We start from the raw sequence: 112,195 nt of genomic DNA, 5'->3' as shown, positions 1-112,195 counted from the left end.
AGAGGATGTCCACCACGAAGTTGACCAGGATCACCAGGCAGGCGATCAGCAAAATGCCGTTCTGCACCACCGGGTAGTCACGCGCGCCGATCGACTCGATCAGCCATTTGCCGATGCCCGGCCAGGAGAAGATGGTTTCGGTCAGTACCGCGCCCGCCAGCAGCGCGCCGACCTGCAGGCCGAATACCGTGAGCACCGGAATCAGTGCATTGCGCAGGCCATGCACAAACACCACGCGGGCCGGCGACAGGCCCTTGGCGCGGGCGGTGCGTACATAGTCCTCGCGCAGCACTTCGAGCATTGCCGAGCGAGTCATGCGGGCTATCACCGCGAGTGGAATGGTGCCCAGCACGATGGCCGGCAGGATCAGATGGCGCAGGGCATCGACAAAGGCGCCCTCTTCGCTGCTGAGCAAGGTGTCGATCAGCATAAAACCGGTGACCGGCGGGATGTCGTAGAGCAGGTCGATGCGCCCGGACACTGGCGTCCAGCCCAGCCATACCGAGAAGAACATGATCAGCAGCAGGCCCCACCAGAAAATCGGCATCGAGTAGCCGGCCAGCGAGATGCCCATTACCCCATGGTCGAACAGCGAGCCGCGCTTGAGGGCGGCAATCACACCTGCGATCAGCCCAAGGGCGCCGGCGAACAGCAGGGCGGCCAGCGCCAGTTCGACGGTGGCGGGAAACAAGGTGAGAAATTCGCTCCACACGCTTTCCCGGGTACGCAGCGATTGCCCCAGGTCGCCTTGGGCCAGCTGGCCGATATAGTCGAAATACTGGGCATAGAGCGGCTTGTTCAGGCCCAGGCGCTCCATGGCCTCGGCATGCATCACCGGGTCGACGCGGCGTTCGCCCATCATCACTTCCACCGGGTCGCCGGGGATCATACGGATCAGCGCGAAGGTCAACAGGGTGACGCCGAAAAAAGTGGGGATCAGCAATAGCAGGCGTCGGGCAATAAAGGACAGCATGCGGGTCAGTGCTCCAAAAAAGGTGAGCGTGCATCGGGCTGCATGGCCAGACGCTGTTGTAGTGCGGCGAGTGGCTCGGCAGCCAGGTGCCGGTCGAGCGCGCATGTGGCAGGCGGGGTGCAGCAGGCAGCAGAGTGCCTGGTAGTTAGGTCGGGCCAGCTCGGTCCAGTCATCAGCGTAATCCTCGGGTTATACGGAACCAGCAAACGGCAGCCGGGTAGGCCGCCGTTGTCCGGCTGGCGAATGGCGGGGTAAGCCGCTCGCCAGCTTGGTCGAGAACCGCTGTTACTTGACGCCGACGCCGTAGAACGAGTTCAGCGCGAACGGGCTGATCTTGAAGTCCACGACCTTCTTGCTCATCGGCTGGTAGACCGTGGAGTGGGCGATCGGGGTGATCGGCACTTCACGCTTGAGAATCACCTGAGCCTGCTTGTACAGCTCGGTGCGTTCTGCAGTATCGGTCACGCGCTTGGCCGCTTTCACCAGCTTGTCGTAGTCGGCATGGCACCACTTGGAGAAGTTGTTGCCGTCCACTGCGTCGCAGCCGTACAGGGTGCCCAGCCAGTTGTCCGGGTCACCGTTGTCGCCGCTCCAGCCGATCAGCATGGCGTCGTGTTCGCCGGCCTTGGCACGCTTGAGGTATTCACCCCATTCGTAGCTGACGATCTTGGCCTTGATGCCCACCTTGGCCCAGTCGCTTTGCAGCATTTCAGCCATCAGTTTGGCGTTGGGGTTGTAAGGGCGCTGCACGGGCATTGCCCACAGGGTGATCTCGGTGCCTTCCTTGACGCCGGCGGCCTTGAGCAGCTCCTTGGCTTTTTCCGGGTCGTAGGCGGGGTCCTTGATGCTGTCGTCATACGACCATTGGGTTGGCGGCATGCCGTTGACCGCCAGCTGGCCGGCGCTTTGGTACACCGCGTCGATGATGCCCTGCTTGTTCACCGCCATGTCCAGCGCCTGGCGCACTTCGAGTTTGTCGAACGGCGGGTGGGTCACGTTGTAGGCGATATAGCCGACGTTGAAGCCGGCCTGCTCGGGCATGTCCAGGTTCGGGTCTTTTTTCAGCGCGTCCAGATCCGCCGGGCGCGGGAACAGGGTGACCTGGCATTCGCCGGCCTTGAGCTTCTGCATACGCACCGAAGCGTCGGTGTTGATGGCGAAAATCAGGTTGTCGATCTTCACCTCATCCGGCTGCCAGTATTCCTTGTTGCCCTTGAAGCGGATCACCGCATCCTTCTGGTAGCGGCTGAACACGAATGGGCCAGTGCCAATGGGCTTCTGATTGATGTCGGCAGCCTTGCCGGCCTTGAGCAGGCTGTCGGCGTATTCGGCGGACTGGATCGAGGCAAAACTCATCGCCAGGTTCTGGATAAAGGCGGCGTCGACTTCGTTGAGGCTGAACTTGACGGTCATGTCGTCGAGTTTTTCGATCTTGGCGATGTTCGCGTCCATGCCCATGTCGGTGAAGTAGGGGAACTCCGACGGGTAGGCTTTGCGGAACGGGTGGTCCTTGTCGAGCATGCGCTGGAAGGTGAACAGCACGTCGTCTGCGTTGAAGTCGCGGCTCGGCTTGAAGTATTCGGTGGTGTGGAATTTCACGTTTGGACGCAGGTGAAAGGTGTAGCTCAGACCGTCTTCGCTGATATCCCACTTCTCGGCCAGGCCGGGGATGACTGCAGTGCCGCCACGCTCGAACTGGCTCAGGCGGTTGAACACGGTTTCCGCTGCAGCATCGAAATCGGTGCCGGTGGTGTACAGGCCAGGGTCGAACCCGGCGGGGCTGCCTTCGGAGCAGAACACCAGGTTGCCGGCGGCGCTGGCAAGTGGCGTGCTGGCGATCAGCCCAGCGGCGAGTAAAGCCTGGATGACGGCGTTCTTACGCATAGTGACCTCATGGTTATTGTGGTTGTGATCCTGAGGGGCCTCTTGTGGAGACCTTGGGAGAAACTATGCAGGGCGTATGCCGTAGGCAAGTGACATGTCGCAGAGAGAACAGGAATGACGATGCAACAGTATGTTGGTGTCGCATATCTATAAAAGTGCGAGAAAAACATGGCAAAGCGCCGCTATCGTCGGATAACGGCGCTGCTTCTGTTTGTAGCAGTTTTTATGGCATCTGCACTTCGATCACACCGTCGGCGTTGATGTTGACCTGGCTGGTGCCGGCTTCGATCTCCGGCGTCACCGCCGCATCCATCATCGCCGCGCCTTTCATGGCCTCCATGCGCATCGGCATGGGTGGCTGGAAGCCACCGGTATTCAGGCTCAAGCTGACCAGCTTGTAACCGCTGCCGCCGAGGGCTTCGGTGGCCAGTTGCGCGCGGGCCTTGAAGGCTGCCACGGCGTCCTTGAGCAGCGCATCTTCGTGGGTTTTACGGGTGTCCGAGGCGATGCTGAAGTTCATCCCGCCCATCTTCAGGGTTTGCAGCATTTCCCCGGTGAGCTTGGACAGCGCGCTGAAATCGGCGCTCTCCAGGCGCAGCTCGGCGCGCTCGCGCCAGGCGGTGATTTTCTGGCCCTTGTCATCGTAAACCGGGTAGCTGTTACGGCTGCCGGAGGTAACGCTGACGCCTTTGACCTTGCGCGCCTGGGCGATGCTGGCATTCAGGGTTTTGCTGATCTGCGCGGCGAGGGCGGCTGGGTCGCTGTCCTGGGCTTCGCTGTAGAGGGTGACGTGCATCAGGTCGTGGGCGATTTCCTTATTGACCTCGGCGCGCAGAGCGACCTGGTTGTAGCGCGCTTCTTCGGCCATGGCTGTGGCGCTCATCAGTGTGGTGGCGCTCAGCAGCAGGGCGGTGGCGAGGCGGGACAATGGCAGCATGACGATTCCTTTGTGTGATGGGCGCATGGGGTATGCGCGGCTTTCCAGAGGGTAGACGTAGCTATCAGACTGAACGGGTTAAATCCGGTTCCACATTTTTACGGCCAGTTATTCCTTGCGCTTCTACTGGTTGCGAATAAGCGTGGCTGCGTGCTCTTTTGCTCTACAGGGTGCGTGCTGCGGCGTGTTGCCGCAGTGAGGCGTAGAGAGGCTTGGTTATACTCCTGCGGCTCGCTAAATGAGCATCTTGGAGATTCTATGCTCGCACCTGTGCAGCTACTGTCGGCGAGCCGGCAAAACCTCTGGCGCCTGACCCTGATCCGCATTCTGGTGCTGGCCGCGCAAGCCGGTTCTGTGGGGCTGGCGTACAAGTCGGGGGCGCTGCCGCTGCCCTGGCTGGAGCTCAGCGTCACCCTCGGCATCTCCCTGGTGCTGTGTCTGCTGACCGCGTTGCGTTTGCGCGGCCCCTGGCCGGTGACTGAGCAGGAGTACGCGGTGCAACTGGGCTGCGACCTGATCATCCACAGCCTGTTGCTGTATTACTCGGGTGGTTCGACCAACCCGTTTGTTTCCTATTACTTGGTGCCGCTGACGATTGCCGCAGCGACCTTGCCCTGGCTCTACACCATTACTCTCTCGGGGCTGGCGCTGGGCGGTTACACCTTTCTGCTGGTCTGGTCGCACCCGCTGGACCTGCCGTCCGGCCCGCGTGAAAGCCTGCTGATCTATGGCATGTGGTTGAGCTTTGCCCTTGCCGCGGGGCTGATCACCTTCTTCGTGGCGAAGATGGCCGAAGAGCTGCGCCGTCAGGAAGAGCTGCGCGCCGAGCGCCGGGAAGAAGGCTTGCGTGACCAGCAACTGCTCGCCGTGGCAACCCAGGCGGCGGGTGCGGCGCACGAATTGGGCACGCCGCTGGCGACCATGAGCGTGCTGATCAAGGAACTGCGCCGCGAGCATCAGGAACCGACCCTGCAGGAAGACCTGGCCGTGCTGCAGGAGCAGGTCAAACTGTGCAAAGAAACCCTTCAGCACCTGGTGCGTGCCGCCGAAGCGGATCGCCGTCAGGCAGTGATCGAGCTGTCGTCAGTCGAATGGCTGGAAACCACGCTCAATCGCTGGCACCTGATGCGCCCTGAAGCCAGTTATCGCTATCAATGCCTGGGCCGTGGTACCCCTCCAAAAATGATGCCGCCGGCCGATCTGACCCAGGCGTTGCTCAACCTGCTGAACAACGCCGCCGACGCCTGTCCGGACAAGCTGGATATTCGCCTGGATTGGGATCACCAGTGGCTGCGCTTGAGCATTCGTGACTTTGGTGCCGGTGTGCCGCTGGCGATTGCCGAGCAGCTGGGGCGGCCATTTTTCACCACCAAGGGCAAGGGGTTTGGTCTGGGCCTGTTCCTCAGTCAGGCCAGCGTCACCCGTGCCGGCGGCACGGTTAAACTGTATAACCATGAAGAAGGCGGCACGCTCACTGAGCTGAAACTGCCGCGCGCCTATGGCCGAGCCTGAGGAAGCATTGAGTATGAGTGACGAAATTCTGTTCGAAGGCGACGAGCAACCGCACCTGTTGCTGGTTGACGATGACCCGACTTTTACCCGCGTCATGGCGCGGGCCATGAGCCGACGTGGCTTGCGTGTGTCCACTGCGAGCTCTGCTGAGGAGGGCCTTGCCCTGGCCGAGCAGGACCTGCCGGACTACGCCGTGGTTGACCTGAAGATGGAAGGTGATTCCGGTCTGGTGCTGCTGCCCAAGCTGCTGGAGCTGGACGCCGAAATGCGCGTGGTGATCCTCACTGGCTATTCGAGCATTGCCACAGCGGTGGAGGCGATCAAGCGTGGCGCCTGCAACTACCTGTGCAAACCGGCCGATGCCGACGATGTGCTGGCCGCGCTGCTGACCCAGCATGCCGACCTGGATAGCCTGGTGCCGGAAAATCCGATGTCAGTGGATCGCCTGCAGTGGGAGCACATCCAGCGCGTGCTCAGCGAGCATGAAGGCAATATCTCCGCCACGGCCCGCGCCTTGGGCATGCATCGACGGACCTTGCAGCGTAAGCTGCAGAAACGCCCGGTACGCCGCTAAGGGTTATTTCAATGGCCTGCCATCCGTGGCGGCCACCCTGCGGGCTGTCGCTGTGCGACGTTAAAAAACGCACCCAGCGTTTTTTCCCGCATGAAAGGCTGCTGAAAGCTTTCTGTCAGGCAGCCTTGCTATCATTAGCCCCCTATCTAAGTGGTCAGGGGCTGTCATGCTCGCCGTCGTTCAGCAAACCATCAGTGTCACTGCTCCGGTGTTCTCCATGCTGTTTCTCGGCGTGGCACTCAAACGTCTGGGGCTGATTGATGCGGCCTTTATCAACACCGCGTCGGCGCTGGTGTTTCGCGGCACGCTGCCCACCCTGCTGTTTCTCGGCATCGTCCAGGCGGATCTGCGCACCGCCTTGCAGCCGGCCTTGCTGGTGTATTTTGTGCTGGCGACCCTGGGCTGCTTTCTGCTCGCCTGGGGCTGGGCGATCCTGCGTTGCCCGGAGGCTGATCGTGGCATCTACACCCAGGGTGCGTTTCGCGGCAACAACGGCATTATCGGTCTGGCGCTGGCCACCAGCATGTACGGTGATTACGGCCTGTCGGTCGGTGCGGTGCTCGGCGGAGTAGTCATCCTCAGCTACAACACCCTGTCGGCGATTGTGCTGGCGATCTACAGCCCAGAGGCCAAGACCGATGTCTGGAGTCTGACCAAGAATATCCTCAGCAATCCGCTTATCATCGGCGTGCTGGCAGCCATTCCCTTTGCCGCCTGGCAAATTTCGCTACCGGCCTGGTTGCTGACTTCCGGGGAATATTTTGCGCAGATGAGCCTGCCGCTGGCGCTGATCTGCATTGGTGGCACCCTGACCCTGGAATCACTGCGCGAGAGCAGTGGCATGGCGATCAGTTCAAGCTTGATGAAGGTGCTCTGGCTGCCACTGGTTGCAACCCTGGGCGCCTGGCTGTGGGGTTTTCGTGATGCCGATCTGGCGATTCTCTTTCTGTACTTTGCCAGCCCAACCGCCGCAGCTAGTTTCGTTATGGCCAAGGCAGTGGGCGGCAATCATCAGCTGGCGGCGGCGATCATCGTGCTGACAACCCTGGCCACGGTGGTGACCACCAACCTCGGGCTGTTTGTGCTGCAGTGGGGCGGCTGGATTTAGCCATCCCGCAGGCATAAAAAAGCCGGGCAATGCCCGGCTTTTTGTTGTGCTGCGATCAGGCTTGCTGGAAGTCGTCGATCACTTCCTGGGCCGCACGAAAGGCATCGATGGCGGCCGGTACGCCGGCATACACCGCACAGTGCAGCAGGGTTTCGCGGATTTCCTCGACCGTGCAGCCATTGTTAAGCGCACCGCGCACGTGGCCCTTAAGCTCCTGCGGGCATTTCAGTGCAGTTAGCGCCGACAGCGTGATCAGGCTGCGGGTCTTGCGATCCAGCCCTTCGCGGGTCCATACACCGCCCCAGGCGTGTTCGTTAACGAAGTCCTGCAGCGGCTGGGTAAAGTCTGTGGCGTTACCCAGGGCGCGGTCGACAAACGCATCGCCCATCACTTCGCGGCGGACTTTTAGGCCCTGCTCATGGGTATCGCTCATCGGTTAAACCTCCTGGCCCTGCTGCTTGTGCCAGGCGCGGCCGGCAATGATCACCAGGGTCACGGCGGTCAGCGGCAGGGCGTAACCGAGCATGGCGTCGCCGAAGACCTCGGCGAACGGCTTGCCAGTCGACGACAGCACCAGGTAGACCGTATAGGCCACGTAGTAGGCGAGGAACAGCAGGCCTTCCCAACGGTTGATGCGGTAGCCGGCGAAGAAAATCGGCAGGCAGGCCACGGCCACGGCGATCATTACTGGGAAGTCGAAGGCCAGGGCGTTGGCTGCGACGTTGATCGCCTGCGGCGATACCATCGAGGCCAGGCCGAGCACGCAGAGCAGGTTGAAGATGTTGCTGCCGACGATGTTGCCCACGGCGATATCGCGCTCGCCCTTGATGGCCGCCATGATCGAGGTGGCCAGTTCCGGCAACGAGGTGCCGATGGCGACTACGGTCAGGCCGATCACCAGTTCCGAGATGCCCAGGGCGCGGGCCATGGTGACGGCGCTCTCGACCAGAAAGTTGGAGCCTGTGACCAGCAGCACCAGGCCAGCAATGATCAGGCCCAGATTAATTACCCAGGCGTAGGGTTTGGCCGGCTCATTGAGGCCGAACTCCTTGGCAAACTCGTCATCCTCATTGCTGCTCTTGTCGCGGCGCGAGCTGATAATCAGGAAGCCGGTATAGGCCAGAACGCCGGCAAACAGCAGGGCGCCGTCGAGGCGGCTGAGGCTGCCGTCCCAGGCCAGGGCGTAAACCACCAGGCTGGCACCGATCATGATCGGTACGTCCAGGCGGATCAGCTGGCGCGAGACGATCAGCGGTGCAACCACCGCGGTCAGGCCAAGAATCAGCAGGACGTTGGCGATATTGCTGCCAATCACGTTGCCAATCGCCAGGTCGCCACTGCCATTCAGGGCGGCTTGCACGCTGACGGCGGTTTCCGGTGCGCTGGTGCCAAATGCGACCACAGTGAGGCCGATGATCAGCGGCGGAATGCCGAATTGCGCCGCCAATTTGGCTGCGCCGCGGACCAGCACTTCTGCACCGGCCACCAGCAGCACCAGGCCGGCAATCAGATAAACAAAGGTCATCAGGGTCATTGCAAGGGGCTCCATAAAAGTGGCGCTAGTTTAATCATCGGCTTGCGTTACGCCAGAGGCTAGGCCGGGCTGTCCATGGCTTCTTTGTAAACAGCTGTGTTCAGTCGGCCAGTTGTTCCACGCGCACCGGCACTACGCCGTCGCGCAGCATATCCAGCTGTTCGGCGGCTTTTTGCGAGAGGTCGATGATACGCTTCTTGGCGTAGGGGCCGCGGTCGTTGATGCGTACCACCACTGTCTTGTCATTGCGCAGATTGGTCACCTGCACGCGGCTACCAAACGGCAGGGTGCGGTGTGCTGCGGTCAGTGCATTCTGGTCAAAGCGTTCGCCGCTGGCGGTCTTGTTATCGTGGTGCCGTGCGCCGTAAAAGGACGCCTGGCCCTCGGCGCGGTAACCCTGCGGGTCGACCTGGCCCTGGCTGGCGCAGGCGCTGAGCAGCAAGCTGGTGATGGCAATCAATAACAGGCGCATAGCGTCCCCTGAATGTGGAGGGCGGACAAAACAACGCCGGGTAGACCCGGCGTTGTGTCGTGCTGCAAGGCTCAAGCTTCGAGCTTTTTCTTCAACAGCTCGTTCACCTGGCCGGGGTTGGCCTTGCCCTTCGAGGCTTTCATGGCCTGGCCGACGAAGAAGCCGAACATCTTGCCGCGCTTGGCTTCATCCGCAGCCCTGTACTGTTCAACCTGTTCAGCGTTGGCGGCCAGTACTTCGTCCAGCATGGCTTCGATGGCGCCAGAGTCGGTGACCTGCTTGAGGCCTTTCTTCTCGATCACTTCGTCAGCGCTTGCACCTTCACCGGCGGCCAGGGCCTCGAAGACCATCTTAGCGATCTTGCCGCTGATGGTGTTGTCCTTGATGCGCAGGATCATCCCGCCCAGCTGCTCGGCGGAAACCGGCGACTGGTCGATTTCCAGGTTGTCCTTGTTGAGCAGGCTGGACAGCTCGCCCATCACCCAGTTGGCGGCTAGTTTGGCGTCGCTGCACACGGTGTTGACGGCTTCGAAGTAGTTGGCCAGTTCGCGGCTGGCGGCCAATACGTCGGCATCGTAGACGGACAGTCCGAACTCGCGCTCGAAACGTGCGCGCTTCTCGACCGGCAGCTCAGGCAGAGTGGCGCGCACTTCGTCGAGGAAGCTCTGCTCAATCACCACCGGCAGCAGGTCGGGGCAGGGGAAGTAACGGTAGTCGTTGGCTTCTTCCTTGCTGCGCATGGAGCGCGTTTGGTCCTTGTTTGGGTCGTACAGGCGAGTTTCCTGCACCACTTTGCCGCCGTCTTCGATCAGTTCGATTTGGCGCTGCACTTCATGGTTGATGGCTTTTTCGATAAAGCGGAACGAGTTGACGTTCTTGATCTCGGCGCGGGTGCCGAACTCGGCCTGGCCAACCGGGCGCACCGAGACGTTGCAGTCACAGCGCAGCGAGCCTTCGGCCATGTTGCCGTCGCAGATGCCGAGGTAGCGCACCAGCGCATGGATTGCCTTGACGTAGGCCACGGCTTCCTTGGCTGAGCGGATGTCCGGCTCGGAGACGATTTCCAGCAACGGCGTGCCGGCACGGTTGAGGTCGATGCCGCTCATGCCGTGGAAGTCTTCGTGCAGGCTCTTGCCGGCGTCTTCTTCCAGGTGCGCGCGGGTGATGCCGATGCGCTTCTGGGTGCCGTCTTCCAGGGTGATGTCGAGGAAGCCCTTGCCAACGATGGGGTGGTCCATCTGGCTGGTCTGGTAGCCCTTGGGTAGGTCTGGGTAGAAGTAGTTCTTGCGCGCAAAGATGTTGTGCGGGGCGATTTCGGCATCAATCGCCAGGCCGAATTTGCAGGCCATGCGCACGGCTTCGGCGTTCAGTGCCGGCAGGGTGCCAGGCATGCCGAGGTCAATCAGGCTGGCCTGGGTGTTGGGCTCGGCGCCGAAGGCGATGGCGCTGGCGGAAAAAATCTTCGATTGGGTGCTGAGCTGAGCGTGAATTTCCAGCCCGATTACGGTTTCCCATTGCATGTCAGTCGTCCTCAGAATCCAGCCGGAGCTTGTGTGTGCCAGTCAGTGACCTGTTGGTACTGATGGGCGACGTTGAGCAGGCGGCCTTCCTGGAAGTAAGGGGCGAGCAGTTGCACACCGACCGGCAAACCATCGACGAAGCCGGCAGGCATCGACAGGCCGGGGATGCCGGCGAGGTTGGCGGTGATGGTGTAGATGTCTTCCAGGTAGGCGGCGACCGGATCGTTGTTCTTCTCGCCGAGCTTCCAGGCCAGGTTTGGCGTGGTAGGGCCGAGGATCACGTCGACGTCATTGAAGGCGGCGACAAAATCATTCTTGATCAGGCGGCGGATCTTCTGCGCCTTCAGGTAGTAAGCGTCGTAGTAACCGGCGGACAGCGCGTAGGTGCCGACCATAATGCGGCGTTTTACTTCCGCACCGAAGCCTTCGCCGCGCGAGCGCTTGTACAGGTCTTCCAGATTCACCGGGTTTTCGCAGCGGTAGCCGAAGCGCACGCCGTCAAAGCGCGAGAGGTTGCTGCTGGCCTCGGCCGGGGCGATTACGTAGTAGGCGGGTATCGCGTGCTGCATGTTCGGCAAGCTGATTTCTTTAATGGTTGCGCCGAGCTTCTTTAGCTCTTCGACCACCGCCATCACCTTTTCGCCGATGCGCGCATCCAGGCCTGTGCCGAAGTATTCCTTCGGTAGACCGATGCGCAGGCCATTCAGTGGCTGGCTGAGTGCGGCCAGGTAGTCATCAACCGGCTGATCGACGCAGGTCGAGTCCTTGGCATCAAAACCGGCCATGGCTTGCAGCATCAGTGCGCAGTCTTCAGCCGTGCGGGCCAGTGGGCCGCCCTGGTCGAGGCTGGACGCATAGGCAATCATGCCCCAGCGCGACACACGGCCGTAGGTCGGCTTGATCCCGGTGAGGTTGGTCAGCGCCGCCGGCTGACGGATTGAGCCGCCGGTGTCGGTGCCGGTCGCTGCAGGCAGCAGGCGCGCGGCGACAGCGGCAGCCGAGCCGCCGGAAGAGCCGCCCGGTACGCGGGTCAGGTCCCAAGGGTTTTTCACCGCGCCGTAATGGCTGGATTCGTTGGCCGAGCCCATGGCGAATTCGTCCATGTTCAGCTTGCCCAGGGTCACGGTACCGGCGCTGGCGAGCTTCTCGACCACGGTTGCGTTATAGGGGGCCTTGAAACCGGTGAGGATTTTCGATGCGCAGCTGGTCAGCACGTCTTGCGTGCAGAACAGGTCCTTGTGACCGATCGGTGCGCCGAGCAGGGCGCCGTTCTCGCCGTTGGCGCGGCGGGCGTCAGCTGCGGTGGCTTGGCTCAGGGCCAGCTCCTCGGTGACGGTGATAAAGCTGTTGAGCTGCGGGTCGAGTTGGGCGATGCGCGCCAACAGGCTGCGGGTCAGCTCTTCAGACGAAAACTGTTTGTCGGCGAGTCCGCGGGCGATCTCGGCCAGGGTAAATTGATGCATGACTTGGCTTATCCCTTACTCGATGACTTTCGGAACCAGGTACAGGCCGTTTTCCACGGCGGGTGCGATGGCCTGATAGGCCTCGCGCTGGTTGCGTTCGGTGACCTGGTCGGCGCGTAGGCGCTGAGTGGCTTCCAGTGGGTGAGCCAGTGGTTCGATGCCGTCAGTATTGACCGCTTGCATCTGATCAATCAGGCCAAGAATGTTATTAAGGGTCTCGGTGGTACCCGGGATATCGGCTTCATTCAGGCCCAGTCGGGCCAGATGAGCGATTTTCTCCACGTCGGAGCGTTCAAGCGCCATCAGGTTTCTCCCTATATGAAGCAGCGCATTTGCTGGCCGCCTTTGGAAATGTGAACGGGTCGCCATGCACAGGTGCGCAGGGAACAGGTAGTGATAGGTGGTGGTCAAAGGTCGCGATGATGGGCCTTAAAACCCTGAAAAACCGGCAATCTAACATATTGGTGCCTTGCTCAAAATCCCTGCCGTTGTTAGAGTTTGCCGCACTTTTTAGCAGCGCCTTTACCGCGCTTCGCCTTTACCCACGCGTTGCCTAGGGTCCCTATCCCATGTTCAAAAAACTGCGTGGCATGTTTTCCAGCGATCTGTCGATTGACCTGGGCACTGCCAATACCCTGATTTATGTTCGCGAACGCGGCATTGTGCTGAACGAGCCGTCCGTGGTCGCCATCCGTACCCACGGTAACCAGAAGAGCGTTGTGGCGGTCGGAACCGAAGCCAAGCGCATGCTTGGCCGTACCCCCGGCAATATTGCCGCCATTCGTCCGATGAAAGACGGCGTGATCGCTGACTTCAGCGTCTGCGAGAAGATGCTGCAGTACTTCATCAACAAAGTTCACGAAAACAGCTTCCTGCAGCCGTCGCCGCGCGTGTTGATCTGCGTGCCGTGCAAATCCACCCAAGTGGAACGCCGCGCCATTCGCGAATCGGCCCTCGGTGCCGGTGCTCGTGAAGTGTTCCTGATCGAAGAGCCAATGGCTGCTGCTATCGGCGCCGGCTTGCCGGTAGAAGAAGCCCGCGGTTCGATGGTCGTCGACATCGGCGGTGGTACCACTGAAATCGCCCTGATCTCGCTCAATGGCGTGGTTTACGCTGAATCCGTACGTGTCGGCGGCGACCGCTTCGACGAAGCGATCATCACTTACGTGCGCCGTAATTACGGTTCGCTGATCGGTGAATCCACCGCTGAACGCATCAAGCAGGAAATCGGCACCGCATATGCCGGTGGTGAGCTGCGTGAAGTTGACGTGCGCGGCCGTAACCTGGCTGAAGGCGTACCGCGCAGCTTCACTCTGAACTCCAACGAAGTGCTCGAAGCGCTGCAGGAGTCCCTGGCGACTATCGTCCAGGCGGTGAAAAGCGCGCTGGAGCAATCGCCGCCAGAGCTGGCGTCCGACATTGCCGAGCGTGGCCTGGTGTTGACCGGTGGTGGCGCGCTGTTACGTGATCTGGACAAGCTGCTGTCGCAGGAAACCGGCCTGCCGGTTATCGTCGCTGAAGACCCGCTGACTTGCGTTGCACGCGGTGGCGGCAAGGCACTGGAGATGATGGATCGCCACACCATGGACTTGCTGTCCTCGGAATAAGCGCGACCGCTCCACGTCTTGAGCTGCAAGTCGGGTATCACCCGCTTGCAGCTTTTGTTTTGCTGCCTGACGCTGTGAGGAGCTGCTCATCAAACCGCTATTTGCCAAAGGTCCTTCGCTGGGTGTGCGCCTGCTGGTGTTCACCGTGCTGTCGGCTGCGCTGATGGTGGTCGATGCGCGCTTTACTCTGCTGCATCCGCTGCGCGCCCAGCTGGGGCTCATTGTTGAACCTGTGTATTGGGTTGGTCGGCTGCCCGTTCGGGTATGGGAAAGCGCGACGCAGGAGCTGAGCACGCGTAACGAGCTTGCCGCCGAAAATGAAAAGCTCAAGGCCGAGCAGTTGATGATGCAGCGCCGCCTGCAGAAACTCGCTGCGCTCACCGAGCAGAACGTGCGCCTGCGCGAGCTGCTCAATTCGGCCGCGCTGGTTGACGACGATGTACTGGCCACCGAACTGATTGGTATCGACCCCAATCCCTTTACCCACCGGATCCTGATCGACAAAGGTGAAAAAGATGGTGTGGTACTGGGTCAGCCCGTGCTGGATGCCCGCGGTCTGATGGGTCAGGTAGTCGAGGTCATGCCCTACACCTCGCGTGTACTGCTGCTGACCGATACCACCCACAGCATTCCCGTGCAGGTCAATCGCAACGGCCTGCGCGCCATCGCCAGTGGCACCGGTAACCCGGAGCGCCTGGAGTTGCGCCATGTTGCTGACACGGCGGATATCAAAGAAGGCGATCTGCTGGTCAGCTCTGGCCTTGGCCAGCGCTTCCCAGCCGGTTATCCGGTGGCCATGGTGTCCGAAGTGATCCACGACTCCGGTCAGCCTTTTGCGATTGTCCGTGCAGTGCCCACGGCCACGCTGAACCGCAGCCGCTATATGCTGCTGGTCTTCACCGATCCGCGTACGCCGGAGCAGCGCGCCACTGAGTCAGCGCAGGCGCAGGAAGCCCTGGACCGTGAAATTCTGCAGCAGGCGCAACCCGAACAACCTGCGGTCCCCGCACCCGCAGCGCCCGCCAATCCGACGGAGGCCACGCAATAATGGCCGCACGATCAAGCAATATCTGGGTGGTCTGGCTGACACTTGCTGTGGCGCTGCTGCTTAGCGTGTCGAGCATGCCCAAGTTCATGGAGCTGGGGCGGCCGCTCTGGTTGGCATTGTTTCTGACCTACTGGGTCTTGGCCGTGCCGCATCGTGTGGGCATGACTACGGCCTGGGTTATTGGCCTGTTAGCTGATGTGCTGAATGGCACCTTGCTCGGCCAAAATGCGCTGATCCTGACTCTGATTACTTTTCTGGTGCTGACCCTGCATCAGCGTCTGCGCATGTTCCCCATGTGGCAGCAAAGCACCGTACTGCTGGTGGTGTTCGGTTTGGCGCAGCTGGTGCAGCTGTGGCTGAACGCGCTAACCGGCAGTCGCCCGCCAACCTTGACCTTTGTCTTGCCAGCGCTGGTCAGTGCGCTGCTCTGGCCTTGGGTCTGCACTTTGCTGCGCGGGCTGCATCAGCGTTTGGGCGTCAATTAAGCAAGGCCGCTGGGCCTTGCGTTTATCCGACAGGGAGAAGTCAGCATGGCCACCCTCTACCTCGCCTCCGGATCGCCGCGTCGCCGCGAGCTGTTGACGCAGATTGCTGTGCCCTTCCTCACGCAAATCGCACCGATTGATGAAAATGCATTGCCAGACGAGTCACCAATCGCCTATGTAGAGCGTCTGGCGCTTAGCAAAGCGCAAGCTGGACTGGCTGCATTGACCGATACCGCGGATACCGCGGATGCCGTGGTGCTCGGTGCAGATACGGCAGTGGTGCTTGATGGACGAATTCTTGGCAAGCCGACCGACCGCGCCGATGCGCTGGCGACGCTCAATGATCTGTCTGGGCGAACCCATGAGGTGCTGACGGCTGTGGCGCTGGTCAGCCGCGAACGCCAGGTGTCGCGGGTGGTCACAAGCCAGGTGACCTTCCGCGCGTTGAGCCAAGCCGAAATCGAGGCTTACTGGGCCAGCGGCGAGCCGCAGGACAAGGCCGGGTGTTACGGTATTCAGGGCCTTGCTGCGGTGTTTGTCAGCCAGTTGCAGGGCAGTTATTCGGCGGTGGTGGGTTTGCCGCTGTGTGAAACTGCCGCGTTGCTCGCAGAATTTGCTATTCCGTGCTGGCAGTCGCTGCCAGTTCACAGTCAAGAGGTTGCGGGTCGCGGGTGAGTGACCGCCATTATCGGCGCAGTCCCTGGGCTTTCAGCTTTATCTCAGAAGAGATGAGCGCATGAGTGAAGAGATCCTGATCAATATCACGCCGATGGAATCGCGCGTGGCGGTGGTGGAAAACGGCGTACTGCAGGAAGTGCACGTAGAGCGCACGCAGAAACGTGGCATCGTCGGCAATATCTACAAAGGCAAAGTGGTGCGCGTACTGCCGGGCATGCAAGCGGCTTTTATCGATATCGGCCTCGAACGTGCAGCATTTATTCACGCGGCGGAAATTTCCACCCGTGAAGGCTCGGCGGTGGAAAGCATCAGCGCTCTGGTGCATGAAGGCCAGAGCCTGGTCGTGCAAGTGACCAAGGATCCGATTGGCAGTAAGGGCGCGCGTCTGACCACCCAGCTGTCGATTCCCTCGCGCTACCTGGTCTATATGCCGCGCACCGCCCACGTTGGCATCTCGCTGAAAATTGAAGACGAAGCCGAGCGCGAGCGCCTAAAACAGGTGGTGGCCGATTGCGTGGCGGCAGAAGGCATCGAGGAAGCCGGTGGTTTTATTCTGCGCACGGCGGCTGATGGTGCCGGTGCCGATGAGATCCTTGCAGACATCCGTTACCTACGCCGCCTGTGGGAACAGATCGCCACGCAGATGAAGGTCGGCCCGACGCCGCTGGTGATCTATGAAGATCTGTCCCTTGCACTGCGTACCCTGCGTGATCTGGTCAACCCGAAAATCGAGAAGATTCGCGTCGATTCGCGCGAGACTTTCGGCAAGATCACTCAGTTCGTTGATGAGTTGATGCCGGAAATCGCTGACCGCCTTGAGCATTACCCCGGTGAACGGCCGATCTTCGATCTGTATGGCGTTGAGGATGAAATCCAGAAGGCCCTGGAGCGCAAGGTGCCGCTCAAGTCCGGAGGTTACCTGATCATCGATCCAGCCGAGGCAATGAGCACCATTGATGTGAATACCGGCGCGTTCGTCGGCCACCGCACGCTGGAAGAGACCATCTTCAAGACCAACCTGGAAGCCGCCACCGCGATTGCTCGCCAGCTGCGCCTGCGCAATATCGGCGGGATCATCATCATCGACTTCATCGACATGGAAGATGAAGAGCACCAGCGCCAGGTACTGCGTACCTTGGAGAAGCAGCTGGAGCGCGACCATGCCAAGACCAATATCATCGGCATCACCGAGCTGGGCCTGGTGCAGATGACCCGCAAGCGCACCCGAGAGAGCCTTGAACAGGTGCTCTGCGAGCCGTGCAGCGCCTGTCAGGGTCGCGGCAAGCTGAAAACGGCGGAGACCACCTGCTACGAAATCTTCCGCGAAATTCTGCGTGAGGCGCGGGCCTATCAACCGGAAGGTTATCGCGTGTTGGCCAATCAGAAAGTGGTCGACCGCCTGCTCGATGAAGAGTCGGGCAACGTCGCCGATCTCGAAGCTTTTATCGGCCGCACCATCAAGTTCCAGGTTGAAACCATGTATTCCCAGGAACAGTACGATGTGGTGCTGCTCTGATATGCGCGTTTACCGCCTGGGCGTGAACTGAATGGCCGCGTTGGCGCGCTGGGTTACCTTGCTGCTGCGTACGGCATTGGGGCTGTGCGCTTTGACGCTGGTATTGGCGGCGCTGTATGTCAGCCTCGGGCGCGAGCTGGTGCCGCTGGTCGCCGAATACCGTCTGGAAGCCGAAGACAAGGCCCGTCAAGCTTTGGCCATGCCGGTGCAGATCGGTGAATTGGAAGGCCTCTGGCAGGGTTTTTCACCCGTACTTACCGCTCACGATGTTGCGCTCGGTGAGGGTGCAGGCGCCTTGCAGCTGGATCAGGTGCGCGTAGTGCCTGATGTGCTGGCTAGCCTGCTGACGCGTCAGTTGCGCATTGCCCGGCTTGAGCTGGATGGCGTGCAGCTGGTCGTGCAGCAAGCTGAAGACGGCAGCTGGTCGCTCAAGGGCTTACCGCAGCGCAATGAACCCGCGCCGCTCGATCTGGCTCAGGTGCTGACACAGTCGCAGATGCTCAAGCGCCTGTCGCTGTTCAACAGCCAAGTCACCATACAGGCCTTCGATCAGCCGGCACGAACCCTGACCTATGTAAACCTCACCCTGCGTAACGGCAGCGCGCGTCAGCGCCTGGACGGCCGCCTGCTGTTGCCCGATGGCCAGCCGCTTGCCCTGCAGTTGCGCACACGTATAAACGCCAAGCACCGGCAAGACGCCCAAGCCGAGCTGTATCTGAGCCTGCCGCAGAGCGATTGGGCGGCCTGGGTGCCGACGAGCCTGTTGGCGCAATGGCGGCTTGAGCAGTTGCAGCTGGGCGGTGAGGTCTGGCTGAGCTGGGCCAATGGCGGCGTGCAGCGGGCTGTCAGTCGCCTGCATGTGCCACAACTCAAGGCCGGCTACGCCGAACGCGAGTCGGTGGCGCTGAATAATCTGGCGCTGAATGCTTATTTCACCCGCACCGAGCAAGGCTTCAAGTTGCTCCTGGATGATCTGGCGTTCAGTCGGGGTGAACAGCGTTGGGGCGATGTCCGTCTTGCATTGACCCAGCAGGCAGAGAGCGCAGAAGTACAGGAACAATGGTTGCTGAGTGCTGATCGCCTTGATCTGGCGCCGCTTCAGCCCTTGGTGGCAGGGCTTGCACCACTGCCGGATAAGGGGCTGGCGCTGCTTGAACAACTCAAACCGCATGGCGCGCTGCGCAATCTTCAACTCGACTACCGGCCGCGGTTGATCGATGGCAAACGCCTGCAGTTCTCGGCCAATCTAGAACGCATCGGTTTTGCCGCATACCTTGGCTCGCCGGCCGCAGAAAATGTCAGCGGCAGCATCAGCGGTGATCTCGGACAAGGTGAGTTACGCCTGGACAGCGAAAATTTTTCCCTGCACCTCGACACCCTGTTCCCTAAACCTTGGGTCTACCAGAAAGCCAACGCCTTGCTGACCTGGCAGATTGACGAGCACGCCTTCACCTTACGCAGTCCGTACCTGCGTGTGCAGGGTGAGGAGGGGCCGGTCGCCGGTGACTTCCTCATCCGCCTGCGTGTTGACCCGACGCAGGAAGATTACATGGACCTGCGTGTCGGGCTGCGCAACGGCGATGCGCGCTTTACCGAGAAATACCTGCCAAGCCGTGCGCCGGGCATGAGTGCTGACTTGGATGCTTGGTTGAAAAGTGCCATCCGGGGTGGCGCGGTGGATGAAGGCTATTTCCAATACCAGGGTTCGCTGAACAAAGGTGCAGAAAATGCTGCGCGCAGCATCAGCCTGTTCTTTGCTGTGCATGATGCCGAGTTGGCCTTTCAGCCCGGCTGGCCAGCCCTGCGTGAAGGCCGTGGTCGTGTCTTGATCGAGGACACCGGCGTACGCGTTGAGTTGGCCGAAGGGCGCATTCTCGATAGCCAGGTGAGCGATGCTCAGGCATTGATTGCGACGGCATTGCCGGGCCAGCCGCCGCGTCTGTTGCTGACCAGTGAGCTGAGCAGCAACGTTGAGGATGCCCTGCATATCCTGCAACAGGCGCCGATAGGCACTGCTGAAACGTTTGCGGGATGGGCGGGTGCAGGTGCGCTGGCCGGCAAGCTCAAGCTTGATCTGCCGCTGCGCAAGGGCTTAGCTCCGGCAGTGGTGGTGGATTTCGCTACTGAAAGCGCACAACTCAGCTTGCCCAATCCGCCGCTGCAATTCAGTCAGTTGCAAGGCGCGTTCCGTTACAACACCGCCAGTGGCCTGAGCGCCCCGGATATTCGTGCCCAAGTGCTGGGTCATGCAGTGCGCGGCAAAGCATTGGCCGAAGGCGCACGAGGTAAAGCACGCAGCCGTATAGAGGCCAGCGGGGAGATTGCCGTCAAAGAACTGAGCACTTGGCTGGGGGTGACCCAGCCGCTGCCCATCAGCGGTACGCTGCCGTATCGCCTCAACCTGATTCTCGAGGGGGCCGACAGTCAACTGCGCGTGAGTTCATCCCTCAAAGGCGCGACGGTGGCCTTGCCTGCACCGTTCGGCAAGGCCGCTGCCGAGGCGCGGGCGACGCAGTGGCGTATGAGCCTGGGCGGTCGTGAGCAGCGCTACTGGTTGGATTACGCCGATTTACTGAGCCTGACCTTCGCTGCTGGCCCAGGTCAGTTCAATCAGGGGCGTGGTGAGATTCGCTTGGCCGACGGTCCAGCCAGCCTGCCTACCAGCCAAGGCTTGCGCGTGCGTGGGCGCGTGACAGAGCTGGATTGGTCGGCCTGGCAGGCGGTGTTGCAGCCCTATGCCAGCGTGCCGATCGGTGATGCACAGCGACTGTTCAAGGATGCGCAGCTGCGTATTGGGCGTTTCAGCGGCTTTGGTATCAGCCTCGATACGCTGGAGGTCGCGGTTCAGCGTGAGGCAGCCACCTGGGCAGTCAGCCTCGACAGCCCGCAGCTCAAAGGCCAGGTCGGCTTGCCGGATGCCCATGAGCTGCCGATTGCTTTGACACTCGACTATCTGCGCTTACCAGCGGCAGAGAAGAAAATCGCCGGCGAGCCGGTAGTCGATGCGCCCGATCCGCTGGCCAGTTTCGATCCGAGCCGTTTCCCAGCGCTGGACGTGCGCATCGCCGAGGTCTATCAAGGCATCGAACCGCTGGGCAGCTGGTCGCTCAAAGCGCGCCCGGTCAGTGCCGGTGTGCATTTCAACGAGTTGGACCTCAACCTCAAAGGCCTGAAGATTGGCGGCCGCGCCACCTGGCTAAACGCCGCAAATGGTGTGCGCACGAGCTACAAGGGGCGCATGGAAGGTGCCGATCTGGCCGATGTGCTGATCGCCTGGGGCTTTGCACCGACCGCCAGCAGCCGCGACTTTCATATGGATGTCGAGGGTGATTGGCCCGGCTCGCCGGCCTGGTTCGGCTTGAAGCGTTTCAGCGGTACGCTGGATGCTTCGCTGCGCAAAGGCCAGTTCTCCGAGGTGGAGGGGCCGGCTTCGGCGTTGCGGGTTTTCGGCCTGTTGAATTTCAACTCGATCGGTCGACGCCTGCGCCTGGATTTCTCCGACCTGCTTGGCAAGGGCCTGAGCTATGACCGAGTTAAGGGATTGCTGGTGGCCGATAACGGTGTATTCGTAACCCGTGAGCCGATCACCCTTGAAGGCCCATCGAGTAATCTGGAGCTAAATGGCACCCTGGATATGGCCAATGACCGTATCGATGCCAAGTTGTTGGTGACCTTGCCGGTGACCAACAACCTGCCACTGGCTGCGCTGATAGTCGGTGCGCCTGCCATCGGTGGTGCGCTGTTTATCGCCGATAAGCTGCTGGGTGACCGCGTGGCGCGCTTTGCCAGTGTGCAGTACGACGTCAAGGGTGCTTGGCAGAATCCGGACATCAGCTTCGACAAACCCTTCGAAAAACCTCAGTAAACCGTGCATGGCTGATATGCAGCCGTGCAGTCTGCAGGTATGGCTTGTAAGCTGAAGCCATACCGACATTGAGATAAAGGCAGTCATGACCTTCGCAGTCATTCAAATGGTCAGCCAGGCCGATGTCCTGGCCAATCTGGCGCAGGCTCGGCAGTTGCTCGAACAGGCCGCTGCGCAAGGTGCACGGCTTGCGGTGTTACCGGAAAATTTTGCCGCCATGGGCCGGCGTGACCAAGCCGTGCTGGGGCGTGCCGAAGCGCTGGGTGAGGGGCCGATTCTGCCCTGGCTGCAACAGGCCGCCCGCGACCTGGGCTTGTGGATAGTCGCCGGTACCTTGCCCTTACCGCCGGATGGCCAGCCCGACGCCAAGGCGCATGCCTGCTCCCTGCTGATCGATAATGCCGGCCAACGCGTGGCCCGTTATGACAAGCTGCACCTGTTTGATGTGGATGTCAGCGACAGCCATGGCCGTTACCGCGAGTCGGATGATTACGCCTTCGGCGCTCAGGTCGTCGTTGCCGATACTCCGGTCGGGCGCTTGGGTATGACCGTTTGCTATGACCTGCGCTTTCCCGAGTTGTACAGTGCCCTGCGCGCAGCCGGTGCAGAGCTGATCTGCGCGCCTGCGGCCTTTACTGCGGTTACCGGAGCAGCACATTGGCAGATACTCACCCGCGCGCGGGCCATCGAAACCCAGTGTTATGTGCTGGCGGCTGGACAGGGCGGCATCCATCCTGGCGGGCGCGAAACCTTTGGTCATTCAGCACTGGTCGATCCCTGGGGGCGCGTGCTCGCCGAGCTGCCGCAGGGGCCGGGTGTACTGCTGGCCGAACGAGATGCAGCCGAGCAGGCGGCGATCCGCCAGCGCATGCCGGTGGCGCGGCATAAACGATTTTTTGCGGCAGCCGAACCACGGCTGCCAGGTGCAACAGTCATCAACGAGATTGAGCAATGAACAGTATGTTGGTATCCGTCAGTGAACATCTGCTGGGGCCGGGCGGCTTGACCATTGAGCACCTGCCTGCGGTCCTGGCTGACTTGGCCGGGCCGGGAATCGATGCGGCCGACCTGTACTTCCAGAGCCAGGTCTCAGAAACCTGGGCGCTGGAAGACGGCATCGTCAAGGAAGGCAGTTTCAACCTCGATCAGGGTGTCGGTGTACGCGCTCAGTCAGGTGAGAAAACTGGTTTTGCCTACAGCAATGCGATCACAGCCGATGCCCTGAGTCAGGCTGCGCGAGCTGCCCGTTCGATTGCTCGTGCCGGGCAGAACGGTCGCGTGCAAGCGTTCAGCAGCCCGCTGGTCAAACCGCTGTATGCCCAGGACAACCCGCTGGATGTGCTGGGACGGGCGGAAAAGGTCGAGCTGCTCAAGCGCATCGACGTTGCCACCCGCGCCCTTGACCCCCGCATCAAGCAGGTCTCGGTCAGCTTGGCCGGGGTGTGGGATCGCGTTCTGGTGGCGGCGAATGACGGCAGCCTGGGCGCGGACATCCGCCCGCTGGTGCGCTTCAATGTCAGCGTGATCGTCGAGCAGAACGGTCGTCGCGAGCGCGGCAGCCAAGGCGGCGGCGGGCGTACCGATTACCGCTACTTCCTCGAACAGACCAGCAATAACGAAGAGCGCGCCATGGGCTATGCCCGTGAGGCGCTGCGTCAAGCGCTGGTCAATCTGGAAGCGATTCCAGCCCCAGCAGGCACGATGCCCGTAGTGATGGGCGCCGGTTGGTCTGGCGTGCTGCTGCACGAGGCCGTCGGTCATGGCCTGGAGGGCGACTTCAACCGTAAAGGCAGTTCGGCCTACAGCGGCCGCATGGGCGAGCAGGTGGCGTCCAGCCTGTGCACCATCGTCGACGATGGCACCCTGGCCGAGCGCCGTGGTTCCCTGAGCATGGACGATGAAGGCACCCAGACCCAGTGCACCACGCTGATCGAGAACGGCGTGCTCAAGGGCTACATGCAGGACAAGCTGAATGCCCGCCTGATGGGCGTGGCCTGCACCGGTAACGGTCGTCGTGAGTCCTACGCGCACCTGCCTATGCCACGCATGACCAACACGTACATGCTGGCCGGCGAAAGCGACCCGGAAGAAATCATCCGTTCGGTGAAGAAGGGCATCTACTGCGCCAACCTCGGCGGCGGCCAGGTGGATATCACCAGCGGCAAGTTCGTGTTCTCCACCAGCGAGGCTTACCTGATCGAAGACGGTAAGATCACCGCCCCGGTTAAAGGCGCCACCCTGATCGGCAATGGCCCGGAAGCCATGAGCAAGGTGTCGATGGTTGGTAACGACCTAGCGCTGGACAGCGGCGTTGGCACCTGCGGCAAGGACGGCCAATCGGTGCCGGTTGGCGTGGGCCAGCCGACGCTGAAGATTGATGCGATTACGGTGGGCGGTACGGGCAGCTAAAAATCGTCGATTGGGTTGAGCGTTGCGCAGCCCAATCGATGTGCTGGTTTAGCGCAAGCCGCGCTGGGTTTCGTCCAGCTCGCGGATGTATTTGAAGATTTTGCGGGACGCGGCAGGCGCTTTGTTCTGCGCCAGTTCGTGCTGGCCCTGACGGATCAGCTGGCGCAGGTGCTGGCGGTCGGCGTCGGGGTATTCGACGACAAATTTTTCCAGGGTGTCGTCGTCGCCGTTGAGCAGGCGGTCACGCCAGCGTTCCAGGTTATGAAAACGTTCGTTGTACTGGCGGGTTGAGGCATCCAGCTGGTCGAGCAGGGTCAGGATGGCTGGGATGTCCTGGTCGCGCATCAAGCGGCCAATAAACTGCACATGGCGCTTCTTCGCGGCATTGGCGGTGTGTTTGGGCGCTTCGGCCAGCGCGCGGCGCAGCTCGTCGGTCAGCGGCAGCTTGTTTAGCAGATCAAGTTTCAGGGTAGTCAGGCGTTGCCCCAGATCCTGCAACGCATGAAACTCGCGCTTGATCTGGGTTTTGCTCTTCTCGCCGGAGAAGTCGTCGTCAAGGTATTCAGACATGGTGGCGGTCCAGTGGAAAACGCCGACATGATAGCAGCAAGTTTCCAGCTGTAAGCGTCTGGCCTGTGTGGCCGCGCTTGCCGCTTATCGTTCAGGAGTTCTTATGAGTGCAGTAGACATCGTCGGCCCGCAGGCTGTGCCGCATTTACAGGCGCAGGTGGAGCAGATTATTGCCGAGGCTAAAAAGCAGGGCGCGAGTGCCTGCGAGGTTGCCGTCTCGGTGGAGCAGGGCTTGTCCACCACGGTGCGTCAGGGTGATGTGGAAACAGTCGAGTTCAACCGCGACCAAGGTTTTGGCATCACGTTGTATGTGGGGCAGCGCAAGGGCTCTGCCAGCACCTCTGCAAGTGGTGAGGCGGCGATCCGTGAAACGGTCGCGGCCGCCCTGGCGATTGCCAAACATGCCTCTGAAGACGAATGCGCCGGCTTGGCCGATGCTGCACTGATGGCCCGCGAGCTGCCCCAGCTGGATTTGTACCACGCCTGGTCGATCACGCCTGAGCAGGCCATCGAGCAGGCCTTGAGCTGTGAGGCTGCGGCTTTTGCTGCCGATCAGCGGATCAAGAACGCCGACGGCACCACGCTGAATACCCATCAAGGCTGCCGGGTTTATGGCAACAGCCATGGCTTTATCAGCGGTTACGCCAGCACGCGGCACAGCTTGAGCTGCGTGATGATCGCCGAAGACGGCGGGCAGATGCAGCGCGACTATTGGTACGACGTTAATCGCCAGGGTGAGTTGCTGGCCGATGCCAGCAGCATTGGCCGTCGTGCCGCCGAGCGTGCAGTAAGTCGGTTGGGTGCGCGGCCGGTGCCGACCTGCGAAGTGCCAGTGCTGTTCGCTGCAGAATTAGCGGGTGGCCTGTTTGGCAGTTTTCTCGCGGCTATTTCCGGCGGCAATTTGTACCGCAAGTCGTCGTTTCTTGAAGGGACACTCGGCCAGCAGTTATTCCCTACATGGTTGACGCTGGATGAGCGCCCACATATTCCTCGTGCGCTGGGCAGCGCTGCCTTCGATGGCGACGGTCTGGCGACCTATGCAAAATCTTTTGTCGAGCGCGGCGAGCTGCTGTCCTATGTGCTCGGCACCTACTCCGGACGCAAGCTGGGTATGCCCAGCACTGCCAACTCCGGTGGGGTGCATAATCTGTTTGTCAGCCATGGCGATGAAGACCAGAAGGCGCTGCTCAAGCGCATGGGGCGTGGTTTGCTGGTTACCGAGCTAATGGGCCAGGGCCTGAATATGGTCACCGGTGATTATTCGCGCGGTGCCGGTGGCTACTGGGTTGAGAATGGCGAAATCCAGTTCCCGGTGCAGGAAGTCACGATTGCCGGCAACCTGCGCGACATGTTCAAGCAGATTGTTGCAGTCGGTAATGATCTGGAACTGCGCAGCAATATTCGCACAGGTTCGGTGCTGATCGAGCGGATGACCGTGGCGGGTAGTTGATTCCGCTTGCATGAAAAAAGGGGCTGTCGCGTAAGCGTTCAGCCCCTTTTTACTGCCTCACAATCAGCTATTCGCCTTCGTCGAAGTAGTTGTTGATCAGCTCGCTCAGGGCCTGCAGCGCCTCGCTATCCTGCTCGCCTTCGGTGTGCAGGTGCACCGGTGTGCCTTTGCCGGCTGCGAGCATCATTACTGCCATGATGCTCTTGCCGTCGACCAGACTCTCCGGCGTGCGGCCTACCTTAACCTGGCAGGGAAAACGCCCAGCGACGCCGACAAACTTGGCCGCCGCACGGGCGTGCAGGCCAAGCTTGTTGATAATTGTGATTTCGCAGGCGGGCATCGCGGCAATTCCTTAGCTGAGGTCGCGGTGGCGAGTCTGAACGTTTTTCAGGATGGGTTTGAGGGTTTCCCCCAGGCGGTTGGCCAGGTACACCGAGCGGTGGTGGCCGCCGGTGCAGCCAATCGCCACCGTGACATAGGCGCGGTTGCTGGCGGCAAAGCGCGGCAGCCATTTGGTCAGGTAGGCGAGGATGTCCTGGTACATGTCTTCGACATCGGCCTGGGCCGAGAGGTAGTCGACTACCGGCTGGTCGAGGCCGGAGAAGTCGCGCAAGTCCGGCTTCCAATAGGGGTTGGGCAGGCAGCGCACATCGAAGACCAGGTCGGCGTCCACCGGCATGCCGCGCTTGAAACCAAAGGACTCCAGCAGAAATGCAGTACCCGGCTCAGGCTGATTAAGCAGGCGCAGCTTGAGGCTGTCGCGCAGCTGGTACAGATTGAGGTGGGTGGTGTCGATCTTAAGGTCGGCCAGGTCGATGATCGGCCCTAGTAGCAGCGCTTCATCGGCGATGGCTTCAGCCAGCGAGCGACTCTCGTTGGTCAGCGGGTGGCGCCGACGGGTTTCCGAGAAGCGCTTGAGCAGGGTTTCTTCGTCGGCATCCAGGTAGATCACATCGCACTTGATGTGCCGTGCGCGAACTTCTTCAAGCAGCTCGGGAAAGCGCTTTAGGTGGCTCGGCAGGTTGCGCGCATCAATCGACACCGCGACCTGCGGATGCAGCAGTTCGGTGTGCAGCAGGGCGCGCTCAGCCAGTTCAGGCAGCAGCCCGGCTGGCAGGTTGTCGATACAGTAGAAACCGTTGTCCTCAAGCACATCGAGGGCGGTGCTCTTCCCAGAGCCGGAGCGACCGCTAACGATGATCAGGCGCATGCTCAGGCTCGGTTGAGTTGGCTTTGTACGTCCACTACCACCTGATACAGGGCTTCGCTGCTTTCCGCTTGGCGCAGGCTGGCACGCACATCGCTGCGATCGAGCATGCTGGCTATCTGCCGGAGCAGTTCCAGGTGAGCGTCGGTGGCAGCTTCGGGCACCAGCAGGACAAACAGCAGGTCCACAGGCGCACCGTCGATGGCGTCGAAGTCTACAGCAGCGTCCAGGCGCAGCAAGGCGCTGATCGGCGCGGTACAACCCGGCAGGCGACAGTGCGGAATGGCAATGCCATTGCCGAAACCGGTCGAGCCAAGTTTTTCCCGGGCTATCAGGCTTTCGAAGATGTCTTGGCCGTCCAGGTCAGGTAGCTCACGGGCCACCAGGTTGGCAATCTGTTCGAGGACACGTTTTTTGCTGCCGCCCGGCACGTTCACTAAAGAACGGCCGGGGGTCAGGATAGTTTCAAGTCGGATCATAGGAGATAGACGATGTCAGCGGGCCATAGCGCCCTGTTGACGTTCGAGCTGTTTTTCCTTGTGTTTGATGAGTTGTCGGTCGAGTTTATCAGTCAGTAGATCGATAGCTGCGTACATGTCTTCATGTTCAGCATTGGCGACAACTTCGCCGCCAGCAATGTGCAGGGTCGCTTCGATTTTCTGTTTGAGTTTCTCGACCTCCATGGTGACTTGTACATTGGTGATCTTGTCGAAGTGGCGCTCCAATCGGCCGAGTTTTTCGGCGATGTAGTCGCGTAGGGCGTCGGTCACATCCAGCTGGTGTCCACTGATGTTGACTTGCATACCGCTTTCTCCTTGTTGCCGTGTGTAAGAGGCAGGCATGAGGCCTGCCGCCGGAACACTGTGGCGTGGAAGACTCGGGCAGAACGAGCCTGGCACGGTCGCTGATTGCATGTTGGCAGTATGGCTGCTTTTGCGAAAAGGCGAGGCCTGGGCATGTTCTGTGTGGGTTGATGTCTTCCTTCTTCGTGCCGCCTTAGATCAATCGTTTGCGCTCACTGGAAGGCGCTATTCCGAGGGATTCACGGTACTTGGCGACCGTGCGGCGAGCGACTTGAATGCCCTGTGCTTCCAGTAAACCAGCGATCTTGCTGTCACTCAACGGCTTTTTCGCATTTTCAGCGGCGACCAGTTTTTTGATGATGGCGCGGATTGCCGTGGACGAGCATTCGCCGCCCTCGGAGGTGCTGACGTGGCTGGAAAAGAAGTATTTCAGCTCGTAAATGCCACGCGGGGTGTGCATGAATTTCTGCGTGGTCACCCGCGAGATGGTCGACTCATGCATGCCCACCGCTTCGGCAATGTCGTGCAGCACCAAAGGTTTCATCGCCTCATCGCCGTAGTCGAGGAAGCCGCGCTGGTGTTCAACGATCTGCGTGGCCACTTTCATCAAGGTTTCGTTGCGGCTTTGCAGGCTTTTGATAAACCAGCGCGCTTCCTGCAGCTGGTTACGCATAAAGGTGTTGTCGGCGCTGGAATCGGCGCGTTTCACAAAGCCGGCGTATTGCGCGTTGACCCGCAGGCGCGGCATGGCTTCCTGGTTGAGTTCAACCAGCCAGCGCTCGTTGTGTTTGCGCACGATTACATCGGGTACCACGTATTCTGGCTCGCTGGATTCGATCTGCGAGCCAGGGCGCGGGTTGAGGCTTTGAATTAGGTCGATAACCTGGCGCAGCTCGTCTTCTTTGAGCTTCATGCGGCGCATCAACTGGCTGTAGTCGCGGCTGCCGAGCAGGTCGAGGTAGTCGCTGGCCAGGCGCTGGGCTTCGCTCAGCCAAGGGGTTTTCGCTGGCAGCTGACGCAGTTGCAGAAGCAGGCACTCACCCAAGTTGCGCGCGGCGATACCGGTGGGCTCGAATTGCTGGATGCGGTGTAAAACGGCTTCAACTTCGTCGAGCTCGATATCCAGTTCCGGGTCGAAAGCTTCGACCACCTCTTCCAGGGTTTCTTCTAGGTAGCCCTGTTCGTTGATGCAGTCGATCAGGGTGACGCCGATCAGGCGATCCTTGTCGGACATCGGGGCCAGGTTGAGCTGCCAGAGCAGGTGGCTTTGCAGGCTCTCACCGCTGGAGGTGCGGGTAGTGAAATCCCACTCGTCGTCATCGTTGGTGCTGCTGGGCAGACTGCTGGCGCTGGTCTGGTAGATATCTTCCCAGGCGGTATCGACGGGCAGCTCATTGGGAATGCGTTCGCCCCAATCGCCTTCTTCCAGGTTGTCCACGGTCTGCGTGGCTTCCTGGTAGTTGGTTTCCTGATAGGGCGCTTCGGGCTGTTCGCTGGGGCTGGCGCTTTCTGCGCCATCAGCCATAGGGTCCGAATTGTCGAAATCATCGCCATCTTCCTGGCGTTCGAGCATCGGGTTGGACTCCAAAGCCTCCTGGATCTCTTGCTGAAGATCCAGGGTAGACAGTTGGAGCAGGCGGATGGCCTGTTGCAGCTGCGGTGTCATCGTCAGCTGCTGGCCCATTCTCAGGACTAGCGATGGTTTCATTGCAGACCTTATTTACCGGCGTCTGTGCGCAATCCACAACAGGGCGTTTTCAAAAAGCGCCACTAGGAAGCAAATTATATGCCTGACTTTAAGGGTTTTGCCTAGCCTTGGCTGCAGTCGGCTTGAGAAAAGCGGTGGTTACAGCCGGAACTCATGCCCCAGGTACACTTCTTTGACTGTCTGGTTGGCCAGAATGGCCTCGGCGTCACCCTCTGCGATCAGCTGGCCATCGCTGACGATATAGGCGGTTTCGCAGATATCCAGGGTCTCGCGCACGTTGTGGTCGGTGATCAATACACCGATACCCTTGGCCTTGAGGTGGTGGATGATCTGCTTGATATCGCCGACGGAAATCGGATCGACACCGGCGAAGGGTTCGTCGAGCAGGATGAACTTGGGGTTAGTCGCCAAGGCGCGGGCAATTTCCACGCGGCGGCGCTCACCACCGGACAGGCTCATGCCGAGGTTGTCGCGAATATGGCTGATATGGAATTCCTGCAGCAGGCCTTCAAGTTCCTTGCGACGAGCAGCGCCATCCAGATCCTTGCGGGTTTCCAGGATGGCCATGATGTTGTCGGCGACGCTGAGCTTGCGGAAAATCGAGGCTTCCTGCGGTAGGTAGCCAATGCCGGCGCGAGCGCGGCCATGCATTGGCTGATGACTGACGTCGAGATCATCGATCATTACGCGACCCTGATCGGCCTGTACCAGGCCGACGATCATGTAGAAACACGTGGTCTTGCCGGCGCCGTTGGGGCCAAGCAAGCCGACAATCTGCCCGCTGTCGATACTCAGGCTGACGTCGCGCACGACCTGGCGGCCTTTGTAACTCTTGGCCAGGTGTTGGGCTTTCAATGTGGCCATTATTACTGCGCCTGCTGGTCGGCTGGTTTGTTCTTCGGCTGGATCACCATGTCGATGCGCGGACGTGGCGCGGTGACGTTGGTGCCTGTGGCACGGCCGGCGTTGACGATCTGGCGCTGGGTGTCATAGACGATTTTTTCGCCTTCGAAGGTGTTGCCTTCCTGAATCACCTTGGCCTGATCGATCAGGACGACGCGCTCGTTGGCCATGAAGTACTGAATGGTCAGGCCGTAGGCCTTGACGATCTGCTTGTCGGCTGACGGCAGTTGCTCGTAGTAGGCCGGCTTGCCGACAGAGGTAAATACCTCGACATCGCCTTGGGCATTCTGGGTGATGGTCACGGTGTCGCCAGTAACCTTCATGGTGCCCTGGGTGATGACGACATCACCGCGGTAGACCGCTACGCCTTGCTTGTCATCAAGTTCCGCGCTGTCAGCCTGGATGCGAATAGGCTGTTCGCGATCAGAGGGTAGGGCCCAGGCGCTGACACTTCCGAGTGCGGCGCTGAGGCTGAGTAGTAGGGGGAGGGTGTTAACGAGCCTCATGCTGACCTCTTACGTTGGACAGCAGGAGCATCCTGCCGTCATTCATGTACGCTTTCATTCCTTGTGCCGTGGTCACCCCATTGGCCGCGTCGATTCTAACGGCTTGCTGGGTCTGCGCATATTCCTTCTCGGGGAATACGGTCAGACGGCTGGTGGTAAGAATAGTCGGACGGCCTTTGGCGTCGGTACGCTCAACGCGTACCTTGTCGATCAGCTCGACCTCAACGCCGCCTGGCGATACTTCACCGCGCTCGCTACGGATTTTCCAGGGCAACTCGGCGCCGCGGAACAGATTCATGTTCGGGCTGGTCATCAAGGTGATGTCGCTGGCCTTGACGTGCTCGACCTTGTCAGCCTTCAGCTCATAGTGCAGTTTGCCATCGGCCTGGTATTGAACGGTGTAGGTGTTGGTGGCGTAAAAGTCGATGGTGGTGTCGGTCTCAGCTGACTGAGGCTGTTCGTTGAAACTGTCAGGGCTGAGGTTCCAATAGCCGAGCGCCGCTACCAGTAATGCGACAAAGGCAAACAGAACAACGTTGAATAATTTGCGGGGCATGTTTGGCCTATAGGTAAGCAGCTTGGGCGGCTTCGAGCGTGCCTTGGGCGTGCATGATCAGTTCGCAGAACTCACGGGCGGCGCCTTCGCCTCCGCGGGCGCGGGTAATCCCATGGGCGTGCTGGCGGACAAAGTTGTCGGCGCTGGCGACAGCCATGCCCAGGCCGACGCGGCGAATCACCGGCAGGTCGGGCAAGTCGTCACCAAGGTATGCAACCTGTGCATAGTCTAGGCCCAGTTCACCAAGCAGTTCATCAAGAACTACCAGCTTGTCTTCGCGGCCTTGATAGAGGTGTTGAATCCCCAGATTTTGCGCGCGGCGTTCAACCACCGGTGTTTTGCGGCCGCTGATAATCGCGGTGCGCACTCCGGAGTTGATCAGCATCTTGATGCCATGACCGTCGAGGGTGTTGAACGTCTTGAATTCGCTGCCGTCGACCAGAAAATAAAGCTTGCCGTCTGTGAGGACGCCGTCGACATCGAAAATGGCCAGTTTTATGGCTTGAGCGCGTTGCAGCAGGTCGGCATTGATCATCACATCACTCCGGCACGGAGCAGGTCGTGCATGTTCAGTGCGCCGATGGGCAGATCGTTTTCGTCGACAACGACCAGTGAGCTGATCTTGTGGTCTTCCATGATTTTCAAGGCCTCTGCCGCCAGCATGTCTGCGCGGGCAGTCTTGCCGTGGACGGTCATTACGTCATCAATAATGGTCTGGCGCACGTCGATATTGCGGTCCAGGGTACGGCGCAGGTCGCCGTCAGTGAATATCCCGGCTAGGCGACCGTCATCCTCTGTTACCACGGTCATGCCCAGGCCTTTCTGGGTCATTTCCAGTAGTGCATCACGCAGCGATGTGCCGCGCTTGATGCGTGGCAGGCTGTCGCCGGCGTGCATCACGTTGTCCACCTTGAGCAGCAGGCGTCGGCCCAGTGCGCCGCCTGGATGGGAAAAAGCAAAATCTTCGGCGGTAAAGCCGCGAGCTTCGAGCAAGGCTACGGCAAGAGCATCGCCCAGAACCAGTGACACGGTAGTCGACGACGTTGGCGCCAGGTTCAGTGGGCAGGCTTCCTGAGACACACGGGCGTCCAGGTTGACTTCAGCGGCAGTGGCCAGAGGAGAGTCTGGATTGCCGGTCATGCTGATCAGGCGGATGCCGAGGCGTTTGATCAGCGGCAGCAGGGTGACGATTTCTGCGGTAGAGCCTGAGTTGGATAGTGCCAGTACCACGTCATCGCGGGTGATCATACCCATGTCACCGTGGCTCGCTTCGGCCGGGTGCACGAAAAATGCGGTGGTGCCGGTGCTGGCCAAGGTGGCGGCAATCTTGTTGCCAACGTGACCGGATTTGCCCATGCCAAGTACCACTACACGACCCTTGCTGGCGAGAATCAGCTCGCAGGCGCGCACAAAATCATCATTGATGCGTGCCAGCAGATCCTGAATAGCTTCGAGCTCCAAGCGAATGGTGCGCTGCGCTGACTGAATCAGATCGGTAGATTGGCTCATGACGTCTCTGCGGTGAACAGGCTAAAAGCTGGGGATTATAACGAGAAAGGTGTGCCTGCCCAGTATTTCGAGTGGTTCGTGACAGGTTGCAGTTGTGCGGTGCTTATCTTCGGCAACACCTTCAGTCTTGGGCGGTCAGTGCCGCAGTGGTATAGTTCGCGGCCATTTTCGGTACGTTCGACGATCTGTAGTGCCCTTTGTTCGGGGCGATACGTCAGTCAGGCAAGCGTTGAGCAAGGAGTCCAGATGAGCGCCGAGAACCCGTATGCGGTTGAGCTGAAGAACGTCAGCTTCAAACGTGGCGAGCGGGATATTTTCAAAAACATCGATATCCAGATTCCTCGTGGCAAAGTCACGGGGATCATGGGCCCGTCTGGCTGTGGCAAAACCACGCTGTTGCGCTTGATCGCGGCTGAGCTCAAGCCGAGTCAGGGTGAAGTTTGGGTCAATGGGCTGAACTTGCCGACGCTGTCGCGCAGTGAGCTGTTCGACATGCGCAAACAAATGGGCGTGCTGTTCCAGAGTGGTGCGCTGTTTACCGACCTGGACGTGTTCGAGAACGTTGCCTTTCCCCTGCGCGTGCACACCAAACTCCCTGAAGAGATGATTCGCGACATTGTCCTGATGAAGTTGCAGGCGGTGGGTCTTCGTGGTGCGCTGGAGTTGATGCCGGATGAGCTCTCGGGCGGCATGAAGCGTCGTGTGGCATTGGCCCGAGCGATTGCCCTGGACCCGCAAATACTCATGTATGACGAACCTTTCGTCGGTCAGGACCCGATTGCCATGGGGGTTCTGGTGCGACTGATTCGCCTGCTAAGTGATGCGTTAGCGATAACCAGCATTGTGGTGTCTCATGACCTGGCGGAAACCGCCAGTATTGCCGACTACATCTATATCGTGGGCGACACCCAGGTGCTGGGGCAGGGCACTCCGGCTGAGTTGATGGCGTCGGATAATCCGCGCGTGCGTCAGTTTATGCAGGGCATCCCCGATGGCCCGGTACCGTTTCACTTTCCGGCGGCCAATTACCGCGACGATCTTCTGGGGGGGCGCTGATGCGCAAGACATCTGTGCTCGAGCGGGTGCGCCTGTTCGGGCGCGCCGGTATTGATGTGGTGGCCACGCTGGGGCGCTCGGTGCTGTTTTTGCTGCGTGCGCTGTTGGGGCGTGGCTCAACCGGTAACAGTTTTCAGCTACTAATCAAGCAGCTGTATTCGGTTGGAGTGATGTCCCTGGCCATCATTGTGGTGTCCGGCATCTTTATCGGCATGGTGCTGTCGCTGCAGGGCTTCAGCATTCTGGCCAAATACGGTTCCGAGCAGGCGGTGGGGCAAATGGTCGCCCTCACACTGCTGCGCGAATTGGGGCCAGTGGTCACTGCTTTGCTGTTTGCCGGTCGCGCGGGCTCGGCGTTGACCGCTGAAATCGGCAATATGAAATCCACCGAGCAGCTGTCAAGCCTGGCGATGATCGGCGTTGATCCGCTCAAATATATTGTCGCGCCGCGGCTGTGGGCTGGTTTTATCTCGATGCCGCTGCTGGCGATGATCTTTAGTGTGGTCGGTATCTGGGGCGGTGCGATGGTCGCCGTCGACTGGCTGGGGGTTTATGAAGGTTCGTTCTGGGCCAACATGCAAAGCAGTGTTTCATTCCGTGAGGATGTGCTCAATGGTGTGATCAAGAGTGTGGTCTTTGCGTTTGTTGTGACCTGGATTGCCGTGTTTCAGGGCTATGACTGTGAGCCGACTTCGGAAGGGATTAGTCGTGCCACCACGAAAACTGTGGTGTACGCCTCGCTTGCCGTGCTGGGGCTGGACTTTATTCTGACTGCTTTGATGTTTGGAGATTTCTGATGCAGAACCGCACGCTGGAAGTGGGTGTCGGCTTGTTCCTGTTGGCTGGGTTGTTGGCCTTGTTGCTGCTGGCCTTGCGCGTGAGCGGCCTGACTGTTGGCAGCAGTGAAAATACCTACAAGGTGTATGCGCACTTTGAGAATATCGCGGGGTTAACGGTCAGGTCGAAAGTGACCATGGCTGGCGTGACGATTGGTAAGGTCACCGCCATTGATCTGGACCGCAACAGCTATATGGGGCGCGTCACCATGGTGTTGGATGATGCTGTGGATAACTTGCCGGCAGACTCTACCGCCTCGATTCTGACCGCGGGCTTGTTGGGCGAGAAATACATTGGGATTAGCGTGGGCGGTGAAGAAGAGGTGCTGCGTGATGGCAGCACCATTCACGACACGCAGTCGTCGTTGGTGCTGGAAGACCTGATTGGTAAGTTTTTGCTGAATTCGGTCAACAAAGACCAGGCAAATTAAGAGGGGTGCTGACTATGTTCAAAACGCTGCGTAACGGTTTGTTTATCTGCTTGGCCGCCATCTCATTCCAGGCGTTGGCAGCTCCAGCCGCTCATGAAGTGGTGCAGCAGACCACCACCACGCTGCTAGCCGACCTCAAGGCCAACAAAGAGCAGTACCGTACCGATCCGGGTGCGTTTTACAACGCCCTGAACAGCATTCTTGGCCCGGTGGTGGATGTTGACGGGATTTCTCGTGGTGTGATGACCGTGCGTTACTCGCGTCAGGCTTCGCCTGAGCAGATGCAGCGCTTTCAGGAGAACTTCAAACGTAGCTTGATGCAGTTCTATGGCAACGCCTTGCTCGAATACAACAACCAGGATATCCGCGTGCTGCCAGTCAGCGGCCAGCAGGACCCTGAGCGCACCTCGGTAAACATGGAAATCAAGGACGGCAAGGGCGTGGTTTACCCGCTGTCTTACACCATGGTCAGCCTCGATGGCACCTGGAAGATGCGCAACGTGGTGATCAACGGCATTAACGTTGGTAAGTTATTCCGTGATCAGTTCGCCCAGGCCATGCAAGACAATCGCAATGACCTGGACAAGGTCATCGACAACTGGACCGAGACCGTTGCCAAAGCCCGCCAAGGGGCCAATGCATCGTGAGTCAAGCCGGTATCCGTGAGGCGTCACCTGGCGTTTTTAGCCTCACCGGTGTGCTCGATTACCTGAGCGCGCCGGCGCTGCGTGAGCACGGTGCGCGCCTGCTCAAGGTCAGTCCGGCGGCGGCATGCGTGATTGATTGCGCGGGTGTGGAGAAATCCAGCAGCGTCGGGCTGTCGCTGTTATTGGCGTTTATGCGTGATGCCAGTGCGGCCGGCAAGACCCTGAGCGTGAGTAATCTGCCCAAGGACATGCGCGAGATCGCTGGCGTTTGCGGTTTGCTGGAGATTCTTCCGCTGCAAGCCTGATCAAGGCTTCGGTCGGCTGGCAGTAATGCGGGGTTCGCAGGCGGGGGGCTTTTTTGTATGATGCTCGACCCGCGAGCGTCTGCTCGGCTGTCGTTAATTTATGCGTTGATCGAGGTTGAGCATGCAGGCCTTAGAAGTAAAGAGTCTCCTTGAGGCTAAATTGCCGGATACCCAGGTGGAAGTTGAAGGCGAAGGCTGCAACTTTCAGCTGAACCTGATCAGTGACGAATTGGCCGCCCTTAGTCCGGTCAAACGCCAGCAGCAGATCTACGCTCACCTCAATGCCTGGATCGCCGATGGCAGCATTCACGCCGTGAGTATGAAATTCTTCAGCCGTGCCGATTGGGCCGCGCGCTCCTAAACCGAGAGAATCATGGACAAACTGATTATTACCGGCGGTGTGCGCCTTGATGGCGAAATCCGCATTTCCGGGGCGAAGAACTCTGCCCTGCCGATTCTCGCCGCCACCCTGCTCGGTGACGCGCCAGTCACCATCTGCAACCTGCCGCACCTGCACGACATCACCACCATGATCGAGTTGTTCGGTCGTATGGGTATCGAGCCGATCATCGACGAGAAACTCAGCGTCGAAGTCGACGCGCGGGCGATCAAGACTCTGGTTGCGCCCTATGAGCTGGTGAAAACCATGCGCGCTTCGATCCTGGTGCTCGGCCCGATGGTCGCGCGCTTCGGTTATGCCGAAGTGGCCCTGCCAGGCGGTTGCGCCATCGGCTCGCGTCCGGTTGACCTGCACATCCGTGGCCTTGAAGCCATGGGCGCGATCATCGATGTTGAGGCCGGCTACATCAAGGCCAAGGCCCCGGAAGGCGGTCTGCGTGGCGCGCACTTCTTCTTCGATACCGTGAGTGTGACCGGTACTGAAAACATCATGATGGCCGCGACCCTGGCCCGTGGCCGCAGCGTGCTGGAAAACGCCGCGCGCGAGCCGGAAGTGGTCGACCTGGCCAACTGCCTGATTGCCATGGGCGCAAAAATTAGCGGTGCTGGTACTGACACCATCACCATCGATGGCGTCGAGCGTCTGCACGGTGCGCGTTTCAGCGTGATGCCTGACCGTATCGAAACCGGTACCTACCTGGTGGCTGCGGCTGTCACGGGCGGCCGCGTCAAAGTGAAAGACACCGATCCGACCACCTTGGAAGCCGTGCTTTCCAAGTTGCAGGAAGCCGGTGCAGAAGTGACCTGTGGTAATGACTGGATCGAGCTGAACATGCATGGCAAGCGGCCGAAAGCCGTCAACCTGCGTACCGCCCCGTACCCGGCGTTCCCCACTGATATGCAGGCGCAGTTTATTGCCCTCAATGCAATTGCCGAGGGCACCGGCACGGTGATCGAAACTGTGTTCGAAAACCGCTTTATGCATGTGCATGAAATGATCCGCATGGGCGCGCAGATCCAGGTCGAGGGCAACACCGCCATCGTCACTGGGGTCGAGAAGCTCAAGGGCGCGCCCGTCATGGCCACCGACCTGCGAGCGTCGGCCAGCCTGGTGATCTCGGCACTGGTCGCCGAAGGTGACACCCTGATCGACCGCATTTACCACATCGACCGTGGTTACGAGTGCATCGAAGAGAAATTGCAGTTGCTGGGGGCGAAGATTCGCCGCGTGCCGGGCTAAGACCATGCTGACCATTGCTCTTTCCAAAGGCCGGATTCTCGATGACACCCTGCCGCTGCTGGCTGCGGCGGGCATTGAGCCGACCGAGAACCCGGATAAAAGTCGCAAGCTGATCATCCCGACCACTCTGGATGATGTGCGCCTGCTGATCGTGCGTGCCACCGACGTGCCGACTTATGTCGAACACGGCGCGGCCGATCTCGGTGTGGCTGGTAAAGATGTGCTGATGGAATACGGCGGCCAGGGCTTGTATGAGCCACTTGACCTGCGGATTGCCCAATGCAAGCTGATGACCGCCGGTGCTGTTGGCGCACCTGAGCCGAAAGGCCGTCTGCGGGTAGCCACCAAGTTCGTCAATGTGGCCAAACGGTATTACGCCGAACAGGGCCGTCAGGTCGACATCATCAAGCTGTATGGCTCGATGGAGTTGGCACCGCTGGTGGGGTTGGCCGACAAGATCATTGACGTGGTTGATACCGGCAACACCCTACGCGCCAACGGCTTGGAAGCTCAGGAGCTGATCGCCATGATCAGCTCGCGGCTGATCGTCAATAAGGCGTCGATGAAGATGCAGCACGCGCGCATTCAGGCATTGATCGACACCCTGCGCGATGCAGTTGAAGCGCGACACCCCCGCTAATACCCTCAACGCGGCATTACGCCGCGTCTGCCTATCCGTGTCATAGCCAATTATCTCGGGCGTCCATACGGTGGGCTTGGTAGCCTAGCGACGCCCGAGCATTTGCCAATTTAAGAGGCCCGCTATGACCGCTCCTATCGCTATTCGCCGACTCAATGCCGCTGACCAGGACTTTGCCCAGCATCTGGATCATCTGCTGAGCTGGGAAAGTGTCTCGGACGACGCGGTCAACCAGCGCGTGCTGGATATCATCAAGGCGGTGCGTGAGCGCGGCGATGCGGCGGTGGTCGAGTTCACCAAGCAGTTCGATGGCCTGGATGTTGCGTCCATGGCGGATCTGATTCTGCCGCGCGAGCGTCTGGAACTGGCCCTGACCCGCATCACACCGGAGCAGCGCAGCGCCCTGGAAAAAGCCGCCGAGCGCGTGCGCAGCTACCACGAGCGGCAGAAACAGGATTCCTGGACCTACACCGAAGCCGACGGCACGGTGTTGGGGCAGAAGGTCACCCCGCTGGACCGCGCCGGTCTGTATGTGCCGGGTGGCAAGGCGTCCTATCCGTCTTCGGTGTTGATGAACGCCATCCCGGCCAAGGTCGCCGGCGTACCAGAAGTGGTGATGGTGGTGCCAACCCCGCGTGGTGAGATCAATGAGATCGTTCTCGCCGCCGCCTGTATTGCCGGTGTTGATCGCGTTTTCACCATCGGCGGCGCTCAGGCCGTCGCCGCACTGGCCTATGGCACCGAAAGCGTGCCACCGGTGGACAAGATCGTCGGCCCCGGCAATATCTACGTGGCCACGGCTAAGCGCCATGTGTTCGGCAAGGTCGGTATCGACATGATCGCAGGGCCGTCGGAAATTCTCGTGGTCTGTGATGGCCAGACCGATCCGGACTGGATCGCCATGGACCTGTTCTCCCAGGCCGAGCACGACGAAGACGCCCAGTCGATCCTGGTCAGCCCGGATGCCGCCTTCCTTGATCGCGTCGCCGAAAGCATTGCCAAGCTGCTGCCGACCCTGGAGCGCGAGACGATTGCGCGCACCTCACTGGAAGGCCGTGGCGCGCTGATTCAGGTGGCCGACATGGCTCAGGCCATTGAAGTGGCCAACCGTATCGCGCCGGAGCATTTGGAGCTGTCGGTGGAAAACCCGGAAGAATATCTGCCGCTGATTCGTCATGCTGGTGCGATCTTCATGGGCCGCTACACCGCCGAGGCCCTGGGTGACTACTGCGCCGGCCCTAACCACGTGCTGCCGACCTCCGGCACCGCGCGCTATTCCTCGCCGCTGGGGGTGTACGACTTCCAGAAGCGCTCGTCGATCATTCACTGTTCGGCTGAGGGTGCGTCGGAACTGGGCAAGGTGGCCAGTGTGCTGGCCCGTGGCGAGTCGCTGACCGCCCACGCCCGTAGCGCCGAATACCGCATCAAGAACTGAATTTTCAGGGCGCGCGAGGCGCGCCTCACCCCAGAATCGAATTCGAGGAGAGAAGGGCAGATGAGCAAATTCTGGAGCCCCTTCGTCAAAGACCTGGTGCCTTATGTGCCAGGTGAACAGCCGAAACTGGCTAAGCTGGTCAAGCTCAACACTAACGAAAACCCCTATGGTCCGTCGCCCAAGGCCATCGCCGCCATGCAGGCCGAGGTCAATGACAACCTGCGCCTGTACCCGGACCCGAACAGCGACCGCCTGAAACAGGCTGTGGCTGACTATTACGGCGTGCAGACCGCTCAGGTATTTGTCGGTAACGGTTCCGACGAGGTGCTGGCGCACGCCTTCCACGGTCTATTCCAGCACGGCCAGCCGCTGCTGTTCCCGGATATCAGCTACAGCTTCTACCCGGTGTACTGCGGCCTTTATGGCATCGATTTTGTACAGGTGCCGCTGGATGAGCAGTTCCAGATTCGCGTTGAGGATTACGTGCGGCCCAACGGCGGCATTATCTTCCCCAACCCCAATGCGCCGACTGGCTGTGGGCTAGCGCTGGAGGCGATCGAGCGTTTGCTCAAGGCCAACCCGGATACCGTGGTGCTGGTGGATGAAGCCTATATCGACTTCGGCGGTGAAACGGCGATCAGCCTGGTGAATAAATACCCCAACCTGCTGGTCAGCCAGACCCTGTCCAAGTCGCGCTCGCTGGCCGGATTGCGGGTCGGCATTGCGGTGGGGCATCCGGACCTGATCGAAGCGCTCGAGCGGATCAAGAACAGCTTCAACTCCTACCCGCTGGACCGTATGGCGATTGCCGGCGCGGCGGCGGCGTTCGAGGACAAGGCGTACTTCGAGCAGACCTGCCAGCGGGTGATCGACAGTCGCGACGCTGTGGTTAGCGGGCTGCAAGCCTTGGGCTTTGAGGTGCTGCCATCACAGGCGAACTTCGTGTTTGCCCGCCATCCGGACAAGGACGCGGCGACTCTGGCGGCCGGTTTGCGTGAGCAGGGGGTGATCGTGCGTCACTTCAAGCAGCAGCGGATTGCCCAGTTCCTACGTATCACCATCGGCACGCCGGAGCAGAACCAGGCACTGCTGGACGCGCTGCAAGGTCTTTAACTGGCAGTCGTAAAAAAGCCGGAGCACTGCTCCGGCTTTTTGTTATCTGCGAAGCCTTACTCGTGGTGCGCTGCACCGAGGAAGGTCAGCGAGGTAAACAGGCCGCGCGTCTCGATGTCCTTGTCACCTTTGACTGGCAGGTCGATGGACGCGCTGATGATGTTCAGCCCTTCGTTACGTACCAGCACCTGGGCGCGGCCGTCGGCATCGGTGGTGGCGCTGACCTGGTGCGGCGCGCCACGGTAGTCACCGATCAGCTCAACTCCTGCAGCCGGTTTGCCATCTACCAGTACCCGTACGGCCAGCGGCTTGCCGGGGCCGACCTTGAGTGGGTCGACTTCCGGCAGGATAACCATCTTCAATTGATCCAGCTTCGGCAACGTGGCGCCTTCCTGGTAAATCGCCAGGCTGTACTTGAAGGTGTGCAGCGACTCGGTCGAGTTCGGCACTTTGCTGCGGCCCTGGTTGATCCACTGCTTGTCCGGGGTCAGTGACCAGGCGCCGTTATCCAGCGCCACGCCAAGTACCGCTGGGGTTTTCAGCGGTTGCAGGCGGGCGTGATCCTCCAGGCGCTGGACGGTCACCGGAATCATCTTACCGGCGGCGTCATAGGCCCAGGCGCCGCTTATTTTCTCGGCCTTGAATGCGTTGTCCTCGGCACCGTGGCCGTAGATGGTTTCGATATGGCCGCGGCGCTGTTCGGTCCACAGGCCGTGGGCCTGTACCTGCCCGGCGAGTAGGGTGGCGAACAGCGCGGTAAGCATGGCGGGTTTGACGGTACGCATACTGGGGTTCCTTGAGTGATGGGTCAGAGATTGAGGGTCAGGCTGAGGCTGAGGTTGCGCGGATCACCCGGCATGACCCAGACGTTGTTGTAGGCGCGCTCGTAGTACTCGCGGTCGAACAGGTTGTTGAGGTTCAGGCCGATGCTCAGGTCTTCATTGGCCTGGTAGCGCGCGAGCAGGTCGACGGTGCTGTAGGCCGGTAATTCGAAGTCGCTGCCGGCCTGCCCCGAGCGATCACCGACATAGTTGAGTGCGGCGCCGATATCCGAGCCGCGCAGGCGGCCTTCCTGAAACTGATAGACCGTCATCAGACTGCCGCTGTGGCGGGCGACGCCGAGTAGCTTGCTGCCCACCGGCAGGCTGTTGTCTTCGGTGACTTCGGCATCGATAAAGGCGTAGGCGCCGATGATGCGCACGGCATCGCTGAGCTGGCCGCTGAACTGCATATCCAGGCCCTGGCTACGCGCTTTGCCAGCGGCGATGCTGTCGCCGGGGTTGGCCGGGTCGGCGGTCAGCACGTTTTCCTTGTCGATATGAAACAGCGCAATGGTTGCACCCAGGCGGCTATCAAGCAGGTCGAGCTTGAGCCCGGTTTCATAGCCCAGGCCCTTCTCCGGCTTGAACACCGTACCTCGGCTGCTGATGCTGTTGGGCTTGAACGAGGTGGAGGCGTTGGCGAACACCCCGACCTGTGGCGTCAGCTGATACAGCAGGCCCGTGCGGGCGGTGGCAACATCCTTGTTCTGCTCATTGCTGACCCGCGTGCTGCGGTTCAGCGCGGTTTGCTCATAGCGTTCGAAGCGCGCGCCGATCAGGCCGCTCAGGCGTTCGCTGAAGCGGATCTGGTCCTGCAGGTTGAGGGCATAGCTCTCGGTATGCTCGAAGAAATCGTTGGGGTTGACGATGGTCGGCTTGGCCTGGCCGTACTGCGGTTGGTAGATGTTTTGGCCGTAGCCCAGGGTGGTCGCGCTTTGCGGGTACTTCTGGCTGTTGCGGTAGTTTTCGTACTCCAGGCCGGCGAGGGTCTGGTGCTGCCAGCTGCCGAGGTTGAAGCTGCCGTGCAGCTCGGCCTGGGTGATGCTGTCGTTCCATTCGAAGCTGCGCTGGCGATAGAAGCGCGTCAGGGTGTCGCCGACCAAGCGCGACGGCTCGGAGCTATTGCCTTGCAGGCGGCCCTGGGCGTAGTGGTTGGCCAGGCGCAGCTTCCAGCTGTCATTGAGGTAATGCTCAAGGCTGACCTGCAGCATCTGGTTGTCGTTGCGGATGCTGCCGTCGTTCGGTTCGCCCATAAACGTGGAGTCTTTCACCGCGCCCATGCGGTTGTTCACCGCCGGGATACCACGGTCGAACACCGATTCGGTGCGACTGAATTCGCTTTCGATCAGCAGCAGGGTGTCGGCATCCAGCTGCCAGCTCAGCGACGGGCTGACGATCTGCCGTTCACTGCCGACATGGTCGCGAAAGCTCTGGTTGTCCTCCACTGCCAGGTTGACCCGTGACAGCAGGGTGCCCTCGTCATTCAGCGGGGTGTTGACGTCCAGGCTGCTGCGGTAGCGATCCCAGCTGCCGGCGCTGGCCTTGAGCTGGCTGAAGGCCTCGGCCTGCGGCTTCTTGCTGACGATATTGATCATGCCGCCGGGATCGCCACGGCCATACAGGCTGGCGGCCGGGCCTTTGAGTACCTCGATGCGTTCGATGCCGGAGGCGTCCGGCGAGCTGTAGCTGCCGCGGTTGATGGCGAAGCCGTTCTTGTACAACTCGCCAGTGGTGAAGCCGCGCACGCTGTAATTGAGGAAAGTCAGGCCGCCGAAGTTGTTCTGCCGGGATACGCCACCGGCAAAGTCCAGGGCGCGGTCGATACGCGTGGTACCCAGGTCATCGAGCACCTGTGCGGGCACCACGTTGATGCTCTGGGCGATCTGCTCAATCGGTATATCGGTACGCGTCGCGCTGGCCGAGCGGGTGGCGCGATAACCCTGAACCGGACTATCTGCTCGCTCCTGGCGGGCGGTGACGGTAGTGGCAGAGAGCTCAACGGGGTTATCTGCTGCAGCGGCAACAGCGCTGGGAACCAGCAGGCTGGCAAGTAAGGCGTGGGCGGCGCGCAAGGTAAAACATCCTTCTACTGTATTTAATGTAATAACATAACATTAAAGTTGAGAAGGTTTATCGATTGCGTTGCGCAAATTGAAAATTTTGTGGATTAGCTGCCGTTGGCGGGCGGTCTGACGCCGATTTCTGCAGTCAGTTGCAGCGGTTTGCCGTTGCGCAGTATGTCGATGCGGATCTTCTCGCCTGGCTTGGCGCGTGCCACCTGATTCATCGAACGGCGGCCATCACCGGCGGCTTCACCGTCGATGCTGAGGATCAGATCGCCGGGCTGCAGGCCGGCTTTCTGCGCGGGGCCATTACGGTAGATACCAGCAACGACGATGCCGGGGCGTCCGTCCAGGCCGAAGGATTCCGCCAGTTCCGGGGTCAGCGGCTGCACCTCGATCCCCAGCCAGCCGCGAATCACCTGGCCGTGCTCGATAATCGCCTGCATTACATCCATTGCCAGTTTCACCGGGATGGCAAAGCCGATGCCTTGCGAGCCGCCCGATTTGGAGAAGATCGCGGTGTTGATACCCACCAGGTTGCCGTAGGCATCCACCAGGGCGCCGCCGGAGTTACCGGGGTTGATCGCCGCGTCGGTCTGGATGAAGTCTTCGTAGGTGTTGAGGCCCAGCTGGTTGCGCCCAGTGGCGCTGATGATGCCCATGGTCACGGTCTGGCCGACACCGAAGGGGTTGCCGATGGCCAGGCTGACGTCACCGATGCGGATATTGTCGGAGCGCCCGAGGGTGATAAACGGCAGGTCCGGCAGGTCGATCTTCAGCACCGCGAGGTCGGTTTCCGGGTCGCTGCCAATGATGCGGGCCAGGGTTTCGCGGCCATCCTTCAAGGCCACGACGATCTGATCAGCACCGGCGACTACATGGTTATTGGTCAGCAGATAGCCTTCCGGGCTCATGATCACCGCCGAGCCGAGGCTGGACTCCATGCGCCGCTGCTTGGGCAGGTTGTCGCCGAAGAACTTGCGAAACTGCGGATCCTCGAACAGAGGATGCGCAGGTTTGTTGACGAATTTGGTGGTGTACAGGTTGGCGACAGCCGGCGAGGCCAGATTCACCGCATCGGCGTAGGACACCGGGCCTTCCTGCATGCGGCTGTAGAACGGTGCCTGGCGCACGTGCACGTCCTGTCCCGGCAAACCGACCCACTGGGGGAAATACTGCATGATCAGCAGTGCCGACAGCACGCCGACCAGCAGGGGCCAGCCGAGGAAACGCAGGGCCTTGAACATCGATCCAATCCTGAGGGTTGCCGGGGGCAGGTGCGCCCCTTAAGGTGCGCCATTATAGAGAGGTGGCTGCGAATAAAGCAGCGCCCGCACACCTGTTGATAAGGAAACACGATGGCCATAGCTCTGGCGACCCTGGTGGAAGAAGCCGACCGCTACCTCAACGCGGCGCGAATCAGTGATTACTGCCCCAATGGCCTGCAGGTCGAGGGGCGGCCGCAGGTGCGGCGTATTGTCAGTGGGGTGACCGCCAGCCAGGCGCTGATCGAGGCCGCTGTAGAAGCCGACGCCGATGTACTGCTGGTGCACCATGGTTACTTCTGGAAGGGCGAAAACCCCTGCATCACCGGGATGAAGCGTCGTCGTCTGCAAACCCTGCTGGCCAACGACATCAGCCTGCTGGCCTATCACCTGCCACTGGATGTGCACGCCGATGTGGGCAACAACGTGCAACTGGCCGCGCAGCTGGGCATTACCGTGGAAGGTCCGCTGGAGCCGGAAAACCCACGCACCGTTGGCCTGATCGGCTCGCTGGCCGAGGCCATGAGCCCGCGTGATTTCGCCCGCCATGTGCATCAGGTGCTGGGCCGTGAACCCTTGCTGGTCGAAGGCGATGAAATGATTCGTCGAGTCGGTTGGTGCACAGGCGGCGGCCAGGGTTATATCGATCAGGCGATTGCCGCTGGGGTCGATCTGTACCTGACCGGCGAAGCGTCCGAGCAGACCTTCCACAGCGCACGCGAAAATGGCATCAGCTTTATCGCCGCTGGCCATCACGCCACCGAGCGTTATGGTGTGCAGGCTTTAGGCGATTACCTGGCGCGGCGTTTTGCCATTGAACATCTTTTTATCGATTGCCCCAATCCTATCTAAGAACCTGCACACGATCTGCTGCGCGTCGGCCAGACTGCGTTAAAAATGGCCTCGGAATGCTCATTTACAGCCAGTAAACTCCGCTTCCTCGGCCATTTTTTCCTTGTCTGGCTCTAGCTCGCTATCTCGTGAGCAGGTTCTGAATGGTCTTCCCGGCAGGTATAAAGCTAGATCGTTTCGATCTAACTAGGCTCCTGATTAGAAGTGGGTGCTGTGCTAGAGTGCGCCCTCGTCCACGGCCCGCCGGCCCAAACACATCGCATTTCGTGAGTAGCCATGCTCGATAAACTGACCCACCTGAAACAGCTGGAGGCGGAAAGTATCCACATCATTCGTGAAGTGGCCGCCGAATTCGACAACCCGGTGATGCTCTATTCCATCGGTAAAGACTCCGCCGTGATGCTGCATCTGGCACGCAAGGCGTTCTTTCCGGGCAAGCTGCCGTTCCCGGTGATGCACGTCGATACGCGCTGGAAGTTTCAGGAGATGTACGCTTTCCGCGAAAAGATGGTCAACGAGTATGGTCTGGACCTGATCACCCACATCAACCCCGATGGCGTGGCGCAGGACATGAACCCCTTCACCTACGGCAGTGCCAAGCACACCGACGTGATGAAGACCGAGGGCCTCAAGCAGGCGCTGGACAAGTACGGCTTCGATGCCGCCTTCGGTGGCGCGCGCCGCGACGAAGAGAAATCCCGCGCCAAGGAGCGCGTGTACTCGTTCCGCGACAGCAAGCATCGCTGGGACCCGAAGAACCAGCGTCCCGAGCTGTGGAATGTGTACAACGGCAACGTCAAGAAGGGCGAGTCGATCCGTGTGTTCCCGCTGTCCAACTGGACCGAGCTGGACATCTGGCAGTACATCTATCTGGAACAGATCCCGATCGTGCCGCTGTACTTCGCCGCCGAACGTGAAGTGATCGAGAAGAACGGCACGTTGATCATGATCGACGACGATCGCATCCTCGAGCACCTTTCCGATGAAGAGAAAGCCCGTATCACCAAGAAGATGGTGCGTTTCCGTACCCTCGGCTGCTACCCGCTGACCGGCGCGGTGGAGTCCACGGCCACCAGCCTCACTGACATCATTCAGGAAATGCTCCTGACCCGTACTTCCGAGCGTCAGGGCCGCGTCATCGACCACGATGCTGCCGGTTCCATGGAAGAGAAAAAACGTCAGGGGTACTTTTAATATGTCGCACCAATCCGATCTGATCAGCGAAGACATCCTCGCTTACCTGGCCCAGCACGAGCGTAAAGAACTGCTGCGCTTCCTTACCTGCGGCAACGTCGACGACGGCAAAAGCACTCTGATTGGCCGCCTGCTGCACGACTCCAAGATGATCTACGAAGACCATCTGGAAGCCATCAGCAAGGACTCGAAGAAAGTTGGCACCACCGGCGATGACATCGACCTGGCACTGCTGGTCGACGGCCTGCAGGCCGAGCGCGAGCAGGGCATCACCATCGACGTGGCCTACCGCTATTTCTCGACCTCCAAGCGCAAGTTCATCATCGCCGACACCCCCGGCCATGAGCAGTACACCCGTAACATGGCCACTGGCGCCTCCACCTGCGACCTGGCGATCATCCTGATCGACGCGCGCTACGGTGTGCAGACCCAGACCAAGCGCCACAGCTTTATCGCCAGCCTGCTGGGCATCAAGCACATCGTGGTGGCCATCAACAAGATGGACCTCAAGGGCTTCGATCAAGGCGTGTTCGAGCAGATCAAGGCCGACTACCTGAAGTTCGCCGAAGGCATCGCGCTGAAGCCGACTTCCTTGCATTTCGTGCCGATGTCGGCGCTGAAAGGTGACAACGTGGTGAACAAGAGCGAGCAGTCGCCCTGGTACACCGGCCAGTCGCTGATGGAAATTCTCGAAACCGTTGAAGTCGCCGGCGATCGCAACTTCACCGACCTGCGTTTCCCGGTGCAGTACGTTAACCGCCCGAACCTGAACTTCCGTGGTTTCGCCGGCACCCTGGCCAGCGGCATCGTGCGCAAGGGCGACGAAATCATTGCGCTGCCGTCGGGCAAGGGCAGCAAGGTCAAGTCCATTGTCACCTTCGAAGGTGAGCTGGAGCAGGCCGGTCCGGGTCAGGCGATCACCATCACCCTGGAAGACGAAATCGACGTCTCCCGTGGCGACATGCTGGTGCATGCCGACAACCGTCCGCAGGTGGTCGACAGCTTCGACGCCATGCTGGTGTGGATGGCTGAAGAGCCAATGCTGCCGGGCAAGAAATACGATATCAAACGCGCCACCAGCTATGTGCCGGGCTCCATCGCCAGCATCACCCACCGGGTCGATGTGAACACTCTGGAACATGGTGCGGCGAGCAGCCTGCAGCTCAATGAAATCGGCCAGGTGCGTATTGCTCTGGATGCGCCGATTGCGCTCGACGGCTATGCGCACAACCGCACCACCGGTTCGTTTATCGTCATCGACCGTCTGACCAACGGCACCGTGGGTGCCGGCATGATCATCGCCGATCCGGTTGGCGCAGGTGGTGGCAGCCACCACGGCGAGCTGGCGCATGTCTCCACCGAAGAGCGTGCCGTGCGCTTCGGCCAGCAGCCGGCTACTGTGCTGTTCAGCGGTCTTTCTGGCGCGGGCAAGAGCACCCTGGCCTACGCCGTGGAGCGCAAGCTGTTCGACTCTGGTCGTGCGGTCTATGTACTCGATGGCCAGAACCTGCGCCATGACCTGAACAAGGGCCTGCCACAGGACCGCGCCGGGCGCACCGAGAACTGGCGCCGTGCTGCTCATGTTGCACGTCAGTTCAACGAAGCCGGTCTGCTGACCTTGGCCGCCTTCGTCGCCCCGGATGCTGAAGGCCGCGAACAGGCCAAGGCGCTGATCGGTGCCGAGCGCCTGATCACCGTGTACGTGCAGGCGTCTCCGCAGGTCTGCGCCGAGCGTGATCCGCAGGGTCTGTACGCAGCCGGTGGTGACAATATCCCGGGCGAGTCCTTCCCGTACGATATTCCGCTGAATGCCGATCTGGTGATCGATACGCAGTCGGTGTCGGTGGAAGAGGGCGTCAAGCAGGTGTTGGCTTTGCTGCGCGAACGTGGTGCGATCTAACGCTACCGTCCAATAAAAAGCCCCGCCCAGTGCGGGGCTTTTTATTGGACGCGGGTTTTTGCCCGTGATGACTGTTTCGCGGGCATGAACGAGGCGGCCCCGCCACTCCTGCAGTCCCGACTCCAACAAAAAAGCCCCGGTTGTTTAGACCAGGGCTTTTTTGGCGGGCGATTATTACTTGTTCTTCAAACCGTAGTTTTCATCGAGCATGCCCGGCACATCGGCGCTTTTCGGCGCGTAATCCTTGGGCATTTCGTTGTTCTTCGGTGGCGTTAGGCGTTCGCGTTTTTCGCTGGCATCTTCGGCGTGCAGGGTGGCCAGCAGACGTTGGCGAGTCAGCTCGTCGAGGGCCAGGCGGTTGGCGCCGTCGGACAGGTGCTCCTGCACGTCCTGATAGCTCTGGGTGAGTTTCTTCACCATGCTGGCGGTGGTGTTGAAGTGGCTGACCACTTCACTCTGGTAAGCGTCGAAACGCTCCTGCATTTCATCCAGCTGGCGCTGGGTTCGGCTGGGCGCTGCGTTGGGTGCCAGGCGAGCAATCAGGAAGCCAATGGCAATGCCTGCTACCAGGGTAATGGCGGGTAGCAACCAGGCGGTAAGCGTCTGTTCCACGAGTCCTTCCTCTCTAAACGGCTTTGCTTTACGTTAACGGCTCGAACCTGCGCTGTATACCGCAATGCAATGCCGAAATGTTTGCGGTGTTGCCTATGGCGCAGGCTGTCAGCTAGACGAGTCGACCCACTGCGAGGTCACGGAGTTCCCTGTTGCTCACCCGCGAAACCCCTCTGATGATTGCCGGCCCCAGCGGCCAACTCGAAGCCCTCTGGCTGGATACCCCTGATGCCCGTGGCGTGGCGCTGATCTGCCACCCCAACCCGGTGCAGGGTGGCACCATGCTCAATAAGGTGGTTTCCACCCTGCAACGCACGGCCCGCGACTGTGGCCTGGCCACGTTGCGTTTCAATTACCGCGGTGTCGGCGCTAGCGCAGGCAGTCACGATATGGCCAGCGGTGAGGTGGATGACGCCGAGGCCGTGGCCAACTGGCTGCGTGCGCAACACCCCGAGTTACCGCTGACCTTGCTGGGTTTTTCCTTCGGTGGCTTTGTCGCCGCTGCGCTCGGCGCCCGCCTGGAAGCCCAGTGTGTGAAACTCGATAAGCTGTTTATGGTGGCCCCGGCCGTGCATCGCTTGACCGCAGAAACACCACCGGCCAGCGACTGTCCGTTGATCCTGATTCAGCCCGAAGACGACGAAGTGATCGACCCGCAGGTGGTGTACCAATGGTCGGCGGCACTCGGGCGTGCCCATGAGCTGCTGAAAGTGGCAGAATGCGGCCACTTTTTTCACGGCAAGCTTACAGACCTAAAAGATCTGCTGCTGCCTCGCCTCTGATCAGCTGCGCGTCGACCTGGCGTCGTTAAAATCAGGCTCGGAATGCTCATGTACAGCCGTACACTCCGCTTCCTCGCCTGCTTTTGCCTAGCCAGCTTCTAGCTCGCAAGATCAGTAAGATGGTTCAAGCAAAGCGAATTTGAATATGACCACTCGTATCCTTACCGGCATCACCACCACCGGCACGCCGCACCTGGGCAACTACGCGGGCGCGATTCGCCCGGCCATCGTCGCCAGCCGCGCCGCCGATGCGGATTCGTTCTACTTCCTCGCCGACTACCACGCGCTGATCAAGTGCGATGAGCCGGCGCGTATCCAGCGTTCCCGCCTGGAAATCGCCGCGACCTGGCTGGCGCTGGGCCTGGATACCGAAAAGGCAACCTTCTACCGCCAGTCGGATATCCCCGAGATTCCCGAGCTGTGTTGGTTGCTCACCTGTGTCGCCGGCAAGGGGCTGCTTAACCGCGCCCACGCTTACAAGGCGTCGGTGGACAAGAACGTCGAGCAAGGTGAAGACCCGGATGCTGGCATCACCATGGGCCTGTTCAGCTACCCGGTGCTGATGGCGGCGGACATCCTGATGTTCAACGCGCACAAGGTGCCGGTCGGCCGCGACCAGATTCAGCATGTGGAAATGGCCCGCGATATTGGTCAGCGCTTCAATCACCTGTTTGGTAATGGCAAGGAACTGTTCACCCTGCCCGAAGCGGTGATCGAGGAAGACGTAGCGACCTTGCCAGGCCTTGATGGCCGCAAGATGAGCAAGAGCTACGACAACACCATTCCGTTGTTCGGCAGTGCCAAGCAGCTCAAGGATGCCGTTGCACGTGTGGTAACCGATTCCAAACTGCCGGGCGAGCCGAAAGACCCGGACAGCTCGCACCTGTTCACCCTCTACCAGGCCTTTGCTGCACCGACCCAGCAGGCGGACTTCCGTGCTGCGCTGGAAGGTGGCCTGGCCTGGGGCGAAGCCAAGCAGGCGTTGTGCACCCTGCTGGAAGCCGAGCTGGGCGAAGCCCGCGAGCGCTATCACGCGCTGATCAGCAAACCGGCTGATCTGGAAGACATTCTGCTGGCCGGTGCCGCCAAGGCGCGCAAGATCGCCACGCCGTTTCTCGGTGAGCTGCGTGAGGCCGTGGGGCTGCGCTCGTTCCGCAGCCAGGCCGTCAACACGGCGGGTGAGAAGAAGAAAGCCGGCAAGAGCGCACGCTTTGTCAGCTTCCGCGATGACGACGGCAGCTTCCGTTTCCGCCTACTGGATGCCGCTGGCGAGCAGTTGTTGCTGTCCAAATCCTTTGCTGATGGCAAGGCCGCGGGTATGGTCAACAAGCGTCTGCAGTCCGGTGAAACACTGGATGTGCGCGAGCAGGACGGCGGTTTTGCCGTCTGGTTGGACGATGAGTGCGTGGCACAAAGCCCGTCATTCGCCGACAGCGAGGCCTGTCAGGCGGCGATTCAGCGCCTGCGTGAGGCCTTGGCGCCGCAGGATTGAGGTGTAGGTTGGGTCGAGGAGCAACGCGACGAAGCCCAACATTGCGTTTTGTTGGGCTTCGCTGCGCTCAACGCCAACCTACCCGATTGCCAATCAACGGGGGCGTCGCTAAAGTGACGCCCCCGTTTTACTTGCCCGGCTAACGAATTTATGACGCCCCTAGAACGCTACCAGGCTGACCTTAAACGCCCTGATTTCTTCCACGATGCTGCCCAGGAAACGGCGGTGCGTCATTTGCAGCGTCTGTATGACGAGCTGATCGCCGCCGACAAGGGCAGCGCCGGCGTATTCGGCAAGCTGTTCGGCAAAAAGCCCCAGGGGCCGGTCAAGGGCCTGTATTTCTGGGGCGGCGTTGGTCGCGGCAAGACCTACCTGGTCGACACCTTCTTCGACGCGCTGCCGTTCGAGAAGAAGATGCGTACGCACTTCCACCGCTTTATGAAGCGCGTGCATGAAGAAATGCGCACCCTCAAGGGCGAGAAGAACCCGCTGACCATTATCGCCAAGCGCTTCGCCGACGAAGCCAAGGTCATCTGCTTCGACGAGTTCTTCGTCAGTGACATTACCGACGCCATGATCCTCGCCACCCTCATGGACGAGCTGTTCAAGAACGGTGTGAGCCTGGTTGCCACCTCCAATATCGTGCCAGACGGCCTGTACAAGGACGGCCTGCAGCGCGCGCGCTTCCTGCCAGCCATCGCCCTGCTCAAGCAGCACACCGAGATCGTCAACGTCGACAGCGGTATCGATTACCGCCTGCGCGCGCTCGAGCAGGCCGAGCTGTTCCACTGGCCACTGGGCGCTGCCGCCGAGGAGAGCCTGCAGAAGAGCTTTGTCAGCCTGCTGCCCGAGCACTGCGTGGTGCAGGAAAACGAGGCGCTGATGATCGAGAACCGCGCCATTGTGGCGCGCAAGGTCGGTGATGACGTGGCCTGGTTCGACTTCCGCGAGCTGTGTGATGGCCCGCGCAGCCAAAACGACTACATCGAACTGGGCAAGATCTTCCATGCCGTGCTGTTGGCCAACGTCGAGCAGATGAGCACCGCCAAGGACGACATGGCCCGGCGCTTTATCAACCTGGTGGACGAGTTCTACGACCGCAACGTCAAGCTGATCATCTCCGCCGAAGTGGAGCTGAAAGACCTCTACACCGGCGGTCGCCTGACCTTCGAGTTCCAGCGCACGCTCAGCCGTTTGCTGGAAATGCAGTCGCACGAGTTTCTCGCACGGCCGCACAAGCCCTGAGAACAGCGATCAGCTGCGCGTCGGCCCTGCTGCGTTAAAAACAGGCTCGGAATGCTCATGTACACCAGTACACTCCGCTTCCTCGCCTGTTTTCGCCTTGCATGTCTCTAGCTCGCAAGATCGCCAGCAAGTTTTGATCCGGCGTGTTTTAGGTACAAGCAGGATAAACTCTGCGCCATCGACTTATTTCTGCGGTTAGCCCTATGACCTTTGCTTCCCTCGGCCTGATCGAACCTCTGTTGCGCACCCTCGACAGCCTCGACTACAAAACCCCCACCGCCGTGCAGGCCCAGGCCATCGTGCCGGTGCTCAAGGGGCGTGACCTGATGGCCGCCGCGCAAACCGGCACCGGCAAGACCGCTGGCTTTGCCTTGCCGGTGTTGCAGCGGTTGATGATGGAAGGGCCGCAGGTGGCCAGTAATTCGGTGCGTGCGCTGGTGCTGGTGCCGACTCGCGAGCTGGCCGAGCAGGTGCTGCAGAGCTTTATCACCTATGGCCAGCACCTGCCGCTGCGCAGTTATGCGGTGTATGGCGGGGTCAGCATCAACCCGCAGATGATGAAGCTGCGCAAAGGCGTGGACGTGCTGGTAGCCACACCGGGTCGTTTGCTCGACCTGTACCGGCAGAATGCGGTGAAATTCAACCAGGTGCAGACCCTGGTGCTGGATGAAGCCGACCGCATGCTCGACCTGGGCTTTGCCAACGAGCTGGAAAGTGTGTTCGCGGCGCTGCCGAAAAAGCGCCAGACCCTGCTGTTCTCCGCGACCTTCTCCGACGCCATTCGCGCCATGGCCGGGCAGATGCTCAAAGACCCACTGAGTATCGAAGTCAGCCCGCGCAACGCCGCCGCCAAGTCGGTCAAACAGTGGCTGATTCCGGTGGACAAGAAGCGCAAGGGCGAGCTGTTTTTGCACCTTTACCAGAGCAAGCGCTGGAGCCAGGCCCTGGTGTTTGTGAAAACCCGCAAGGGCGTGGATGAGCTGGAAGCTGAGCTGCAGCGCCATGGCATCAGCGCCGACTCGATCCACGGCGACAAACCCCAGGCCACCCGCCAGCGGGCCTTGCAGCGCTTCAAGGACGGCGAGGTCAAGGTGCTGGTGGCCACCGATGTGGCAGCCCGTGGCCTGGATATCGATGACATGCCGCTGGTGGTCAACTTTGACCTGCCCATCGTCGCCGAAGACTATGTGCACCGTATCGGCCGTACCGGGCGTGCCGGCACCACCGGTCAGGCGGTGTCGCTGGTCTGCGCTGATGAAGTGCAGCTGCTCTCGGCCATCGAAACCCTGACCCAGCAAGTGCTGCAGCGCATCGACGAACCAGACTTTATCCCCGACCACCGCGTGCCGCAGACCCTGCCCGGCGGCCAGGTGGTGAAAAAGCCGAAAAAAGCCAAGAAGCCGAAAGTGGTCGGCGGCGGTAAAGGCGGCAGCCTGGGCCGCTGGATGGAGACCGATGAACCGGCTGCGCCGGCGGTCAAGGCTGTACGCAAGGTGCCGAGCTTTGGCGGTAAACCGGGTAAGCCCGGTAAGTTTGTTAAGTAATCTCAGCCGCATCCCGGATGCAATCCGGGGGCGTCTTTTGCCCGTATGCGCCGCTCGCGGGCAAATCGCTTAGCGATTGGCCTGCGCTGCTTCCAGTTGTTTCTTATGGGTGGCCGCGGCAGTCATGTCGTAGATCACCACGCAGATATGTTCCACCGCGTTGCCCGAACCGCCCAGTGGCAGCAGGGTGACGTTCTGGTACATAAAGTCTTCCTGGCCGGTAATCGGCTGGTAGTTCTTGAAGTGCATCAGGTAGGGATGCTGTTCCCATAGGCTGAAAGCACGGGTGCCCAGCGCTACGACGGTATCCACCTTGCGCCGTAGCCAGGCTTCGTCGATTTCACTGAACAGGCTGAACAGGGTTTTGCCGTGCACCTCGTCCGGGCCCATGCCAGAGTGGTTTTCCATAAAGCTGTTCCACACCTCAACCCGGTATTGGCGGTCGAGCACGATCACGCCAACGTCAATGCACTGCACGATATCGAGCAGCCAGTGAACCTCTTTGATGTCTATCTGTGCTGGCATGGCTTAACTCATCAGGTAGTTGAGTTTGTTGGTCAGGCGCTTGATCGAGTCTTCGGTAAACAGCAGCAATAGATCAAAGTGAATGTTGTGGGCTTCCAGGCTATAGCTCACCTCAATGGCCAGGGTTTTGCGCCAGCGTCGCTGGTTGAGGTGAATCAGCCGCTCGATGGAGGAATGCTGGCCCAACAGCTGTGGATGGCCCTGGGAGAAGCGCACGTCGATCTGTTCGGCGATCCCGGCTAGGCAGGCGCCGGTGAGGATGCTGGCCAGGTCCAGCAGCATTTCCGAGGTCTGGGTGTCGTCTTTCGGCTGCCAGCCCAGCAGCTTCGCCATGTCGGCGACTTCTGAGTCATGGAACAGCAGCAGTGCTTCACCGGCGATGCCATCCCCAATAAAGCCCTGGCACACCGCGCTCAGGCGCTCGCCACGCATGGCGTCGGTGAGGGTCATGTGCAGCTCACTGACCTCGAAGATATTCACCTGGGGCACCGGCAATTGCACAAAAACGTGCAGCACCTTGGCCAGTAACGCGGCGGCGCGGCCCATGGCGACGTTGGTCACTTCGCGCAGAGCATCGCGGAAGTTGACCTTCAACTCATCCAGTACGGCAGCCTGAGCAAGCGCAGTCGGGGTGGCTTTGGGGTCGAACAGGCCCAGTTCGAGCAGGGTGTTACGCAGGGTGTCGGGGTCAGCCGGCTTCTTGATAAAGGCCAGTGCACCGAGTTCTTTCACCCGGCGGACGGCTTCATCCTGCACGTCGCCGGACACCACCACGACCTTGCAGGCGAGGCCCTCAGCGCGCATGGCCGCGAGGGTTTCATAACCGTCCAGCACGGGCATGGTGAGATCCAGCAGCATCACCTGGCCCAGCCCCTGACGCAGCGCGGTCAAGGCTTCTTGGCCATTGGTGGCCTGGCTGATGGTCACTGGCCATTCAGGCGGCAGGGCGCGGATCAACTGCTTGCGCGCCATGTTCGAGTCATCGCAGACCACTAGTGGAATCACGGCTGGAGAGTACCTGTGCGCGTGGAAGAACACCGCTCTGTGACGGTTTTCCCAAGCATAGCCGCTTGAGGCCCGGCGTGTGGGCTTATCTGGTGTGCGGCAGCCAGTTGAGCATGCCTTGGGCGGCGTGGCGGCCGCTGGCAAAGCAGGCGGTCAGCAGGTAGCCGCCAGTGGGCGCTTCCCAGTCAAGCATTTCCCCGGCGCAGAAAGTGCCAGGCAGCGCCTTGAGCATCAGTTGGTCATTCAATTGCTCAAACGGTACGCCGCCGGCTGTGCTGATGGCTTCATCCAATGGCCGCGGACGCACCAGGGTGATCGGCAGGGCCTTGATTGCATTGGCCAGCAGCACGGGATCATTGAAGGCTGCAGCACTGGCCAGTTCCCGCAGCAGAGCAGCTTTGACCCCGTCGATCCCCGCCTGGCGATGCAGGTGTTTAGCCATGGACTGCGAACCGCGCGGTTTGCTCAGGGCTGTCTGCAATTTAGCCAGCGGCGTTTGCGGCAGCAGATCGAGGTGCAGGGTAGCGCTGCCGTGCTGGTTGATCGTCTCGCGAATATCCGCCGACAGGGCGTAGACCAGGCTGCCTTCGATACCGCTGGCGGTCAGCACAAATTCACCCAGACGCGGCGTTTCGCTGGCCAGGTTAAGGCTGACGTTCTTAAGCGGTGCGCCGGCGAACTTGTCCCGCAGAAACGGGCTCCAGGCGCTGACATCGAAGCCGCAGTTGCTCGCCTGCAACGGCGCGATACTCACACCACGGTCTTGCAGCAGGCTGACCCAGGCGCCGTCTGAGCCCAGTCGTGCCCAACTGGCGCCACCCAGGGCCAGCAGCGTGGCGTCGGTAGTCACGGCTTGTTCGCCAGCGGGCGAGGCAATCCGCAGCGCTCCCTCGTTATTCCAGCCCAGCCAGCGGTGGCGGGTGTGGATCTGCACACCCAGCTCACGCAGACGCTTGAGCCAGGCGCGCAGCAGCGGTGCGGCTTTCATATCGGTGGGGAATACCCGCCCCGAAGTGCCGACAAAGGTGTCGATACCCAGGTCGTGAATCCAGGCGCGCAAGGCGTCGGCATCGAGCGCATCTAGCAGCTCGGCCACTTCTGCCTGGCGCGGGCCATAACGAGCGACAAAAGCCGGCTTGGCTTCGGAATGGGTGATATTCATCCCGCCGACCCCGGCCAGCAGGAACTTGCGTCCCACCGAAGGCATGCCGTCGTAAAGATCGACCTGCACACCACCCTGGGCCAGCACTTCGGCCGCCATCAGCCCGGCAGGGCCGCCGCCGATAATGGCAACGCGAGGGGCAAATGCTGGGTGGCTGTCGGTCATGGCGATATCAGGTGGGAATTACGGGCGTGCATTCTAACCGAGCCTGCCGCGACCTTGTCATTTGCCCCGGCTTCGGGCAGGGTCGCGGGAGACTTTTCTGACTGGAGCCCCTTATGTCTGACCTCTACCCCAGCATCGACCCCGACGGCCTGATCGAATACTCGGTGGTTTACACCGACCGCTCCCTCAACCATATGTCGCAGTCGTTTCAGGGCGTGATGACGGATATTTCCAGCACCCTGAAGCAGGTCTACAACGCCCATGCCGTGGCCATCGTGCCCGGTAGCGGCACCTATGGCATGGAGGCTGTAGCGCGTCAGCTGGCCACCGGGCAGAAGTGCCTGGTGCTGCGCAATGGCTGGTTCAGCTACCGCTGGACGCAGATTTTCGAGATGGGCCAGATCCCCTCGGAAGCGATTGTGCTCAAGGCGCGTCCGGTTGCCGAGGGCAGTCAGGCCGCATTTATGCCGCCACGGCTGGTCGATGTGCTGGCGGTGATCGCCGCTGAAAAGCCCCAGGTGGTATTTGCCCCGCACGTGGAAACCTCGTCCGGGATGATCCTGCCGGACGGCTATCTGCGCGCCGTGGCGGATGCTGTGCATGCGGTCGGCGGCCTGTTTGTGCTCGATTGCATCGCCTCCGGCACCCTCTGGGTGGATATGCAGGCCTGCGGTATCGATGTGCTGATCAGCGCCCCGCAAAAAGGCTGGAGCGCCTCGCCCTGCTGCGCCCTGGTGATGCTCAGTGAAGCCGCCCAAGCCCGCGTCGAGGCCACGCAAAGCACCAGCTTTGCCTGTGACCTGAAAAAATGGCTGCAGATCATGCAGGCCTACGAGCAGGGCGGCCACGCTTATCACGCCACCATGCCCAGCGATGCACTGGCGCGCTTTCGCGATGCCATGCGCGAGGCCGAAGCCATCGGCTTTGCCACCGTGCGCAGCCAGCAGCAGGAGCTCGGTGATCGCGTGCGCGCATTACTGGCCAGCAAAGGCTTTAAAAGCGTCGCCGCCGAAGGCTTTGAGGCCCCTGGAGTAGTGGTGTGCTACACCACCGATGCTAGCATCAAGAACGGCAGCAAATTCGCTGCCCAGGGCTTGCAGATTGCTGCCGGCGTGCCGCTGCAGTGCGATGAGCCAGCAGACTTCCAGACCTTCCGCCTGGGCCTGTTTGGGCTGGATAAGCTGGGTAATATCGAGCGCACCGTGGCGACCCTTGAGCAGGCGCTGGATAAGGTGCTGGCGGGGTAATTGGGCGTTGCAGGTGGACAGTCGCTGTTGCCCACCTGCAGGTTAGCCGACCTTGACCGCCTGTAGTGTGTAGCTCAACGGCAGCCTTTCCGGCTGGTTATCCAGCCGCCATTCACCATCCTCGCCCAGGCTCATCTGACCCGGCAGGGCTTCCCAGGGCAGGCTGGTGTGCTCTTCCAAGGCCGTCAGGCGCATGCCGTGGCGCAGCAGCGCGGTGATGATTTCGCCCAGGCCGTGGTTCCATTCGTGGGTGGTGGTGGCGGTCAGCTTGCTGTCGCTTGCCACATAGCTGTATTCGTCATTCCAGACCTGCGGCTCGCTGTGTTCAAAGTAGGAATGGACCATCTGCAGAGCATCTTGGCAGTCCTGGTCGAGCGTCATCAGTACGGGATGCATCTCGCGCAGAAACAGCCGTCCGCCGGGCTTGAGTAGGGCGGCGACATTGCGTGCCCAGTCATCAATATGCGGTAGCCAGTTCAGCGCGCCGATGCCCGTATAAACCAGGTCAAACGAGTGCGCGCCGAGCGCCTTGGCCGCGTCGTACACAGAGGCTTCGACAAATTCGATCTGCTCACCGCAGCTGCTCGCCAGTAGGCGGGCTTGCTCCAACGAGGCTGCAGAGAAATCCAGACCGCTCATCTGCGCGCCCAGACGGGCCAGCGACAGGGTGTCGGTGCCTATATGGCACTGCAGGTGCACCGCGCGCAGGCCGCTGATATCGCCGAGGCGCGGCAGATCAAAGCGCACGACTTCGGATAAATGCGCGGGCGAGGCGATAAACAGCTGAACTTGGTAATCGGGCGACGCCGCATGCAAGGCGGCGCGCTCGTTCCAGTTGGCTTGGTTCAGGGCAAATGAATCATCCATGAGGCTATTCCTTTTCAGTATTGGGCGGCGTTTTTATCCAAGGCGTTCAGTATGGCGTGGGCCGCTTTGATTCTGGCTGCGCTGGGGTAGTTCTTGTTGGCCAGCATGACCAGGCCGAGGTTCTGACTGGGGACAAACACCGCGTAGGCGCCGAAGCCGCCGGTTGAGCCGGTTTTATTGAACATGGTGTCGCTTGGCTCACTTTCCGGTGGTGCGAGACGTGTAGCGGGTTGCGATTCCAGGGCCATGGCCGGGGAGTTGCCGGCCTGCAGGCGCTCCAGGCTGATCGGGTAGGGGTAACGCTCCCAGCCGAGGCCCTGGGTCATCTCGCCGACGCGGTAATAACCGGTGTGGGTCATGGCGATGGCGCGCTGCAGGTCTTTATTCAGGCCGGCAGGATTCAGGTTGGCCTGGACAAAACGCAGCATGTCCCGGGCCGTGGTTTTCACCCCGTAGGCTTCGGCGTCGAGCATGCCCGGGGTGACGCGCAGCGGCTGGTTGTCCTTGCTGTAGCCGAAGGCATAGCGCTGCAGCTGCGCTGTCGGCACTTGGATATAGCTGTGCGACATGCCGAGCGCGGGGAACAGCGTGCCCTCCATCAAGGTGGGGAATGGCTGGCCCATGCTCTTGGCGGCGAGCATGCCGAGCAGGCCGATGCTGGGGTTGGAATAGCGCCGGTGTGTGCCCGCCGCGTATTCAGGCTGCCACTGGCGGTAATAGGCGAGCATGCTGGCCGGGTCGGTCACGTTGTCAGGGAACTGCAGCGGCAGCCCGCCGGCGGTGTAGGTGCCGAGGTTGAGCAAGCTGGCGTGTTCCAGCTGGCTGCCTTGCAGCTCGGGCCAGTGCTGGCCGGCGCTGTCGGCGAGGGTCAGCTTGCCGGTAGCCTGGGCCAGGGCGGCGAGGGTGGCGGTAAGCGGTTTGCTCAGCGAGCCGATTTCAAACAGTGTGTCGCTGGTTACCGCTTGCTGGTCGTCCAGGCGCGCCACGCCGTAGTTGAAGTAGTGCGCCTGGCCGTTATACGTAATCGCCACGGCCATGCCGGCAATATCGTGTTCCGCCATTACTGGGCGAATGGTGGCGTCCACCCGCGATTGCAGTGTGTCGTCGGCATGGGCGGCGCTGCCGAGTGCGAGTATGGCCAGCAGGGCCGGCAAGGTGTTGAGTTTTGCGTACATGCTGGGCGAATTCCTTGGTCGTGAAGATGCGCGATGTGACAGCGCCTATGGCGCTTTTATCCCAGCCCACGCATTTGCCAGACCTTGGCTGCGCAGTGATGCAGAATCCCGTGGCGCCTGGCCAGGGCCATGCGGTCCTTGTCGTAGCCGCCGCCGATCAGGCCGACCACCGGAATATCGCGGCTCAGGCAGTGGTTAAGCACAGCTTCGTCACGGGCGGCAATGCCCGCATCCGTGAGGTTGAGGTAGCCGAGGGCATCGTGCTGGTGCACGTCAACGCCAGCGTCATACAACACGATATCTGGCTGATACAGCGGTAGCAGGTAGTTGAGGGTGTCATCCACCACCTTCAGATACTCGGCGTCGCCCATACCGTTGGGCAAGGGAATGTCCCAGTCGCTGGCTGCTTTGCGCGCCGGGTAGTTCTTTTCGCAGTGCAGCGACACGGTGATCGCTTCCGGGGTGTTCTCAAGCAGGCGCGCGGTGCCATCGCCTTGATGCACGTCGCAGTCGAAGATCAGCACGCGCTGGGCCTTGCCGCTGGCCAGCAGGTACTGGCTGATCACTGCCAGGTCATTGAAGATGCAGAAGCCGGCCGGATGGTCGTAATGCGCATGGTGGGTGCCGCCGGCCAGGTGGCAGGCTAGACCGTGTTGCAGCGCTTGCTCCGCCGCCAGCAGCGAGCCACCCACGGCCCGAATGGTGCGCTGCGCCAGGGCTGCACTCCAGGGCAGGCCGAGGCGGCGTTGTTCTTCATACGCCAGTTCGCCGCTGGCGAAACGCTGGATATAAGCCGGGCAGTGGGCCAGGGCGAGTATATCGGCGGGGCACAGTTCGGGGCGCAGCAGTTCGGCATCGGTGTTCAGACCGCTTTCCACCAGGTGATCGCGCAGCAGGCGAAACTTCTCCATGGGGAAGCGGTGGTTGGCCGGGAAGGGCGGGCTGTAATCGTCGTGGTAGACCAGCGGCAGGCGCATGGTGGCGGGCTCGGGCGGAAGTGGCCAAAGTATGGCGGCAGGCTCTGCTTGCGCTCAAGCTCCGCGCTCGATTGGCTAGAATGCTGCCATTATTGTCCACATCCATCTTTCAGTCGGGCCGACAAGCGTTGGCAAAGTCTTTACCATCTCGCCCCCAGCCAGATGCGTTCACAGGAGAGCATGCATGAGTCAGGTGTTGAATGAGTTGGTCGCCCTGCTGACCCTGGAAACCATCGAAGAGAATTTGTTTCGCGGCGTCAGCCAGGACCTCGGCTTTCGCCAGCTGTATGGCGGCCAAGTGCTCGGCCAATGTGTATCGGCGGCCAGTCAGACGGTCGAGGCCGCGCGCCATGTGCATTCCATGCACGGCTATTTCCTGCGCCCCGGCGATGCCACGTTGCCGGTGGTGTATCAGGTTGAGCGCGTACGCGACGGCGGCAGTTTTAGCACGCGGCGGGTGACGGCGATCCAGAAGGGTAAGCCGATCTTTACCTGCAGCGCGTCGTTCCAGTTCGATGAAGAGGGCTTTCATCACCAGAACAGCATGCCGGACGTGCCGGGGCCTGACGGCCTCAAATCGGAAACCGAACTGGCGCGCCTGGTGGTGGATGCCTTGCCAGAGCGCATGCGTGAGCGCGCGGTAAGCGACAAACCGATCGAGATCCGTCCCGTCACCCTGAGCAACCCGTTTGCGCCCAAACCCAGCGAACCGGTCAAGCATGTGTGGTTCCGTGCGGCTGGGGAACTGCCGGATGATCCTCAGCTGCACAAGTACCTGTTGGGTTACGCCAGCGACTTCAACCTGCTGACCACCTCGATGCTGCCGCATGGCGTGTCGGTGTGGCAGAAATTCATGCAGGTCGCCAGCCTCGACCACTCGCTGTGGTTCCACGGCAACCTGCGCATGGACGACTGGCTGCTCTACAGCATGGACAGCCCTTGGGCCGGCAATGCACGTGGCTTCTCCCGTGGCAGCATCTTCAACCGCCAGGGACAGTTGGTCGCCTCGGTCGCCCAAGAAGGGCTGACTCGGGTTCGTGAGGACTGGAAGTGAGCCTGAGCGCTGCCCGCCATTGGGTGTTCGATATGGACGGCACCCTGACCCTGGCGGTGCACGACTTCGAGGCGATCAAGCGGGCGTTGGATATTCCGCTAGCTGAAGACATTCTTGGCTATCTGGCGTCGTTGCCTGAGGCGGTGGCTGCGGCCAAACATGCCTGGCTGCTGGAGCATGAGCGTGAACTGGCTTTGGCTTCGCAGCCAGCCCCCGGGGCGATTGAGCTGGTGCGCGAGCTGCGCGGGCGTGGTTGCCGGCTTGGCATTCTCACCCGCAACGCCCATGAACTGGCGCTGCTGACCCTGCGCGCCATCGGTCTGGACGACTGCTTTGCCGTGCCGGACGTAATTGGCCGTGACGAGGCGCCGCCCAAGCCTGATCCGGGTGGCCTGTTGCATTTCGCTCGCACCTGGCAGGTTGCACCGAGCGAGCTGGTGATGGTGGGTGACTACCGCTTTGACCTGGAGTGTGCCCGCGCTGCCGGCGCGCGCAGCGTGCTGGTCAACCTGGCGGAAAACCCTTGGCCGGAGTTGGCCGATCATTTCGCAGTAGATTGCCGGGCGTTGCAGCAGGCGATCTAAGAGCCTGCTTACGATCTGCTGCGCGTCGGCCATCCGGCGTTAAAAACAGCCTCGGAATGCTCATTTACAGCTCGTAAACTCCGCTTCCTCGGCTGTTTTTGCCTTGTCTGGCTCTAGCTCGCGAGATCGTAAACAGGCTCTAAGCCTTCAATGGCAACAGCCTGACTCCAGATCCTTGAGGATCGGGCAGTCCGGTCGGTCGTTGCCCTGGCAGTTGTCCATCAACTCCTTGAGGGTGTCGCGCAGGCCGCTGAGTTCGCTGATCTTGCGTTCCAACTCGGTGATATGTGCAGCGGCCAGTGCTTTGACATCGGCGCTGGCGCGTTGGCGGTCCTGCCACAGGGCCAGTAGCTGGCTGACTTCGGCCAGGGAAAAGCCCAGATCGCGCGAGCGTTTGATAAACGCCAGGCGATGCAGGTCCTGCTGGCTGTACTGACGGTAACCGCTTTCGCTGCGGTCGGCCTCGGGCAGTAGGTCGATACTTTCGTAGTAGCGAATCATCTTGGCGCTAAGGCCGGTTTTCTTGGCGGCTTGGCCGATATTCATCGTTTTCTCCTGCCCTGCGGCTTATTCGTGTTCCTTGGGTTTCCAGGTTTTCAGCAGCAAGGCATTGCTCACCACACTGACGCTGGACAACGCCATGGCTGCGCCGGCGAGCATCGGATTGAGCAGGCCGGCGGCCGCCAGGGGAATACCGATCAGGTTATAGGCGAAGGCCCAGAACAGGTTCTGGCGGATTTTGTTGTAGGTGCGTCGGCTGATATCCAGGGCGTCGGCCACCAGGCGCGGGTCGCCGCGCATCAGGGTGATGCCGGCGGCGTGCATGGCCACATCGGTACCACTGCCCATGGCGATGCCGACATCGGCGGCGGCCAGCGCTGGCGCGTCGTTGATGCCGTCGCCGACCATGGCTACCACCGCGTTTTTTTTCAGCTCACTGATGATCGCCGCTTTGTCCGCCGGCAGCACTTCGGCATGCGCGGCGCTGATGCCCAGGGCGTCGGCCACCGCCTTGACGCTGCCGGGGTTGTCGCCGCTGATCAGATGGCTGGCAATACCTTGGGCGGTCAGCGCGGCGATGGCATCAACGGCGCCGGGTTTGAGCATGTCACCAAAGGCGAACAGGCCGAGCACCTGCGGTTGCGGTGCCAATTCCAGTAGCCAGGACAGGGTGCGGCCTTCGGCCTCCCAGGCCAGGGCGTCAGCGGCCAGTTCGTCGTGGTGCAGGAAGTGTTCTTCCAGCAGGCGTTTGTTGCCCAGCGCCAGTTGCCGCTCGCCGATCTGCCCGGCGATACCGCGCCCGGCCAGCGCCTTGCTGTGGCTGACGTCGGCGAGGCTCAGTTGTTGTTCTGTGCACTGATCCAACACCGCCTTGGCCAGCGGATGTTCGCTGCCGCGCTGCAGGGCGCCGGCCAGTTGCAGCAGCTGGGTCGTGTCGCTGTCTACTGCACGCAGGTGGGCGATACGCGGCGCGCCAGAGGTCAGGGTGCCGGTTTTATCGAAGGCCACCAGGGTCACCGAATGGGCGATTTCCAGGGCTTCGGCATCCTTGATCAGAATACCGTGGCGCGCCGCCACGCCGGTGCCGGCCATGATCGCGGTGGGTGTGGCCAGACCGAGGGCGCAGGGGCAGGCGATGACCAGCACGGCCACGGCATTGAGCAGCGCGGTTTCGAAATCCGCGCCAATCAGCAGCCAGCCGAGCAGCGTAGCCAGGGCGATCAGCAGCACGCTGGGCACGAAGACCTGGCTGACTTTATCCACCAGCTTCTGGATCGGCGATTTCGCTGCCTGGGCATCTTCGACCAGGCGAATAATCCGTGACAGCACGGTTTCCGCGCCGAGGGCGTTGGTTTCCACCAGCAGGCGGCCTTCGCCGTTGATTGCCCCTGCCGTGACGCTATCATCCGGCTGTTTGGGTTGTGGCAGGCTTTCGCCGCTGATCAGGGCTTCGTCGGCATGACTTTGGCCTTCGCGAACCAGGCCATCGACCGGGAAGCGCTCGCCGGGCTTGACCACAATCAGGTCGCCCAGCTGCAGTTCGCCCAGCGCCACCCATTGCTCGACGCCGTCCTGCAGGCGCAGGGCGCGTTCCGGACGCAGCGCCTGCAGAGCGCGTATGGCGCTGCTGGTCTGACGTTTAGCGCGGCTTTCCAGGAATTTGCCGAGCAGGATCAGCGTGATGATCACTGCCGAGGCTTCGAAGTATAGGTGCGGCATGCTGCCAGCCGGGTTTGCCGCCCACTGATACAGGCTCAGGCCGTAGGCGGCGCTGGTACCGATGGCCACCAGCTGGTCCATATTACCGGCGCGGGCGCGCAGGGCGCTCCAGGCCGCGCGGTAGAAGCGCGCACCGAAGATGAATTGTACCGGTGTGGCCAGGGCGAATTGCAGCCAGGCCGGTAGCATCCAGTGCAGGCCGAAGGGTTCGACGAGCATGGGAATGACCAGCGGTACGGTCAGCACAATGGCAAGCAGCAGGGCCCAGCGCTCGCGCTGCAGATGCCGCTCAGCTGTTGGTTGGGCCTGGGTTGCATCGTCCAGCACGCTGGCGCGGTAGCCGGCCTGGCTGACGGCCTGCAGCAGAGCGTTGTGATCGGTGCCACGCAGTACCTGCAGCTGCGCCCGCTCGCTGGCCAGGTTGACGCTGACCGAGAGCACGCCCGGTTGCTGCGCCAGGGCGCGTTCGATACGCCCCGCGCAGCTGGCGCAGGTCATGCCAGAAAGAGCCAGCTCCAGACGCTCGCTGGGCACCTCATAACCAGCCGCGCTAACGGCATTGACCAGTTGCTTCAGGCTGTCGGCAGGCGCTTCGACCCGCGCCTGTTCACTGGCGAGGTTGATGCTGACACTGGCGACATCCGCCACCTTGGCCAGGGCGCGCTCGACCCGCCCGGCGCAGCTGGTGCAGGTCATGCCGCTGATAGGCAGGTTGAAGGTAGTGAGGCTGGACATGGGTGGTCCTCTATTGAGTTCCAGCACAGGATCAACCTTGCCATGTGGGTAAGGTCAAGCCGTTATATCCCTTGACCTTACGCTTATGGCAAGGGCAACACTCAGCTAACCGTTTATCATGCGGTTTATTAATTCAGGAGGTTGTTTATGCAAGTTTCTCAGGTTCACGCATTCCGGGTTGATGGCATGACTTGCCAACATTGCGTCAAAACCATCACCGAGGCGCTGTTGGCCTGTGATCCGGCGGCGGATGTGAAAGTGAAATTTCCCGGCGGTGAGGTGCGGGTGAGCAGCAGCATGCCGGTGGATCAGTTGATGGTGGCCATCGTTGAGCAGGGCTACGGGGTTAGCCTGGCGTAAGCAAAGTTGCGTCTGGCCAATCGCGGATCAGCCCACGAAAGCAGGCATCGATCATCGGCGCAGCATCGCTGAGCGGGTCGAATAAATTGGGATCGCGCAACCAATCGTGGAATAAACCGACAATCAGCGCGTGCACAGCCCTCGCTGCAAGGCGCGGACTCAACCCAGGGTGCAGCCGTGATGCGACGGACGGTGCACTGAACTGCTGTTCGCAGAGCGCGATAAACAGATTGATAAAGGCTTCGTGGCGTTCTTCGGCCTCGCGCAGCTCTTCGGTGAACTCACATCGGCGCAGCAAAATCGTGAAGATGCGGCGTTTTTGTTGATCGCGCGCCAGGTTTTCGATGGCCTCGATACACAGCTCTCGCAGGGTCATGAGCGGGTCATGGGCCGGGCAGCCGCGCAATCGCTCGGCCAATTGCTCGGGTGGCAGACGGACTTGGCCGAGCATGGCGTTGAACAGATCCGCCTTGTTGGCAAAGTGCCAATACACCGCGCCGCGCGTTACCCCTGCATGCCGGGCGATGTGCTCCAGGCTGGTGTGCGCTACACCTTTTTCCAGAAACAGCGTTTCGGCGGCCTCAAGGATGGCGCAACGGGTTTTCTCGGCTTCTTCTTTGGTTCGACGCATGGCAGTAGGCGTATTTCTGGCTAGGCTCAGGACAAAGTGTAATGAACTTATGGGTAATGTTCTATTTACAAACACTCGTGTATGTAACTAGCATTGCCGGTCTCAAACGTTGCACCTTGCGTTTATTCGGAGACATCCATGCTTTTTCCCCGTCGCCTGCCGGTCACTGCCGGTTCCTTGCTGTTGGCTTTTTGGGCCGCCCCGTTGTTTGCTGCCGACGCTGCGCCAGCGCCCGAGGTGGTGGTCGAAACCGTGAAGGCCGAGGCGTTGCCGCTGGAGCTTGAATATTCCGCGCGCACTGCCGGCTTCCGCGAAGTGCAGGTGCGGGCTCAGGTCAGCGGCATTCTGCAGGAGCGGACTTACCTGGAAGGTAGCCAGGTCAAGAAAGGCCAGGTGATGTTCCGCATCGACCCGCGCACCTACCAGGCCGCCCTGAGCCGTGCCAAGGGTGCGTTGGCGCAAGAGCAGGCGCGCTATCGGCAGACCGAGCGTGACCTCAAACGCATCCGCGAACTGCAGAAAAAGGGCTTTGCCAGCGAAAGTGAACTGGACAATGCCATCTCCAATTTCGAGCAGAGCAAGGCGAATATCCAGGCCGCCGAGGCTGAGGTGCAGTCCAAGCAGATCGACCTCGACTACACCACGGTAAAAGCGCCGATCTCCGGTATCACCAGTAAGGAAACCGTGTCCGAAGGCAGCCTGATGGTGGCCGGCGATCCGAGTGCCAGCCTGCTGAGCAACATCACCCAACTGGACCCGATTTACGTCAACTTTGCCGCCCCCGATTCCGATGTGGAAAGCGTGCGCAGTGGGCTGCAAAACGGCAGCCTGGTGCTGCCCGAAGACGGCAAGATGAGTGTGCAGATCAAGCTCGGTGACGGCAGTGTCTACCCGCTGGAAGGCAAGGTGGACTTTACCGACAGCCTGGTGGATCGCGGCACTGGCACCGTCAGCGCGCGTGCTGTGGTGCCTAACCCGGATCAAACGCTGTTGCCGGGTCAGTTCGTCCGCGTGCAGGTCAAAGGCCTGAGTATTCCCAATGCCATGACCCTGCCAGAGCGCGCGATTGCCCAGGGCCCAGGCGGAACATTTGTCTATGTGGTGGACGATGGCGGTGTTGCGCGTAAGCGTCAGGTCACCACCGGGCATACGGCTAAAGGCCGCTGGGTGATTGTGTCCGGTATCAGCGCTGGCGATCGGGTGATTGTCGAAGGCCTGCCGAAAGTGCGTCCAGACAGCCCCGTCAAAGTTGTTGCCCCTGCCACCAGCCAATCCTAAGGAGCGTACCCGGTGATCTCACGCTTCTTTATCGACCGCCCGGTATTTTCCGCGGTCATCTCGATCATCATCGTGCTGGCGGGCCTGATGGCCATGCGCTCGCTGCCGATCGCCCAGTACCCACAGATCCTGCCGCCGCAGGTGTCGGTCAGCGCCAGCTACGCCGGTGCCAGCGCCCAGGTGATTGCTGAAACAGTGGCAGCGCCGCTGGAGCAGTCGATCAACGGCGTGGAGGGGATGATCTACCAGCAGTCCAACTCCGGCGGCAACGCCATGAGTCTGTCGGTGTACTTCGAGGTAGGCCGCGACCCCGACCAGGCCACTATCGACGTCAACAACCGGGTGCAGGCTGCACTGGCCAAACTGCCGGAAGAAGTGCGCCGGCAGGGCGTCAAGGTGCAGAAGAAGTCTTCGGACATTCTTCAGGTGGTCACCCTGTACTCGCCGGATGGTTCGCGCGACCCGGTGTATATCAGCAACTATGCGCTGATCAACGTGATCGACGAACTCAAGCGTCTACCAGGCGTGGGTGATGTCAGCCAGTTCGGCTCGAAAGACTATTCCATGCGCATCTGGCTGCGTCCGGACAAGCTGGCGCAGTACAACCTGACGCCGACCGATGTGGTCAATTCGATCCGTGAGCAAAACTCGCAGTTCGCCGCCGGCAGCTTCGGCCAGCAGCCGCTCAAGCAGAAGCAGGATTTCACCTATACGGTGACAACCCAGGGCCGGTTCACCGACCCGAAAGAGTTTGAGAACGTCATCCTGCGCACCGATGATACCGGTGCCAGCCTGCTGCTCAAGGACGTTGCACGGATCGAACTGGGTGCCCAGGACTACTCGCTGATGACCTCGCTCAACGGTCAGCAGAACGCTGCTTTCGGTGTGTACCTGCAGCCCGGCGCGAATGCTCTGGACACTGCCGAGGCGGTGAGCAAGACGCTCGATCGTTTGTCGAAGAACTTCCCCAGCGGTATGACCTACAAGGTGCCGTACGACACCACCAAGTTCGTTCAGGTGTCGATTGATGAAGTGATCAAGACCTTCTTCGAAGCCTTGATCCTGGTTGTGCTGGTCGTATTTATCTTCCTGCAGAACTGGCGCGCCACGCTGATCCCGGTGCTGGCAATTCCCGTTTCGCTGGTCGGTACTTTCGCCGGCATGTACATGCTCGGGTTCTCGATCAATCTGCTGACCCTGTTCGGCATGGTGCTGGCCATCGGTATCGTGGTGGACGACGCCATTGTGGTGATCGAAAACGTCGAGCGGGTAATGGCTACCGACAAGATCGGCCCGCGTGAAGCGACCATCAAGGCCATGGAAGAAGTGACCGGGCCGATCATCGCCATCGTGCTGGTGCTCTGCGCGGTATTCGTGCCAGTGGGCTTCCTAGGCGGCCTGGCCGGGGAGATGTATAAACAGTTCGCCATCACCATTGCCGTATCGGTGGTGATCTCCGGCATCGTCGCCCTGACTCTGAGCCCGGCACTATGCGCCTTGCTGCTCAAGCCCGGGCACCACGAACCGGCGGCGCCATTCCGGGCCTTCAACCGGGTCTTCGACAAACTGACCAATGGTTACACCGCTGGTGTGCGCTTCTTCCTCAAGCGTTCGGCAGTCGGCCTGCTGCTATTCGGCGCGATGATCGCGGTGATGGTGCTGCTGTTCAACCGGGTGCCCAGCTCCCTGGTGCCCAATGAAGACCAGGGCTATGTGATCAACGCCTACTTCCTGCCGCCTGCCGCGTCGCTGACCCGCACCGAGAAACTCACCGGTGACGTGACCCAGCAGTTGATGGCGCACCCAGCGGTGCAGGATGTGGTGACCTTTGCCGGCTTCGACGTGCTGACCTTCGGCACCCGCAGCAACGCAGGGGTGTCCTTCGTGCCGCTGAAAGACTGGAGTGAGCGCACCACGCCTGAATTGGATGCGCGAAACCTGACCGGTGAATTCATGGGTATGGGCGCTGCGCAGAAGGATGGCGTGGTACTCAGTTTCAATCCGCCACCGATCACCGGTATGAGCACCACCGGCGGTTTTGAAGGCTTTATTCAGGACCGCAGTGGCGGCACCACCGCCGAGCTGGCGGCCAAGGTTCAGGCCTTCCTCGCCGCCGCCGCGAAGCGCCCTGAGCTGGCAGGGGTGCAGAGCACCTTCAGCGCCAACGTGCCGCAATACTTTATCGATCTGGACCGGACCAAGGCGCGCGCCCTAGGTGTGGCAGTGAATGATGTATTCACCGCCATGCAAGCGACCTTTGGCAGCTACTACGTCAACGATTTCAGCCTGTATGGCCGTACCTTCCAGGTCAGCCTGCAGGCCGAAGCGGAGTTCCGCAGCAAGCCGGAAGATTTGTCCCAGGTCTATGTGCGCGCGGGCAGTGGCGAGCTGGTATCGCTGGCCAGCCTGGTCAAGGTTGAGCGGATTCTCGGCCCGGATACCTATGCACGCTTCAACGTCTACCCGGCGGCGAAGATCCTTGGCGGGCCTGCACCTGGCTACAGCTCCGGTCAGGCGCTCAGCGCGATTCAGCAAGTGGCGGATGAGGTGCTCGGTAGCGATTACAGCATCGGTTGGACCGGCTCGGCTTTCCAGGAAGTGGCATCGCAAGGTTCGGGCAGCAGTGCCTTTATCTTCGGCCTGATTATGGTGTTCCTGATCCTCGCTGCCCAGTATGAACGCTGGACCCTGCCGCTGGCCGTGGTTACGGCGGTGCCGTTTGCGGTATTCGGGGCGATTCTCGCGGTGTGGCTGCGCGGCATCGAGAACGACCTGTACTTCCAGGTTGGTCTGGTGACCCTAATCGGCTTGGCGGCGAAGAACGCCATTCTGATCGTCGAGTTCGCCGTGCTCTGCCGGCATCAGGGCATGGGCATCTTTGAGTCGGCACTGGAAGCCTCGCGCCTGCGGTTCCGTCCGATCATCATGACTTCGCTGGCCTTCATCCTCGGTGTTGTGCCGTTGGCGATCAGCTCGGGCGCAGGCTCAGCGAGTCGTCACTCGATCGGCACCGGGGTAATCGGCGGGATGATGGCGGCAACCTTCCTGGCGATCTTCCTGATTCCGATGTTCTACCTGTTGGTGGAATCGTTGGCAGAGAAGGTCGGCAAGGGCCGGAAAAAAGCCGACACCTCCATTTGATGTTCTGGCTTTAACGTGGGGCGTAGGTTGGCTTGCAGCGCACAGCGCAAGTCAGCCGGCGCCTTTTTTGCTTTCCTGGGTTCACTCCGAGCAGGCCATATGCGCTGAGCCTGCCTCTGTTACCACTTCTTGTCTGGACACCCATGCCGTTACGTCTTTTGTTGGTTCTCGGTGCATTAAGCGCTTTTGGCCCGTTGGCTATCGATTTTTACCTGCCGAGCTTCCCAACCTTGGCACGTGCATTTGCCACGGATGTGGAGCACGTGCAGCTGTCGTTGGCAGCCTACTTTGCTGGCCTGGCCATCGGTCAACTGGCCTACGGCCCACTGGCAGACCGCTTTGGTCGGCGTAAACCTCTGCTGGTCGGCGTCATGCTGTTCAGTCTGGCATCACTGGCCTGTGCCCTGGCGCCCAGCCTGGAATGGCTCATTACTGCACGCTTTGTACAGGCCTTGGGCGGTTGCGCCGGGATGGTGGTATCGCGGGCGGTGGTGCGCGACCTGTGTGATCCGATCAGCTCGGCCAAGGTGTTTTCCCAGCTGATGCTGGTGATGGGCCTGGCGCCGATTCTCGCGCCGCTGGGCGGTGGGTTGCTGCTCAGTACGCTGGGCTGGCCGTCGATTTTTATTTGCCTGACGCTGTTCAGCTTTATCTGCCTATTGGCAGTGGCAAGGTGGTTGCCGGAAACCCTGGCCAAAGACGCACCGCCTGCGCCTTTGCGTGGCGCGTTGGGGGAATACAGGCGGCTGTTCGCTGACTTGCCGTTTCTGGGGTACGCGTTGACCGGCGGCTGTGCGATCGCCGGGATGTTTGCTTATATCGCCGGCTCGCCATTCGTATTTATCGAGCTGTATGGCATCCCCGCCGAGCATTACGGTTGGCTGTTCGGCAGCAACGCCCTGGGCTTTATTCTGGTTGCGCAGCTGAATGCCTGGCTGGTGGCGCGGCACGGCCCGGCGTACTGGCTAGGTAAGACTGTGTGGTTCTACCTGGCTTGTGGCCTGGCGCTGCTGCTGGTGGCACTGGCCAAGCCACAGGCCTTGTGGCCGCTGCTTATTCCCTTGTTCGGCTGCATTGCCAGCTTGGGCATTCTTCTGCCCAACGCCTCGGCCTGCGCCATGGCGGGGCAGGGTAGCCATGCCGGCAGTGCGTCAGCGCTGCTGGGTAGCCTGCAATTCGTGATCGCCGCCAGTGCCGCCGCCATGGTTGGCGTGCTGCATGACGGCAGTGCCTGGCCGGTTGCCGTGGTGATATTCGGTTGCGGGGTATTGGCCGTGAGCTTTTCCCTCTTTACCCGTTGGGTCGAGCGTGGTGTGGGCCGCGCTTAGGCTCAGCTGGCCGCCCGCCGATGTGCCACAGGCAATTCATGTGGCGCACTGAGGCGCGCTTGCAGGGTGCTGACAAACTGGCGTGCTTCACTTTCACTGCGAAAGGTCACACTTTGCTTACCTAAGCAGACTTGCCAGCCGGGACCTGCGGCCGTTTTGACCGGTTGGATCATGACATTCATCGCCGAGCCTCCCCTGTAAGAACCCGTTATGAACCCTCGGTGGCTGTTAACGCCCAGGGATTGCCTGGCTACAGCGCGAGCGGTGGTAATAAGGTTTTCGGAGAAGCCAGTCTAGTTGCTCGGTATGAACTTTCATTGACCTGTAACAATTCAATCACCGCTGACCTGCCGTCGGGCAGATCAACTCACCCGTGTGGCACTGAACTGCACAGCGAGCCCCGCCAGGCGAGTGAACTCAGTAACCAGGGCGATATCGGCTGCGCTGGGTCGGGTTGGTTGCGGGTAGTAGATACCAAAGGTGCCCAGCACCTGACCATTGTCATCTTTGAATGGCAGCGACCAGCAGGCGTGTAGACCAGCAGCCAGGGCAACGTGTTGGTAATCGCGCCAATAGGGGTGCTGGCTGAGGTCTTCGGCGATCACCAACTCGCCACTCGCGGCCGCATGCCCGCATGAACCCACTTCCAGCGCGGCTTCAACGCCCTCGATGGCCTGGCAATAGGCGTCCGGCAAACTCGGTGCGGCACCTATACGCAGGCGTTGATGCTCGTCGAGCAGCATGATCGACACGCGCATCTGCGGCTGCAGGCTTTCCAGGCGCCGGGTGATGCCGCTGAGAATGTTGCACAGTGGGTGCAGCCCCAGCAGTTCGTCGAGTACCGCATTCCGGGCCTGCTGCAGGTGTTGCGTCTGATAGCGCTCATGCACGTCGTGCAGGCTGCCGTGTAGCGTGTGTTCGAGCTTGCTCAGATTCAGCTGCAATTCAACCTGCCGAGCTTCACCCTTGTGGGTGAGCAATTGGCACTCCAGGCGCAGACTGTTGAGCTTACCGCTGCGCAGTTCTTCCAGGCGTTGGCGCACTGTGGTCTGACTCAGTTCGGGCATAAAACGGTGCAGTGGGCTGCCCAGGCTTTCATGGATGGGGTAGCCGCTGATTTCTTCCCAGGCGGGGTTGAGGAAACTCAGCTTGTCGTCGGCATCGGTGATAAAAATCGCATCGCCGAGGTGCTCGACCAGCGAGCGGTAGCGGCTCTCGCTGACCTGCAATTCGCTGTCGATTTTCTTCTGTTCGGTGAGGTCGATATCGACGCAGTACAGCTCCAGCTGATCCAGGCTGTTGCGCAGCATCAGGTGGCTGGAATAGACCCACACCAGGCTGCCGTCCTTGCGCTGCAACTGCACCTCAGCCGCCGGGATTGGTGAGCCGCCGAGTTGCCACTGGTTGATCGCGCTGGCCACTTTACTGCGTGCGGGGAGCGGCACGATCAGCTCTTCCAGGCGGCGCCCCATCACCTCATGCACGGCGTAGCCGTAGAGCAGGGTGCTGGCCTGGTTCCAGTAAATCACCCGGCGTTCGCGGTCATAGCCCTGTACGGCAATCCGTGGCGTCTGTTCGAACAGCAGGCGAAAGCGCTGCTCGCTCTCGCGCAGGGCACTTTCATCACGCTTCTGCGCGCTGATGTTTTGCACGGTGCCAAAGATGCGGCCATCAGCGTCGGCTTCGCCGCGCAGCATCAACCAGGTGGTCTGCTGGGGGTTGGGTTGCAGCAGGCGTGCGCTGACCATCATGCGGTGGTGGTCATTGAGCAGGGCATGCAGAGCACGTTGCACGGCAGCGCGTTCGGCGGGGTGCAGCCAACTGAGCAGCTGTTCAGGAGCGCTCGGTGAGCTGTCAGCGTTGCGGCCTAGCAGGCAGAGGGCTTCCTCGCTCCAATGAAAGCCGTCGCGGTACTCCCAACTGCCCAGGCCAGCGTTACGTTGGGTGTGGTGCAGCAGGCGGCTTTTATCGGTGAGTTTTTCCAGTAATTGACGCTGCGCCAGGCGATCACGCTGGCTGACAAAGAAGATCAGCCCGGTGCTGAGCAAGATGAACAGCAGGCCTTTGCCTGTTTGCAGCTCGGCCATCAGTTCACTGTCCCTGACCAGAGCATGCAGCAGGTAGTCGCTGCCGAAAATCCACAGGGTGCTGAACAGGATATATACGCCAGCCAGGCGCAGTGGGCCTTGAAGATCGGGTTGCATCCCTTACCGCCAATGGCAAGCCAGGTTGAAAGAGTTGAGTGGGAAATTGCCCCTGCAACGGCAATGCAATGAGTCTAGCTGGCCGCTTATCGAATGCAGGGTGCGTGATAAAAAAGCTGCCCGGCTCACGCGGAACGTGAGCCGGGGTGTGCAGCGCCGTTAAAACCCTTCGAGAACGATCTTGCCTTTGGCTGTCCCGCTCTCCAGCAACGTATGCGCGCGGCGCAGGTTGGTGGCGTTGATGCTGCCGAAATGCTCGCCCAGGGTGGTGCGCAGTGTGCCGGCATCCACCAGTTCGGCCACCCGATCCAGCAGGCGATGCTGCTCTATCATGTCAGCGGTCTCGAACAGCGAGCGGGTAAACATCAGTTCCCAGTGCAGCGACAGGCTTTTGCGCTTGAGCTGCATGATGTCCAGTGGCTGCTCCGGGTCATCGATCAACGCCAGACGGCCTTGCGGTGCCAGGGCTTCGACCAGTTGCGCGAAGTGCTGGTCGGTCTGGGTCAGGCTGGCGACGTGCGTGACCTGATTGATGCCGATGCGTTTCAGCTCCTCGCTCAGCGGCTGGCGATGATCGATCACATGGTGTGCGCCCAGTTCGCGAACCCAGGCCTGGGTCTCCGGGCGCGAGGCTGTGCCGATCACCGTTAGGCCGGTGAGTTGACGGGCCAGCTGCACCAGAATCGAACCGACCCCACCGGCTGCGCCGACGATCAGCAGGCTCTGGCCCAGGTCAGTGTTGCCCTGGGTGATCTGCAGGCGCTCGAACAGCAACTCCCAGGCAGTGATCGCGGTCAGCGGCAGCGCGGCGGCTTCGGCGAACGGCAGGCTGTTGGGCATGTGCCCGACGATGCGCTCGTCCACCACATGCAGCTCGCTGTTTGCCCCGGCGCGGTTGATAGCCCCGGCGTAATACACCCGGTCGCCGGGCTGGAACAGGCTGACTTCGCTGCCCACCGCCTTGACGATACCGCTGGCATCCCAGCCGAGCACCTTGGCGTCGCCGTCGGTTGGGGCGACGTTACGGCGGATCTTGGTGTCCACCGGGTTGACTGAAATGGCCTTGACCTCGACCAGCAGATCGCGCGGACCGGGGGTTGGAGTCGGCAGGTCAACATCCTGCAGGGCGTCGGTGTGGTCGGCGGGCAGGGAGTGGTAATAAGCGACAGCTTTCATAAAGGGCTCCTTAGACAATGCGTTGCATCAGTTGATGATCGACCTGTTCCAGCAGGTTGCCGCAGGTTTCGCCGAAGTGCAGAAAGTGGGCGGTCTGCTGGTGCGCGCTGAGAGCGGCGGCGTCCTGCCATTGTTCAACCATGATGAAGCGGTTGGGCTGCTCCTGATGCAGGTGCAGGTTGTATTGCAGGCAACCGGCTTCGGCCTGGCTAGGCGGCACCAGCTGGCGCAGACCGGCTTCAACTGCCTCGGCATGGCCGGGGCGTGCGGTGATGGTGGCAATCAAAGTCAGTGGCGTGGTCATGGCGGACTCCGGTTCAAGTGCTGCACATGCTCGGTTATTTGATTGACGAGAAAAACAGGCGGCTACTAGAGTCTCTTTCAATACTTTTTTGAAAATGAGCCGCCATGCTGCGTTTTGATGATCTGCAGTTGTTTGTCACCACCGCTGACCTGGGCAACCTGTCGGCCGCCGCCCGGCGCCTGGACATTTCCCCAGCGGTGGCCAGCGCTGCGCTTAAGCGCTTGGAGCAGCAACTGGACGTTCGCCTGTTCAGCCGCTCTACTCGCAGCCTGCGCCTAACCCCGGAGGGCGAGCTGTTTCTTGGTCATGCGCGCTTGGCCTTGCAGAGTCTGGATGACGGCCGGCAGCAGTTAGCCGGCAGCAAGATTGGTATCAGTGGACCGTTGCAGCTGTCTGCACCGTCGGATTTCGGTCGCAATACCTTGCTGCCTTGGTTGGATGAATTTCAGCTGGCGCATCCGCAGGTGCAGTTGCGTCTGTTGCTGGGCGATCGCGTGGCCGACCTGTTTCGCGAGCCGGTTGACATTGCCCTGCGCTACGGCGCACCGGAGGACTCCAGCCTGGTTGCCTTGCCCGTGGCTGCCGCCAACCGCCGCGTGTTGTGCGCCGCACCGCAGTACCTGCACAAGCACGGAACGCCGCAAACGGTCGATGAGCTGAGCGAACACAACTGCCTGCTCTATATGCTCGGCGGGCGGCTGCATGACCGCTGGCGCTTCAGCGACGGCAAGCGCGAGCAGGGCATAAGCGTCAAAGGTGACCGGGTCAGTGACGATGCCGACGTAGTCCGGCGCTGGGCGGTCAGCGGTGCCGGGCTGGTCTACAAATCCTGGCTGGATGTAGCCGGCGATGTGCGTGCCGGACGGCTCCAGGTGCTGCTACCTGAACTGCGTGGCGAGCCGACACCGCTCAACCTGATTTGCGCGCACCGGGCGCAGCTGAGCAAACCGGTGCTCTTGCTGCGTGAGTTCGTTCAACTCCGCTGCGCAGAGTTGTTGGCGGATGCGCCTTGGCCGAACTAAGATTGCCGCCAGCGCGCTGCGGCAATCCATCGCAGTGCGGCTGTGTCACATGCGCCCCGGAGCAATGCTAGAGTCGCGCCCCATGAAAATGACCCGTACTGACCGTCGCCTGCTGGCCTGGATGCTGTATTTCAGCGTTCTGTTCAGTGCGTTCGCCTGCAGTATCGGTCACGGGCAGATGGCTGGCCTGCAGCTCAGCGGGCTGGGCAGCCAGTACTGCTCCTTTGAGGGCAACTTCGGCGCCGGTGCTGATCTGGAAGGTTCCGGTGTGGTGGCGCCCAATCCTGCCACCGGTTCCGGTTGCTCCCTGAGTTCCACCTTCAGTGCGATCATCCTGGCGGCGTTCTTCGGTCTGCTGGGCCTGCTGGCGCCCAGTCGCGCGCCCCTGCTGACGTTCTTCTTCACCCCGCGACCTGTCCGCTATCTCTGGCCCTCGGCCAACCCCCGCGCATCCCCCGTTCTGGCTTGAGTTGCTGTTGCTGCGGCCGCATTTGCGGCCGCGCTGATCACTTGAAACCAGACAAAAAACCGCGTCTGTCGGTGCTTGAAGAGCGCCCGACGGACCGAAGTTGGGGAAGTCCATGCGTCAGATATCCGTATTCAGCCTGTTGGCTGTCAGCATCAGCTTGGCCAGTTCCGCCTATGCCGAGCAGCTAAAACTGGAAGACAGCACCATCGTCGGTAAACAGCAGGGCGATGCCACTGCGCCGACGATTGCCGAGAAGCGCGCCGAGTTTGCGCGGATTCCCGGTGGTGCCAGTGTCGTGGATGCCGAAACTTACAAGACCGGCCGCGCCAGCTCGCCGCAGGATGCTTTGGGCCAGGCCACCGGTGTGTACATTCAGTCGCGCTCCGGCGCCGAGGAATCGCGTCTGTCGATCCGTGGCTCGGGCTTGCAGCGCACCTTCCACCAGCGCGGCATCCTGCTGATGCAGGACGGCGCGCCACTCAACCTGGCGGATGGCAGTGGTGACTTTCAGGCCATCGAGCCGATTGCCCTGGACCATATCGAGGTCATGCGTGGCGCCAACGCCTGGCGCTACGGCGCCGCCAACCTGGGCGGTGCGATCAACTTCGTCACGCCCACCGGCAAGACTGCGCCCAAGGTGCAGCTGCGCACCGAGGCCGGCAGTTTCGACTACCAGCGTATCTTCGGTGCGGTGGCCGAAGACTTTGGCGACTGGGATGCCTACCTGAGTTTCTCCGATTACTCCCAGGACGGTTTTCGCGATCACGCGCGTCAGGAAAACCAGCGCTATTTCGCCAATATCGGCGGGCGTATCAATGAGCGCCTGTCGACCCGCTTTTATATCAGCCATGTGGAAACCGATTCGGAAATCCCCGGCAGCCTGACCAAGGCGCAGCTGCGGCGTAACCCCGAGCAGGCCGCGCTGAGCACGGTCACCGGCGATAACAAGCGCGACTTCACCCTCAACCGCATCGGCAATATCACCACTCTGCAACTGGACGGCGGGCACAGCCTGGAGCTGTCGAGCTTCTACAGCGAGAAATCACTGTGGCACCCGATCTTCCAGGTGCTGGAAGTCGACAGCGAAGATGTTGGTGTACGCCTGACCCACAAGTGGCAGAACACGGATGGCTGGCGCTGGAGCGGTGGCGTGGAAGCGCTGCAAGGCCGTAACCAGGCAGAAAACTACGTTAACGTGCGCGGTAAACGCGGAAACCTGGTGGACCGTCAGGTGCAGACAGCGCGCGGCCTGAATGCCTTTACTGAGCTGGAAGTGCCGCTGGCCGAAGACTGGGCGCTGATCGGCGGCTTGACCTGGCTGCACAGCGAGCGCGATATCGATGACAAGCTGAAGAGCAGCTTCAACTTCGTCGGGGTGCCGACGGGTTTCCAGGATGCGTCATTCAACCGCAGCTATAGTGCCCGGATTGGCCGGATCGGCCTGCGTCATGACCTGGCCGACGGTGTGCAGCTGTTCACCAACCTCAGCCAAAGTTACGAGCCGCCGACCTTTAGCGAGCTGACCGGGGGCGCCATCGTCACCGAGAACGAGGCGCAGAAGGCCACCACCCTGGAAGCCGGTATGCGCTTCACCCAGGGCAACCTGGACCTGGACCTGGCGGTTTATCGCAGCGAAATTCGCGACGAGCTTCTGGGTTACGTCAACCCGCTGGCCCCGACCCAGGTGATCACCACCAACGCCGACCGCACCGTGCACCAGGGCATCGAGTTCGGTGGTGCCTGGCAGCTGGGTGAGGTGGTGTTGCGCGGTCAGTACCTGCTCAATGACTTCCGCTTCGACAACGACCCGGCCTACGGTAACAACCGCATTGCCGGCGTGCCGAGCCAGTTCCTCAAGGGTGAGGCGCTGTGGCAGCGCAATGGCTGGTATGCCGGCCCAACCGTCGAGTGGGTGCCGGTGCACTACGCCGCCGACCACGCCGAGTCGCTGTATGCCGAAGCCTATGCGATCTGGGGGCTGAAGGGCGGTTATCGTCCACGTGAAGGCCTGGGCTTCTTTGTCGAAGGGCGCAACCTCTCCGACAAGACCTATATCTCCACCACCGGCGTTGTGGCCAACGCCAATGGCCAGGATGCCGCGCTGTTTATGCCCGGTGACGGTCGCAGCCTGTATGTCGGCCTGGAGTGGAAGCTTTGACGGCGGCCCTGCAAGCACAAGAGCTACCGCGCCTGACCTGGCGCCAGCGCCTGCTGCGGCTGATGCCGTGGCACAAGCGCCTGGCGCTGCTGGCCTGCCTGGGCATCTTCAGCTGGGCGGGCAGCGGCATGCTGCACCCGCTGATGGGCTACCTGCAGCCGCGTCCGCAAACCATGGCCACACCGCAACAGGTGTTGCCGCTGGATAACCTGCGCAGCCCTGCGCAGGTGCTCGGCGCGGCGGGTGTTGCCCAGGTGCAGGGCTTGCGCCTGCTCGTGCTGGACGCTGAGCCGTATTACCAGGCGCGCCTGGCCGGCGAGCTGCAGCCGCGTTATTGGCATGCCCGCAGTGGTCAGGCGGTCGATCTGGCCGCTGCCCATGCCGAAAGCCTGGCGCGGCACTACCTGGGCCGCGACGAGCCGCTGGCCTATGCCGGCAGCATCGAGCGGTTCACCGGTGAATATGCCTTTATCAACCGCCTGCTGCCGGTGGCGCGGGTCGACACCCAGCGCGATGATTCGTTGCGCCTGTATGTCGACCTGTTCCATGACCGCCTCGGCACCCTGGTGGACGAGCGCAAGGCCTGGTTCAGTGCGTTCTTCCAGACGATGCACAGCTTCCGCTGGCTGGATGCGGCGGGCCCGTTGCGGCCGGTACTGATGCTGGTGTTGCTGGCCTCGATTGTCTCGGCGACGCTGTTCGGTGTAGCACTGTTTATCGCCCGTCGGCGTGCACGTACCTTCAACCGGCGGCTGCATGGCTGGTGGGGGCTGGGGCTGGCCTTAGCGACGTTGAGCTTTGCCAGCAGCGGTGCCTGGCACCTATTGCACAAGCAGAGCGCGCAGCCCTGGCCTGCGCCCTTTGCGCCGAGCTTTAACGTGGCCTTGCTGGACAAGGCACCGGCAGCCGACTGGCTGCTGGCCGGTGAAGAGTTGTACATGCTCAGCCTGCTTGAGCTCGACGGCAAGCCGATCTGGCGCGCCCAGGGGCAGCAGTTCGCCAGCATGTCCAGCCTGCATTACCTGGATGCTCAGGGCCGTGAACTGGGCAATGACACGCCGCGCCGTTATGCCCAGCAGCGCCTTGATCATTACGCCCAGGCCCTGGGGTTGGGAGAGGCGCAGGCGCTCACGTTGCAGCACAGCTTCGACCATGAGTACGGCTTCGTCTTCAAACGCCTGCCGGTGTTCAAGGCCAGCTATGCCGATGCGCACAACACCGCGCTGTTTATCGACCCGTTAGACGGTGCTTTGGCCAGTCGTGTGCAGGATGCCGACCGCACGGAAGGATGGACCTTCGCCTACCTGCACAAGTGGGAGTTTCTCGCAGGCCTCGGCAATGGCTACAAACACCTGCTGCTGGGCATCGTCGCGCTGGCGCATGTGCTGTTGGCGCTGGTGGGCCTGAGCCTGCTGCGCCGAGGGCAGCACCGATGAACCGCTGCCGATCCATCACTGATTGTGGCCATGCCTGGAGTTGACTATGCGGAAGCCGACGACGCCGAACATCTCGTTCTATAACCTGGCCTGGCGCTGGCATTTCTATGCCGGGCTGTTTGTGATTCCGTTTCTGATCCTGCTGTCGCTCACCGGCATCATCTACCTGTTCAAGCCGCAACTTGACCAGCTGATGTATGCCGAGCTGCTACAGGTCACGCCTGCCGAGCAGGCGATCTCGGCGGATCAGCAGCTGGCGTTGGTGCGCCAGGCGTATCCCGGGGCGAGCATTAGCCAGTACCTGCCGCCGGTTAACGCCGAGCGCAGTGCGCAGTTTGTGCTGGAGGCTGAGGGTCAGAGCCTGAATGTGTTTGTTGACCCCTACAGCGCCAGGATTCTCGGTAGCCAGGATGCGCTGCTCAATCTGCAGGCCATCGCCCGCCAGCTGCATGGCGACCTGATGGTCGGCACCCTGGGCGATCGACTGATCGAACTGGCCGCCGGTTGGGGCATCGTGTTGGTGATCTCCGGTTTGTACCTGTGGTGGCCGCGCGGGCGTTCCGGTGCGGGCGTGCTGTGGCCAAGGCTGAGTGCTCGTGGGCGTTTGCTGTGGCGTGACTTGCACGCGGTGACAGGCTTTTGGGGCTCGCTGCTGTTGCTGTTTATGCTGCTCACCGGCATGACCTGGACCGGCTTCTGGGGCGCCCAGTTTGCCGGCGCCTGGAACCACTTCCCGGCAGCGATGTGGGACGACGTACCACAGTCCGGCAAGCTCACCGGCAGCCTCAACACCAGCAGTCAGCAGACCGTGGCCTGGGCGGTGGAAACCACGCCACTGCCGGCCTCCGATCCACACGCCGCGCATAACGGCCATGCCACTGCGGAGACGCCTGCGGCCCCGGCCAACCTGCTGCAGTACGTGGTCGACACCGCCGCTGAGCGCGCCGTACAGCCGGGTTACAGCATCACCCTGCCGAAAGGTGAAACCGGGGTGTACAGCATCGCGCTGTTTGCCGACGACCCGCGTAACGACGCCACCCTGCATATCGATCAATACAGCGGTGCGGTGCTCGCCGATGTGCGTTGGAAGGATTACGGCGTGGTGGCGAAAACCGTGGAAACCGGGGTCATGCTGCATGAGGGCAAGCTGTTCGGCTTGGCCAACCAGTTGCTGATGCTCGCGGTCTGCCTGCTGGTGCTGCTCAGTGCGATCAGCGGCCTGATCATGTGGTGGCAACGCCGGCCGAGCGGCAAGCTCGGCGTACCGCCGCTGCGCCACGACCTGCCACGCTGGAAAACCGCGATAGTCATCATGGGCCTGCTGGGCGCGGCTTTCCCGCTGGTGGGCGCTTCCCTGTTGCTGATCTGGGCGTTGGACTGGCTGCTGTCACGCATACGGCCACGGGTCGCTCTGACCCCTTCGACCTGATTCACCTGCTCCATTGGCAACCAAGGCCACCGTCTTGGCTGCCACAACAACCTTGCCCTGGCAAAACCGGGCTGAGGCATAACGACCTTATCGATACAGGGCATTGGCCTGTGCCGTGCCTTTGATTCAGGAATAAACACACATGCAGTTTCAGCTAAAACCACTCAGCCAGTTGTTGGCCACGAGCGCGATCGCGCTGAGTATTCAAAGCTTACCCGTGCTTGCCGACAGCACCCTGGCGCTGGGCAGTGTCACCGTGACGGGTGAGGAGAAGGGCCCGCTGTCCAGCTACAACATTCTCAGCTCGGTGGACTATGTCGGCCGTGACGTGCTGGAAAAGCAGCCCGTGCAATACAGCTGGGAGCTGTTCAACCGTGTGCCAGGGGTCATGCTGACTCAGTTCAATCAGGGCACCACCTCCGGCAAGCTGTCGTTTCGTGGCTTCAATGGCGAGGGTGAAGTCAACGCGGTCAAGCTGCTGATCGATGGCATCCCCAGCAACACCAACGACGGCAACATGCCGTTTATCGACATGGTTTACCCGCTGGATATCGAAGATATCGAAGTGGTGCGCGGCACCAACGACCCGCGCTACGGCCTGCACAACATTGCCGGCAATGCCAGCATCAACACCTTGCAAGGCGGCAACGAGGGCAAGCTGCGCCTGCGCAGCGGCAGTTTCGACACGCAAGAACTGCAACTGGTGAAGGGCATCGAAAGTGGTAATTGGTCGCAGAACTACTTCGTCGCTTACCAGAAGAGCGGCGGTTACCGTGACCATGCCGATGCCGAGCGGCAGAGCTTCGCCGGCAAATGGTTCTATACCGCTGACGCCGGTTGGCGCGCCGGCCTGATCGCACGGCATTACGAAGCCGATGCCCTGGAGGCCGGTTACCTGACCCAAGCCGATGCCCATGATGATCCGCGCCAGTCGTACCTGAACAACGCGACGGACAAGGGCGAGCGCAGCATGGATTCGCTCAGCCTGCATCTGGATACCGACCTGGCCGACGACCTCGCCTGGTCGAGCAAGGCGTACTACAACCGGTTTGAAGACCGGCGTTGGACCAAGTACTGGATTACCTCAGCGCAGCAGGAACGCTTCAACGACGAAGACCAGTACGGCGCAATCAGCAGCCTGACTTGGCGTCCTGATGTACCGGGGCTGCATGACTTTGCCCTGGAAGGTGGCGCCGATATCCAGCGCCAGGAGGTGATCAGTGAGCGTTATCGGACGGTCAGTCGTGTGCGTACCGCACAGACACGCGACCAGGTGTTCGATCTGACCACAACGGGTGTTTACGTGCAGGCGGTGATCGAACCCTGGGAAAGCCTCAAGCTCATTCCGGCCTACCGGGTGGATCGCGTCGAGGGCGACTATCAGGATCAGCTGACTGGCGAACGTGCCAGCGTCAATGATTTTGGCACCATCAATCAGCCAAAATTCAGCCTGGTCTATTCCCCCTGGCAGACGGCCAGCTTTTACGCCAACTGGGGACGTACCTTCCAGATCGGTGTCGGTTCGGGTGCCTACAAACTGGCCAGCTTGCAGGATGACCTGAAACCGTCGATCAACGAAGGGTGGGAAACCGGCATCAAGTTCAACCCAGTGGCCTGGTTCGATGGTCGCGTGGCGTATTGGGAACAGCACGCCACCGATGAAGTACAGCGCCGGCTCAATGCACCGTCCGGGGATACCGAGAACGTCGGTGAAACCCTACGACGGGGTTATGACGTGCAGCTCAACCTGTACCCCAACGACCTGGCGCGCGTGTGGTTCTCCTATTCACGGCAGTTCTCGGAAATCCTCACGCCGGGCCCACGCTTGCCGGCCAGCAAGGGCAAGGAAATGGACCACGTACCGCATCACCTGTATGCCTTGGGCGGGGATTATCAGGCCAGTGAAAAGCTCAAGTTCAGCGCCTGGGTCAACGGCCAGAGCGACTACTACCTGGAGCGCACCAACAGCACCGGTCAATATGGCGGCTACACCCTGCTCAACCTCGGTGCGGAGTACCGCCTGAGCGAGAGTGTTAGCGTGGACATGCAACTGAAAAACGTCACCAACCGCTACTACGAGTACGTCTGGTATGACCCCGATGGTGCGCTGGATTCCCTGCATGCCCCAGGCGATGGCCGTGCGTTGTATGCTGGTTTGACCCTGGATTTCTGACTTTCGTTTTCCTACAAGGAGGCAATACCCATGATGCTGAAGAAAACCCTGCTTGGTCTTTCCCTGTTGCTGCCGGCACTGCTGGTGCAGGCCCATGAATACACCGCCGGTGAGCTGCATATCGAACACCCCTGGTCGCGGGAAATGCCGGCCGTAGCGCCCACCGCTGCAGCCTATTTCGTGGTGCACAACAAGGGCGCCGAGGCTGACCGCCTACTCAGTGCCAGCACCCCGGTGGCCGGCAAGGCCGAACTGCACGAACACATCCACGCCGATGGTCTGATGAAGATGCAGCAGGTACAGAACGTGGCGATTCCTGCCGGTGGTGAAGTGAAGTTCGAACCCATGGGCTACCACGTCATGCTGTTCAACCTGAAGCAGCAGGCCAAGGACGGCGAGCGCTTTCCGCTGACCCTGACCTTCGAGAAGGCCGGCAAAGTCGACGTGGAAATTGCCGTGCACAAGGATGCGCCTGAGGGCAGTGCACACGGTGAAGGTCAGCACCAGCACTGATGATAAGCGCGCTGCGAGGGCATCGGCTGGGGGCCGCGCTCGGCGTGCTGGCGCTCGCCCTGGTTGTCCTCGCACCGCTCTTTTCCCAGTCTCGCGCGGAGTCGCAAGATTGGTCGTGGTTAACCGAACTGGCCTGCCATGAGGGCCTGGCGCAAGCAGCATCGCCAGCCATGCCGGATGATTTGCCGCAGAAGTTCAAGCTGGATGCATGCGGTTATTGCTCGTTACTGATCAACAGCCCAGCCCTGGGTAGCCTGGATTGGGGCTATTTCAATATCGCTGTGCTGCGCCTGGGTCCACAGTCGTTGCGTTGGCTGTGGCCTGCGTTGGCGATGCGTTTCCCCGCAGCACAATCACGCGCCCCGCCTGTTGCACTCGATTGAGATGATCGAGTGGAGCCCCAGTAGGTTCCATCACTGCGTGTTGCTGGCCCAGTGCGGCCAGTAACCCTGTATGGCAAGGAGCGTGAATCATGCATTCATCCAAAACTCGGGCGTTGCCTGTGTACAGGCGCATCGCCAACGAACGGATCTTCCCGGATTACCCGAGCAACGCGCGCTCGTTCATCGCGCTGGATGCCAAGTTGCTGCCGTACTGGCACCTGCTTTATGACCTGTGCCCGTCGCTGCTCAAGCTCGATCCGCCGGAGGGGCTAAACCTGTTCCGGCGTTTTATGGTCTGGGCCTACCGCCGCCAACCCGCCCAGGATTGGACCTTCCACATCAGTGTGTGCCGTTGGCTGTTGCTGTCTGAATATGCCCCCAAGGTCAGTGCTGAACAGGTGGAGAGCCTGCTTTCAGCAGCGGCAGCGCGCTGGGTCAACAGTGATGCCAGTTCGGCGCAGGGCATCCTGTTGGCCTGCTCTGCTCAGCCGATGACACTGGTGGATTGGAAGCACGATGGAGTGTGGCTTGGGGGCGATGTTCAGGTGTTGCCGCCAGCACGGTTCGACTTTGCCTGGTCTCCGTTGAGTCGCAGTGGTGTTGCGGGTTTTCGCCGTTGGTTGCGGATTCCTGAATGAGCGCTGCGACAGCCTGACGCAGGTTGGCCAAGGTGCCAGCATCCGGACTGATGGCGAGCGGTTGTGGCAGGTTGTCGCAGTTGAGGCGCTGCCAGGCTGCCCATAGGATGGACGGACTTCGGGTAGGAATTTGCCTTGTCTGGGCATCCACGGTTAAGCCCGAAGGTCTCTTTATCGGCCAAGGCTCGGTAAGCGGCTCTCCCTCAGGGGAGAGCCCTCTTTTCTCTTGATCTGCAGGGCACCCACAGTCTGGTCGAGGGTGATCGGCTGCCTGTGTATCTGCTGGATACCTATAACAACACGTAAACCGATGAGGTCCTGATATGAAGAAAGTTGTCGTGCTGACGTTTGCTCTGCTGTCGATGGGCTCGGTACAAGCCGCGCAAGATCCTGAGGCGGTGTTTAACCGCTCCTGCGGCATGTGCCATAACGGCCAGTTGCCAACCGCGCCGAAAAAGGGCGATGCCGCTGCTTGGCAGCCGCGCCTGGCTCAGGGCACGGATACCTTGGTCAAGCATGTGACCGAGGGCTTCAATGCCATGCCGGCGCGTGGGCTGTGCATGGATTGCACCGCAGAGGACTACAAGGCCGTGATCGACTGGATGTCCAAGTAACTTCAGGTAACCCGCTGCTGGTCCTGTGGCAGCCGCTGTTTGTCACAGGACGCCATGCGGCTTGCTGGTGTGGGCAAGCCTATCTCGCTCGTCTGCGCCGCTTATGCGGGGACCTGCTCAGGATCCATGCACCATTGATTTGCATCAGCTGTTCTACGCCGACTTTCGGTCATACTCGGCGCAGGATTCTTGAGTTGCCGTAATGCCCCGCAATCGCTCCTTTACTGCCGATTACCGCGCAAGCTGGCTGGCCTTGTTGGCCTTGTTGGCCTTGTTGGCCATGCTGTTGCTCAGTGTCGGGCCGTTGCTGTCGCAGCTCACTGCGCCGGCTGCACCGGCCTGGCTAACGGCGCTGGCCTGCGGTGAGCATGCGGGTAGTCATAACGACCCGCTGGATCACGACGCGCTGTGGGCCAAGTGCGGCTATTGCACCCTGTTGCTCAACAGCCCAGCCACCGGTTGTGCCAGTCCAACGCTAGCCCTGACGGCCGTTGCGCCTGCGGATCGGCATAGTGCGCCGGTACGCAGCGGCGTTGCCCGCTCAGCTATTTTCCCCGGTTCGCGCAGCCGCGCACCGCCTGCCTATTCCTGATCGCCATTGCCCTGTTGCTGGTGCCGCGTATGCGGTGCTGGCCATTCCCTGGTTTTGTCTCGATTCTGGAATAGTCATGTCTACTCGTTCGCTTTTGATCAGCGCTGCACCTTTTCGTCTGGCGCCGCTGTGTATCGGCCTGTTGTTGGCCACTCAGGCGCATGCCGCGCAAACCACCGAACACGACCCGGAACACCACGCGCTGCAATTGCCGCCAACGGTGGTCACCGCCGTGCAGCAGAGCTCGCCACTGACTGTGGTGGCCGATCCCAAGGACCCGCGCCAGCCGGTGCCGGCCAGTGATGCCGCCGATTACCTGAAGACCATTCCCGGTTTCTCCGCGATTCGCAGCGGCGGCAGCAACAGTGATCCCGTGCTGCGCGGCATGTTCGGTTCACGGCTGTTGCTGCTCACCGACGGCGGGCAGATGCTCGGTGCCTGCCCAGGGCGGATGGATGCACCCAGCTCGTACATCTCGCCGGAAACCTTTGACTTGCTGACCGTGACTAAGGGCCCGCAAACGGTGATTTGGGGCCCAGGTGCCTCGGCCGGTGTGGTGCGTTTCGACCGTGAGCCGGAGCGGTTCGGTGAGCTGGGTGCGCGGCTGCATGCCAGCGTGCTGGCGGGCTCCAACGGCCGTTTCGACCAGACCCTGGATGGCGCTGTGGGCGGCGAGCAGGGCTACCTGCGGGTGACCGGCAACCGCTCGCATTCGGACGATTACGAGAACGGAAACGGCGACACCATCCCCTCGCGCTGGGACAAATGGAACGGCGACGTGGCCCTGGGCTGGACGCCGGATGACGATACGCTGATCGAACTCACCGCCGGCAAAGGTGATGGCGAGGCGCGTTACGGCGGCCGCAGCATGGATGGCACCCAGTTCCAGCGTGAAAGCCTGGGCCTACGCGTGGAACGCAGTAACCTCGGTGGCGTGCTGGATAAGGTCGAGGCCAAGGTCTACTACAACTACGCCGACCACATCATGGACAACTTCCGCCTGCGCATGCCCGACCCGACCAGCATGATGGCCGGGCCGATGGCCGCCCAGGTTGACCGCCGCACCCTGGGTGCACGCCTGGCTGCCACCTGGGCGTGGGAGGATGTCGAGCTGATCACCGGCGTCGATGCTCAGCGCAGCGAACACCGCCAGCGCAGCTCCACCCTGAGCATGATGGGTAACTACACCGACGCCGATCGTTTCCCCTGGGACAAGGACGCGCTGATGCACAATTACGGTGTGTTCGCCGAGTCTACCTGGCGCCTGGACGAGCGTGATCGACTGGTCTCCGGCGCGCGCCTGGACCGTGCTTCGGCCAAGGATTACCGGCCGAGCTTCAGCGACATGATGGGCATGTCGACGCCCAACCCGACGGCTGGCGAGACCCGCGCCGATACCCTACCGAGTGGCTTTGTGCGCTACGAGCACGACCTGTCCGGCTCGCCGACTACCGTCTACGCCGGTATCGGTCACGTGCAGCGCTTTCCCGATTATTGGGAGCTGTTTTCCGCCGGGCTCAACGGGCCGGCTGGTGCGGACAACGCCTTCGACGGCATCCAGCCGGAGAAGACCACCCAGCTGGATGTTGGTATTCAATACCAGGGCGACGCCCTGCAGGCCTGGGCCTCGGCCTATGTCGGCCAGGTGCGTGACTACATCCTGTTCGACTACCGCGGTATGAGCACTCAGGCCGACAACATCGATGCGCGCATCATGGGCGGCGAGCTGGGCGTGGCGTATGACCTGACGACCAACTGGAAGACCGATGCCACCCTGGCTTATGCCTGGGGCAAAAACAGCTCTGACGGCGAAGCGCTGCCGCAGATGCCGCCGCTGGAAGCACGCCTGGGCCTGACCTATCAGCGTGACGATTGGAGCGTCGGCGGCCTGTGGCGGGTGGTTGATGGCCAGGGCCGCATTGCGGACGGGCGCGGCAACGTGGTGGGGCAGGATTTCAGCAACAGCGCCGGATTCGGCGTGCTCTCGCTCAACGGTGCTTACCGTGTAACCAAGCAGGTCAAGCTCAGCGCCGGGGTGGATAACCTGCTCGACAAGCAATACGCCGAGCACCTCAACCTGGGTGGTGATGCCGGTTTCGGCTTCCCTGCCGATACCCGGATCGACGAGCCAGGCCGGACGTTGTGGGCCAAGGTCGATTACGACTTCTGATCCTGATAGATCTGGCGTGTTGGCAAAGGGCTCATCATTTGATGGGCCCTTTGCGTTTCCTAATACAGCCTTAAGCTTGCCGCGCGACAGTAGTCCCCGCAGACACACAACTTCCCCTGCATCACGAGGACTTCACCATGCGCAAATTGCTTCTGCTGTCTCTGGTTCTGGCCAGCCCGCTGACCCTCGCCGCCACCCAATGCACCACCGCCGACAAGGCGCAGTGGCAGGACCAGGACAAATTCCAGGCCGACCTCAAAGCCCAGGGCTACGAGATCAAGAAGTTCAAAGTGACCGGTGGCAACTGCTACGAAATCTACGGCTTCAACAAAGAAGGCCAGAAGGTCGAAATCTACTTCGATCCGGTCAGCGGCAAGGTCATCAAAGGCGGCGTTGAAGACTGATGAACAACGCCACCACACGCCTCTGGGACCCGCTGGTCAGGTTGTTCCATTGGTCTCTGGCGAGCGCTTTCCTGGCCAATTACTTCTTCACCGAAGAGGGCGAGAACTGGCACCGCTGGTTCGGTTACTACGCCGTGGCCTGGTTGGCGATTCGCCTGGTGTGGGGTTTTATCGGCACACCGGCAGCGCGCTGGGCGGACTTCTGGCCGACCCGTGCGCGCCTGGCCGAACACCTGCGGGCATTGCTCAGCGGGCGTGATTACCACCGCATGGGGCATTCCCCGCTGGGCGGCCTGGTGATGATCGGCATGATGCTGTTGATGCTCGGCCTGGGCGTGACCGGCTTTCTGATGGAGGAGGTCGATTACTTCTGGGGCGCTGATTTACCGCTGGATATCCATGAATTCTGCGCCGATGGGCTGATGGCCCTGGTGGGCCTGCACATCGCGGCGGCGCTTTTTGAAAGCTACCGCCTGAAGGAAAACCTGCCGCTGTCGATGGTCACCGGCAAGCGGCGCAAGCTGGATCACTGAGTTTTTATCTGTCGCGGCTAAAGTCCCGCCCACAGCGTATACGGACTGTGGACGGGGCTTCAGTCGCGATGATTTTGCTTAAACCAGGCGCGCATCCAGGCTGTTCTGCGCCAAGCGCTTGGCCTGCTCCTGAGTCATGCCCAGGCTGTCGTACAGAGCGACGAAGTTTTCGGTGACGTAGCCGCCGAAGTAGGCCGGGTCATCCGAGTTCACCGTCACCTTTACGCCGCGTTCGAGCATCTGCAGGATGTTGTGCTGGCGCATGTCGTCGAACACGCAGAGCTTGGTGTTGGACAGCGGGCAGACGGTCAGCGGGATCTGCTCGTCGATGATGCGCTGCATCAAACGCTCGTCTTCGATAGCGCGCACGCCATGGTCGATACGCTTGATTTTCAGCAGGTCCAGGGCTTCCCAGATGTATTCGGGTGGGCCTTCCTCGCCCGCGTGGGCGACGGTCAGATAGCCCTCGCTGCGCGCCTTGTCGAACACGCGCTGGAACTTGCTCGGCGGATGGCCCATCTCCGAACTGTCCAAGCCGACGGCGATAAACGCATCGTGGAACGGCCTGGCCTGTTCCAGGGTTTTGAACGCTTCTTCTTCGGGCAGATGCCGCAGAAAGCTCAGAATCAAACCGTGGCTGATGCCCAGCTGCTTTTCGCCATCGACCAGCGCCTGTTTGATGCCGCGCAGCACCACTTCAAAGGGAATGCCGCGGTCGGTGTGGGTCTGCGGGTCGAAGAACGGCTCGGTGTGGATGACGTTCTGCGCCTTGCACTTTTGCAGGTAGGCCCAGGTCAGGTCGTAGAAATCCTGCTCGGTGCGCAGCACGTCGGCCCCGGCGTAATACAGGTCGAGAAACTCCTGCAGGTTGTTGAACGCGTAGGCGCTGCGCAGCGCTTCAACATCGTTCCAGGGCAGGGCAATCTTGTTGCGCTCGGCCAGGGCAAACAGCAACTCGGGCTCCAGCGAGCCCTCAATGTGCAGGTGCAGTTCGGCCTTGGGCAGGGCGTTGAGCCAGTCGTACATGGTCAGATCTCGTTATCAGGCGTGGTCGCGACAAAGTTTAACCGTAAGGACAGGATTTCGCCGAATCAGCCGGGCGCTAAATCGCCTTGACCGCGCAACGCTCTCGCGGCCAAGGCCGTTCCTCCGGGGTGCGGGCGGTGTTATGCGCCCGTCTGTTCTTCACGCCTGTAAGCGTAGGTGTCAGCAAAGCGCGAGAGTAGGTATTCGGCGCTGGTTACTGACGGATACTTGGGTGGGTTGCTGGCGTCCGAGCAGTTCGGTAGGCAGCTGATTTCGGTATCCGGGTGCGGCTCGGCGAAGAACGGCATGGAGTAGCGATCCACTCCCAGCGGGCTGATCACCCGATGCGGGGTGGAGGTGTAACGGTCGTTGCTCCAGCGCGCGAGCATGTCGCCGATGTTCACCACAAAGCTGCCGGCCATCGGCGGCGCGTCGATCCACAGGCCATCGCGGTGGCGCACCTGCAGGCCGCCGGCGTCGTCCTGATAGAGCAGAGTGATGCAACCGTAATCGGTGTGTTCACCCGCGCCTTGCTGTTCGGCACTGCTGGCGGTGTGGCGCGGCGGGTAGTGGATCATGCGCAGCACGCTGATCGGCTCATGGAAACGCGTGTCGAAAAAATCATGGTCGATATCCAGGGCAAGGGTCATGGCGCGCAGCAGGGTTTGCGCCAGCGCCTGCATATCGGCGTAGTGCTGCTCCATCAGGGTTTCCCAACCCGGCAGATCGGGATGGCGATTGGCCCCGCGTAGCGGCTTGCCGGCCAGCACCTCGGGGTGGTTGAGGTCCATGTTGAAACCCATATCGAAGGTTTCCTTGAGATCGCTCGGTTTGCTCGGGTCGAGCTGCTCGGTGGCAATCGCGCCGTAGCCACGGTGATGGGCTGTCTGGGTGATGTCGATCTTGAGCTTTTCTGCAGCCGGCAGGGCGAAGAAAGTTTTGGCGGCGCTCAGCAATTCGGCGATCCGCGCCGGGCTGATCGGGTGGCCGGTGATGTAGAAAAAGCCCCACTCGCGGCAGGCGCGGTCAATTTGCTCAGCCACGGCGGGCCAGGCGTTCTGATCGTCGCTGTAGAGCGGGGCTATGTCGATAATCGGTAGGGTGCTCATAGAGGCTCCGGGTGGGGGCATGCTGCGAGTCTTCTCGTACCCAGGGCAGCGAAAAAGGACGATGCCCGTTAAGGCATCGTCCTTTTGATGCGGTTCTGCCAGTGAGGCAGGGACGGCATCTGGGTTATGACTTACTTCGGCAGTTCAGCCTTTACGTTTTCCACGTAGTAGTTCATCGAGGCCAGTTCGGCGTTGGTCGCGGCGACGCCGGCCGGGATTTTTTCTACGCCGCTCTGATCCTTGATCGGGCCGGTGAACGGGTGGAAGGCGCCGCTCTTGATGTCGGCGATGATCTGCTCGGCTTCGGTTTTCACATCCGCCGGCACCAGGTCGCTGATCGGCAGGCGAATGGTGTCTTCAGCCAGGCCGCCCCAGAAATCCTGTGGTGCCCACTTGCCGTCGATCACCGCCTGAGTGGATTTGACGTAGTGCGGGCCCCAGTCGTTGACGATTGAGGTCAGTACGGCTTTCGGCCCGAAGTGCGCCATGTCCGAGGCGTAGCCCACGGAATAGACGCCGCGACGTTCGGCGGTCTGGATCGGCGCAGGGCTGTCAGTGTGCTGGAACACCACGTCGACACCCTGGTCGATCAGCGCGTTGGCCGCATCGGATTCCTTGCCCGGATCGAACCAGGAGTTGACCCACACCACCTTGATCTCAGTGCCGGGGTTGTACTTGTCCAAAGCCAGCTGGATGGCGTTGATATCGCGGATGACTTCCGGAATCGGGAAGGAGGCGACGTAGCCGACTTTCTTGGTCTTGGTCATCTTCGCCGCGAGGAAGCCGCCGACATAACGGCCCTCATAGGAACGCGACAGGTAGGTGCCGAGGTTTTTGTCCTGCTTGTAGCCGGTGGCGTGCTCGAAGGTCAGCTTGGGGAACTGCTTGGCGACTTTCAGCGTCGGGTTCATGTAGCCGAAGGAGGTGGTGAAGATCAGGTCATAACCACCCTTGGCCATGTTGCGAATCACCCGCTCGGCGTCCGCACCTTCAGGGACGTTTTCCACGTAGCTGGTTTCAACCTTGTCGCCGAGCTCTTTGATCACCGCCTGACGGCCCTGCTCATGCTGGTAAGTCCAGCCGTGGTCGCCAATCGGGCCAATGTAGACAAAGCCGACCTTCAACGGATCGGCGGCAGATGCGCCCAATGTGGCGCTAAAGCCAAGGGCGGCAACGAGGGTGCGCAGCAGCGGTTTTTTGCTCTTCTCGAACATGGTTGGCGGAACTCCGATGTGTGTGGGTACGTTGTTGTTAAACAGCTGCCAGTTGGATTGCAAAAAGCTGACCAACTGGACAATTAGCGCTGCGCGCCGCGTAAAAACGCAGAACCCCGCCGAAGCGGGGTTCTGTGGAGGTGCTGTGCTGGTGCGTCAGGTGCGGCTTGTGCTGCCTACTGGTGCGTGGGGGTCAGTGCCCTGGCTGCCAGGGCTTGCCCAGTGATACCGGGGCAAACAGGCGTGTCTTGATCGCGTCGCGCGACAGCAGGACCAGCACCAGGATGGTCGCCACATAGGGCAGCATCACCAGCAGGTTGGAAGGGATCGATAGGCCGATACCCTGGGCCACCAGATGGATGATGCTGGCCAGGCCGAACAGGTAGGCGCCGAGCAATACGCGGAATACCCGCCAGCTTGCAAATACCACCAGCGCCAGGGCGATCCAGCCGCGCCCAGCGGTCATGTTTTCCGCCCACATCGGCGTATAGGCCAGCGACAGGTAACCGCCCGCCAAGCCGGCCATGGCGCCACCAAACAGCACTGCCAGGGTGCGTACGCGCAGCACCGGCAGGCCCATCGCGCTGGCCGCGTCGGGGTTTTCACCGACCGCCTGGATAATCAGGCCGATACGGCTTTTCAGCAGCACCCAGGCCACCAGGGCGAATAGGGCGAAGGACAGATAGACCAGAATGTCCTGGGCAAACAGCATGCGCCCGATCAGTGGAATCTCGCTAAGCAGCGGAATGGCGATGGGCTCAAACCCAGCCAGCGGTTTGCCGACCCAGGCCGCGCCGACAAAGGTGGAAAGGCCAACGCCGAAGATGGTCAACGCCAGCCCGGTGGCCACCTGGTTGGCGTTAAAGCCCAGGGCCACGGCGGCGAACAGCATCGACAGCAGCATGCCGGCGCTCATCGCCAGCAGCACGCCGAGCCACAGGTTGCCCGTGCTCAGGGCGACGATAAAACCGATCACCGCGCCGAACAGCATCATGCCTTCCTGGCCGAGGTTGAGCACGCCGCTCTTCTCGCAGATCAGTTCACCCAACGCCACCAGCAGCAGCGGCGTACCGGTGCGCACCATGGCGTAGAAAATATTGCTTAACAGGTCGAGGTCCATCGGGAGTTCCTACAGATACGTCGTTAGGCCATTGCTTCGGCGTTGGTTGTGCGCTGCGCCCATTTCCACTTCAGTCGTGGCCGATAGAGGATCAGCACGTCGCAGGCGAGCAGGAAGAACAGCATCATTCCCTGGAACAGTTGGGTGATCGCCTGGGGCAGGTTCATGGTCATCTGCGCGTTCTCGCCGCCCAGGTAGAGCAGGGCCATCAACAGGCTGGCGAACAGAATGCCGAGCGGATTCAGGCGGCCGAGAAAGGCCACGGTGATCGCCGCGTAGCCATAGCCCGGTGATACCTGCGGCACCAGTTGGCCAATCGGTCCGGCCACTTCACCGACACCCGCCAGCCCGGCCAGGCCGCCGCTGACCAGCAGGGCAAACCACACCAGGCGCTTTTCGCGAAAACCAACAAAGCCGGCGGCGCGGCGGTCGAGGCCGAGCACCTTGATCTGAAATCCGAGAAAGCTCTTGTGCAGCAACACCCACACCGCCACCAGGGCCAGCAGGGCGAAGTACAGGCCGGCATGCAGGCGACCGTCTTCACTCACCAGCGGCAGGCGGCTGGCATCACCGAACATTGCCGACTCAGGGAAGTTGAAACCTGCCGGGTCTTTCAACGGGCCGTGTACGAAGAACAGCAGCAGGTTCAGCGCGATGTAGTTGAGCATGATGCTGGTGAGGATTTCGTTGGCATTGAACTGCGTGCGCAACCAGGCGGTGAGGCCGCCCCAGGCTGCACCCGCTGCCACGCCGGCGAGCACCACCCAAACCAGCGCCCAGCGGCTGTCCCAGTCGATGATCTGGATAGCCATGGCGCTGCCGGCCAGCGCGCCGAGCAGCAGTTGACCTTCTGCGCCGATATTCCAGATGCGCGCCTGATAGGCCACGGCCAGGCCAAGTGCACAGAGCAGAATCGGCAGCGCCTTGACCAGCAGTTCGGATACGCCATACCAGTCTGCCAGCGGCGCAATCAGCAGAGTGTGCAGGGTGTCCAGCGGGTCGTGGCCGAGCAGGGCGAATAACAGCGCGCCGCTGCACAGAGTCAGCACTGCGGCGAGTAGCGGCGATAGCCAGAGCATGGCGCGCGATTGCTGGCCACGCGGTTCGAGGGATAACAGCATGGAAAACTCCGTCAGCTCAGGCTGGCAGCAGCGGCTGCCGGCGTGCTTGTGATAGGGGGAAGCGGGGCGAATTCACCAGCCATCCAGCGGCCGACTTCTACGGCTTCGGTTTCTGCGGTGGCGGCCAGGGGCGAGAGCTTGCCGCTGCACAGCGCGCCGACGCGGTCGCTGATCTGGAACAGCTCGTCGAGGTCTTCGGAGATCACCAGAATCGCCGTGCCGGCATCGCGCAGGGCAATCAGCGCGCGATGAATCGCCGCCGCCGCGCCCACATCCACGCCCCAGGTCGGGTGCGCGGCGACCAGCAGTTTGGGGTTCTGCAAAATCTCGCGACCCAAGATAAATTTTTGCAGGTTGCCGCCGGACAGGCTGCGCGCGGGCGCATCGGCATCCGGCGTCTTTACCGCAAAACGCGTGATGATTTCGTCGGCCAGGGCGCGCACCTTGCTGCGCTGAATCAGACCCTTGCTCAGCAGGCCTTGCTGGAAGGCGGTGAGCAGGGCGTTGTCGGCCAGGCTCATATCTGGCACTGCACCGTGGCCCAGGCGTTCGGCCGGAACAAAGGCCAGGCCCAGCTTGCGCCGCGCATCCGGGTACAGGTCGGCGATGGGTTGAGTGTCCAGGCTGATGCGTTCACGCTCGCTGCGCGGCAGACGGGTTTCGCCACTGAGCAGGGCCAGCAGCTCGTCCTGACCATTGCCGGCGACTCCGGCGATGCCGACGATCTCGCCGCTGCGCACCTCCAGGCGGATCTGGCTGAGGGTGCAGCCGAACGGGTCGGCGTTGTGCCAGCTGAGGTCATCCACGCGCAAACGCGGCAGACCGCCGTCAGCTTTCGGGTAACTGCTTTCCAGTCCCTCGGCGTCGCCGACCATCAGCCGCGCCAGCTGCAGATCGCTGCATTCGGCCGGTATGCAATGCCCCGATACCTTGCCGCCGCGCAGCACCGTGGCGCTCTGGCACAGGGCACGCACTTCGCCGAGCTTGTGGCTGATGAACAGAATGCTGCAGCCCTCGGCCGCCAGACGGCGCAGCGTAACGAACAGTTCGTCGGCCTCTTGCGGGGTTAGCACCGAGGTCGGCTCGTCGAGGATCAAGAGTTTGATGTCCTGCATCAGGCAACGGACGATCTCCACCCGCTGCCGCTCGCCGATGGACAGGCTGTGCACCAGCCGGCCCGGTTCCAGGGCCATGCCATAACGCTGCGAGACTTCGCGAATCTTCGGCTCCAGTTGTTTCGGTGTATCGGCCGCCGCGCCCATAGCCAGGGCGATGTTCTCCGCCACGCTCAAAGTCTCGAACAGCGAGAAGTGCTGAAACACCATGCCTACGCCAAGGCTGCGCGCCATGGCCGGGTCACGCATTTTCAAGGCCTCACCCTGCCAGCGAATCTCGCCGCTGTCGGGTTGGGTGACGCCGTAGATGATCTTCATCAGGGTGCTTTTGCCGGCACCGTTCTCGCCGAGTAGCGCATGGATTTCCCCAGGCGCGATGCTCAGATCGATACGGTCATTGGCCAGGCAGCCGGGGTAGCGCTTGCTGATACCGCTCAGCTGCAAGCGTGGAACAGAAGGGGAACTGGACATGGACAGAGGCTCGGGAATGACAACTGCCCTGGCTAAAGCAAAAAACTGGCCAGTGAGTCAGAAAAGCCTGCTGGCGGCGTCGATGCAAGCCCTGCCGTAATACCACGCCATTAAGTGGCCCTAGCTTGGTGCAAGGCGACGAGATGCTGGTGCGTTTTGGCGCAGTGCAGAGCGTTGCGCCAGGATTTAGAGCGGCCGCAGCTCACTCCGCCCGCGACTGATATCCGCCAGCAGTCGCTGCAACTCGGCGACCCGTGGCGCGGGGAGGGCTAAGTGCAGTTCAGCCCCCGTGGCGTTATAGTCTTCGCGCTCCAGCAGGCAGTCGAGTTCCGTCAGGCGCGCCTTGAGCAGCGGCAGTTCGGCAAACAGGCAATGGCAGCGATACTGCTCGCGGGCCACCAACTCGATGCGCGGTGCGCTTTGCAGGCATTTATTGGCGCTGCCGCCGTAGGCGCGAGCGAGGCCGCCGGTGCCGAGCTGGATGCCGCCGTAGAAGCGGATTACCAGTACCGCCACCTGATCCATCTCCTGGCTCTCGATGGCTGCAAGGATCGGCCGACCTGCTGTGCCACCGGGTTCGCCGTCGTCGCTGAAACGGTACTGCTGGCCAACTTTCCAGGCCCAGCAGTTATGGCTGGCGCTGGCGTCGCTGTGCGCCGTGATAAACGCCTGCGCCTCGGCCGCACTGGTGACCGGCGCGGTGAGGGCAATAAAGCGGCTTTTGCGAATCTCCTCGCGGTACTCGCAAGGGCCGAGCAGTGTGAAGGGCATCAGGCGTCTTTGGATGGCGGGGTCAGGCCGCAGCCCTTGAGGATGATGGCGATCAGCTGGTCGGCGGCTTCTTCGTAGTCGGCTTTCACCAGGCGCGAGCGACCGGTGACGCGGCAGATCTGCGAGGCAAAGTCGGCGTAATGCTGGGTGCTGCCCCACAGCAGGAAGATCAGGTGCACCGGGTCGACCGGGTCCATCTTGCCGGCGGCGCTCCAGGCTTCAAACACCGCCGCGCGGCCACGGAACCAGGTCTGGTAATCCTGATTGAGCATCTGCGAGAGGTGCTCGCCACCGCTGATCACTTCCATGGCGTAGATACGCGAGGCTTTCGGGTGGCGGCGGGAAAATTCCATCTTGGCGCGGATATAACCGGCCAGCGCGATGGCGGGATCATCGTCCACGCTCAGGTTGTTGAAGGTGTTGTCCCACAGTTCAAGGATGTTCACCAGCACCGCCTGATACAGCCCCAGCTTGTTGCTGAAGTAGTAATGCAGGTTGGCCTTGGGCAGACCAACGTTCTGCGCGATGGTGTTCATGCTGGTGCCTTTGAAGCCGTGGCGGGCGAACTCTTCCTCGGCGGCCTTGATGATCGCCTCTTCGTTTTTCTGCCGAATCCGGCCGGCAGGTTTGTTGTTCGGATCGGCTCGGTGCGCAAGTACTTCAACAGTCATGGGCGGTTCCGCAGTGGTCAGGTTTTCGGACGACTGCACTGATAACCCAGAGCCGCCGAGGTGACAAGCGCGAGGGGCAGAAAAAGCTGGTTAAGCGCCATTTGCCGGGCCTTGTGCACCGTCTTTGTGCGAAAAGCGGCGCCTAACAGCGGGTTGCGCCGTGATCCAAAGCGCGGCGTATCAACAGGCCGTTGAGAAACGTAGGCGAGGCAGGCAAGACAAGGCGCTACGCCAGTAACAGCCTCCGGCTGGTCAAAACAGGCGAGGAAGCGGAGTTTACGAGCTGTAAATGAGCATTCCGAGCCTGTTTTTAACGCCGTATTGCCAACGCAGGTAGTTTTGCAGCGGCCTGTTAACCTTCGGCCAGGGCCTCCAGAAAGCTCTCCAGCACCAGGTGCGGGCGGCGGCCTTTGCGTGTCACTGAGGCCAGGCTGATGTCATAGAAACGGCTGGCCGACTTGAGTACGCGCAGGCGGCCCTGTTGCACCCAGGCCTGGGCGTAATGGTCGGGCAGATAACCGATATAGCGCCCGGTGAGAATCAGAAAGGCCATGCCTTCACGGTCGGAGGCGCTGGCGGTGCAGTTGAGCGCTTGATAGTGGCTCTGCACCTCGGGCGGCACGCGGAAGGTCGGGGCGATGGCCTCCTGCGCGTTCAGGCGTTCATCGTCCAGCTGCTGGTCATCGACGTAGAACAGCGGGTGGCCGACCGCGCAGTAGAGCAGCGAACGCTCGTCGTACAGCGCCTGGTATTCAAGCCCGGACAGCGCCGTGACCTGCGGCACCACGCCGATGTGCAGGCGGCCGTCGAGCACGCCTTGCTCCACTTCGCTCGGCGGGGTCATGCGGATGTGGATGTGCACGTCCGGGCCGCGTTCTTTCAGGCGTGCCAGCGCATGGGTGATGCGCATGTGCGGCACTGTCACCAGGTTGTCGGTCAGGCCGATGTTCAGCTCGCCGCGCAAGTGCTGGTGCAGGCCGTTGACCTCGGTGCGAAAGCTCTCCAATGCCGTCAGCAGTTGCAGGGTGCTCTGGTACACCTCGCGGCCTTCTTCGGTCAGAGCAAAACCAGCGCGGCCGCGTTGGCACAGGCGCAGGCCGAGGCGCTGCTCCAAATCGCTCATCTGCTGGCTGATCGCCGAGCGGCCGATGCCCAGGGCGCTTTCAGCGGCGGAAAAGCCGCCGCACTCCACCACGCTGCGAAACAGCTTCAGCAAGCGGATATCAAAGTCGCTGACTTGGGCCAATGGGTCGGGGCGGCGAGTGCTCATGGTGAGGTGCTCATGGTGAGGTCTTTGTTTAGCGAGCGCTTAACTAAAGATAAGAAGAGTCGTGTTTTCCTGACTCTAAGCCCGTGGCACCTTTACTGGCAACAGATTCGACTTTACCGCTTCAATCGCCCACACCGAGGCCACCATGAACATGCCGCAGATCGAAGTCCCGTCCCTGGCCAGCCAGCTCAAGCTGGATGCGCACTGGATGCCGTTTTCCGCCAACCGCAACTTCAAGCGCGACCCGCGTTTGATCGTCGGCGCCGATGGCAATCACTTCATCGATGACAAGGGCCGTCGCGTATTCGACAGCCTGTCAGGCCTGTGGACCTGTGGCGCTGGGCACAACCGCAAAGAAATTCAGGAGGCCGTGGCCAAGCAGCTGGGCACCCTGGATTACGCACCGGGCTTCCAGTACGGCCACCCGCTGTCCTATCAGCTGGCCGAGAAAATCACCGAGCTGACACCCGCCGGCCTCGACCACGTGTTCTACACCGACTCCGGCTCCGAGTGCGCCGACACCTCGGTGAAGATGGCCAAGGCTTATTGGCGCCTGAAAGGCCAACCGAGCAAAACCAAATTTATTGGCCGTGCCCGTGGCTACCACGGCGTGAACATCGCCGGCACCTCGCTGGGCGGCATCGGCGGTAATCGCAAGATGTTCGGCCAGATGATGGACGCCGACCACCTGCCGCACACCTTGCAGTCGCACCTGGCCTTCACCAAGGGCATGGCGGCTACTGGCGGTGTTGAGCTGGCCAACGAGCTGTTGAAACTGATCGAACTGCACGACGCCTCGAACATTGCCGCGGTGATTGTCGAGCCAATGTCCGGCTCCGCCGGGGTGATCGTGCCGCCAGTCGGCTACCTGCAGCGCCTGCGTGAGATCTGCACGCAGTACAACATCCTGCTGATCTTCGACGAAGTGATCACCGCCTACGGCCGTATGGGCAAGTGGACCGGTGCCGAGTTCTTCGGCGTGGTGCCGGACATCATGAACACCGCCAAGCAGGTCACCAACGGCGCGATTCCGCTGGGCGCAGTGATCGCCTCCAGCGAGATCTACAACACCTTTATGAACCAGGCGATCCCCGAGCACATGGTCGAGTTCGGCCACGGCTACACCTACTCGGGCCACCCGGTGGCCTGCGCCGCTGGCCTGGCGACCCTGGAGCTGCTCAAGCGCGACAACCTGATCGAGCAGTCCGCCGCCCTGGCGCCGATCTTTGAAGAGAAGCTGCACAGCCTCAAAGGCAGCAAGAATGTCGTCGACATCCGCAACTGCGGCCTGGCCGGCGCGATCCAGATCGCCCCGCGTGACGGCGACCCGGTGATCCGTCCGTTCGAGGCCGGTATCAAACTGTGGAACGCCGGTTTCTACGTGCGCTTCGGCGGCGACACCCTGCAGTTCGGGCCAACCTTCAACACCAAGCCCGAGCAGCTGGACTCCGTGTTCAACGCCGTCGGTGATGTGCTGAATAGCCTCGACTAAGCGACCCCTCATTCCCTGCAGGAGCCAGCAGCCAGGCTCCTGCAAAAACAAGATCCGTTATTAAGGAATTGCCATGACCCTCGTTAATCACCTGATCCACGGCGAACTGACTGCCGGCACCGGCCGTAGCGCTGACGTGTTCAACCCGTCCACCGGCGCGGCGACCAAGAAAGTCGCCCTGGCCGACCGCGCCACCATGCAACTGGCCATCGACTCGGCCAAGAGCGCCTTCCCGGCCTGGCGCAACACCCCGCCAGCCAAGCGTGCCCAGGTGATGTTCCGCTTCAAGCAACTGCTGGAGCAGCACGAAGCGACCATCTCCAAGCTGATCAGCGAAGAGCACGGCAAAACCCTCGAAGACGCCGCCGGTGAACTCAAGCGCGGTATCGAAAACGTCGAATTCGCCTGCGCCGCCCCGGAAATTCTCAAGGGCGAGTACAGCCGCAACGTCGGCCCGAATATCGACGCCTGGAGCGACATGCAGCCAATCGGCGTCGTGGCCGGCATCACCCCGTTCAACTTCCCGGCCATGGTGCCGTTGTGGATGTACCCGCTGGCCATCGTCTGCGGCAACTGCTTCATCCTCAAGCCGTCCGAGCGTGACCCAAGCTCCACCCTGTATATCGCCCAACTGCTGATCGAGGCCGGTCTGCCAAAAGGCGTGCTCAACGTGGTGCACGGCGACAAGGAAGCGGTGGATGCGCTGATCGAAGCGCCGGAAGTCAAAGCCCTGAGCTTTGTTGGCTCCACGCCGATTGCCGAATACATTTACAGCGAAGGCACCAAGCGCGGTAAGCGCGTTCAGGCCCTGGGCGGCGCGAAGAACCACGCCGTGTTGATGCCCGATGCCGATCTGGACAACGCCGTCAGCGCACTGATGGGCGCCGCCTACGGTTCTTGCGGCGAGCGTTGCATGGCCATCTCCGTGGCCGTGTGCGTAGGCGACCAGATCGCCGATGCCCTGGTCGAGAAGATCGTGCCGCAAATCAAGGCGCTGAAAATCGGTGCCGGCACCTCCTGCGGCCTGGACATGGGTCCGCTGGTTACCGGCGCGGCGCGTGACAAGGTAAAAGGCTACATCGATGCTGGTGTGGCCCAGGGCGCAAGCCTGGTGGTTGACGGTCGTGACCTGGTGGTGGCAGGCAATGAAAACGGCTTCTTCGTCGGCGGCACCCTGTTCGACAAGGTGACCCCGGAGATGGCCATCTACACCGACGAAATCTTCGGCCCAGTGCTGTGCATCGTCCGCGTCGGCAGCCTGGAGGCGGCCATGCAGCTGATCAACGACCACGAATACGGCAATGGCACCTGTATCTTCACCCGCGACGGTGAAGCCGCGCGGTTGTTCTGCGACGAGATTGAAGTCGGCATGGTCGGCGTCAACGTGCCGCTGCCCGTACCGGTTAGCTACCACAGCTTCGGCGGCTGGAAGCGCTCGCTGTTCGGCGACCTGCATGCCTACGGCCCGGACGGTGTGCGCTTCTACACCCGCAAAAAAGCCATCACCCAGCGCTGGCCGCAGCGCGCTTCTCACGAAGCGGCGCAGTTTGCGTTCCCGAGTAATGGCTAAGTAACACCCCAGGGGGCTGATCGCAGGATCAGCCCCCTTTTTTGAGTTTCCGGTAGATGGGTTGAGCGCAGCGATACCCATCAAGCAACAACCGCTTTACGCAACAAACCAGCCGCGCGGGCGCGGCGTTGGTGCAGTGACCGCAGGTTACGGCACCCCTTGGGTGAGCGGGTTCAGGGTTTCCTGGCCCGTAAGCCCGCTCTCCCAAGGGCAGCCCACTTCAATTATTTATGAAGAGGACTCCTTGCAATGAGCAAACCCATGATTGGCCTTCCCCTGTGCCGTTGGCAGCTGACCAGCCGTGATATCGGCTGGTTTCACCTGGTCGGTGAGAAGTACATCCACGCCGTCACCGGCTTCGGTGCCTTCCCGCTGATGATCCCGGCTTTCGGCGATGACCTGGACATGGACACCGTACTGGATAGCGTCAGCGGCATCATGTTCGGCGGCTCACTCTCCAACGTGCACCCCAGCTTCTACGGCGACGACCATCCCGGGCTCGGCCTGGCCGACAAACCCCGTGATGAAACCGTGCTGCGCCTGCTGCGCGCCTGTATTGATCGCGGCATTCCCTTCCTCGGCATCTGCCGGGGCATGCAGGAAATGAACGTGTTGTTTGGCGGCACCCTGCACCGTGAAGTGCACGAGGTTGAAGGGCGTCTTGATCACCGTGAGGTGAAGGACGTACCGGACGATGTGGCCTACGGCCCGATGCACAACGTCACCTTGACCGAGGGCGGCGTGTTGCATTCGCTGTTCGGTGAGCGGCAGATCAAGGTCAACTCGTTGCATGGTCAGGGGATTGATCGGCTGGGTGAGGGCTTGCAGGTTGAAGCCGTGGCCGAGGATGGGCAGATCGAGGCGGTCAGTGTGATTGGCGCCAAGGCGTTTGCCGTTGGGGTGCAGTGGCATCCTGAGTATCGCTATTGGGAGAAGGCGGATTACAACGCGCTGCTGGGGGCGTTTCATCAGGCGGCGAGGGAATATCAGGTGAGGAAGCTTGAGCGTTGCAGTGAGGCGGCGTTGGTCTGATCCGCGTGATGTGCTGAGCGGTGATCCAAACAAAAGGCCCGTCGATTGACTGGCCTTTTGTTTGCATAGTTGATGGGTATCAAACCATCCACGTGCTGCGTTTCCATCTCTTGATGGCACCCTGTTACAGCGAGGACGTCTGGTTTTTTCGCAGGGCTTGCAGAGGTTATTGAGGAGTTGATGCTTTCAATGTGAAGTGTTGGTGATCATCAAGTCGATGAGGACTTCACAGGTTCATGCCGAGGTTTCGGGGGTTGATAGATAGTCGTTGAATTCAGGGTCAAGCCCGAAGTCGAGCAATTTTGGATGCTGGGTTATGTATTCCCATACTTCCCTGCTGCTGTTCAGCGGTGCATGTCCGTAGACCTTGTCTAGCGCCTTGAGTGTGGTCGTAACTAACTGGTTCTTGCAGTACATGCGAATCTTCTCCGAATTCGCATGCCGCCTCTGCTGCAACTCAGCGATGATCCAAAGCGCCGGCCGCCACCAGTCGTAGGCGAAGTCACAGTGCTTGATCACGGTGGCCGAGGATTCGCGCTGCGCTAACATGGCGAAGAAGTTGAGAATGTTGTCGAGCATCAGTCGATCGGCGCGATCAGCGTGGATGATCTGCTGGTCGTCTAGGTTCTGCTTTTCCGCATCCAGCGTGCGAAGGGTTTTCGCGCAGGCCGGCGGAAAGGGTAGCTGCTCAACCACGAACAGGCGGCTGGCCAGATACTCGGCGTACTCACGGTGCTGGATGCCCGTGAGCAGCGCCCGGAACGCACCGTCCTTCACCTGCTGAAACTCTAGGCTTGTGAATGTCTGGAACAGCTCGAAGATGGACCGCTCAATCTCTTCGCGCCGTGCGATGCGCGATTCTTCTGCTTGGAACGCCAGGGTGATGATCACGCCACCAAACGCCAGTGCGGTGAATAACACATTCAGACCGTTGTACACAGGCTCGAAGGGCTCGTTGAAGGTGTCGCTTGGAATCAGGTAGCGCGCGATCGGATAGGCCATCACCCAGATCATGACGATCAGGAACATGGTTAGACCGGCAAGCTTGATCGGTCGGGAAATACTCATTGGTGTGTTGTTCCTTTTGTTGAGCACTTTCGATTCCGCACGGCAAGTGCTTGGCCCCCTGTGGCGGTGGTGCCGAGCATTTGCAGTTCAAAACGGCTGTTCTGCGCTTTGACCAGATCGCTCAGTTTTTTAAAGCCATACATCCGCGAGTCAAAGTCGGAGCGTAGCTTGCTGATATTGGAACCGAGCAGTCCCAGGTAGCACCAACCATCCTCGTCCGAGTTGTCATCAATCACCTTGGCAATAAAGTCCACCGGAACTTTCTGCGGTCTGACCTTGGGAGGTGCGGGCGGCGTGGCAGGTTTGCTTTCTGCTGTGGTGGCAGGTGCTGGTGCAGCGGTTGTACCCCCATTGTTGAGGCTTTCTGGCTCGGCAAGGTCGGCGTCGTTGCGCAGCAGTTCGGTGTAGATAAATTTGTCGCAGGCGGAAACGAAGGGTTTGGGTGTTTTCTGTTCGCCAAAGCCGATCACTTCCAGCCCTTCTTCACGCAGGCGTGCGGCCAGGCGGGTGAAGTCGCTGTCGCTGGAGACCAGGCAGAAGCCATCAAAGCGCCGGGTATAGAGCAGGTCCATGGCGTCGATGATCAGTGAGCTGTCGGTGGCGTTTTTGCCGGTGGTGTAGGCGAACTGCTGCATGGGTTGAATCGAGTGTTCCAGCAGTACCTTCTTCCAGCCGCCCAGTTGCGGGCCAGTCCAGTCACCGTAGATGCGTTTGACGCTGGCGACGCCGTATTTGGCGATTTCCTCGAACAGGCCTTCAACAATTGCAGCGGAGGCGTTGTCGGCGTCGATTAGCACGGCGAGGTGCTTTTGCTGCCGAGCGGGGCTGGGTTTGGCGGCCATGCTTCTTCCTTGAATGAGGTTGGCTCGACCTTACTGCGAATTGATGGCCATGCGCCATAGTTTGCGCATAGGCTTTTGGTCTTGGGTCGGTGTGTATCCGCCGCTTGTGTGCTGACCGGTCTATTGGTTCCGCCCTTACGGCGGGTCACTTCTGGCAAACGCCCCAGAAGTAACCAAGAGGTCTTGCCCCTTGCATACGGGTCTCGCTGCGCTCGACTTCCCTCGTTCCATCATTGCTCCAGGGGCACGCCGCGAAGGGCCATCCATGGCCCATCGCGGCTCTCGCGGCATCCATGCCGCTCAACCCCTTCCGCAAAGATTCCACTCGGCCTCCTGATGGGGCGGTTGGCGTCGTCTGTTAAATCGCGGGTGAAAAGAAAAAAGCCCGCAGGGCGGATGTGCTTTCTCTTTGGTTACTTTCTGCGCGTGCAAAGAGATACGGAGCGAAGCGCAGTAACAGCCGCAGGCTGGCCCGAAGGGGAGCGCAGCGAATCAAGTAACTCGCCGTAAGGGCGAAACCCTTAATCCGCCTCACCGCTGCGGCGGCGGAATACCTGCGATCAACCAATCACCGATTTACCGCGACAGTCGCTTTCGCGCGGCAGCTGTGTCGTGGTGAGGCCAGCGCTGGCGCTGTCATAAGCCTTAACTATCCTCTACAAGCGCCGATAGAGCGTATTACTGGCCAGCTAGAAGGCGATGTCCCATGAATATCAAATCCAAACTGTTGCTGAGCTTTCTGGTGGCAACCCTGATTCCGGTTCTGGTGGTGGCGCTGCTGACGATTCGCAACGTCACGCAGCAGGCTAAAGAGAACTTTCTGGTGTCCAGCAGCCTGGATATGAAGCTGGTGAACAACAGCTTTGCCACTTTCTTTGATTCGGTGGGCCACACTGTTTCCGCCCTGGCGGAATACCCCGCAGTGCAGGATGCCCAGAACGGCGAGCTGACCACCTACTTCGGTGAGGCGCGCAAACCGGGCGAGGTGGCGACCGCCAATGGTGGACGCGAGAAGCAGATATTCGATTACTTCTCCAGCATCGGTAAGAACAACCCCACCTTCGGCTACGTGTACATGAGCGATACCAAGGGCGGCTATGTGGAGTGGCCGGGCACCGGGGATTACGGTGACTGGGACCCGCGCCAACGCGAGTGGTACCCCATCGGCCGCGACGCCAATTTCACCCTGGCCCGCCGCGACGGTTATTACTGGGAGCCGGATGACGCGGTGTATGTCTCGGTGCTCAAGGGCTTCAAGGACACCGCCGGACAGTTCGCCGGGGTGGTGGCGGTGGATGTGTCGCTCAAAGCGCTCACCGATATGGCGCAGAAGGTGCGCTTTGGTGAAACCGGTTTTCTGATGCTGGCGGAGGGCAGCGGCACCTTGCTGGTGGATGGCCTGAAGCCGGATAACAACTTCAAGAAGGTCAGCGAGCTGCCCGGCGAGCACTTTGCGGTTATCGGCAAAACCGAGAACGGCCTGGTGGAGGTGGAGATCGACGGGGTGGCGTATATGGCCAACGTTTACACCTCGCCTGAGCTGGGCTGGAAGTTTGTCGGCTTCAAGCAAGCCGACGAGATTTACGCGAGCGCCCGCGAGCTGACCTGGATCACCTTGATTGTCTGCGTGGTGCTGGTGCTGGTATTCGGCGCGGCTGGGGTGGTGATCTCCAACCGTATCGTCAACCCGATCAACCTGGTGAAGGACGGGCTGCGCACCATCGCTCAGGGTGAAGGTGACCTGACCCGCCGCCTGGATCTGCTCAGCAAGGATGAAACCGGCGAGCTGGCCAAGTGGTTCAATCAGTTTATTGCGTCGATCCAGGGCATGATTCGTGTGATCAAGGAGAACGCCATCAGCATGGATGGGGTTTCCAGCGATACCAACAAGCGCACCACGGCGATGTCCGCCACACTGCAACGCCAGTTGAGTTCGGTGGAGCAGATCGTCACGGCGGTGACCGAGATGTCCTCGGCGGCCAACGAGGTGGCCAAGACCTGTGTACAAACCGCCGATGTGTCGGAGCAGGGGCTGGTGGCCACGCGCAATGGCAAAGAGGTGATCGCCCGCAGTACGTCCGGGGTCAACAAGCTCGGCGCCAGCATCCAGAACTCCAACAAGGTGCTGCAGGAGCTGGAGAAGGAAACGGTCAACATCAATAACATCCTCTCGACCATTCAGCAGATCGCCGAGCAGACCAACCTGCTCGCCTTGAACGCCGCCATCGAAGCTGCCCGTGCGGGCGAGCAGGGGCGCGGGTTTGCGGTGGTGGCCGATGAAGTACGCAACCTGGCCAAACGCACCCAGGACTCCACCGAGCAGATCAACAATATCCTCAACCTGCTGGTCAACCGCATCAAGGAAGTGACGGTGAGCATGGACCAGAGCCTGGTCGAGTCGGGCAAGGCCATCGTGCTGTCCGAGGAGGTCATGGCTGCTTTCGAAAGCATTGAAGGCAAGGTGCAGATGATCCGCGACATGACCATGCAGATCGCCACCGCGACCGAGGAACAGCACCTGGTGACCGAGGAAATCAACCAGAACATCGTCGCCATCAACGACGCGGTGACGCAAATATCGGTGCAGGCCGCCGAGGTGGAGAGCTACGCCCAGGAACAAAGCGGCCTGAGCAGTGAGCTGAAACAGCTGGTGGTGCGTTTCCGTACGGAGTAGGCCGGCCGCGCTGCTTTATACCGAGAAAAAGCCCCGCAATTGCGGGGCTTTTTTGTTTACCAGCGATAGCCGTGGCCATGGCCGTCGTACCGACGGTGTTTGTGGCCATGCCAGCGTTTATGACGCGGCCGCTCCTGTATGTAATACACCGGGGCTGGCTGGTAGTAGACCGGCTGGCGCTCGTAGTACACCCGTTGCGGAGGGTAATACGCTGGTGGCGGTGGGTAGTACTCGCGCGGTGGCGGAGCGTAAACCCGCGCGGGACGGCTCTGGCTGACAAGTACGCCGCCAATCACCGCGCCCACCATGGCTCCGGCAATCGCTGCGTCACGGTTGGAGGCCTGCGCTGGGGCCTGGGCAAACAGCGCCAGACTGGCCACCAGGCCGGTGATAAGAGGGATACGCGACAGCATGATCGAAACTCCTGTGCAAACCGGTCTTTCCCGGCTTGTAGTTTCGACACTGGGTGTTGCGCGGCATTGCAGGGCGCAATGTAAAGCCTGTGTAAAACAGTACGGCGCGTAATGCCTGGTGATAAGGCCGCCAGGGGTTGCGGGCTGACGGCGACCCATGAGGGCAATAGCGTTGCTGGTCAGCCTTGATAAGAGGAAGCCTCGCGGGATCAACCTAAGGGTATTACTCGGTAGTACCTGGTGGCGGCTTAGGCTTAAGGAATCACTGGTGTCTGATTGCCGGTTGTAGCTGCGGCGACGCCTGGTGTTGCGACTGGTGCCTGGTTCTGTGCGGCCAGGTAGGCCTGTAACTTGGCCATCTGGTCATTCTTCAATTGGATCAGGCGCTGCAGTTTGTCGAGTTGGCTTTGCAGGTCGGCAATACGGCTTTTCAGCTCAGCGTTTTCACGATTGGTCGAATCGAGGCTTTCTTGGGTCATTGCCAGTTGATCAAGCAGGGCCTTGTTGCCTGCGTTGCCTTTGTCACTGCCGGCGCCCGCCTTGTCGCTGCCTTCGGCAACCAGTTTCAGGTTATCGCGGCGTTCAATTGTGGCTGGCGTAGCGGCCGCAGTATTGCGCTTGCTGGCATCCAACTGACGGGTGCTGGCAGCAACACTGCGGCTCTCACGCCAGGCGGCGGTTTGCTGGTTAACCTGCGCAATGGCGGCGCTTTGCGTGCGGCTGTTGATGTGTTGGGCATCGGGTAGGCGCAGCACCTGACCGCTTTTCATGCGGTTGATGTTGTTATCGATAAAGGCCTGCGGATTCAGCTCCTGGATGGCCAGCATGGCTTGATGCACGCTACCGTCAGCCCGTACACGGTTGGCAATGTCCCAGAGGTTGTCGTTGGCGGTGGTCGTGTACTCATTGCCTGCCAATGGTGTGGCGGCAGCCGTGCTGGCGGATGCTGGTTGAGTTGCGCTAACTGCTGGGCGTGCTACCTGCGGCTGTGTGCGTGGCAAAGCAGGCGCTGCGGTTACAGGCTGATTTACTGCGGCAGGAATTACGCTTTGCGCGGTATAGAGCGGTGGGTCCAGCAGCAGGGTGTATTCACGCTGCAACTGGCCATTGGGCCAGAGCACTTGCACCAAGAAGTTCAGGTAAGGCTCACGCATCGGCTTATTCGAGGTCACCCGGATAACGCTTTTGCCATTGGGCTTGAGGACCGGGGTAAATGTCAGGTCCGTCAGGAAGAACTGACGATCAATCCCTGCCTTGTTGAAGGCTTCCGCAGAGGCCAGGGCCGGCATCACTTCGTTGGCGGCCAGGTCGCGGCTTTCCAGCAGTTCGATCTCCGCCACCAAAGGCTGGTTGAGTGCTGACTGCAGTGTTACTTCACCCAGCCCTAGCGCGTGCGCCATGCCGGATGACAGCGCCGAAGTCGCTGCAATTGCCAGCACCAGTTTACGAACCCGAGCCATAGCGTTATCCCTTGGTTGATCTGTTGATGGACCCGCAAAAGGGTCTTGAATCGAGTGCAGTTTTAGTTGCAGGCGGCCTGCTCAACACGCGGTTCGGCCAGCATGGGCCGCGTCGAAAGCGCTGGGATCTTATGGATTCATGCTGATTAATTGTGTTGATCAGCTAGCAAAACGCTCAAGATTCTTGGCATGAATTGCCGTAAATGCGTCATCGGTCGCGCGCGCAGCAGTTGCCGACGTGGGCTGGTAAGCAAGGGGGCGGGTTGACGCGGTGTCGCTGCGGTACCGTCAGGTGGTCTGACGGCACCCAGGGGGAGGGGGCTTAGCTGGTTTGTGCGTCTTTGCGGCACTGCGCCTGCAGGGCAGCCCAGCCGTCGGCGCCAAGGTCTTCAAGGGTCTGGATATTGGCTTCGAA

The 112,195-nt window shown here is 61.0% G+C and carries 103 protein-coding genes and 2 pseudogenes (2 of these 105 cut by a window edge); 55 read left to right on the top strand and 50 right to left on the bottom strand.

Going from position 1 to position 112,195, the window contains the following annotated elements; translation table 11 throughout:
* From ALTER154_RS18150 to ALTER154_RS18140, 3 genes are all read right to left on the bottom strand, one after another.
* Window positions 1-973, bottom strand: partial view of an ABC transporter permease subunit gene (locus ALTER154_RS18150; RefSeq protein ID WP_160089162.1) — the 5' portion only. Its footprint begins 38 nt before the window's first position; only the first 973 of its 1,011 coding nucleotides appear in the window; it begins with the start codon at window positions 971-973; the stop codon falls past the left edge of the window.
* Between the two features lie 285 nt (window positions 974-1,258).
* A complete protein-coding gene (locus tag ALTER154_RS18145; RefSeq protein WP_160089160.1) occupies window positions 1,259-2,857 on the bottom strand; it encodes an ABC transporter substrate-binding protein in 1,599 nt (532 codons plus the stop codon).
* A gap of 223 nt (window positions 2,858-3,080) precedes the next feature.
* Window positions 3,081-3,794 carry an SIMPL domain-containing protein gene (locus tag ALTER154_RS18140; protein ID WP_160089158.1) on the bottom strand — a complete coding sequence of 238 codons (714 nt, stop codon included), beginning with the start codon at window positions 3,792-3,794 and terminating at the stop codon, window positions 3,081-3,083.
* A gap of 258 nt (window positions 3,795-4,052) precedes the next feature.
* Here ALTER154_RS18140 and ALTER154_RS18135 point away from each other — a divergent pair, with 258 nt between their 5' ends.
* The 3 genes from ALTER154_RS18135 to ALTER154_RS18125 all read left to right on the top strand — a co-directional run bounded on the left by ALTER154_RS18135 (window position 4,053) and on the right by ALTER154_RS18125 (window position 6,988).
* The gene (locus tag ALTER154_RS18135) at window positions 4,053-5,306 is read left to right on the top strand and encodes an ATP-binding protein (RefSeq protein ID WP_160089156.1); all 1,254 of its coding nucleotides are present in this window, start codon (window positions 4,053-4,055) and stop codon (window positions 5,304-5,306) included.
* Between the two features lie 13 nt (window positions 5,307-5,319).
* Window positions 5,320-5,880 carry a response regulator transcription factor gene (locus ALTER154_RS18130; RefSeq protein ID WP_160089154.1) on the top strand — a complete coding sequence of 187 codons (561 nt, stop codon included), beginning with the start codon at window positions 5,320-5,322 and terminating at the stop codon, window positions 5,878-5,880.
* 166 nt (window positions 5,881-6,046) lie between these two features.
* The gene (locus tag ALTER154_RS18125) at window positions 6,047-6,988 is read left to right on the top strand and encodes an AEC family transporter (RefSeq protein ID WP_160089152.1); all 942 of its coding nucleotides are present in this window, start codon (window positions 6,047-6,049) and stop codon (window positions 6,986-6,988) included.
* A 55-nt stretch (window positions 6,989-7,043) separates the two neighbouring features.
* Here the strand turns inward: ALTER154_RS18125 and pcaC are convergent, their stop codons facing one another.
* From pcaC to gatC, 6 genes are all read right to left on the bottom strand, one after another.
* On the bottom strand, window positions 7,044-7,421 hold the full coding sequence (gene pcaC / locus ALTER154_RS18120; protein WP_090255548.1) for a 4-carboxymuconolactone decarboxylase: 378 nt from the start codon (window positions 7,419-7,421) through the stop codon (window positions 7,044-7,046).
* 3 nt (window positions 7,422-7,424) lie between these two features.
* Complete coding sequence (locus ALTER154_RS18115) at window positions 7,425-8,522, bottom strand: calcium/sodium antiporter (protein WP_160089150.1); 1,098 nt, start codon at window positions 8,520-8,522, stop codon at window positions 7,425-7,427.
* Between the two features lie 100 nt (window positions 8,523-8,622).
* Window positions 8,623-8,994: a septal ring lytic transglycosylase RlpA family protein gene (locus ALTER154_RS18110; protein ID WP_160089148.1), complete on the bottom strand. Its 372-nt coding sequence runs from the start codon at window positions 8,992-8,994 to the stop codon at window positions 8,623-8,625.
* Between the two features lie 71 nt (window positions 8,995-9,065).
* Complete coding sequence (gene gatB, locus ALTER154_RS18105; protein WP_160089146.1) at window positions 9,066-10,514, bottom strand: Asp-tRNA(Asn)/Glu-tRNA(Gln) amidotransferase subunit GatB; 1,449 nt, start codon at window positions 10,512-10,514, stop codon at window positions 9,066-9,068.
* 11 nt (window positions 10,515-10,525) lie between these two features.
* Window positions 10,526-11,977, bottom strand: a complete 1,452-nt coding sequence (gene gatA, locus ALTER154_RS18100; RefSeq protein ID WP_160089144.1) for an Asp-tRNA(Asn)/Glu-tRNA(Gln) amidotransferase subunit GatA — start codon at window positions 11,975-11,977, stop codon at window positions 10,526-10,528.
* A 15-nt stretch (window positions 11,978-11,992) separates the two neighbouring features.
* Window positions 11,993-12,280, bottom strand: a complete 288-nt coding sequence (gatC, locus tag ALTER154_RS18095) for an Asp-tRNA(Asn)/Glu-tRNA(Gln) amidotransferase subunit GatC (RefSeq protein ID WP_160089142.1) — start codon at window positions 12,278-12,280, stop codon at window positions 11,993-11,995.
* Window positions 12,281-12,546: 266 nt separating this feature from the next.
* Here gatC and mreB point away from each other — a divergent pair, with 266 nt between their 5' ends.
* From mreB to tldD, 8 genes are all read left to right on the top strand, one after another.
* Window positions 12,547-13,584: a rod shape-determining protein MreB gene (mreB, locus tag ALTER154_RS18090; protein WP_090255536.1), complete on the top strand. Its 1,038-nt coding sequence runs from the start codon at window positions 12,547-12,549 to the stop codon at window positions 13,582-13,584.
* A gap of 124 nt (window positions 13,585-13,708) precedes the next feature.
* A complete protein-coding gene (gene mreC / locus ALTER154_RS18085) occupies window positions 13,709-14,632 on the top strand; it encodes a rod shape-determining protein MreC (protein WP_372239933.1) in 924 nt (307 codons plus the stop codon).
* The gene (gene mreD / locus ALTER154_RS18080; RefSeq protein ID WP_090255532.1) at window positions 14,632-15,117 is read left to right on the top strand and encodes a rod shape-determining protein MreD; all 486 of its coding nucleotides are present in this window, start codon (window positions 14,632-14,634) and stop codon (window positions 15,115-15,117) included. The genes mreC and mreD overlap by 1 nt, the downstream gene beginning before the upstream one ends.
* A 45-nt stretch (window positions 15,118-15,162) precedes the next feature.
* A complete protein-coding gene (locus tag ALTER154_RS18075; protein ID WP_160089140.1) occupies window positions 15,163-15,792 on the top strand; it encodes a nucleoside triphosphate pyrophosphatase in 630 nt (209 codons plus the stop codon).
* Window positions 15,793-15,853: 61 nt separating this feature from the next.
* Complete coding sequence (gene rng / locus ALTER154_RS18070; protein ID WP_160089138.1) at window positions 15,854-17,311, top strand: ribonuclease G; 1,458 nt, start codon at window positions 15,854-15,856, stop codon at window positions 17,309-17,311.
* Between the two features lie 31 nt (window positions 17,312-17,342).
* On the top strand, window positions 17,343-21,176 hold the full coding sequence (locus ALTER154_RS18065) for a YhdP family protein (RefSeq protein WP_160089136.1): 3,834 nt from the start codon (window positions 17,343-17,345) through the stop codon (window positions 21,174-21,176).
* Window positions 21,177-21,261: 85 nt separating this feature from the next.
* Window positions 21,262-22,131, top strand: a complete 870-nt coding sequence (locus tag ALTER154_RS18060) for a carbon-nitrogen hydrolase family protein (protein ID WP_160089134.1) — start codon at window positions 21,262-21,264, stop codon at window positions 22,129-22,131.
* Window positions 22,128-23,585, top strand: coding sequence for a metalloprotease TldD (gene tldD, locus ALTER154_RS18055; RefSeq protein ID WP_160089132.1), 1,458 nt, complete (start codon window positions 22,128-22,130; stop codon window positions 23,583-23,585). Before ALTER154_RS18060 ends, tldD begins: the two co-directional genes overlap by 4 nt.
* A gap of 48 nt (window positions 23,586-23,633) precedes the next feature.
* Here tldD and yjgA read toward each other — a convergent pair whose 3' ends face one another.
* Entirely contained in the window at window positions 23,634-24,155 is a 522-nt protein-coding gene (gene yjgA / locus ALTER154_RS18050; protein ID WP_160089130.1) for a ribosome biogenesis factor YjgA, read from the bottom strand.
* Between the two features lie 103 nt (window positions 24,156-24,258).
* Here yjgA and pmbA point away from each other — a divergent pair, with 103 nt between their 5' ends.
* A complete protein-coding gene (gene pmbA / locus ALTER154_RS18045; RefSeq protein WP_160089128.1) occupies window positions 24,259-25,605 on the top strand; it encodes a metalloprotease PmbA in 1,347 nt (448 codons plus the stop codon).
* Between the two features lie 67 nt (window positions 25,606-25,672).
* Here the strand turns inward: pmbA and ALTER154_RS18040 are convergent, their stop codons facing one another.
* The 10 genes from ALTER154_RS18040 to ALTER154_RS17995 form a co-directional block, all read right to left on the bottom strand.
* A complete protein-coding gene (locus tag ALTER154_RS18040; RefSeq protein ID WP_090255517.1) occupies window positions 25,673-25,945 on the bottom strand; it encodes an HPr family phosphocarrier protein in 273 nt (90 codons plus the stop codon).
* A 12-nt stretch (window positions 25,946-25,957) separates the two neighbouring features.
* Window positions 25,958-26,815: an RNase adapter RapZ gene (gene rapZ / locus ALTER154_RS18035; RefSeq protein ID WP_090255514.1), complete on the bottom strand. Its 858-nt coding sequence runs from the start codon at window positions 26,813-26,815 to the stop codon at window positions 25,958-25,960.
* 2 nt (window positions 26,816-26,817) lie between these two features.
* Window positions 26,818-27,291, bottom strand: coding sequence for a PTS IIA-like nitrogen regulatory protein PtsN (gene ptsN / locus ALTER154_RS18030; protein ID WP_108488228.1), 474 nt, complete (start codon window positions 27,289-27,291; stop codon window positions 26,818-26,820).
* 15 nt (window positions 27,292-27,306) lie between these two features.
* Window positions 27,307-27,615 (bottom strand): ribosome hibernation-promoting factor, HPF/YfiA family, encoded by a 309-nt coding sequence (gene hpf / locus ALTER154_RS18025; protein ID WP_090255510.1) that lies wholly within the window; start codon window positions 27,613-27,615, stop codon window positions 27,307-27,309.
* A 193-nt stretch (window positions 27,616-27,808) separates the two neighbouring features.
* Entirely contained in the window at window positions 27,809-29,323 is a 1,515-nt protein-coding gene (locus ALTER154_RS18020; RefSeq protein ID WP_160089126.1) for an RNA polymerase factor sigma-54, read from the bottom strand.
* A gap of 138 nt (window positions 29,324-29,461) precedes the next feature.
* Window positions 29,462-30,187: an LPS export ABC transporter ATP-binding protein gene (gene lptB, locus ALTER154_RS18015; protein ID WP_090255506.1), complete on the bottom strand. Its 726-nt coding sequence runs from the start codon at window positions 30,185-30,187 to the stop codon at window positions 29,462-29,464.
* Window positions 30,188-30,189: 2 nt separating this feature from the next.
* Window positions 30,190-30,732, bottom strand: a complete 543-nt coding sequence (gene lptA, locus ALTER154_RS18010) for a lipopolysaccharide transport periplasmic protein LptA (RefSeq protein ID WP_090255504.1) — start codon at window positions 30,730-30,732, stop codon at window positions 30,190-30,192.
* On the bottom strand, window positions 30,719-31,288 hold the full coding sequence (gene lptC / locus ALTER154_RS18005) for an LPS export ABC transporter periplasmic protein LptC (protein WP_160089124.1): 570 nt from the start codon (window positions 31,286-31,288) through the stop codon (window positions 30,719-30,721). Before lptC ends, lptA begins: the two co-directional genes overlap by 14 nt.
* Window positions 31,289-31,295: 7 nt before the next feature.
* Window positions 31,296-31,823, bottom strand: a complete 528-nt coding sequence (locus ALTER154_RS18000) for an HAD family hydrolase (protein ID WP_160089122.1) — start codon at window positions 31,821-31,823, stop codon at window positions 31,296-31,298.
* Window positions 31,823-32,797 (bottom strand): KpsF/GutQ family sugar-phosphate isomerase, encoded by a 975-nt coding sequence (locus ALTER154_RS17995; RefSeq protein ID WP_160089120.1) that lies wholly within the window; start codon window positions 32,795-32,797, stop codon window positions 31,823-31,825. The genes ALTER154_RS18000 and ALTER154_RS17995 overlap by 1 nt, the downstream gene beginning before the upstream one ends.
* Window positions 32,798-33,043: 246 nt before the next feature.
* Between ALTER154_RS17995 and ALTER154_RS17990 the strand changes: the two genes are divergently transcribed.
* The 10 genes from ALTER154_RS17990 (at window position 33,044) to hisC (ending at window position 40,899) form a co-directional block, all read left to right on the top strand.
* A complete protein-coding gene (locus ALTER154_RS17990) occupies window positions 33,044-33,853 on the top strand; it encodes an ATP-binding cassette domain-containing protein (RefSeq protein ID WP_160089118.1) in 810 nt (269 codons plus the stop codon).
* A complete protein-coding gene (gene mlaE, locus ALTER154_RS17985; RefSeq protein ID WP_090255496.1) occupies window positions 33,853-34,650 on the top strand; it encodes a lipid asymmetry maintenance ABC transporter permease subunit MlaE in 798 nt (265 codons plus the stop codon). Before ALTER154_RS17990 ends, mlaE begins: the two co-directional genes overlap by 1 nt.
* Complete coding sequence (mlaD, locus tag ALTER154_RS17980; protein ID WP_090255493.1) at window positions 34,650-35,120, top strand: outer membrane lipid asymmetry maintenance protein MlaD; 471 nt, start codon at window positions 34,650-34,652, stop codon at window positions 35,118-35,120. Before mlaE ends, mlaD begins: the two co-directional genes overlap by 1 nt.
* Window positions 35,121-35,134: 14 nt before the next feature.
* Window positions 35,135-35,767 (top strand): phospholipid-binding protein MlaC, encoded by a 633-nt coding sequence (locus ALTER154_RS17975; protein ID WP_160089116.1) that lies wholly within the window; start codon window positions 35,135-35,137, stop codon window positions 35,765-35,767.
* A complete protein-coding gene (locus ALTER154_RS17970) occupies window positions 35,764-36,072 on the top strand; it encodes a lipid asymmetry maintenance protein MlaB (protein WP_160089114.1) in 309 nt (102 codons plus the stop codon). Before ALTER154_RS17975 ends, ALTER154_RS17970 begins: the two co-directional genes overlap by 4 nt.
* Window positions 36,073-36,193: 121 nt before the next feature.
* Window positions 36,194-36,433: a BolA family protein gene (locus tag ALTER154_RS17965; protein WP_090255487.1), complete on the top strand. Its 240-nt coding sequence runs from the start codon at window positions 36,194-36,196 to the stop codon at window positions 36,431-36,433.
* 12 nt (window positions 36,434-36,445) lie between these two features.
* The gene (murA, locus tag ALTER154_RS17960) at window positions 36,446-37,711 is read left to right on the top strand and encodes a UDP-N-acetylglucosamine 1-carboxyvinyltransferase (RefSeq protein ID WP_090255485.1); all 1,266 of its coding nucleotides are present in this window, start codon (window positions 36,446-36,448) and stop codon (window positions 37,709-37,711) included.
* A 4-nt stretch (window positions 37,712-37,715) separates the two neighbouring features.
* Window positions 37,716-38,351: an ATP phosphoribosyltransferase gene (gene hisG / locus ALTER154_RS17955; protein ID WP_090255484.1), complete on the top strand. Its 636-nt coding sequence runs from the start codon at window positions 37,716-37,718 to the stop codon at window positions 38,349-38,351.
* A gap of 124 nt (window positions 38,352-38,475) precedes the next feature.
* On the top strand, window positions 38,476-39,786 hold the full coding sequence (gene hisD, locus ALTER154_RS17950) for a histidinol dehydrogenase (protein WP_160089112.1): 1,311 nt from the start codon (window positions 38,476-38,478) through the stop codon (window positions 39,784-39,786).
* A gap of 60 nt (window positions 39,787-39,846) precedes the next feature.
* Window positions 39,847-40,899, top strand: a complete 1,053-nt coding sequence (hisC, locus tag ALTER154_RS17945; protein ID WP_160089110.1) for a histidinol-phosphate transaminase — start codon at window positions 39,847-39,849, stop codon at window positions 40,897-40,899.
* A 56-nt stretch (window positions 40,900-40,955) separates the two neighbouring features.
* Here hisC and ALTER154_RS17940 read toward each other — a convergent pair whose 3' ends face one another.
* The 3 genes from ALTER154_RS17940 to algW all read right to left on the bottom strand — a co-directional run bounded on the left by ALTER154_RS17940 (window position 40,956) and on the right by algW (window position 45,030).
* Window positions 40,956-41,684 (bottom strand): DUF4198 domain-containing protein, encoded by a 729-nt coding sequence (locus ALTER154_RS17940; RefSeq protein ID WP_160089108.1) that lies wholly within the window; start codon window positions 41,682-41,684, stop codon window positions 40,956-40,958.
* A gap of 23 nt (window positions 41,685-41,707) precedes the next feature.
* A complete protein-coding gene (locus tag ALTER154_RS17935; RefSeq protein WP_160089106.1) occupies window positions 41,708-43,792 on the bottom strand; it encodes a TonB-dependent siderophore receptor in 2,085 nt (694 codons plus the stop codon).
* Window positions 43,793-43,887: 95 nt separating this feature from the next.
* A complete protein-coding gene (gene algW / locus ALTER154_RS17930; protein ID WP_160089104.1) occupies window positions 43,888-45,030 on the bottom strand; it encodes a Do family serine endopeptidase AlgW in 1,143 nt (380 codons plus the stop codon).
* 111 nt (window positions 45,031-45,141) lie between these two features.
* Here algW and ALTER154_RS17925 point away from each other — a divergent pair, with 111 nt between their 5' ends.
* The 3 genes from ALTER154_RS17925 to cysN all read left to right on the top strand — a co-directional run bounded on the left by ALTER154_RS17925 (window position 45,142) and on the right by cysN (window position 48,994).
* On the top strand, window positions 45,142-45,900 hold the full coding sequence (locus ALTER154_RS17925) for a Nif3-like dinuclear metal center hexameric protein (RefSeq protein WP_160089102.1): 759 nt from the start codon (window positions 45,142-45,144) through the stop codon (window positions 45,898-45,900).
* Window positions 45,901-46,176: 276 nt separating this feature from the next.
* Complete coding sequence (gene cysD, locus ALTER154_RS17920) at window positions 46,177-47,094, top strand: sulfate adenylyltransferase subunit CysD (RefSeq protein WP_160089100.1); 918 nt, start codon at window positions 46,177-46,179, stop codon at window positions 47,092-47,094.
* A 1-nt stretch (window position 47,095) separates the two neighbouring features.
* Window positions 47,096-48,994, top strand: coding sequence for a sulfate adenylyltransferase subunit CysN (gene cysN / locus ALTER154_RS17915; protein ID WP_160089098.1), 1,899 nt, complete (start codon window positions 47,096-47,098; stop codon window positions 48,992-48,994).
* Window positions 48,995-49,168: 174 nt separating this feature from the next.
* Here cysN and ALTER154_RS17910 read toward each other — a convergent pair whose 3' ends face one another.
* Window positions 49,169-49,606, bottom strand: coding sequence for a YhcB family protein (locus ALTER154_RS17910; RefSeq protein ID WP_160089096.1), 438 nt, complete (start codon window positions 49,604-49,606; stop codon window positions 49,169-49,171).
* 152 nt (window positions 49,607-49,758) lie between these two features.
* Here ALTER154_RS17910 and ALTER154_RS17905 point away from each other — a divergent pair, with 152 nt between their 5' ends.
* The 4 genes from ALTER154_RS17905 to ALTER154_RS17890 all read left to right on the top strand — a co-directional run bounded on the left by ALTER154_RS17905 (window position 49,759) and on the right by ALTER154_RS17890 (window position 54,669).
* Window positions 49,759-50,388 carry an alpha/beta hydrolase gene (locus tag ALTER154_RS17905; RefSeq protein WP_160089094.1) on the top strand — a complete coding sequence of 210 codons (630 nt, stop codon included), beginning with the start codon at window positions 49,759-49,761 and terminating at the stop codon, window positions 50,386-50,388.
* Window positions 50,389-50,533: 145 nt separating this feature from the next.
* A complete protein-coding gene (locus tag ALTER154_RS17900; RefSeq protein ID WP_160089092.1) occupies window positions 50,534-51,880 on the top strand; it encodes a tryptophan--tRNA ligase in 1,347 nt (448 codons plus the stop codon).
* 150 nt (window positions 51,881-52,030) lie between these two features.
* Window positions 52,031-53,125: a cell division protein ZapE gene (zapE, locus tag ALTER154_RS17895; protein WP_160089090.1), complete on the top strand. Its 1,095-nt coding sequence runs from the start codon at window positions 52,031-52,033 to the stop codon at window positions 53,123-53,125.
* Window positions 53,126-53,328: 203 nt separating this feature from the next.
* Window positions 53,329-54,669 carry a DEAD/DEAH box helicase gene (locus tag ALTER154_RS17890; RefSeq protein ID WP_160089088.1) on the top strand — a complete coding sequence of 447 codons (1,341 nt, stop codon included), beginning with the start codon at window positions 53,329-53,331 and terminating at the stop codon, window positions 54,667-54,669.
* A 69-nt stretch (window positions 54,670-54,738) separates the two neighbouring features.
* Here ALTER154_RS17890 and ALTER154_RS17885 read toward each other — a convergent pair whose 3' ends face one another.
* From ALTER154_RS17885 to ALTER154_RS17875, 3 genes are all read right to left on the bottom strand, one after another.
* A complete protein-coding gene (locus tag ALTER154_RS17885; RefSeq protein ID WP_090255456.1) occupies window positions 54,739-55,194 on the bottom strand; it encodes a PAS domain-containing protein in 456 nt (151 codons plus the stop codon).
* A 3-nt stretch (window positions 55,195-55,197) separates the two neighbouring features.
* On the bottom strand, window positions 55,198-56,166 hold the full coding sequence (locus ALTER154_RS17880; protein WP_178093219.1) for a response regulator: 969 nt from the start codon (window positions 56,164-56,166) through the stop codon (window positions 55,198-55,200).
* 118 nt (window positions 56,167-56,284) lie between these two features.
* Window positions 56,285-57,526 carry a TIGR03862 family flavoprotein gene (locus ALTER154_RS17875; RefSeq protein WP_160089086.1) on the bottom strand — a complete coding sequence of 414 codons (1,242 nt, stop codon included), beginning with the start codon at window positions 57,524-57,526 and terminating at the stop codon, window positions 56,285-56,287.
* A gap of 113 nt (window positions 57,527-57,639) precedes the next feature.
* Here ALTER154_RS17875 and ALTER154_RS17870 point away from each other — a divergent pair, with 113 nt between their 5' ends.
* Window positions 57,640-58,773, top strand: a complete 1,134-nt coding sequence (locus tag ALTER154_RS17870) for an aminotransferase class V-fold PLP-dependent enzyme (protein WP_160089084.1) — start codon at window positions 57,640-57,642, stop codon at window positions 58,771-58,773.
* A 42-nt stretch (window positions 58,774-58,815) separates the two neighbouring features.
* On the opposite strand, the gene ALTER154_RS17865 is transcribed toward ALTER154_RS17870, so the two are convergent.
* From ALTER154_RS17865 to ALTER154_RS17855, 3 genes are read right to left on the bottom strand one after another with little or no spacing between them, the layout of a single operon-like run.
* Complete coding sequence (locus ALTER154_RS17865) at window positions 58,816-59,640, bottom strand: bifunctional 2-polyprenyl-6-hydroxyphenol methylase/3-demethylubiquinol 3-O-methyltransferase UbiG (RefSeq protein ID WP_160089082.1); 825 nt, start codon at window positions 59,638-59,640, stop codon at window positions 58,816-58,818.
* A gap of 14 nt (window positions 59,641-59,654) precedes the next feature.
* A complete protein-coding gene (gene ampC / locus ALTER154_RS17860; RefSeq protein ID WP_160089080.1) occupies window positions 59,655-60,815 on the bottom strand; it encodes a class C beta-lactamase in 1,161 nt (386 codons plus the stop codon).
* Window positions 60,816-60,871: 56 nt separating this feature from the next.
* Entirely contained in the window at window positions 60,872-61,792 is a 921-nt protein-coding gene (locus tag ALTER154_RS17855; RefSeq protein ID WP_160089078.1) for a histone deacetylase, read from the bottom strand.
* A 184-nt stretch (window positions 61,793-61,976) separates the two neighbouring features.
* On the opposite strand from ALTER154_RS17855, the gene tesB reads away from it, so the two are divergent.
* Together tesB and ALTER154_RS17845 are read left to right on the top strand one after the other, a co-directional pair.
* Complete coding sequence (gene tesB, locus ALTER154_RS17850; protein WP_160089076.1) at window positions 61,977-62,846, top strand: acyl-CoA thioesterase II; 870 nt, start codon at window positions 61,977-61,979, stop codon at window positions 62,844-62,846.
* Window positions 62,843-63,430, top strand: coding sequence for an HAD family hydrolase (locus ALTER154_RS17845; protein WP_090255439.1), 588 nt, complete (start codon window positions 62,843-62,845; stop codon window positions 63,428-63,430). Before tesB ends, ALTER154_RS17845 begins: the two co-directional genes overlap by 4 nt.
* 147 nt (window positions 63,431-63,577) lie before the next feature.
* Here the strand turns inward: ALTER154_RS17845 and cueR are convergent, their stop codons facing one another.
* Window positions 63,578-63,976, bottom strand: a complete 399-nt coding sequence (cueR, locus tag ALTER154_RS17840) for a Cu(I)-responsive transcriptional regulator (RefSeq protein ID WP_160089074.1) — start codon at window positions 63,974-63,976, stop codon at window positions 63,578-63,580.
* A 21-nt stretch (window positions 63,977-63,997) separates the two neighbouring features.
* The gene (locus ALTER154_RS17835; RefSeq protein WP_160089072.1) at window positions 63,998-66,385 is read right to left on the bottom strand and encodes a heavy metal translocating P-type ATPase; all 2,388 of its coding nucleotides are present in this window, start codon (window positions 66,383-66,385) and stop codon (window positions 63,998-64,000) included.
* A 147-nt stretch (window positions 66,386-66,532) separates the two neighbouring features.
* Between ALTER154_RS17835 and ALTER154_RS17830 the strand changes: the two genes are divergently transcribed.
* Window positions 66,533-66,745, top strand: coding sequence for a heavy-metal-associated domain-containing protein (locus tag ALTER154_RS17830; RefSeq protein ID WP_090255433.1), 213 nt, complete (start codon window positions 66,533-66,535; stop codon window positions 66,743-66,745).
* Here ALTER154_RS17830 and ALTER154_RS17825 read toward each other — a convergent pair.
* Window positions 66,732-67,376, bottom strand: a complete 645-nt coding sequence (locus ALTER154_RS17825) for a TetR family transcriptional regulator (RefSeq protein ID WP_160089070.1) — start codon at window positions 67,374-67,376, stop codon at window positions 66,732-66,734. The two genes, ALTER154_RS17830 and ALTER154_RS17825, sit on opposite strands and share 14 nt — an antisense overlap.
* A gap of 138 nt (window positions 67,377-67,514) precedes the next feature.
* Here ALTER154_RS17825 and ALTER154_RS17820 point away from each other — a divergent pair, with 138 nt between their 5' ends.
* The 3 genes from ALTER154_RS17820 (at window position 67,515) to ALTER154_RS17810 (ending at window position 73,123) form a co-directional block, all read left to right on the top strand.
* Window positions 67,515-68,654, top strand: coding sequence for an efflux RND transporter periplasmic adaptor subunit (locus ALTER154_RS17820; protein ID WP_160089068.1), 1,140 nt, complete (start codon window positions 67,515-67,517; stop codon window positions 68,652-68,654).
* A 12-nt stretch (window positions 68,655-68,666) separates the two neighbouring features.
* Entirely contained in the window at window positions 68,667-71,795 is a 3,129-nt protein-coding gene (locus tag ALTER154_RS17815; protein WP_160089066.1) for an efflux RND transporter permease subunit, read from the top strand.
* 143 nt (window positions 71,796-71,938) lie between these two features.
* The gene (locus ALTER154_RS17810; RefSeq protein ID WP_160089064.1) at window positions 71,939-73,123 is read left to right on the top strand and encodes a multidrug effflux MFS transporter; all 1,185 of its coding nucleotides are present in this window, start codon (window positions 71,939-71,941) and stop codon (window positions 73,121-73,123) included.
* A 362-nt stretch (window positions 73,124-73,485) separates the two neighbouring features.
* Here the strand turns inward: ALTER154_RS17810 and ALTER154_RS17805 are convergent, their stop codons facing one another.
* From ALTER154_RS17805 to ALTER154_RS17795, 3 genes are all read right to left on the bottom strand, one after another.
* Window positions 73,486-75,327: a PAS domain S-box protein gene (locus ALTER154_RS17805; protein WP_160089062.1), complete on the bottom strand. Its 1,842-nt coding sequence runs from the start codon at window positions 75,325-75,327 to the stop codon at window positions 73,486-73,488.
* A gap of 159 nt (window positions 75,328-75,486) precedes the next feature.
* Window positions 75,487-76,503, bottom strand: a complete 1,017-nt coding sequence (locus ALTER154_RS17800; RefSeq protein ID WP_160089060.1) for a zinc-binding alcohol dehydrogenase family protein — start codon at window positions 76,501-76,503, stop codon at window positions 75,487-75,489.
* 10 nt (window positions 76,504-76,513) lie between these two features.
* Window positions 76,514-76,807: a putative quinol monooxygenase gene (locus ALTER154_RS17795; protein WP_160089058.1), complete on the bottom strand. Its 294-nt coding sequence runs from the start codon at window positions 76,805-76,807 to the stop codon at window positions 76,514-76,516.
* A 104-nt stretch (window positions 76,808-76,911) separates the two neighbouring features.
* On the opposite strand from ALTER154_RS17795, the gene ALTER154_RS17790 reads away from it, so the two are divergent.
* The 14 genes from ALTER154_RS17790 (at window position 76,912) to ALTER154_RS17725 (ending at window position 91,341) form a co-directional block, all read left to right on the top strand.
* On the top strand, window positions 76,912-77,829 hold the full coding sequence (locus tag ALTER154_RS17790; protein WP_160089056.1) for a LysR family transcriptional regulator: 918 nt from the start codon (window positions 76,912-76,914) through the stop codon (window positions 77,827-77,829).
* A gap of 82 nt (window positions 77,830-77,911) precedes the next feature.
* Window positions 77,912-78,298 (top strand): DUF2946 domain-containing protein, encoded by a 387-nt coding sequence (locus ALTER154_RS17785; RefSeq protein ID WP_160089054.1) that lies wholly within the window; start codon window positions 77,912-77,914, stop codon window positions 78,296-78,298.
* Between the two features lie 112 nt (window positions 78,299-78,410).
* Window positions 78,411-80,456 carry a TonB-dependent receptor gene (locus tag ALTER154_RS17780; protein WP_160089052.1) on the top strand — a complete coding sequence of 682 codons (2,046 nt, stop codon included), beginning with the start codon at window positions 78,411-78,413 and terminating at the stop codon, window positions 80,454-80,456.
* Complete coding sequence (locus ALTER154_RS17775) at window positions 80,453-81,892, top strand: hypothetical protein (RefSeq protein ID WP_160089050.1); 1,440 nt, start codon at window positions 80,453-80,455, stop codon at window positions 81,890-81,892. The genes ALTER154_RS17780 and ALTER154_RS17775 overlap by 4 nt, the downstream gene beginning before the upstream one ends.
* Window positions 81,893-81,938: 46 nt before the next feature.
* Window positions 81,939-83,321, top strand: coding sequence for a PepSY domain-containing protein (locus tag ALTER154_RS17770; RefSeq protein WP_160089048.1), 1,383 nt, complete (start codon window positions 81,939-81,941; stop codon window positions 83,319-83,321).
* A gap of 142 nt (window positions 83,322-83,463) precedes the next feature.
* Window positions 83,464-85,494 (top strand): TonB-dependent receptor, encoded by a 2,031-nt coding sequence (locus ALTER154_RS17765; RefSeq protein WP_160089046.1) that lies wholly within the window; start codon window positions 83,464-83,466, stop codon window positions 85,492-85,494.
* 30 nt (window positions 85,495-85,524) lie between these two features.
* Window positions 85,525-86,007, top strand: coding sequence for a copper chaperone PCu(A)C (locus tag ALTER154_RS17760; RefSeq protein ID WP_160089044.1), 483 nt, complete (start codon window positions 85,525-85,527; stop codon window positions 86,005-86,007).
* Window positions 86,007-86,390 (top strand): DUF2946 family protein, encoded by a 384-nt coding sequence (locus tag ALTER154_RS17755; RefSeq protein WP_160089042.1) that lies wholly within the window; start codon window positions 86,007-86,009, stop codon window positions 86,388-86,390. Before ALTER154_RS17760 ends, ALTER154_RS17755 begins: the two co-directional genes overlap by 1 nt.
* An 89-nt stretch (window positions 86,391-86,479) precedes the next feature.
* Complete coding sequence (locus tag ALTER154_RS17750) at window positions 86,480-87,028, top strand: putative natural product biosynthesis protein (protein ID WP_160089040.1); 549 nt, start codon at window positions 86,480-86,482, stop codon at window positions 87,026-87,028.
* A 323-nt stretch (window positions 87,029-87,351) separates the two neighbouring features.
* Window positions 87,352-87,642: a cytochrome c5 family protein gene (locus tag ALTER154_RS17745; RefSeq protein WP_160089038.1), complete on the top strand. Its 291-nt coding sequence runs from the start codon at window positions 87,352-87,354 to the stop codon at window positions 87,640-87,642.
* Between the two features lie 202 nt (window positions 87,643-87,844).
* Window positions 87,845-88,234 (top strand): DUF2946 family protein, encoded by a 390-nt coding sequence (locus tag ALTER154_RS17740; protein ID WP_160089036.1) that lies wholly within the window; start codon window positions 87,845-87,847, stop codon window positions 88,232-88,234.
* Between the two features lie 76 nt (window positions 88,235-88,310).
* A complete protein-coding gene (locus ALTER154_RS17735; RefSeq protein ID WP_160089034.1) occupies window positions 88,311-90,404 on the top strand; it encodes a TonB-dependent copper receptor in 2,094 nt (697 codons plus the stop codon).
* Window positions 90,405-90,541: 137 nt separating this feature from the next.
* Window positions 90,542-90,808 carry a PepSY domain-containing protein gene (locus ALTER154_RS17730; protein WP_160089032.1) on the top strand — a complete coding sequence of 89 codons (267 nt, stop codon included), beginning with the start codon at window positions 90,542-90,544 and terminating at the stop codon, window positions 90,806-90,808.
* Entirely contained in the window at window positions 90,808-91,341 is a 534-nt protein-coding gene (locus ALTER154_RS17725) for a cytochrome b/b6 domain-containing protein (RefSeq protein ID WP_160089030.1), read from the top strand. Before ALTER154_RS17730 ends, ALTER154_RS17725 begins: the two co-directional genes overlap by 1 nt.
* Window positions 91,342-91,419: 78 nt before the next feature.
* On the opposite strand, the gene ALTER154_RS17720 is transcribed toward ALTER154_RS17725, so the two are convergent.
* The 9 genes from ALTER154_RS17720 to ALTER154_RS17680 all read right to left on the bottom strand — a co-directional run bounded on the left by ALTER154_RS17720 (window position 91,420) and on the right by ALTER154_RS17680 (window position 101,229).
* Window positions 91,420-92,367 carry an adenosine deaminase gene (locus tag ALTER154_RS17720; RefSeq protein ID WP_160089028.1) on the bottom strand — a complete coding sequence of 316 codons (948 nt, stop codon included), beginning with the start codon at window positions 92,365-92,367 and terminating at the stop codon, window positions 91,420-91,422.
* Window positions 92,368-92,507: 140 nt separating this feature from the next.
* Window positions 92,508-93,476: a 2-oxoglutarate and iron-dependent oxygenase domain-containing protein gene (locus tag ALTER154_RS17715; protein ID WP_160089026.1), complete on the bottom strand. Its 969-nt coding sequence runs from the start codon at window positions 93,474-93,476 to the stop codon at window positions 92,508-92,510.
* 131 nt (window positions 93,477-93,607) lie between these two features.
* Window positions 93,608-94,690 (bottom strand): BMP family ABC transporter substrate-binding protein, encoded by a 1,083-nt coding sequence (locus tag ALTER154_RS17710; protein ID WP_160089025.1) that lies wholly within the window; start codon window positions 94,688-94,690, stop codon window positions 93,608-93,610.
* Between the two features lie 193 nt (window positions 94,691-94,883).
* Complete coding sequence (locus tag ALTER154_RS17705; RefSeq protein WP_160089024.1) at window positions 94,884-95,810, bottom strand: ABC transporter permease; 927 nt, start codon at window positions 95,808-95,810, stop codon at window positions 94,884-94,886.
* A gap of 23 nt (window positions 95,811-95,833) precedes the next feature.
* Complete coding sequence (locus ALTER154_RS17700; protein WP_160089023.1) at window positions 95,834-96,931, bottom strand: ABC transporter permease; 1,098 nt, start codon at window positions 96,929-96,931, stop codon at window positions 95,834-95,836.
* 11 nt (window positions 96,932-96,942) lie between these two features.
* Window positions 96,943-98,523, bottom strand: coding sequence for an ABC transporter ATP-binding protein (locus ALTER154_RS17695; RefSeq protein ID WP_178126372.1), 1,581 nt, complete (start codon window positions 98,521-98,523; stop codon window positions 96,943-96,945).
* A gap of 180 nt (window positions 98,524-98,703) precedes the next feature.
* A complete protein-coding gene (locus tag ALTER154_RS17690; RefSeq protein WP_160089021.1) occupies window positions 98,704-99,288 on the bottom strand; it encodes a YigZ family protein in 585 nt (194 codons plus the stop codon).
* Window positions 99,288-99,959 (bottom strand): TetR/AcrR family transcriptional regulator, encoded by a 672-nt coding sequence (locus ALTER154_RS17685; RefSeq protein ID WP_160089020.1) that lies wholly within the window; start codon window positions 99,957-99,959, stop codon window positions 99,288-99,290. Before ALTER154_RS17685 ends, ALTER154_RS17690 begins: the two co-directional genes overlap by 1 nt.
* 352 nt (window positions 99,960-100,311) lie before the next feature.
* Window positions 100,312-101,229, bottom strand: coding sequence for a LysR family transcriptional regulator (locus tag ALTER154_RS17680; protein WP_160089019.1), 918 nt, complete (start codon window positions 101,227-101,229; stop codon window positions 100,312-100,314).
* 145 nt (window positions 101,230-101,374) lie between these two features.
* Here ALTER154_RS17680 and ALTER154_RS17675 point away from each other — a divergent pair, with 145 nt between their 5' ends.
* From ALTER154_RS17675 to ALTER154_RS17665, 3 genes are all read left to right on the top strand, one after another.
* Entirely contained in the window at window positions 101,375-102,721 is a 1,347-nt protein-coding gene (locus ALTER154_RS17675; protein WP_160089017.1) for an aspartate aminotransferase family protein, read from the top strand.
* Between the two features lie 73 nt (window positions 102,722-102,794).
* Window positions 102,795-104,291: a CoA-acylating methylmalonate-semialdehyde dehydrogenase gene (locus ALTER154_RS17670; protein WP_160089015.1), complete on the top strand. Its 1,497-nt coding sequence runs from the start codon at window positions 102,795-102,797 to the stop codon at window positions 104,289-104,291.
* Window positions 104,292-104,552: 261 nt separating this feature from the next.
* The gene (locus ALTER154_RS17665) at window positions 104,553-105,323 is read left to right on the top strand and encodes a gamma-glutamyl-gamma-aminobutyrate hydrolase family protein (RefSeq protein WP_160089013.1); all 771 of its coding nucleotides are present in this window, start codon (window positions 104,553-104,555) and stop codon (window positions 105,321-105,323) included.
* Window positions 105,324-105,557: 234 nt separating this feature from the next.
* Here ALTER154_RS17665 and ALTER154_RS17660 read toward each other — a convergent pair whose 3' ends face one another.
* On the bottom strand, window positions 105,558-106,352 hold the full coding sequence (locus tag ALTER154_RS17660; protein ID WP_160089011.1) for a hypothetical protein: 795 nt from the start codon (window positions 106,350-106,352) through the stop codon (window positions 105,558-105,560).
* 35 nt (window positions 106,353-106,387) lie between these two features.
* A complete protein-coding gene (locus tag ALTER154_RS17655; protein WP_160089009.1) occupies window positions 106,388-107,233 on the bottom strand; it encodes an NYN domain-containing protein in 846 nt (281 codons plus the stop codon).
* Window positions 107,234-107,939: 706 nt separating this feature from the next.
* Between ALTER154_RS17655 and ALTER154_RS21380 the strand changes: the two are divergent.
* A pseudogene (locus ALTER154_RS21380) lies at window positions 107,940-109,046 on the top strand (cache domain-containing protein); the annotation flags it as partial.
* 15 nt (window positions 109,047-109,061) lie between these two features.
* A complete protein-coding gene (locus tag ALTER154_RS21375; protein ID WP_372239962.1) occupies window positions 109,062-109,907 on the top strand; it encodes a methyl-accepting chemotaxis protein in 846 nt (281 codons plus the stop codon).
* 56 nt (window positions 109,908-109,963) lie between these two features.
* Here ALTER154_RS21375 and ALTER154_RS17645 read toward each other — a convergent pair whose 3' ends face one another.
* From ALTER154_RS17645 to ALTER154_RS17635, 3 genes and pseudogenes are all read right to left on the bottom strand, one after another.
* Window positions 109,964-110,320, bottom strand: coding sequence for a hypothetical protein (locus ALTER154_RS17645; protein WP_160089005.1), 357 nt, complete (start codon window positions 110,318-110,320; stop codon window positions 109,964-109,966).
* A 266-nt stretch (window positions 110,321-110,586) separates the two neighbouring features.
* Window positions 110,587-111,780: pseudogene (locus tag ALTER154_RS17640) on the bottom strand (FimV family protein); the annotation flags it as partial.
* Between the two features lie 322 nt (window positions 111,781-112,102).
* Window positions 112,103-112,195: the 3' end of a DUF1415 domain-containing protein gene (locus ALTER154_RS17635; protein ID WP_160089001.1), read on the bottom strand. 489 nt of this gene lie beyond the right edge of the window; only the last 93 of its 582 coding nucleotides appear in the window; the start codon falls outside the window, past its right edge — the gene reads right to left on this strand; its stop codon occupies window positions 112,103-112,105.

The sequence above is a fragment of the Pseudomonas sp. 9AZ genome (assembly GCF_902506525.1).
Classification (GTDB): Bacteria; Pseudomonadota; Gammaproteobacteria; order Pseudomonadales; family Pseudomonadaceae; genus Aquipseudomonas; species Aquipseudomonas peli.
This window is presented reverse-complemented; position numbering and strand designations above follow the sequence as displayed.

What these genes read in the sequence shown, in the direction of transcription:
- ALTER154_RS18145 (WP_160089160.1), bottom strand. Translation starts at nt 2,857, where the DNA reads ATGCGTAAGAACGCCGTCATCCAGGCTTTACTCGCCGCTGGGCTGATC.
- ALTER154_RS18140 (WP_160089158.1), bottom strand. Translation starts at nt 3,794, where the DNA reads ATGCTGCCATTGTCCCGCCTCGCCACCGCCCTGCTGCTGAGCGCCACC.
- ALTER154_RS18135 (WP_160089156.1), top strand. Translation starts at nt 4,053, where the DNA reads ATGCTCGCACCTGTGCAGCTACTGTCGGCGAGCCGGCAAAACCTCTGG.
- ALTER154_RS18130 (WP_160089154.1), top strand. Translation starts at nt 5,320, where the DNA reads ATGAGTGACGAAATTCTGTTCGAAGGCGACGAGCAACCGCACCTGTTG.
- ALTER154_RS18125 (WP_160089152.1), top strand. Translation starts at nt 6,047, where the DNA reads ATGCTCGCCGTCGTTCAGCAAACCATCAGTGTCACTGCTCCGGTGTTC.
- pcaC (WP_090255548.1), bottom strand. Translation starts at nt 7,421, where the DNA reads ATGAGCGATACCCATGAGCAGGGCCTAAAAGTCCGCCGCGAAGTGATG.
- ALTER154_RS18115 (WP_160089150.1), bottom strand. Translation starts at nt 8,522, where the DNA reads ATGACCCTGATGACCTTTGTTTATCTGATTGCCGGCCTGGTGCTGCTG.
- ALTER154_RS18110 (WP_160089148.1), bottom strand. Translation starts at nt 8,994, where the DNA reads ATGCGCCTGTTATTGATTGCCATCACCAGCTTGCTGCTCAGCGCCTGC.
- gatB (WP_160089146.1), bottom strand. Translation starts at nt 10,514, where the DNA reads ATGCAATGGGAAACCGTAATCGGGCTGGAAATTCACGCTCAGCTCAGC.
- gatA (WP_160089144.1), bottom strand. Translation starts at nt 11,977, where the DNA reads ATGCATCAATTTACCCTGGCCGAGATCGCCCGCGGACTCGCCGACAAA.
- gatC (WP_160089142.1), bottom strand. Translation starts at nt 12,280, where the DNA reads ATGGCGCTTGAACGCTCCGACGTGGAGAAAATCGCTCATCTGGCCCGA.
- mreB (WP_090255536.1), top strand. Translation starts at nt 12,547, where the DNA reads ATGTTCAAAAAACTGCGTGGCATGTTTTCCAGCGATCTGTCGATTGAC.
- mreD (WP_090255532.1), top strand. Translation starts at nt 14,632, where the DNA reads ATGGCCGCACGATCAAGCAATATCTGGGTGGTCTGGCTGACACTTGCT.
- ALTER154_RS18075 (WP_160089140.1), top strand. Translation starts at nt 15,163, where the DNA reads ATGGCCACCCTCTACCTCGCCTCCGGATCGCCGCGTCGCCGCGAGCTG.
- rng (WP_160089138.1), top strand. Translation starts at nt 15,854, where the DNA reads ATGAGTGAAGAGATCCTGATCAATATCACGCCGATGGAATCGCGCGTG.
- ALTER154_RS18065 (WP_160089136.1), top strand. Translation starts at nt 17,343, where the DNA reads ATGGCCGCGTTGGCGCGCTGGGTTACCTTGCTGCTGCGTACGGCATTG.
- ALTER154_RS18060 (WP_160089134.1), top strand. Translation starts at nt 21,262, where the DNA reads ATGACCTTCGCAGTCATTCAAATGGTCAGCCAGGCCGATGTCCTGGCC.
- tldD (WP_160089132.1), top strand. Translation starts at nt 22,128, where the DNA reads ATGAACAGTATGTTGGTATCCGTCAGTGAACATCTGCTGGGGCCGGGC.
- yjgA (WP_160089130.1), bottom strand. Translation starts at nt 24,155, where the DNA reads ATGTCTGAATACCTTGACGACGACTTCTCCGGCGAGAAGAGCAAAACC.
- pmbA (WP_160089128.1), top strand. Translation starts at nt 24,259, where the DNA reads ATGAGTGCAGTAGACATCGTCGGCCCGCAGGCTGTGCCGCATTTACAG.
- ALTER154_RS18040 (WP_090255517.1), bottom strand. Translation starts at nt 25,945, where the DNA reads ATGCCCGCCTGCGAAATCACAATTATCAACAAGCTTGGCCTGCACGCC.
- rapZ (WP_090255514.1), bottom strand. Translation starts at nt 26,815, where the DNA reads ATGCGCCTGATCATCGTTAGCGGTCGCTCCGGCTCTGGGAAGAGCACC.
- ptsN (WP_108488228.1), bottom strand. Translation starts at nt 27,291, where the DNA reads ATGATCCGACTTGAAACTATCCTGACCCCCGGCCGTTCTTTAGTGAAC.
- hpf (WP_090255510.1), bottom strand. Translation starts at nt 27,615, where the DNA reads ATGCAAGTCAACATCAGTGGACACCAGCTGGATGTGACCGACGCCCTA.
- ALTER154_RS18020 (WP_160089126.1), bottom strand. Translation starts at nt 29,323, where the DNA reads ATGAAACCATCGCTAGTCCTGAGAATGGGCCAGCAGCTGACGATGACA.
- lptB (WP_090255506.1), bottom strand. Translation starts at nt 30,187, where the DNA reads ATGGCCACATTGAAAGCCCAACACCTGGCCAAGAGTTACAAAGGCCGC.
- lptA (WP_090255504.1), bottom strand. Translation starts at nt 30,732, where the DNA reads ATGAGGCTCGTTAACACCCTCCCCCTACTACTCAGCCTCAGCGCCGCA.
- lptC (WP_160089124.1), bottom strand. Translation starts at nt 31,288, where the DNA reads ATGCCCCGCAAATTATTCAACGTTGTTCTGTTTGCCTTTGTCGCATTA.
- ALTER154_RS18000 (WP_160089122.1), bottom strand. Translation starts at nt 31,823, where the DNA reads ATGATCAATGCCGACCTGCTGCAACGCGCTCAAGCCATAAAACTGGCC.
- ALTER154_RS17995 (WP_160089120.1), bottom strand. Translation starts at nt 32,797, where the DNA reads ATGAGCCAATCTACCGATCTGATTCAGTCAGCGCAGCGCACCATTCGC.
- ALTER154_RS17990 (WP_160089118.1), top strand. Translation starts at nt 33,044, where the DNA reads ATGAGCGCCGAGAACCCGTATGCGGTTGAGCTGAAGAACGTCAGCTTC.
- mlaE (WP_090255496.1), top strand. Translation starts at nt 33,853, where the DNA reads ATGCGCAAGACATCTGTGCTCGAGCGGGTGCGCCTGTTCGGGCGCGCC.
- mlaD (WP_090255493.1), top strand. Translation starts at nt 34,650, where the DNA reads ATGCAGAACCGCACGCTGGAAGTGGGTGTCGGCTTGTTCCTGTTGGCT.
- ALTER154_RS17975 (WP_160089116.1), top strand. Translation starts at nt 35,135, where the DNA reads ATGTTCAAAACGCTGCGTAACGGTTTGTTTATCTGCTTGGCCGCCATC.
- ALTER154_RS17965 (WP_090255487.1), top strand. Translation starts at nt 36,194, where the DNA reads ATGCAGGCCTTAGAAGTAAAGAGTCTCCTTGAGGCTAAATTGCCGGAT.
- murA (WP_090255485.1), top strand. Translation starts at nt 36,446, where the DNA reads ATGGACAAACTGATTATTACCGGCGGTGTGCGCCTTGATGGCGAAATC.
- hisG (WP_090255484.1), top strand. Translation starts at nt 37,716, where the DNA reads ATGCTGACCATTGCTCTTTCCAAAGGCCGGATTCTCGATGACACCCTG.
- hisD (WP_160089112.1), top strand. Translation starts at nt 38,476, where the DNA reads ATGACCGCTCCTATCGCTATTCGCCGACTCAATGCCGCTGACCAGGAC.
- hisC (WP_160089110.1), top strand. Translation starts at nt 39,847, where the DNA reads ATGAGCAAATTCTGGAGCCCCTTCGTCAAAGACCTGGTGCCTTATGTG.
- ALTER154_RS17940 (WP_160089108.1), bottom strand. Translation starts at nt 41,684, where the DNA reads ATGCGTACCGTCAAACCCGCCATGCTTACCGCGCTGTTCGCCACCCTA.
- algW (WP_160089104.1), bottom strand. Translation starts at nt 45,030, where the DNA reads ATGTTCAAGGCCCTGCGTTTCCTCGGCTGGCCCCTGCTGGTCGGCGTG.
- ALTER154_RS17925 (WP_160089102.1), top strand. Translation starts at nt 45,142, where the DNA reads ATGGCCATAGCTCTGGCGACCCTGGTGGAAGAAGCCGACCGCTACCTC.
- cysD (WP_160089100.1), top strand. Translation starts at nt 46,177, where the DNA reads ATGCTCGATAAACTGACCCACCTGAAACAGCTGGAGGCGGAAAGTATC.
- cysN (WP_160089098.1), top strand. Translation starts at nt 47,096, where the DNA reads ATGTCGCACCAATCCGATCTGATCAGCGAAGACATCCTCGCTTACCTG.
- ALTER154_RS17900 (WP_160089092.1), top strand. Translation starts at nt 50,534, where the DNA reads ATGACCACTCGTATCCTTACCGGCATCACCACCACCGGCACGCCGCAC.
- zapE (WP_160089090.1), top strand. Translation starts at nt 52,031, where the DNA reads ATGACGCCCCTAGAACGCTACCAGGCTGACCTTAAACGCCCTGATTTC.
- ALTER154_RS17890 (WP_160089088.1), top strand. Translation starts at nt 53,329, where the DNA reads ATGACCTTTGCTTCCCTCGGCCTGATCGAACCTCTGTTGCGCACCCTC.
- ALTER154_RS17885 (WP_090255456.1), bottom strand. Translation starts at nt 55,194, where the DNA reads ATGCCAGCACAGATAGACATCAAAGAGGTTCACTGGCTGCTCGATATC.
- ALTER154_RS17880 (WP_178093219.1), bottom strand. Translation starts at nt 56,166, where the DNA reads ATGGCGCGCAAGCAGTTGATCCGCGCCCTGCCGCCTGAATGGCCAGTG.
- ALTER154_RS17875 (WP_160089086.1), bottom strand. Translation starts at nt 57,526, where the DNA reads ATGACCGACAGCCACCCAGCATTTGCCCCTCGCGTTGCCATTATCGGC.
- ALTER154_RS17870 (WP_160089084.1), top strand. Translation starts at nt 57,640, where the DNA reads ATGTCTGACCTCTACCCCAGCATCGACCCCGACGGCCTGATCGAATAC.
- ALTER154_RS17865 (WP_160089082.1), bottom strand. Translation starts at nt 59,640, where the DNA reads ATGGATGATTCATTTGCCCTGAACCAAGCCAACTGGAACGAGCGCGCC.
- ampC (WP_160089080.1), bottom strand. Translation starts at nt 60,815, where the DNA reads ATGTACGCAAAACTCAACACCTTGCCGGCCCTGCTGGCCATACTCGCA.
- ALTER154_RS17855 (WP_160089078.1), bottom strand. Translation starts at nt 61,792, where the DNA reads ATGCGCCTGCCGCTGGTCTACCACGACGATTACAGCCCGCCCTTCCCG.
- tesB (WP_160089076.1), top strand. Translation starts at nt 61,977, where the DNA reads ATGAGTCAGGTGTTGAATGAGTTGGTCGCCCTGCTGACCCTGGAAACC.
- cueR (WP_160089074.1), bottom strand. Translation starts at nt 63,976, where the DNA reads ATGAATATCGGCCAAGCCGCCAAGAAAACCGGCCTTAGCGCCAAGATG.
- ALTER154_RS17835 (WP_160089072.1), bottom strand. Translation starts at nt 66,385, where the DNA reads ATGTCCAGCCTCACTACCTTCAACCTGCCTATCAGCGGCATGACCTGC.
- ALTER154_RS17830 (WP_090255433.1), top strand. Translation starts at nt 66,533, where the DNA reads ATGCAAGTTTCTCAGGTTCACGCATTCCGGGTTGATGGCATGACTTGC.
- ALTER154_RS17825 (WP_160089070.1), bottom strand. Translation starts at nt 67,376, where the DNA reads ATGCGTCGAACCAAAGAAGAAGCCGAGAAAACCCGTTGCGCCATCCTT.
- ALTER154_RS17820 (WP_160089068.1), top strand. Translation starts at nt 67,515, where the DNA reads ATGCTTTTTCCCCGTCGCCTGCCGGTCACTGCCGGTTCCTTGCTGTTG.
- ALTER154_RS17810 (WP_160089064.1), top strand. Translation starts at nt 71,939, where the DNA reads ATGCCGTTACGTCTTTTGTTGGTTCTCGGTGCATTAAGCGCTTTTGGC.
- ALTER154_RS17805 (WP_160089062.1), bottom strand. Translation starts at nt 75,327, where the DNA reads ATGCAACCCGATCTTCAAGGCCCACTGCGCCTGGCTGGCGTATATATC.
- ALTER154_RS17800 (WP_160089060.1), bottom strand. Translation starts at nt 76,503, where the DNA reads ATGAAAGCTGTCGCTTATTACCACTCCCTGCCCGCCGACCACACCGAC.
- ALTER154_RS17795 (WP_160089058.1), bottom strand. Translation starts at nt 76,807, where the DNA reads ATGACCACGCCACTGACTTTGATTGCCACCATCACCGCACGCCCCGGC.
- ALTER154_RS17790 (WP_160089056.1), top strand. Translation starts at nt 76,912, where the DNA reads ATGCTGCGTTTTGATGATCTGCAGTTGTTTGTCACCACCGCTGACCTG.
- ALTER154_RS17785 (WP_160089054.1), top strand. Translation starts at nt 77,912, where the DNA reads ATGAAAATGACCCGTACTGACCGTCGCCTGCTGGCCTGGATGCTGTAT.
- ALTER154_RS17780 (WP_160089052.1), top strand. Translation starts at nt 78,411, where the DNA reads ATGCGTCAGATATCCGTATTCAGCCTGTTGGCTGTCAGCATCAGCTTG.
- ALTER154_RS17770 (WP_160089048.1), top strand. Translation starts at nt 81,939, where the DNA reads ATGCGGAAGCCGACGACGCCGAACATCTCGTTCTATAACCTGGCCTGG.
- ALTER154_RS17765 (WP_160089046.1), top strand. Translation starts at nt 83,464, where the DNA reads ATGCAGTTTCAGCTAAAACCACTCAGCCAGTTGTTGGCCACGAGCGCG.
- ALTER154_RS17760 (WP_160089044.1), top strand. Translation starts at nt 85,525, where the DNA reads ATGATGCTGAAGAAAACCCTGCTTGGTCTTTCCCTGTTGCTGCCGGCA.
- ALTER154_RS17755 (WP_160089042.1), top strand. Translation starts at nt 86,007, where the DNA reads ATGATAAGCGCGCTGCGAGGGCATCGGCTGGGGGCCGCGCTCGGCGTG.
- ALTER154_RS17750 (WP_160089040.1), top strand. Translation starts at nt 86,480, where the DNA reads ATGCATTCATCCAAAACTCGGGCGTTGCCTGTGTACAGGCGCATCGCC.
- ALTER154_RS17745 (WP_160089038.1), top strand. Translation starts at nt 87,352, where the DNA reads ATGAAGAAAGTTGTCGTGCTGACGTTTGCTCTGCTGTCGATGGGCTCG.
- ALTER154_RS17740 (WP_160089036.1), top strand. Translation starts at nt 87,845, where the DNA reads ATGCCCCGCAATCGCTCCTTTACTGCCGATTACCGCGCAAGCTGGCTG.
- ALTER154_RS17735 (WP_160089034.1), top strand. Translation starts at nt 88,311, where the DNA reads ATGTCTACTCGTTCGCTTTTGATCAGCGCTGCACCTTTTCGTCTGGCG.
- ALTER154_RS17730 (WP_160089032.1), top strand. Translation starts at nt 90,542, where the DNA reads ATGCGCAAATTGCTTCTGCTGTCTCTGGTTCTGGCCAGCCCGCTGACC.
- ALTER154_RS17725 (WP_160089030.1), top strand. Translation starts at nt 90,808, where the DNA reads ATGAACAACGCCACCACACGCCTCTGGGACCCGCTGGTCAGGTTGTTC.
- ALTER154_RS17720 (WP_160089028.1), bottom strand. Translation starts at nt 92,367, where the DNA reads ATGTACGACTGGCTCAACGCCCTGCCCAAGGCCGAACTGCACCTGCAC.
- ALTER154_RS17715 (WP_160089026.1), bottom strand. Translation starts at nt 93,476, where the DNA reads ATGAGCACCCTACCGATTATCGACATAGCCCCGCTCTACAGCGACGAT.
- ALTER154_RS17710 (WP_160089025.1), bottom strand. Translation starts at nt 94,690, where the DNA reads ATGTTCGAGAAGAGCAAAAAACCGCTGCTGCGCACCCTCGTTGCCGCC.
- ALTER154_RS17705 (WP_160089024.1), bottom strand. Translation starts at nt 95,810, where the DNA reads ATGGACCTCGACCTGTTAAGCAATATTTTCTACGCCATGGTGCGCACC.
- ALTER154_RS17700 (WP_160089023.1), bottom strand. Translation starts at nt 96,931, where the DNA reads ATGCTGTTATCCCTCGAACCGCGTGGCCAGCAATCGCGCGCCATGCTC.
- ALTER154_RS17690 (WP_160089021.1), bottom strand. Translation starts at nt 99,288, where the DNA reads ATGCCCTTCACACTGCTCGGCCCTTGCGAGTACCGCGAGGAGATTCGC.
- ALTER154_RS17685 (WP_160089020.1), bottom strand. Translation starts at nt 99,959, where the DNA reads ATGACTGTTGAAGTACTTGCGCACCGAGCCGATCCGAACAACAAACCT.
- ALTER154_RS17680 (WP_160089019.1), bottom strand. Translation starts at nt 101,229, where the DNA reads ATGAGCACTCGCCGCCCCGACCCATTGGCCCAAGTCAGCGACTTTGAT.
- ALTER154_RS17675 (WP_160089017.1), top strand. Translation starts at nt 101,375, where the DNA reads ATGAACATGCCGCAGATCGAAGTCCCGTCCCTGGCCAGCCAGCTCAAG.
- ALTER154_RS17670 (WP_160089015.1), top strand. Translation starts at nt 102,795, where the DNA reads ATGACCCTCGTTAATCACCTGATCCACGGCGAACTGACTGCCGGCACC.
- ALTER154_RS17665 (WP_160089013.1), top strand. Translation starts at nt 104,553, where the DNA reads ATGATTGGCCTTCCCCTGTGCCGTTGGCAGCTGACCAGCCGTGATATC.
- ALTER154_RS17660 (WP_160089011.1), bottom strand. Translation starts at nt 106,352, where the DNA reads ATGTTCCTGATCGTCATGATCTGGGTGATGGCCTATCCGATCGCGCGC.
- ALTER154_RS17655 (WP_160089009.1), bottom strand. Translation starts at nt 107,233, where the DNA reads ATGGCCGCCAAACCCAGCCCCGCTCGGCAGCAAAAGCACCTCGCCGTG.
- ALTER154_RS21375 (WP_372239962.1), top strand. Translation starts at nt 109,062, where the DNA reads ATGATTCGTGTGATCAAGGAGAACGCCATCAGCATGGATGGGGTTTCC.
- ALTER154_RS17645 (WP_160089005.1), bottom strand. Translation starts at nt 110,320, where the DNA reads ATGCTGTCGCGTATCCCTCTTATCACCGGCCTGGTGGCCAGTCTGGCG.